Genomic DNA, 113,076 nt, shown 5'->3' with positions numbered 1-113,076 from the left:
GTGACCCAGACCGTGTGCCCGATCACCGGGGCGCGGTCGAACTGCGGTGCCCCGGCCTCCAGGAACGCCGGGATCGACGCGCTCGGGACGAGCTTGTAGGCGGGGTGGTCGCCGTGCGCGTTGGTGGCGTTCGGGTTGGTCACCTTCCACCCGCGTTGCCTCTCCCAGCTGAAGTCGCGACCCGCCTCGGACTCCGAGCGCACCGGTGTCGCGACCGTGCGCACCGCCAGGCCGTGGGGGTTGTCCGGGCCGATCGGCACCACCTCGGAGTCGACCTCCACCACCGTCTGGGTGGGCCCGTCGACGTCGAGGTCGAGGCGGGCCACGATGAAGTGCTGGTGGATCGGGGCGTACGTCGCGTTGTCGACGCGCGTCCCCGTCTGTGGTGCGCCGGCCTCGAGGTCGTACGGCGTCGTCACCATGATCCCCGTGGCGCGCACCTCGCACTCGATGTTGCCGTCCTGGTAGAAGCGCCAGTAGACGATGTACTCGTAGTTGGCGACGGTCGCGTGGAACGACACCACGAAGCGGCGCATCCGCCGGACCTCCGCGCCCGCGTGCTCGTCGACGTGCTTCCACAGGATCGCGTTGTCCTCCTCGTGGATGCAGATCGCGTTGCCGATGGTGAAGGGCTCACCCTGCGAGTCGTGCAGGGTCGCGTCGAGGTAGGTGATCTCGCCGAGGCAGTCGCAGCCGAGCTCGAGCGAGGTCGTCATGAAGCCGAGGCCCCACTCGCCGATGTCGTAGGCCGTGCGGCGTACGTGCTCGAAGGACGGGTCGCGGTAGGGCACGATCATCTCGGCGAACGACATCCGGTGCGCGACGTCGCGGCCGTCGTAGGACACCGCGTGCAGGGTCAGCCCCTCGCGGTAGTTGAAGCCGACGCGCATCGACCACTTCTGCCACCGCAACTCCTCGCCCTCGAGCGTGAACGAGACGCCCTCGGGCTGGACGATCTGCAGCGGCGCGACGTCGGTGCGCTGCTCGCCGCCCCACTCCTCGGGGACGTACTCGCCCTTGACCTCCGGCATCCCCGGGTCGGGGCCGCGGTCGATCTCGAGGAGCTCGCAGGTGTTCATGTCGACGATCAGCTTCATGCCGGGGACGGGGTGGGCGTAGGGGTTGCCGTGGGGCGTACGCCGGACCCAGATGTCGCACCAGCCCAGACGTCGGTCGGCGTACTGCTCGGGCATCAGCGCCCTGGCGTAGGTCCAGGCGTCGAAGAGCACCAGGTCCATGTCGGTGATGCCGCGCTCGGCCAGCGCGGCCACGACGTCGGGATGCGACTTCATCGCGACGTCGACCTCGTGCCACTCGTCGACGGTGAAGTTGGGGGTCACGCCGGGCACGTCGGTCCACGAGGTCACCCGGTCACCGGTCAGGTCGACCACGGCCTCGGCGGCCTCGTTGCTCGCGCGGTTCCACAGCACGGCGAACGCCGACCGCTCGACCGGGTCGCCGGCGCGCCACCCCTTCACCAGCACCTTGGCGGGCTCAGCGAGCTCGATGCCGGCGAACCGCCAGGAGCCGTCGAGTCCTCGGTCCCGGCGCAGGATCGCGGCGGTGGCGCGGAACTCGTCCGCGCTCAGCGGGGTCAGCGGATGGATCGGAGCCTGCGTGCCCATGTGTTCCCTCTTCCAGTGGTTCGGCCTCGCCTCAGCACACCATCATCGGCGGGCGGGCCAAGGCGTCGGTGTCCGGCACCACGACTGACATCGTCGACCCGTCGACCGAGTGTCCCCGTTCGGGGCGTCGCGTGCCACCGTCGTCCCTACGATTGCGTGATGACATCCCGTGCGGTCGCCGCGTCTGCCGCTCATGCCTCCCTCGCCGAGGCCGAGCCGGCCGTCTTCTGGCTGGCCGACCCCGCGCGCCCGGCCCCTGCGCCCGCCCTGGTCGGGCAGACCACCGCCGACCTGCTGGTCGTGGGCGGCGGCTACTCCGGTCTGTGGGCTGCCCTGCAGGCCAAGGAGGACGACCCGTCGCGCGACGTGCTCGTCGTCGAGGGCCACGAGGTCGGCTGGGGTGCGTCGGGTCGCAACGGCGGCTTCTGCTCGGCCAGCCTGACCCACGGCGAGGCCAACGGCCTCGAGCGGTTTCCCCAGGAGTTCGACACCCTGCAGCGGATGGGCGCGCAGAACCTCGACGGCATCGAGGACACGCTGCGCCGCCACGGCATCGATGCCGAGTGGGAGCGGACGGGCGAGCTCGACCTCGCCACGGCCGCCTGGCAGGTCGACGACCTCCGTCAGCTCGCCGACACGGTCAACGAGAACGGCGGCTCGATGCGGTTCCTCGACGCCGACCAGGCCCGGGCACGCGTCGACTCGCCGACCTACCTCGCGGCCCTCCACGATCCCGACGGCGTGGCCATGGTGCATCCGGCCAAGCTGGCCTGGGGGCTCAAGCGGGCCTGCCTCGACCTCGGCGTCCGGCTGCACGAGCACACGCGCGTCACCGATCTGTCCGGCGACGGGGCGGGCCTGCGGGCGACCACCGACCTCGGTGCGGTGAGGGCCGGCAAGGTCGTGCTGGCGACCAACGCGGAGACCGGGCTGCTCCGGCGGCTGCAGCACTTCATCGTCCCGGTCTACGACTACGTCCTCGTCACCGAGCCGCTCGACGCCGACCAGCTCGCCTCGATCGGCTGGGAGGGGCGCGAGGGCCTCGCCGACGCGGCGAACCAGTTCCACTACTACCGCCTCACCGCCGACAACCGCATCCTGTGGGGCGGCTACGACGCGATCTACCACTACGGCGGCAAGGTGCGCGCGGAGTACGACCACCGCCCCTCGACGTACCGGCTCCTGGCCGAGCAGTTCTTCGAGACCTTCCCGCAGCTCGAGGGACTCGCCTTCACCCACCGCTGGGGCGGCGCGATCGACACGTGCAGCCGTTTCACGGCCTTCTGGGGCACGGCGTACGCCGGTCGGCTGGCCTACGTCGCCGGCTACACCGGTCTCGGCGTCGGAGCCAGCCGCTTCGGGGCGCGCGTGCTCCTCGACCTGGTCGACGGCCTCGACACCGAGCGCACCCGGCTGCACATGGTGCGCAGCAAGCCGCTGCCCTTCCCGCCGGAGCCGATCCGCTTCGGTGCGATCACCGCCACCCGGATGGCGATCGCGGCGGCCGACCGCAACGGCGGGCAGCGCAACCTGTGGCTGCGCACCCTCGACAAGATGGGACTGGGGTTCGAGTCATGAACGCACGTGAGGCGGACGTCATCGTCGTGGGGGCCGGGCTGTCCGGGCTGATCGCGGCGCGCGAGGTGCTGAGGGCCGGTCGCGAGCCGCTCGTGCTGGAGGCCAACGATCGCGTCGGGGGGCGGATCCTCACCGAGGAGCCGGTGCCCGACGTCTTCTTGGAGCTCGGCGCCCAGTGGATCGGCGACACCCACCACCGAATGGAGGCACTCGCCTCCGAGCTCGGGATCGGGCTCTACCAGCAGCTCGAGGACGGTGACACGTCGTACGAGTTCGGCGGGCGGATCCTTCGCGGTGAGGCCTTCCACTCGGCGTACGCCGACGAGGTCGCGCAGGTCGAGCGGGTGCTGCGCACGCTCGACGCGATGGCCGAGAGCGTCGACGTGGCGGCCCCGTGGGCGGCGCCGAGGGCCGACGAGTGGGACCGGATCTCGGTGGGGCAGTGGTACGACCAGCAGGGTCTCTCGGCGGTCGGTCGTGAGCTGCTGGAGATCTGCACGGTCGGCATCCTGGCGGTGCCGACGGTCGAGGTGTCGCTGCTCGGGCTGCTCGTCAACGTCGTCACGTGCGGCGTCACCGCCGACCTCCTCAGCGAGTCGGAGGGCGGCGCGCAGACGAAGCGGTTCGTCGGCGGGACCGGCCAGATCCCGCAGCGCCTGGCCGACGAGCTGGGGGAGCGGGTGGTCCTGGAGTCGCCGGTGCTGACCATCGACGTCGGCGACGGCGTCGTGACGGTCGGCTGTCGCGGCGGCCTCGTGGCGAAGGGCAAGCAGGTCATCGTCGCGCTCGCGCCGACCCTGGCCGGGCGGATCATGTACGACCCGCCGCTGCCGGGCGTGCGCGACCAGCTGACCCAGCGACTGCCGCAGGCGTCTGCCCACAAGTCGTTCGTGCTCTACGACGAGCCCTTCTGGCGCGACGAGGGGCTCAACGCCCAGCTGATCTCCGACGCCGGCCCCGCCCGGATGTCGAACGACTCCTGCATGCCGGAGGGCGACGGCGGTCCCGGCATCATCCTGGCCTTCCTCGAGGGGGAGAACGCGCGGGTCCAGGGACGCTGGCCCGACGAGCAGCGACAGGCCGCCCTCCGCGACGAGCTGGTCCGCCACTTCGGACCGCGGGCGGCGAAGCCCGAGCTGATCGTCGAGGGGGCCTGGGTCGAGCGGCAGTGGACGCGCGGCTGCTACAACGCCAACCCCGGGCCCTGCGGGTGGATCCACTTCGGGGCATCGCTCGCTGAGCCGATCGGGCCGATCAAGTGGGCCGCGACCGAGACCGCGCTCGCCTGGAGCGGCTACATGGAGGGCGCCGTTGACGCCGGCCAGCGGGCCGCGCGGGAGGTGCTGGCCGACCTCGGGTGACGGCACCCGCCCGGTGACGGGGCTAGTTTCGACACGACACGACGGCGCACGACCAGGAGAGGGACATCATGAGCGACGCGAGGACATCCGGACCGGCCTACCAGGTGGTCAACCCGGCGACGGGCAAGGTCGTGGAGACCTTCGACCACGCGACCGACCAGGAGATCGAGTCGGCGCTCGCCGGTGCGCACGCGGCGTACGGCGTCTGGCGCGACGTGCCCATCGCCGAGCGGGCGAGGACGGTCACCAGGATCGGGGAGCTGTTCGCCGAGCGGCGGGACGAGCTGGCCGCGATCGCGACCGAGGAGATGGGCAAGCCGCTGGGCGAGGCTCGCGAGGAGGCGGAGTTCTGCGGTCAGATCTTCGACTACTTCGCGACGGAGGGGCCGGGGCTGGCGGCCGACCAGCCGATCACGACGTTCTCCGGCGGCCAGGCGATGGTCCAGCGGCTCCCCATCGGCCCGCTGCTGGGGATCATGCCGTGGAACTACCCCTTCTACCAGATCGCCCGGTTCGCGGCGCCCAACCTGATGCTGGGCAACACCATCGTGCTCAAGCACGCCGAGTCGGTGCCGCGGTCCGCGCTGGCGGTCCAGCAGATCATGGTCGATGCCGGCCTGCCGGAGGGCGCCTACGTCAACGTGTTCGCCACCTTCGAGCAGATCGAGCAGGTCATCGGCGACCCGCGCATCGCGGGCGTCTCCCTCACCGGCTCGGAGCGTGCGGGATCGGTGGTCGCGGCCATCGCCGGCAAGAACCTGAAGAAGTGCGTGCTCGAGCTCGGCGGCTCCGACCCCTACATCGTCCTCGACACCGACGACGCGGCCGGCGCCGCCGACCTCGCCTGGGACACCCGGATCAGCAACACCGGCCAGGCCTGCAACTCCAACAAGCGCATGATCGTGATGCAGGACGTCTACGACGACTTCGTCGCACGGCTCACCGAGCGGGCCCAGGGCCTGCGGCCCGGTGATCCGGCCGAGGAGGCCGAGGGCACGTTCGCCCCGCTCTCCTCGCGCGCTGCGGCCGAGCTGGTGGCGGCTCAGGTCGACGACGCGGTGAGCAAGGGCGCGACCCTGCACGCCGGGGGAGTGCTCGGGGAGGCACCGGCCGCCTACTACTCACCCGCCGTGCTGACCGGGGTCACCGAGGACATGCGCGCCTATCGCGAGGAGCTCTTCGGGCCGGTGGCCGTGGTCTACGCGGTCTCCGACGACGACGAGGCCCTCACCCTGGCCAACGACAGCGCCTACGGCCTCGGCGGGGCGGTGTTCAGCACCGACACCGAGCGGGCCCGTGGCGTCGCGCAGCGGCTCGAGGTGGGCATGTCCAACGTCAACACCCCGGCCGGGGAAGGCGCCGAGGTGCCGTTCGGTGGCGTCAAGCGCAGTGGCTTCGGTCGCGAGCTCGGGCCGCTGGGCATGGACGAGTTCGTCAACAAGCGGATGTTCTACGTGGCCGACTAGGTGTAGGGCCTGGAACCCACCCCGATGGCCCCTTGACCTGGAGTGCGGTCCAGCTCCTAGCGTCGCAGGCATGAGCACTCCGAAGATCTGGTTCATCACCGGCGCCTCGCGCGGCTTCGGCCGCGAGTGGAGCATCGCGGCCCTCGAGCGTGGCGACCGCGTCGCCGCCACCGCACGCGACACCTCCACCCTCGACGACCTGGTCGAGAAGTACGGCGACGCCGTGCTCCCGATCGAGCTCGACGTCACCGACCACGACGCCGACGTCGCCGCGGTCGGCCGCGCCCACGAGCACTTCGGCCGCCTCGACGTGGTGGTCAACAACGCCGGCTACGGCCACTTCGGCTTCGTCGAGGAGCTCACCGAGGCCGAGTTCCGCGCCCAGATGGAGACCAACGTCTTCGGGGCGATGTGGGTGACCCAGGCCGCGCTGCCGTTCCTGCGCGAGCAGGGCTCGGGCCACATCCTGCAGGTGTCCTCGATCGGCGGCATCTCGGCGTTCCCCCTCGTCGGCGCCTACCACGCGTCGAAGTGGGCCCTGGAGGGCTTCTCGCAGGCCCTGGCCCAGGAGGTCGCCGGCTTCGGCATCCACGTCACCCTCATCGAGCCGGGCGGGTTCGCCACCGACTGGGGCGGGTCCTCGGCCTCCCGCTCGGCCGGGCTCCCGGCGTACGACGCCCTGCGCGAGCAGGTCGCCGAGCAGCGCAAGCAGCGCGGCGGGACCCCGGGCGACCCGACCGCCTCGGCCGCCGCCGTCCTGCGCATCGTCGACGCCGAGGAGCCGCCGCTGCGCGCGTTCCTCGGCTCGGCGCCGCTGGGCATCGCCAAGGCCGACTACGAGTCGCGCCTCGCCACCTGGGAGCAGTGGCAGGACAACGCGGAGCTCGCCCAGGGCTGAGCCCGGCTCAGGTGCCGTCGGCCAGGATGGGCCCGTCCCCACCCCCCGACGGAAGGTCACCGATGCCCATCTCCCTCGACAAGGTCGAGTCCACCGCCCCCGGTCTGGTCTCCCTGGCCAAGACGGCCAAGGTCAGCCTCGAGAAGCGCAACCTGTTCGGCACCAAGGCCAAGGTCGCGGTCGTCATGGACTTCAGCGGCTCGATGTCGCGCGAGTACAGCTCCGGGCGCGTGCAGAACCTCACCGAGCGGATCCTCGCCCTGGCCACCCAGCTCGACGACGACGGCGCGATCGACTTCTTCGTCTTCGACTCCTCAGCGGCCTACCTCGGCGAGGTGCCGCTCGACAACTACGCGGGTGCGGTCACCCGGCTGACCGAGGGCCGGCGGATGGGCACCACCGACTACGCCGGGGCGTTCCGGGTCGTCCGCGACCACTTCGGCTTCGCGCCGCCCAAGCTCGTCCAGCAGGCCGGGGGCGAGAAGAAGGGGCTCTTCGGTCGCAAGAAGAAGGTCGAGGGCGCCGTCGACGTGGCGCTGCCCGACGGCCTGCGCCCGGCCAACGAGCCGGTGTTCGCCATCTTCCTCACCGACGGTGCGCCCAACTCCAAGCCCCAGGCCGTGCAGGCGCTGATCGAGGTGTCGACCGCACCGATCTTCTGGAAGTTCCTGTCCATCGGCGCCGAGTCGTTCGACTTCCTGCAGAAGCTCGACGACCTGCAGGAGCGGGTCATCGACAACGCCGACTACAAGCCGATCGGCTCCATCGACTCCCTGTCCGACGAGGCCCTGATCGACGCCCTGCTCGACGAGTATGGCGAGTACGTCGCCGAGGCCCGCAAGCTCGGCCTCATCGTCTGAGAGTCCCGCTCGATCGACCCGTCGCCCATGGGCGACGGGTCGATGCGACTTCCACGCTGACCCGTCGCCCATGGGCGACGGGTCAGCGTCGGGAGGCGTAGACCCGGCGTACGACGTCCTCGACGTCGGGCTCCTCGATCGCCAGGTCGACGACCTCGGCGTGCTCGGCCACCTGGGCGAGCACGCGTGAGGCGGTGGTGGTGCCGGGGTCGAAGCCCAGCCGTTGGCGCAGGCCGCCGCCCTCGCTGCCGCGGTGGACCGTGCCCTCGACCTCGAGGAGGTCCGGAGTGGGGGCGGCGAGGTCGACGACCATCACCCGCTCGGCGCCCACGGTGGCCGAGAGCCCGGCCAGGGTGCCGTCGAAGACCAACGAGCCGCGGTCGACCAGCAGGATCCGGTCGCAGAGCCGCTCGACGTCGCCCATGTCGTGGGTGGTCAGCAGCAGCGTCGTGCCGTGCTCGCGCCGCTCGGAGACGAGGAACTCGCGCAGCCGCTGCTTCGACAGCACGTCGAGCCCGATGGTGGGCTCGTCGAGGATGACCAGGCGGGGCGAGTGCAGCAGCGCGGCGGCGACCTCGGCCCGCATCCGCTGGCCCAGCGACAGCTGCCGCACGGGCGTGGCGAGGAACTCCTCGAGCTCGAGCCGCTCGACCAGCTCGTCGGTCCGGTCGCGCTCGGCGGCGGGGGACAGGGAGTGGATCGCGGCCAGGATGCGCAGCGACTCGCTCACCGGCAGGTCCCACCAAAGCTGCGTGCGCTGGCCGAAGACCACGCCGACCTCGCGGGCCAGGCGTCGCCGGTCGGGGACCGGCCGGAGCCCGCAGGTGGTCACGCTGCCGCGCGTCGGCACCAGGATGCCGGTGAGCATCTTGATCGTCGTGGACTTGCCGGCCCCGTTGGCGCCGATGTAGCCGACGGCCTCGCCCGCGGTGATCTCGACGGAGAGGTCGTCGACGGCCACGACCGTACGACGCCCCAGGCCGTCGCGGACCCTGAAGTCGCGCCCGAGCGCCTCGGTCCTGATGATCGGGTCGGTGCTGTCGCTCATCCGCCGCCTCCTTGGTAGTGCCTGACGCCGAGCCGCCAGCTCAGCGCCGCGAGGGCCCAGGCCCACACGACGGCGAGCGGGGCGGTCCAGCCGATCCAGTCGGGGAGTCCGAGCCGGCTGGCCCCGTCGAGGTCGAGCAGCGTGACCACCGGCAGGAACGCGGTGAACGCCATCGGGAAGACGAAGCCGAAGACGACCAGCAACGGCCGGCTCCAGACGGTCGCGGGCTGGGTGGCGGCGTAGCGGCCGCCGTACACGAACGCGTTGGTGGTCTCGGCCCCGTCGACGAGGAAGAACTGCGCGCCGGCCGCCCAGACGAACAGGGCGGCGAACGTGAGCGGTGCGCAGACGAGCGACAGCGCCAGCAGGCCGATCGTCGCGGCGTCCCAGGTCAGGTCGTTGACCACCAGGGCGACCACGAGCACGGCGACACCCACCGAGGCGCGCGCGAGGCGGCGCAGCTGCAGGTCGCTGGTCATCAGCTGGAGCAGCAGCGGCTGGGGCCGCAGGTAGAAGACGTCTAGCGTGCCGGCGCGGATGTAGGTCGGGATGGTGTCGCAGTGCCCGGCGACCATGTCGGCCAGCGAGAAGCCGGTGTCGGAGATCGCGAAGACCAGCAGCACGGCGGCGAGGTCGAGACCGCCGATCCGGTCGACCTGGAGGTAGAGCACCGTCACCTCGGCGAGCTCGACGACGCCGACGAGCACGGAGCTGAGCAGGTCGACGCGGAAGCTCGCCCGGTGGCTGCGCTGCGAGCGCATCCGCGAGGCGAGCACGGCGCGGTACGGCGCCGTGCGCGACGAGAGCCGGGTGGAGAGGTCGCTCATCCGCCCTGCACCTCCAGCCGTCGGCGCCCGCTGCGGGTGAGCCACTGGCCGGCCGCGACGGTCGCGACGAGCCAACCGGCCTGGACGAGCACGTGCAGCAAGGCCCCGCCGCCGTCGACGCGGCCGGAGAGGATGTCGGCGGGATACATCAGCATCGACGGGAACGGCGTCGCGCTCACGACGGCGTACAACCAGGTGGGGAGGAACCAGATCGGCAGGAACAGCCCGGCGAAGAACCCCGACACGATCATGTAGAGCACCTGCAGCCCGCGGGTCTCGACCAGCCAGAACCCCGCGGTCGCCAGCAGGTAGACGGTCGTGGCGGAGACGGTGATCGCCAGCAGGACGCTGACCGCGCCGAGGGGGTAGGCCGCCACGTCGTCGGGAGCCGGTACGCCGACCACGAGGACGCCGATGGTCAGCGTCGGCAGCCCGCGGGGGAGGAAGGCGAACAGCGAGCGGCCGACCTCGGTGGCCACGAAGGCCCCCTGCACGTCGACCGGGCGCAGGAAGTCCACCGCGACGTCGCCGGTGCGGATGCGCTCGGCGAGATCGGTGCGTCCGTTGAGGTTGACCGAGCCGAGCATCGCCTGACTGATCCAGACGTAGGCGCTCACGGCGCCGATGTCGTAGCCCTCGAGCTCGCCACCAGCGGCCCGGACCGCGGCGAAGAGGATCGCCACCTTGAGGAACCCGAACGTGGTGTTGGCGACCAGCCCGCCGAGCGCGGCGAGCCGATAGGTCGACTGGCGCCGGAAGCCCGCGACGAGGAGCCGCCAGTGGACCCGCCCGGTGTCGCGCACAAGCGCGAGAACCTACTCGGGCCGGGCGGCGCCGCCAAGTCGTGCGGGATTCTTCTCGACCTCGTGTATCTTGATGTCAAGAGATAACGACCAGACGCAGCGTGGCTGGTTAGGCCTGCCTTACTACCGCCCGGCTTCGCGGCGGCGGCAGGATGAGAGCCACACGAGCACCTAGAGGAGACGGCTGATGCCCAGCAAGGACAGCTTCGGCGCCAAGAGCACCCTCGACGTCGACGGGACGTCGTACGAGATCTTCCGACTCGATGCGGTGAGCGGTGACGGACTCGACGTCGCCAGCCTGCCGTTCAGCCTCAAGGTGCTGCTGGAGAACCTCCTGCGCACCGAGGACGGCGCCGACATCACGGCCGACGACATCAAGGCGATTGCCGGGTGGGACGCCGACGCCGACCCGAGCAAGGAGATCCAGTTCACGCCAGCGCGCGTGATCATGCAGGACTTCACCGGCGTCCCCTGCGTCGTCGACCTCGCCACCATGCGTGAGGCGATGGCCGACCTCGGCGGCGACCCGACCAAGATCAACCCGCTCGCGCCGGCCGAGATGGTCATCGACCACTCCGTCATCGCCGATGTCTTCGGCACCCCCGAGGCGTTCGAGCGCAACGTCGAGATCGAGTACGAGCGCAACCGCGAGCGCTACCAGTTCCTGCGCTGGGGCCAGGGTGCCTTCGACGACTTCAAGGTCGTCCCGCCCGGCACCGGCATCGTCCACCAGGTCAACATCGAGCACCTGGCGCGCACGATCTTCACCCGCACCGTCGACGGCGAGCTGCAGGCCTACCCCGACACCTGCGTCGGCACCGACTCCCACACCACCATGGTCAACGGCATCGGCGTGGTCGGCTGGGGCGTCGGCGGCATCGAGGCCGAGGCCGCGATGCTCGGCCAGCCGGTCTCCATGCTCATCCCGCGCGTCGTCGGCTTCAAGCTCAACGGCGACCTGCCCGAGGGCGCGACCGCGACCGACCTGGTGCTCACGATCACCGAGATGCTGCGCAAGCACGGCGTCGTCGGCAAGTTCGTCGAGTTCTACGGCCCCGGTGTCTCGGCCCTGCCGCTGGCCAACCGGGCCACCATAGGCAACATGAGCCCCGAGTTCGGCTCGACCATCGCGGTCTTCCCGATCGACGAGCAGACCATCGACTACCTGAAGCTCACCGGCCGTGCGCCGGAGCAGCTGGCGCTCGTCGAGGCCTACGCCAAGGAGCAGGGCCTCTGGCACGACCCGTCCGCCGAGCCGCGCTACTCCGAGAAGCTCGAGCTCGACGTCTCCACCGTCGTGCCGTCGCTCGCCGGCCCCAAGCGTCCGCAGGACCGCGTCTCGCTCTCCGACGCCAAGCAGTCGTTCCGCGGCGCGCTGGCCGACTACGTCGACGAGTCCGGCGAGGAGAACGGCTACGACGAGTCCGTCGCCGAGACCTTCCCGGCCTCCGACCCCGTCTCCGGCAACGGTCACGGCGAGGCCGCCCCGCCGACCGACTACCTGTCGGCCGCGCCCAAGGACGGCGGGCGCCCGAGCAACCCGATCGAGGTCACGCTCGAGGACGGCACCCAGTTCACGCTCGACCACGGCGCGGTCACCATCGCCGCCATCACGTCGTGCACCAACACCTCCAACCCGTCGGTGATGATCGGTGCGGCCCTGCTGGCCAAGAAGGCCGTCGAGAAGGGCCTGACCCGCAAGCCGTGGGTCAAGACCACGCTCGCGCCCGGCTCCAAGGTCGTCAGCGACTACTACGACAAGTCGGGCCTGACGCCCTACCTCGACAAGCTCGGGTTCAACCTCGTCGGCTACGGGTGCACCACCTGCATCGGCAACTCCGGCCCGCTCATCCCCGAGGTCTCGGCCGCGGTCAACGAGGCCGACCTCGCGGTCGTCTCGGTGCTCTCGGGCAACCGCAACTTCGAGGGTCGGATCAACCCCGACATCAAGATGAACTACCTGGCGTCGCCGCCGCTGGTCGTGGCCTACGCCCTGGCCGGCTCGATGGACGTCGACCTGTTCAAGGACCCGCTGGGCCAGGACACCGACGGCAACGACGTCTACATGAAGGACATCTGGCCGACGCCGACCGAGGTCGAGGAGACCATCGCGCAGGCGATCAACTCGAAGATGTTCGACGACTCCTACGCCGACGTGTTCGCCGGCGACGAGGCGTGGCAGTCGCTCCCCACGCCCGAGGGCAAGACGTTCGCCTGGGACCCCGAGTCGACCTACGTCCGCAAGCCTCCCTACTTCGACGGGATGCCGGCCGAGCCGACGCCGGTCACCGACATCGAGGGCGCCCGGGTGCTCCTCAAGCTCGGCGACTCGGTCACCACCGACCACATCAGCCCGGCCGGTGCGATCAAGAAGGACAGCCCGGCGGGCACCTACCTCGCCGAGCACGGTGTGCAGCAGCGTGACTTCAACTCCTACGGCTCGCGCCGCGGCAACCACGAGGTCATGATCCGCGGCACCTTCGCCAACATCCGGCTGCGCAACCAGATCGCCCCCGGCACCGAGGGCGGCTTCACGCGCGACTTCACCCAGGACGACGCTCCCGTCACCTCGATCTACGAGGCCTCCGAGGCGTACGCCGCCGCGGGCATCCCCCTCGTGGTCCTGTGCGGCAAGGAGTACGGCTCGGGCTCCTCGCGCGACTGGGCCGCCAAGGGCACCTCGCTGCTCGGCGTCCGCGCCGTCATCGCCGAGTCCTACGAGCGCATCCACCGCTCCAACCTGATCGGCATGGGCGTCATCCCGCTGCAGTTCCCGGAGGGCCAGAACGCCGAGTCGCTCGGCCTGACCGGCGAGGAGACCTTCGCGATCTCGGGCATCACCGAGCTCAACGAGGGTCGCACGCCCACGACGGTCAAGGTCACCGCCACCGGTGGGGCCCAGCCCGTCGAGTTCGACGCGGTCGTCCGCATCGACACCCCCGGTGAGGCCAACTACTACCGCAACGGCGGCATCATGCAGTACGTCCTGCGCAACCTGCGGGCCCAGTCGGCCTGACCCGGCCCCGCTTCGTCACGCGACGCGCCGTCGTCCTCCTCGGAGGGCGGCGGCGCTTGTCGTACGCGGGCCTACCGGCGCTCGGCTCGCCTGCCGAGCAGGTCGGCCAGGGCCGACACGTCGTCGACGACGACGTCGAACCGGTCGTCCTGCGACGGTCGCTCGGCACCGGGGCGGGCGACGTACGCCGTACGGAAGCCGTGCTCGGCCGCGGCGCGCAGGTCCCACGGGTGCGCAGCGGCGAACAACGTCCGCGCCGGGTCGAGGCGCAGCGCGTCGATCGCGTACCGGTACGCCGCGGGATCGGGCTTGAAGGTGGCCACGGCCCCGGTGGACAGGGCGAGGTCCCAGCTGATGGCGTTGCGGTGGGCGAGCCGGGCCAGGGCGTCGAGGTCGCCGTTGCTCACTCCGACGACGAGCCGGCTGCGACGCAGGGCGGCGGTGCCGGGCGCCACGTCGGGCCATGCCGGGTAGTCGGAGTCGAGGTCGGCCACCAGGTCCAGGGCGGCGGACGTCGGGTCTCCTCCGGTGCTCGCGACCGCCTCGCGCGCGGAGTCGCCGACCAGCTGGCGGTGCGGTCGCCAGGGAGCGTCACCGGCCACGACGGCGCTCATGTGTCGCTCCAAGGTGTCCACCCAGCTCGTGAGCAGGTCCGCGGTCGGGTCGACGCCGGCCCCGACCGCCAGGCGATCGGCGACGCTCGCCCAGGTCGCGTCCTCGTCGACGAGGGTGCCGATGACGTCGAAGACGACGGCGTCGACCTGGTCGGGGTCCAGCGGAATCAGCTCCACGGACGGCACACAACCAGATCGCGTTTGCCCGACCCGTGGGCGGGGGCAGGGGGCCGGCATGCGCAACCCCTTCCGTCGCCCCTCCTCCGAGCCTGAGCAGCCCGAGCAGCCCGAGCAGCCCGAGCAGCCCGAGCAGCCCGAGCAGACGAGGCGGGCCCTGACCGCCGAGGACGAGGCCGACCTGCACGAGGTCGCGCGCGAGCTCGTCCAGCCGGGGTTCACCGACCGCGACGAGGTCGTGCTGGCGCTGGAGGACTACCTGGCGGACGTCGATCCGGTGGCCGTCGCCGAGGCGGCCGCGCGGATCGCCTCCCAGGAGTGGGCCCGCCGCGAGGCCGAGCTCGCCGCCGCACCGGGCACGGGCGACTACGCGCGGCTCGCGGCGGCCTTCGAGGCGTTGGAGTCCGAGGGCGTCCTGGCCCGGATGGCGTTCACCTGCTGCAACACCTGCGGCACCACCGAGATCGACGACGAGCGCACGCCGGTCGAACCGGCCGCGGGCTCGACGTACGGCTTCGCGCAGTGGGCCTACACGTTCTTCCACCAGCAGGACGCCGAGCGGCTGGGCGACCCGGAGTCCCCGCTGTACCTCACCTACAGCGCCTTCCGGCCCGCACCCGGCGTCGACCCCGCCGACCTGGCCGCGTCACGGGACGGGGACGCGGACGCCCGCCGCCGGGTCGTCGAGCAGACCGACCGGATCGTGGGCGAGCTGGTGCGCGACGCCCTGGTGGCGCAGGGCCTCGAGGTCACCTGGGACGGCTCGCCGACCCAGCGGATCCAGGTCGCGGTGCCCGACTGGCGCAAGCCGCTGCCGGTCGACTGACGTTCTCCACCGACGCACCCCTCCCTCGGGGGTGCTCGTGACGTGGTCAAGGGTGAGAGACCCGAGGAGGGCCCCATGACCACGCTGCACGACCGCCTGCACGAGCTCGCCGACGACGCGCCGGACGGTGCCGGAGCGCCCGACGCCTGGGCGCGAGGCGTCCGGGAGCACCGCGTACGCCGAGCCGGCGTCGCGGCCATCGTGGCGCTGGCCGTCATCGGCCTCGGGGTCACGCTCGTCTCGTGGCGGCAGCAGGCGGCACCCACGCCGGCACCGGCCGCACCCGGGGCGACCGCGGTCCTGCCTGACGAGATCTTCCGCCCGAGCCCGTGGCTGCCCGGCACCGACGACGAGGGGCCGCTTGGGCAGCTCGTCGCGGTTGTTGCCGGTGAGCGCAAGAGCTGGACCGGGAGTGAGTCAGGCATCGTCGGTATCTCGGCGGCCACGCAGCGGTACCGGTTCCTCGACCTTCCGTCGTACGGCGGCGGCGCGGCACTGTCGCCCGACGGCCGGCACGTCGCGTGGTGGACGACGGGCTCCCCGTCGGGCACGCCCAACACCGGGTTCGGGACGTCGCTCACCGGCTACGCCGTCTACGACACCGTCTCCGAGGAGGTGGTGCGGCACGAGGTGTCGACGAAGCACGGGATCGATCCCTCCGCCCTCGCCTGGGCCGACAACCGCCGGGTCGTCGCCGCCTACGGCCAGATCCTGGCCGGTGACGACGGCTCCGAGATGGACCAGGGCACCTCGGTCGAGCACCACGTCGAGACCTGGCTGCCGGGGGACGACGTTCTGGTCCTGCCCGGGCCGGTGACTGGCCTGGAGTCGGCGGCGGGCGACGGGGTACTGCTCGTCGACCACGGTGACCGGTATGCCGTCGTCGACGCCAGGACGGGGCGGACGCTCCGGCTCCTCCGTGCTGAAGGTGGGCCCTCAGGCGGCCCGGTGCTCGCGCCGGGGGCAGAGACCTACGCGGTCCAGAGGGGATCCTCGACCCCGACCGGCGTCACCGTGGGGTCGGTCGAGTCCCCGAGGGACGCCGCGGTCATCCCGGGTGCCGAGGAGACCTACGGCATCGTCGGCTGGGCCGGCCCGGACGCCGTGCTGGTGCTGCAGGGGGAGGCCGACGGGGGCAACCTCTCCACCGGCACCCGTCTCGTCCGCCTCGCCCTCGACGGCACCTCGACCGGATCGATCGTGGTCTCGGACGTCGAGTGGCCGGCGGTCAGCCTCGCCGCCGACCTGCTGGACGCGCCGATCGTCGCGGCCGAGGCGCCTCCCACCCCCATGGACCCGCGGCTCGTCGCGGGACTGAGCGCCGGCGTGGTGCTGGCCGCCGGCATCGTGCTCCTCGTCTGGAGGCGACGACGTGTCCGCGTCCGCTGACCGCGCCGGCTTCGAGGAGTACGTCGCCGCTCGACGCCGCGCGCTGCTGCGCACGGCGTACCTGCTGACCGGTGACCACGCCGACGCCGAGGACCTCGTCCAGACGGCGCTGATCAAGGTCGTGCCGCACTGGCGCAAGATCGCCGACGACCCGGAGCCGTACGTGCGGCGGGTCCTGGCCCGCGAGAGCGTGTCCCGTTGGCGCCGGCGGCGCTGGCGTGAGGTGGCGACCGAGGCGATGCCCGAGGGCGCGTCGTCCTCCGGCCTCGCCGAGCACGTCGTCGAGCGGGACGCGGTGCGCCAGGGGCTGCTGGCGCTGGCGCCCCGGCAGCGAGCGGTGGTCGTGCTGCGCTACTTCGACGACCTCACCGAGCGTGAGACGGCCGACGTCCTGGGCATCGCCGTCGGGACGGTCAAGTCGCAGGCGAGGGACGCGCTCGCCGTGCTGCGGCGGCGGCTGCCGTCCCTCGACGCCCTCGAGGAGGTCGGCTGACGCCGCGATGCCGGTCGCAGGCGCGGGCAGCCACCACGCCCCCCGCACCGACGTACGCCGCCCCGCGGCGCGCCGGGACGACGGGGTTGCCGACGGCTCGCGGTCGGGCCCGAGACGATGGGTCCGTGACCACGCGCCCCCACCTCGTGACCCGTGCCGCGCTGCCCCTGCTGCTGGCGGCCCTGGCCCTCGGCGCCGCCGCCTGCAGCGACGACGAGCCCGGAGCCGACCCGACCGAGACCGTGACCGTCACCGTCCCGGCGCCCACCGGGTCGACCTCGCAGCCGCCGAGCGAGGCACCCACCGACGACCCCACCGCCTCGGAGTCGGGGTCGGCCGATCCCGGTGCCGGCCCTGCGACGTACGACGACGCGCTGGCCCTGTTCGACGCGGCGGTCCGCGAGCCCCGGGACCTGACCCGGTTCGAGACCGAGGCCGGCACCTACTGCCTGCTCGACTCCGACGCCGAGATCGGCTGCGAGCTGCCCTCCGGCGGCATCCCCGACCCCGACTACTGCGGCTCCGACGGGGCCAGCCAGAACGTCGGCCGGATCACCTTCGACCCGACCGGCCAGGCCGACCCGCTCCCGGTGTGCAACAGCGACACGATCCGCGAGCCCGACGCGCCCGTGGTCGAGGTCGGCGCGGTCGCGGCCTCCTCGGCGACCGGCATCGAGTGCCTCGTCGAGGACGCGGGCGTCACCTGCCTGGACCGCACCCGCAGCCAGGGCTTCTTCCTGGGACCCGACTCCTACCGGGTCCTGACCGGGTCCTGACCGGGTCCTGACCGGGTCCTGACCGCCGGCCGACCGCAGGCTGGCCCCGGCTCGGTAGCGTGACCGCATGATCGTCGCCTTCAGCATCAGCCCCACCAGCGGGGACGCCGACGGGGGAGTGGCCGAGGCCGTCGCCGCCGCGGTGCGCGTGGTCCGCGAGTCGGGCCTGCCCCACGAGACCAACGCGATGTTCACCAACATCGAGGGCGAGTGGGACGAGGTGATGGACGTCGTCAAGCGCGCCGTCGACGTCGTCGCCGCGGTCTCGCCGCGGGTCGGGCTCGTGCTCAAGGCCGACATCCGTCCGGGCCGCACCGGCGAGATGACCGCCAAGCTCGACCGGCTCGAGGCGGCCCTGGCCGACGACCAGAACGGCGACGGGTGAACCGCGCGCTGGTCGGTCTGATCGGCGTGCTCGCGGTGGCCATCGTGGCCGTCGCGGTGGTGCTGCTGGTGCGCGACGACGAGGAGAGGCCCGAGGCCGACATCGTGGGCCTGCAGCGGTTCTCCGACCTCGGCAACGCCCACGTCGAGACCGCCGTCGACTACGAGCAGTCGCCCCCGGTGGGCGGTGACCACGTCGGCGCCTGGCTCGACTGCGGCGTCTACACCGACCCGGTCGCCGACGAGCTCGCCGTGCACAACCTCGAGCACGGCGGCATCTGGCTCGCCTACGACGCGACCGCCCTCGACGAGTCCCAGGTCGCCGCGCTGGCCGAGCAGGTGCCCGACAACGGCATCATGACGCCGTACGACGGTCTCGAGAGCCCCGTGGTCGTGTCGTCGTGGGAGCGGCAGGTCGCACTCGACGGGCCTGACGACCCGCGCCTGGTGACGTTCGTCGACACCTACGAGAACAACCCGATCGCCCCCGAGTCCGGCCTGGTCACCTGCACGGGCGGGGTCGGCGCGGCCGACGCCGCCTCGGTCGCCGAGCAGCTCGGCCTGTGAGCATGCGCAGCGAGACCCGCAGCTATCGCACCGGGGGCCGTGAGGTCGTCCTCGACCTGACGTCCGACGCGGCCGACGTCGTGGCCGGCGGCGGCGACGGGATCCTGCAGGTCTTCGTGCCGCACGCCACCTGCGGGATCGCGATCATCGAGACCGGTGCCGGCTCCGACGACGACCTGCTCGCCGCACTCGGCGACCTGCTGCCGGCCGACGACCGCTGGCGGCACCGCCACGGCAGCCCGGGCCACGGCCGTTCGCACGTGATGCCCGCGATCGTGCCGCCGCACGCGACGGTGCCGGTGCTCGGCGGGCGGCTCGCCCTCGGTACCTGGCAGAGCATCTGCCTGGTCGACCTCAACGTCGACAATGCTGTGCGCGAGGTCCGCTTCAGCCTCCTCGGCTGACGCCGCACGCTCACCGGGGCACGTCGCGGAACCACGCGGCCCGGTCGAGCGGGTCGGGCCCGTGCCGCCGACGGCGCGGGGCGACCCCGGCGACCGGTGCGTGGTGGTCCAGGCCGGTCACCAGGACGCCCTCCCCGCCGGTCAGGTCGGGCAGCCGGGCGGCGACGTCCGGCACCGCCGTCGACGGCAGGTGGCCCACCAGGCGCGCGTAGCCACCGCTCGTCGCGGTCTCGAGCAGCACCGCGCCGAGGCGCCCCAGCAGCCCGGCCACGGCGGCGTACGCCGTCTCGGGCAGGTCGAGCTCGAACCGGTCGACCGGGCGACACACCCGGGTGCGAGCCCCGGCCAGCGCGGCCGCGACCACGACCGGCGCGAGGTGGCGGAAGTCTGCGGCCACCGTCGAGATCGACTTGTCGAACCTCTGGTGCGGGCGGCTCTGCCGCGGCCAGTACGCCGACGACGTCATCGTCACCACGCAGTCGGTCACCTCCCAGCCGTGGGGTCCCTGGCGCAGCGCTGCCCGGACGCCCTCCTCGGTGGCCGCCACGAAGGCCGGCGGGAGGTTGCCGCGCTCGACGCCGGGGGAGAAGCCCACGCCGTGCCCCACTGTCGCCGCCTCGATGCGCAGCCCCAGCCCGGCGAGGTAGGGGTTGTCGGCCACCAGGATCTGCTCCGTCGCCGTGCCGGTGCCCACCACGCGCTCGAGGCAGACGACCGAGGTCTGCAGGAACCGGACGCGGACGTCGTACCGCTCCTCGAGGAGCGCGGCGAGCACCTCCTTCTGCACCTCGCCGTGCAGGCTGACGGCCGCCTCGCCGTCGACCTCGTCGAGGCGCAGGTCGATGAGGGGGTCCTCGTCGGCGAGCTCGGTCAGCCCGGCGTAGAGCGCCGTGCGCCGGGTGGGGTCCTCGGGCTCGACGAGGGCCTGCAGCGTGGCCGGGGTGAACCGGTGCGTACGCCGTGCGGGCGGCCGCCCGGTCGTGTCCCCGATCCGCGCCGCCGGCCCGCGCACGACGGCGATCTGCCCGGCCCGAGCCACCCCCGCACGTAGGCCGTCGGGGCCGTCGGGGGAGCTGACGGCGACCTCGGTCAGCCGTGCGGGCTCGCCGGCGCCGAAGGCCACCCGGTCGCGCACCCGCAGCTCGCCGGCCCACAGTCGCACCCAGGCCCGCCGTCCACGCTCGTCGCGGTCGACGGCGAAGACGGTCCCGGCGAGCGCGCCCGTCGACGTCTCGGCCCGAGGGAGCAGGGAGGCGAGCGCGGCGCGCAGCCCCGGCAGGCCAGCGCCGGTGATCGCCGATCCACACAGCAGTGGCGTCAGGCTGCCGTCGCGGACCCCACGGCGCAGCGCGTCCGCGACCTGGGTCGGGTGCTGAGCCCGGTCAGTCGCCCACCGCTGGAGCACGCCGTCGTCGGCCTCGGCGACGGCGGTCACGACCGACTCGTCGTCGTAGGGCACCTCGGTCACCCGGGCGGCACGGGTGCCGGCCCCCTGCACGCGGCTCAGCGGGACGACGTACGGCGTGAGGCGGCGGCGCACCTGCTCGACGACCCGGTCGACGTCGGCGCCGGAGCGGTCGACCTTGTTGACGAACAGCACGGTCGGCACGCCGATGCGCTGCAGGGCGCGCCAGATCACCACGGTCTGCGGCTGCACGCCCTCGACCGAGGACAGCACGAGGACGGCCGCGTCGAGCACGCCCAGCGAGCGCTCGACCTCGGCGATGAAGTCGGGGTGGCCGGGGGTGTCGAGGAGGTTGACCACGAGCGGGTCGACGTCGGCGTCCCACCGGAACGACGTCACCGCGGCCCGGATCGTGATGCCACGGCGCCGCTCGAGGTCGAGCGAGTCGGTGCGGGTCGTGCCGGCATCGACGCTGCCGGGCGCGTCGATCGCGCCGGCCTCGTAGAGCAGGCGCTCGGTCAGGCTCGTCTTGCCGGCGTCAACGTGCGCGACGATCCCGAGGTTGAGGGTGGGCAGGGGCAGGGTCACGGGGCAGCTCCACGGAAGGACGGAAAAGGGTCCGGGGCGTGGTGGCTGCGCGCATGGGTGCTCCTGGGTCGGGACGGGGGTCGCGCTCGGGTGGCGACGCGGCGACGCTGGCACGTGGTGGGGCTCCCGGTCCAACGAATTCCGGGTCGCCTCGAACACGCGTTCGACTACAGTGGGGACCATGACGTCCCTCGTGGTGCCGCCCGGCTGGCCCGCCGCCGTCCGTCCGCCCGACGCGCCGCGCTGGGAGGTCACCGCCGAGTCCTGGCTGCTCGACCTGAGCCCGCCCGAGTACCGCTCCTACCCCACACTGCGTCGCCACGTGGTCCTGCTCGCCCGCTTCGCGGTGCTGCACGTCGAGGCGATGCAGGCCGCCTGCCAGCAGGGCCTCAGCCAGGCGCGCGGCGAGCTGCGCCACGTCGCGCCGCCCGACGTGGTCGACGAGGCGGTGCAGACCTGGCTGACCGAGGACGCGCGCCTGTCCGCCGTACGCCGCGAGGTCGGCCTGGTCGAGGACGCCTTGCGCGGCACCCGCTACCGCGCCCGGCTCTAGGTCGTCGGGTCGTCGGGTCCGTCAGACGAGCGGGTCGGCCGGGCCGAGGCGCCACAGGGCCAGCCCGTGCAGGCCGAGGTCGCGGGCCAGGGCGGCCCGGTGGCGCAGCGACCGTGCGTCGGCCCACCAGACGACCGTGCCGCTCGGCAGTCGCGCCGACCACTCGGCCACGCCGGCGTGCCAGACCGGCCGCACGCCGGCCCGCCTCGCGGTGGCGCGGGCCAGGGCCGGGCTCAGCGTCGATCCCCGTCCCTGGTGCCCGTCGCGCCAGGCGTAGCCGTAGGCCGCCGTACCGAGGTCGATCTTGTCGGCGGGCACGACACGGCGCATCGCGACGGCGGCCTCGCGCTGCCAGCGCAGGCCGCCGATCGCACCGGGCTCCGACCAGCCCGGGCCGTGCTCGTCGTAGGCCATCAGCTCGATCCGGTCCACGGCCGCGGCGATGCCGGTCAGGTCGTAGCCGTGCCGGCGGTAGGCGCGCGGCGAGGCGGCGGCAGAGATGTCGATGGTGACGGTCCTGTCGGCGGGCAGCGCGTCCTGCAGGGCCTCGCAGAGCGCGACCAGGCCCGGGGCGTCGTCCTCGGGGACCAGCTCGAGGTCGACGTTGACCCCGTCCCAGCCGCCGGCATCGACGAGCCCGGCCAGCTGGGCGCTGACGCGGGCGATCGCCTGCGGGTCGGCCAGCAGCCGGTGGGCCCGCCGGGGGTCGAAGTCGTCGAGGCGGCCGCTGAAGTTGTGCACGAGCAGCTCGGTGTGGAGGCCCTTGGCCCGCGCCGACCGGCCGAGTCCGACCATGGCCTCGTCGGGCTCGGCCACCGCGCGTCCGTCGGCCGCCAGGGCGACGCCGTCGACGGTCACGGTGCGGAGGGCCGGGGCGTCGCGGCGCAGGGTCGCCCGCGGCAGCCCCCCGTAGGCGAACCCGGTGAGGGGGAGCGCGGCCCGGGTCGTCGCGGCGGGGGCCGCCAGGGCGGGGTCGTGGACCGGGCCGCCGGCGACCAGGGCGGTCACCAGGGTGGTGGTGACCAGGGCGAGGGCGATCGGGGTCCGCAGCACGTCGGCCAGCGTGCCACCCGCGGCCCGGCCGGTATGACAGGGTGGCCGGATGCCATCGTTCGCCTGCGTGGTCCTGGTCGACCGTCGCGGCTGGCTGCTCCTGCAGGAGCGCGACGAGCACGCGCCGATCGACCCCGAGACGTGGAGCATGAGCGGGGGTCACGTCGAGGAGGGCGAGGAGCCCGAGGCCGCGGCCTACCGCGAGCTGCTCGAGGAGACCGGACTCGCCCTGGCCCCCGGCACGCTGCACCACCACACGACGCTGCACGTCTTCCACGAGCACTACGGCACGACCGACCCCGTCCACCTCTACGTCGCCGGCGCCGACCTCGCCGACGCCGACATCGAGTGCCACGAGGGCCGCCAGATCGTCTTCGTCGACCCGGCCACCCTCGGCGACCTGCCGTTGAGCCACTCGGCGTCCCTCGCGCTGCCCGCCCTGCTCTCCTCCGACCTCTACCGAAGGCTCACGACATGACGCGCACCCTCGTCGTCCACCCCGTCCCCGGACCCGGCGCCGAGGACGTCGTCGTGGGCCTGGCGGGCGCCGACGAGGGGGCGGTGTTCACCGGCACCGAGGACGGCTCGATCTTCCGCGTGAGCCACGACGGCGCCCGGGTCGACGTGGTCGCCCGCACCCAGGGCCGACCGCTGGGTCTCGAGCTCGACCTCGACGGGCGCCTGCTGGTCTGTGACGCCCACCGCGGCCTGCTGCGCGTCGACACCCGCAACGGCGCCGTCGAGGCGGTCACGGGCGAGATCGACGGCACGCCGATGAAGTTCTGCAACAACGCCGCCATCGCCTCCGACGGCACCGTGTGGTTCTCCGACTCCTCGACGAAGTTCGGCATCGAGCGCTGGAAGGACGACTTCGTCCAGCACACCCGCACCGGCCGGCTCTGCCGCCTCGACCCCGACGGCACCGTCACCGTGGTCATCGACGGACTGGCCTTCGCCAACGGCGTCGCGCTGTCGGCGCGCGAGGACTACGTCTGCGTCGCCGAGACCGGCGGGCGCACCGTCGTACGCCGCTGGCTCACCGGCAACCGCAAGGGCATGCGCGACCTGCTCTGCTCCGACCTGCCCGGCTATCCCGACAACATCGCGCGCGGCAGCGACGGCCTCATCTGGGTCACCATCGCCAGCCCGCGCGACCCCGTCGTCGAGCGGCTGCAGACCGGACCGCTCAAGCTGCGCAAGCTCGCCACGAAGCTGCCCACCAGGCTGCAGCCCCAGCCGAAGAAGACCGTGCGCGTCCAGGCCTACGACGACGAGGGCCGGCTGGTGCACGACATCGACATCGACCCGGGTGATCAGGCGACGGCCTACCACATGGTCACCGGGGTGCGTGAGCACGAGGGACGCGTCTGGATGGGCAGCCTCCACGAGGCAGCGATCGCCGTCGTGGACCTGTGACCCCGTAAACTCCCCCCCATGTCCCTGCTCGAGTCGATCACCGGTCCGCGCGACCTCCGCGGTCTCGACGAGGAGCAGCTCGCGACCCTGGCGACCGAGGTGCGCGACCTGCTGGTCCAGAGCTGCTCGCGCGTCGGCGGACACCTGGGCCCCAACCTCGGGGTCGTCGAGCTGACGATGGCGATCCACCGGGTCTTCGACTCCCCGACCGACCGGGTCGTCTTCGACACCGGCCACCAGGCCTACGTCCACAAGATGCTCACCGGCCGCGCCGCCGAGTTCGGCGGCCTGCGCACCGAGGGAGGGCTGTCGGGCTACCCCAGCCAGGCCGAGTCGCCCCACGACATCGTCGAGAACTCCCACGCCTCGACCTCGCTGAGCTACGCCGACGGCCTCGCCAAGGCCTACCGCATCCGCGGCGAGGACCGCCACGTCGTCGCGGTGATCGGCGACGGCGCGCTCACCGGCGGCATGGCCTGGGAGGCCCTCAACAACATCGCCGTCGCCCACGACAGCCGCCTGGTCATCGTCGTCAACGACAACGGCCGCTCCTACACGCCCACGGTGGGCGGGCTGACGACGGCGCTGACCGCCCTGCGCACCAACCCCCGCTACGAGCAGGTCCTCGACCTGGTCAAGAAGCGCCTGACCTCGGTCAAGGGCGTCGGGCCGGCGGCCTACGACGCGCTGCACGCGATGAAGAAGGGCCTCAAGGACGCGCTGGCTCCCCAGGGTCTCTTCGAGGACCTCGGACTCAAGTACGTCGGGCCCGTCGACGGTCACGACCTCGCCGCCATGGAGCAGGCCCTCGCCCAGGCCAAGCGGTTCGGCGGTCCGGTCATCGTCCACGCGATCACCCGCAAGGGCTTCGGCTACGACGCCGCCGAGCGCCACGTGCAGGACCAGTTCCACCAGATCGGCCCGTTCGACGTCGAGTCGGGCGAGAGCGTCCCCAAGGGCGGCATCTGGACCGACTTCTTCACCGACGAGATCGTCACGCTCGGTGCCGAGCGCCCCGACATCGTGGCGGTGACGGCGGCGATGCTGCACCCCGTCGGCCTCGGCAAGTTCCAGGCCCACTACCCCGACCGCACCTTCGACGTCGGCATCGCCGAGCAGCACGCCGCGACGTCCGCGGCCGGCCTCGCGATGGGCGGGCTGCACCCGGTCGTCGCGATCTACGCGACGTTCCTCAACCGGGCCTTCGACCAGGTGCTGATGGACGTCGCACTGCACCGGTGCGGCGTCACGTTCGTGATCGACCGCGCCGGCGTCACCGGCGACGACGGCGCCAGCCACAACGGCATGTGGGACATGTCGATCCTCCAGGTGGTGCCGGGCCTGCGGCTCGCCGCGCCCCGTGACGGGGCCCGCGTCCGCGAGCTGCTCCGCGAGGCCGTCACCGTCGACGACGCCCCCACCGTGCTGCGCCTTCCCAAGGGCGCGCCCCCCGACGACATCCCCGCCATCGGCAAGGCCGGCGGGGCCGACGTGCTGGTCCGCAACGGCGCCTTCGACGTGCTCGTGGTCGGGGTCGGCTCGATGGCCGCGGTCGCGGTCGACGTGGCCGCCCGACTGGTCGACCAGGGCATCGGCGTCACCGTCGTCGACCCCCGCTGGGTGATGCCCGTCGACGCCGCGATCGTCGAGCTCGCCCGGCAGCACTCGCTCGTCGTCAGCATCGAGGACAACGGGCGGGTCGGCGGCTGCGGCGCGACCCTGCTGCAGACGCTCAACGACGCCGGCGTCACCACCCCGTTCCGCCTCCACGGCATCCCGCAGCAGTTCCTGAGCCACGCCAAGCGTGACACGATCCTCGAGCGCATCGGGCTGACCCCCCAGGCCCTCGCCCGCGGCATCGTCGAGGACGTCACCGCCCTCGCCGACGGGGGAGTGCTGGTCGACCGTGTCGACGCGCCGTAGGGCAGCCGTCGCCACCACCCTGACCGCCGCGCTCGCGCTCGCTGCCGCCTGCAGCACCCGCGACCCGTCGGCCGACCCGCCCGACGCACCGAGCAGCACGCTCACCCTGCCCCCGGGCAGCGGTGCGCCGGTGCCCACCCAGGTCGGCACCGCGTCGTCGGGCCCCGCGCGCGAGGTCCGCGCCGACGTCGTCGGCGACCTGCAGCAGCTGCTCGACACTCGTGCCGCCGCGGTGCTCGCCCACGACCGGGCGTCGTTCGAGGCCGGCCTGGCGCCCCGCGCGTCCCTGCTGACCACCGAGGGCGTCTACTTCGACAACCTCGTCCAGCTGCCGCTCTCGAAGCTCTCCTACCGCCTCGAGCCGGCCAGCCTGCTGCGCACCGGTGACGCCTACTGGGGCGTCGTCGAGATCACCCTGCAGCTGACGCCGTACGACGCCCTGCCGACGCGCACCCTCGACCGGTTCCGGTTCGTGCCGGCCGGCTCCGGCTCCTACCGGGTGAGCTCGACGACCGACCGCGCCTGGGAGGCCGACCACGCCGGCCTGCAGCAGCCGTGGGACACCGAGCCGGTCACCGTGCGCGAGGGGGCCGGCGTGCTCGGCGTGTTCGACACCGCCGACGAGCGCGAGTCCCGGGGCGTGGTCCGCTCGGTCCAACGAGGCATCGCCGACGTGTCGGCGCGGGTGCCGTTCGACGAGTGGGGCTCGCAGGCCGTCGTCTACGCGCTCTCCGACCCCCGGTTCCTCGAGGGCTTCGACGACCTGCCCGGTGGTGACCCCGAGGCCCTCGACGGCCTGGCCTTCACCGTGCCGGCCGGCGACGACGAGATCGCCTCGACGCGGTTCGCGCTGAGCCCGACGCTGCTGAGCCGCGCCGGGGCCCGCCGCCCCGACGCCGACCTCGACCGCCTGGTGCGCCACGAGCTGGTCCACGTGGCCGTCGGCACCCACGACGACGGCGTGCCGCTGTGGCTCAGCGAGGGCCTCGCCGAGTGGGTGTCGTGGCAGGCCAGCTCGCCGCAGGAGCGCCGGGTGCCCGCCGCGGCGCTGGCGGCCGCCCGGCGCGGCATCCGCACGATGCCGGGCGACGGGTCCTTCAACGACGACGACGCGGCGACCCACTACGCCCTGTCGTGGTGGGTGTGCGAGTGGCTCGTGCGGACCTACGGGCCCGACGCCCCGTGGACCATGCTCGAGGCGTTCACCCGACGCCCCGGCGACGACCCACGCACGGTCGTGCGCGACCTGCTCGAGATCTCCGTCGACCAGCTCGCCCGGCGCGGGGCGGCGCTGATGCGCACGACATACGCCACGCCGACCACACCGACCACGCCGACCACGCCGACCCCGCCCCGCCCGTCCGCCACCGGATAGCCCTTCTCTCGTCGACCTCCCGGGCGAGGCGTAGGTCACCTCAGCCGAACCGCCCGGGCCGCGCCCTGCCGTCGTCACTAGGGTGGACAGGTGAGCGCAGAGCGGTTGGTCCACATCCTCGACGAGGTGCCCGGACTCGAGGGGCTCGACGAGCTGACCATGGTCGTCGCGCTCGACGGCTTCCTCGACGCCGGCAGCTCGGCGGCGCTCGCGGCACAGCACCTCTCGGCGATCAGCGACGGTGGCTCGGTGGTGGCGACGTTCGACGTCGACCAGTTCCACGACTACCGCGCCCGCCGACCCGCCGTGACGTTCCAGCGCGACCACTACGAGTCCTACGACGCCCCCCGGCTGGTCGTCCGGCTGCTGCGCGACGCGGGCGACGACCCCTACCTCCTGCTCCACGGTCCCGAGCCCGACAACCGGTGGGAGGCCTTCTGTCGGGCGGTGCGCGAGGTCGTCGAGCGGCTCGGGGTCACGCGGGTGGTCAGCGTGGGCTCGGTGCCGATGGCCGTGCCCCACACCCGGCCCATCGCGGTGACCCACCACGCCAACGACGTGCGGCTGATCAGCGGCGTCAACCCGTGGCAGGGCGAGCTCCGAGTGCCCAGCAGCGCCCAGGCGCTGCTCGAGATCCGGCTCGGCGAGTGGGGTCGCGACGCCCTCGGGTTCGTCGCGCACATCCCGCACTACCTCGCCCAGCTCGACTACCCCCGCGCCTCGGTGATCCTGCTGGAGCACGTCGAGCGCTCCGGACGGCTGACCCTCGACCTGACCGACCTGCGCGCCGCCGCCGACGACCGCGAGAGCGAGATCGCCCGCTACCTGTCGGCCAACGAGGAGGTCGGCGACATCGTCGCCTCCTTGGAGCGTCAGTACGACTCCTTCGCGCAGGCCGAGGAGAGCGGGTCGAGCCTGCTCGCCGAGGACCAGCCGATCCCCACCGGTGAGGAGATCGGGCAGCAGTTCGAGCAGTTCCTGGCCGGCCTGGAGGACGACGGCAAGGACACCGGCGACGAGCCGGAGGAGGACCGATGAGCGACCCCGCCCAGGAGCTGATCGCGCTCCTCGACCTCGAGTACCTCGACGTCGACCTGTTCCGCGGCGCCCACCCCGAGTCGACCCGGCAGCGGGTCTACGGCGGGCAGGTCGCCGCGCAGGCCCTCGTGGCCGGCGCCCGGTCGGTGCCCGACGACTTCTCGGTGCACTCGCTGCACTCCTACTTCCTGCTGCCCGGCGACTACGGCGTGCCCGTGATCTACGAGGTCGAGCGGATCCGCGACGGCCGGTCCTTCGCGACCCGCCGGGTGATGGCGCGTCAGCACGGCCGCCCGATCTACTACCAGACCCTGAGCTTCCAGCGTGCCGAGGAGGGCTTCGACCACCAGGACGTGATGCCCGACGTCCCGGGCCCCGAGGACGGCATGGACCTGGTCGAGCTGATGCGCGGCGGGGGCAACGAGGACGCCGACGCGCTCGGCAAGGAGTGGGCCGCCCTCGACGTACGCTGGCTCGGCAACTCGCGCCACGGCCTCGAGCCCGACCCGGCCCACCCCTCGCAGGCCCGGATGTGGATCAGGGTGCGCGGCGAGATGGGCGACAACCCGCTCGACCACCTCGCGGCCTTCACCTACGCCAGCGACGTCTCCCTGCTCGGTGCCTCCCTCGCCGCCCACCCGGCCAACCCGGCGTCGGTCCAGATGGCCTCGCTCGACCACGCCGTCTGGTTCCACCGCCCGTTCCGCGTCGACGAGTGGTGGCTCTACGACCAGACCTCCCCGTCGGCCTCCGGCGCGCGCGGCTTCTCCATCGGCCGGGTCTTCACCCAGGACGGCACGCTCGTCGCGTCGGCCGCCCAGGAGGGCCTGATCCGGCCGAAGACCCGGTAGCCCGCGAGGAACGAGCGGGCTGCCGACCAGGTCTGAAGATCGAGCGAGCGCGCGAGCGAGGGACGAGCTCGCGACCGCGAGTCGAGATCACCGCAGGGACACGTCAACCTGCCTCGGACCTAGAGGGACGTCGTACGACCGGCGAGGTGGGCCTTGCCGCTCGGGCTGGTCAGGCCGAACGCGATGCCGTCGTCGAGCGGGGTGACGCCGAAGGCGACGGTGCCGGGCAGGAGCACGGGCTTCTTGAACGCGACGTCGACGCGTACGGCGTCGGGCAGCCGGTTCTCGAGCGCGGCCACGCAGCGCGCCATGGTCCACATGCCGTGGGCGATCTGGCGCGGGAACCCCAGGGCCTTGGCGGTCACGGGGTAGAGGTGGATCGGGTTGGCGTCGCCGGAGACCGCGGCGTAGCGGCGGCCGAGGTCGGCGGGCAGCTCCCACCGGATCGGCGTGGGCGCGGCCTCGGGGAGGGCCATCCCGTACGACGCACCCTCCTCGGTGGTCGAGCCCCCCTCGGTGGTCGAGCCCTCCTCGGTGGTCGAGCCTGTCGAGACCCCGCGGCGCAGGTAGGCCGACGTCTCCTCCCAGACGAGCTCCGCGCCCGCGCGGACCTCGGTGACGAACTCGTAGACCACGCCCTTGGGGTGCGGCACCGGCGCGCCGACCGACGCGACGACCGACAGCGACTCGCCGATCGCGATCGGACGGTGCTGGGTGATGGAGTTCTCGACGTGCACGGTGCCGATGGCGGGCGCGGGGAACGCCGGGTCGCTCATGATCGCCATCTGCAGGTCGAAGACCAGCAGGTGGGGATAGGGGAGCGGGACGACGTCCTTGGTCGGGAAGCCGCAGACGGCGGCGTACGCCTCGACCGCGGCGCGGTCGACGGTGACCGGCGGGCGGGTGCGGGTCAGACCGGTGAACCCGGCGACCGGCGCCTTCTTGACGCCGGGCAGCTGGTTGACGACCGGGATCGAGGGCAGGGCGGCCCTGAGTAGGGCGGGGATGGCGGACATCGGCGTACCCTCACGCCCCCAGCATCATCTGGCCGCAGACGCGCACCACGTTGCCGTTGACGAGGCTGGACCCGGGGTGGGCGTACCAGGCGATGGTCTCGGCCACGTCGACCGGCAGGCCGCCCTGGGCCATGGCGTTGAGCCGCTGGCCGACCTCGCGGGTCGCGAACGGCACGGCGGCGGTCATCGCGGTGATGATGAAGCCGGGGGCCACCGCGTTGATGGTGATGCCCGTGCCCCTCTCGGCGAGCTCGTCGGCGAGGGAGTCGACGAGGCCGATGACGCCGGCCTTGGAGGTCGCGTAGTTGGTCTGCCCGACGTTGCCGGCGATCCCGGCGATCGAGGCCACGCCGACGATCGAGCCGAAGTCGTGGACCAGGCCCTGGTCGAGCAGCTCCCGGGTGATGAGCTCGGGCGCGGTCAGGTTGACCGCGATCACGGAGTCCCAGCGGGCGTCGTCCATGTTGGCCAGCTTCTTGTCGCGGGTGATGCCGGCGTTGTGGACCACGACGTCGACGCCGCCGTGCTGCGTCTCGAGGTGGTGGGCGATGCGCTGCGGGGCGTCCTTGCCGGTGATGTCGAGGGTGAGCCAGTCGCCGTCGAGCTCCTTCATCAGCGCCTGCAGCTCGCTGGCCGCCTGGGGTACGTCGACCCCGACGACGGTCGCGCCGTCGCGGTGCAGCACCCGGGCGATCTGCTCGCCGATGCCACGGCTCGCGCCGGTGACCAGCGCGACCTTGCCGGCCAGCGGCCGGGTCTCGTCGGCGACGGTGCCGGACGTCGCGCCCTTCGCGGCGTGGGCGCCGATCCGGACGACCTGGCCGGACACGTAGGCGGACTTGGGCGAGAGGAGGAAGGCGAGCGTGCTGGTCGCGGCCGCCTCGGCGCCGTCGGCGACGTAGACCAGCTGGACGGTGCTGCCCTTGCCGATCTCCTTGCCGAGGCTGCGGGTGAAGCCCTCGAGCGCGCGCTGGGCGACGCGCTCGCTGCCCGTGACCTGCTCGGGCGGGGTGCCGAGGACGACGACCCGGGCGTTGGCGGCGAGGCTGCGCAGGACCGGGGTGGAGAAGTCGCGCAATGCGACCAGCTCGGCGGCCGAGGTCAGGCCGGTGGCGTCGAAGACGAGGCCCTTGAGCTTGCCCTCCTCGGGCTTGACCGCCGTGGAGGCGATGCCCAGGGTGTCGAGCAGGCCGGGGAGCGACTCGGCCAGGCGGCCGACCCCGCCGACGAGGACGGTGCCGTCGACCAGGGGCGCGCCCTCGGTCCAGCGCTCGAGCCTGGCCGGGGCGGGCAGGCCGAGGTTCTTGACGAGGATCTTGCCGACCGGCGTGGTGGTGAAGCCCTGGTACTTGTCGCTCATGGCGCGTGCTGCCTCATTCTCTGGAGTGCGGGGACCGGATCACCACATGTAACTGGCCGTGTAACTCACTGTCCACTTATCGTGACGTGACCCTCAAGGCCTTGGACCCGGTGTGGTTACCCGTCAGTATGGTCGCATGATCGAGAAGACCCGTCGCGTCGCCGTCATCGGTGGAAACCGCATCCCGTTCGCCCGTTCCAACGGCGCCTACTCCGACGCCTCCAACCAGGACATGCTCACCGCCGCGATCGACGGACTGGTGGCCCGCTTCGGTCTCGAGGGTCAGCGCCTCGGCGAGGTCGTCGCCGGCGCGGTGCTCAAGCACTCCCGCGACTTCAACCTGACCCGCGAGGCCGTGCTCGGCTCCAGGCTCTCGCCCGAGACGCCGGCCACCGACATCCAGCAGGCCTGCGGCACCGGCCTGCAGGCCGCGATCCAGGTCGCCAACAAGATCGCCCTCGGCCAGATCGAGGTGGGTATCGCCGGCGGCACCGACACCACCTCCGACGCGCCCGTCGCGATCAGCGAGAGGCTGCGCAAGAAGCTGGTCAAGGTCAACGCCGCACGCGACACCGCCGGTCGGCTCAAGGCCCTGGGCCAGATCCGGCCGGGCGACATCGGCCTCGAGATCCCGCAGAACGGCGAGCCCCGCACCCGGCTCTCGATGGGCGAGCACGCCGCGTTGACCGCCCTGGAGTGGCAGATCGGTCGCGAGGAGCAGGACGAGCTCGCCGCCGCCTCCCACCAGCACCTCGCCGCGGCGTACGACGCCGGCTTCCTCGACGACCAGGTCACGCCGTTCCGCGGTGTCGAGCGCGACACCAACCTGCGCGCCGACTCCACCGCCGAGAAGCTCGCCAAGCTCAAGCCGGTCTTCGGCAAGGGCGAGGCCGCCACGATGACCGCCGGCAACTCGACGCCGCTGACCGACGGTGCGTCGGTCGTGCTGCTGGCCTCCGAGGAGTGGGCCGAGGAGCACGGCCTGCCCGTGCTCGCCTACCTCACGGCGTACGAGACCGCGGCCGTCGACTACGTCCACGGCGGCGAGGGCCTGCTGATGGCGCCCGCCTACGCGATGTCGCGGATGCTCCAGCGCGAGGGGCTGTCGCTGCAGGACTTCGATTTCTACGAGATCCACGAGGCCTTCGCCTCGCAGGTGCTGTCGACGCTCAAGGCCTGGGAGGACCCAGTCTTCTGCCAGCAGCGCCTCGGCCTCGACGAGCCGCTCGGCGCGATCGACCGCACCAAGCTCAACGTCAAGGGCTCCTCGCTCGCCGCGGGCCACCCGTTCGCCGCCACCGGCGGCCGGATCATCCCCGTGCTCGCCAAGCTCCTCGCCGAGTCCGAGGGCGGCACGGGGCGCGGTGTGATCTCGATCTGCGCCGCCGGCGGCCAGGGCGTCGTCGCGATCCTCGAGCGGGCCTGACCCCTCTCCGCCGTACGCCGGCCCGTCGCCCTCCGGGGTGGCGGGCCGGCGTCGCGTTGGAGACGACGCGCGGGCGACCAACTCGTGCAATCGAACGAGTTGGGGGGCGGATCAGACGGTTCTGGTCCACCGAGTCGTTCGATCGAACGAGTTGGGGGGCGGATCAGGCGGTTTTGGCCCACCGACTCGTTCGATCGAACGACTCGGGCGGCGGATCAGAACAGCCGCTCAGCGACCGGCGAGGGCCAACGCCGAGGCCACCAGGTGCTCGCGCACCTGGGCGGCGGTGATCGACCCGATGACGGGTACGCCGGGCGCGGACTCGGTCACGGTGAGGCCGACGCGCGCCAGCTGGAGGGCGCCGAGGCCGCTGGCGTAGAGGGTGTTGGCCATCAGGGTGGGATCGCCGGCCACGGTGAAGTCACCCGACGCGACGCCGTCCTCCAGCGCGGTGGTCAGGATCGCCAGGCACGACGAGATGGCCCGGCCGAGGCGGAACAGTGCGCTCTCGGTGATCTCCTCGAGCAGGTCGGAGCCACGACGCCGCATCAGGGCCTGGGCGCAGTCGACGAACGCGGGGTGGGCGACGCCGTAGTCGACGAACGCCCCGACGATCGCGGCGAGGCGGTCGGCCGGCACCGCGGTCGAGGCGGCGGCCTCGGCGAGCGCGTCGCGCAGCTCGTCGAGGTAGCTGACCAGGGTCAGCGCGAACAGCTCTTCCTTGCCGGTGAAGACGCGGTAGACGATCGCGCGGTTGATCCCGACGGCGGCCGCGATGTCCTCGATGCGCATCTCGCCGACCCCCTGGCGGTCGAACTCCGCGCGTGTCGCGGCGATGATCTCGGCCTCGCGCAGCCGGCGCCGGGAGGCCGCCGCACGCCTGCGACCGTCGGTCTCGGGGACACCGGTCGACGTGGTCATCCGAGCATCCTACGAGAAGTTGCAACTCCGAGTTGCACGCCGGTGACGCAGGGCGAGGCTGAGTCCGACCGTGGCCAGGACGCCACCGGGGACCAGCCACCGGGGGAGCGGGCCGTGGGTGCGTGCGGCGAACCACGCGGAGTCGGCTCGGTGGGACCCGACCGACCCCGTCGCCCGCGACGACAGCAGGGAGCCCCTCGAGCGCCACGACCACGCCGAGCCGACGGACGCAGCCGACCCCAGCGAACCGAGCGAGGCGAACGAGCCCGCCGACGCGACGGACAGGACCGACCCCACGCTGCCGACCGACAGGATCGAGCCCTCGGAGGCGATCGACAGGATCGACCCGCGAGAACGCCACGACCACAGCGACCCGCCCGACCTGTCGGGCCCGTCGGGCCCGCGCACCACCGCCGTCATCGGCTCAGCTCCTTGACCGTCTCGAGGGTGTCGGCCTCGCCCGCAGCCTTGTCGTCGCGGTAGCGGACCACGCGGGCGAAGCGCAGCGCCACCCCGCCGGGGTAGCGCGTCGAGGCCTGCAGGCCGTCGATGGCGATCTCGACGACCTGCTCGGGCCGCACGCGTACGACGTAGCCGTCGGTCGGTCCCTCGGCGAGGCCCAGGAATCGTTTGGTCTGCCAGGCCAGCATCTCGTCGGTCATGCCCTTGAACGTCTTGCCGAGCATCACGAACCCGCCGGGCTGCGCGTCGTCGCGGGCGCCGAGATGGATGTTGGACAGCAGCCCCTGACGTCGGCCCGACCCCCACTCGACCGCCAGCACCACCAGGTCGAGGGTGTGGACGGGCTTGACCTTGACCCACGCCGCGCCCCGCCGTCCGGCGGCGTAGGGCGCCGCGAGGTCCTTGACCACGACGCCCTCGTGGCCTGCGGCGAGCACGTGGCGGGTGAACGCCTCGGCCGCCTCGACGTCGGAGGTGACCAGTCGCGGCACCCGGAACTCCGCGGGCACGAGGGCCTCGAGCGCGGCGGCCCGCGCGGTGCCGGGGGAGTCGAGCAGGTCGCGCCCGTCGACGTGGAGCAGGTCGAAGAAGAACGGCGTCACGCGGACGCCGGCGACGCCGTCCTGCAACGCCGTGCGGGACGCCGTCTCCTGGAACGGTCGCGGCCGGCCCGCCGCGTCGAGCGCGAGCACCTCGCCGTCGAGGACGAACGACCTCGCCGGCAGCGACCGGGCCACCTCGACCACCTCGGGAAGTCGAGCGGTGATGTCGTCGAGCGAGCGCGTCACCACCAGCACGGTGTCGTCGGCGGGCGAGCCGCCGTCGCCGAGCCGGTGCACCTGGACGCGGATGCCGTCGAGCTTGGTGTCGACGGCTCCTTCGCCGCCGACCTTGACGAGGGCCTCGGCGACCGTGGGCGCCGAGGACGCCAGCATCGGCAGCACCGGCCGACCGACCTCGAGGCCGATCGCGGCCAGGGCCGTCTCTCCGCCCTCGACGGCCGCCCGGGCGATCGCGACCGTCGACCCGGCGAGCATCGCGGCGCGGCGTACGGCCGCCACCGGCAGACCGACCGCGACGGCGAGACCCTCCTGCACCAGCGCGTCGAGGGCTCCCTGTCGCAGCTCACCGGTGACCAGCCCGCGCAGCCAGGACTGCTCGTCGGCCGTCGCCGCGGCGAACAGCTGGGTCACCGCCGCCGCCCGCGCCGCCTGCGAACCGGGGCCGGAGATGCGCGCCAGGCGCTCGAACGTCGCGTCGACCCCGACCACCGTCAGCGACGCCTCGGCCGCCGGGTCGGGCAGCGACGCGAGCCCGCGCCACCCCACGCCGGTACGCCGCTGGAGCAGCGCCCCTCCGACGTACGACGTCACCACCTCGAGCTCGGGGCCCGCAGCCGCTCGGCTCAGCAGGTCGGCGATCACCGCGACCTTCTGCTTGCGCGAGCGCGTGGCCGCGACCGCAGACGAGGTCGTCACGACGTCGATGAGCAGCATGTCTGCATCCAACACGGCTCCACCCCCAGTGGGCGCCACCCCGCGATGGAGGGAATCAGTGCTGTCCCTGCCCGTCGGTCGAGGTGCGAGGCGCCCCGGCGCCGAGCCTCGAGACCACCGCAGCGCTCTGCGGACCGGGGCGACGTGCGCCGGCACGATCAGACGACACCTCGATCGGGTCGGGTGGGCCGGCTGCGGGGGTCTCGAGGCTCAGGCCTGGCGGCCTTCGCACCTCGACCGGCGTGGGGGTGGTGTGGTCTGGTCGGGTGGGTCGGCTGCGGGGGTCTCGAGGCTCAGGCCTGGCGGCCTTCGCACCTCGACCGGCGTGGGGGGGGTGTGGTCTGGTCGGGTGGGTCGGCTGCGGGGGTCTCGAGGCTCAGGCCTGGCGGCCTTCGCACCTCGACCGGCGTGGGGGGGGTGCTCACCCTCGCGGGGTCGTGACCTCCAGGACGGCGGCGGTGACGGCTCCGCGCACGACCTGCTCGAAGACGTCCTCGAGCTCGGGGACGCCGTCGAAGTAGCCGCTGGCCTCGAGGGCGACGAAGCCGTGCAGGGCGGAGAAGATGGCCATGCCGGTGGGGATGGTCTGTCGTTCGGGCAGGCCGGTGGAGCGCACCATCACGCCCATCGCCTCGATGACGTCGCCGGCGGCGGCGAAGAACCCGTCGCGGTCGATCGGGGCCCGGGTGAGGGCCGCGTAGCGCTGGGGGAAGGCGCGCGCGAAGGCGCGCAGCTCGTGGCTGAGCACGCGCAGGCCGTCGGCGCCGGCGTGGCCCATCGCGGCACGCTGGACCTGGCGTCCGAGCAGGCTCATCGCGCGCACCTGGATCTCGCTGCGCAGGTCCTCGAGGTTGGTGACGTGGTTGTAGAGCGACGAGACGCGGGTGTCGAGCTCGGCGGCCAGCAGGGTCATCGACAGTGCGTCGAAGCCGTCGCGGTCGACGATCGACTCGGCGCTGGCCAGCACGGTCTCGCGGTCGAGGCGACCGCGCCGCTCGGCGGGTCTCGCGGTCAACGGGGACCCCCAGGATCGGTGACAGGTTTTCGTATGAACACGAAGGACTATAGCCGGGCTACATGCCGGTGAAGTCCGCCTCGCGACCCTCGGCGAACGCGGTCAGCGCCTCGAGGTTGGCCGGGCCGCCCATCAGCTCGGCGAACGCCGCGTTCTCGAGCTCGCGGGCGGCGGCGATGCCGTCGCGCAGCGGGGCGAGCATCGTCCGCTTCACCGCGACCAGCGACGAGATCGGCCGCGACGCCAGCACCGCCGCGTGCCGGTGCGCCTCGGCGAGCAGGTCGTCGGGCTCGCAGACGCGCCAGACCAGGCCCATCCGCAGTGCCTCCTGGGCCGAGACCCACTCGGCCGAGAGCAGCATCCACGCGGCGTCCTGGCGTCCGACGAGCCGGGGGAGGAGGTAGGAGGACGCCGCCTCGGGGGCGACGCCGAGCGAGGTGAAGGGGCACTTGAGCCGCGCGGTCGACGACATGAACGCCAGGTCGGCGAACCCCAGCACCGTCGTACCGATGCCGAGGCCGAGCCCGTTGACCGCGCAGACGAGGGGCTTGTCGAAGGCCTCGAGGGCGTCGATCAGCCCGGGGAACCCGTGCCGTCCGCGCTGGAAGGTCGGGTCGGTCGCGATCCGGTGCATCTCGAGCAGGTCGGTGCCGGCCGAGAACGCACGGCCGGTGCCGGTCAGCAGCACCACGGCGACGGCCGGGTCGGCGGCCGCGTCGATCAGGGCGTCGGCGAGGGCGTCGTACAGCTCCTCGTTGAAGGCGTTGAGCGCGTCCGGCCGGTCGAGGGTCAGCGTCCGGACCCGGGCCTCGTCGGTGATGAGCAGCGTCATGCGCCGCACCCTAGGTGAGATGTCGGGGGTCCCGCCTACGCTGTCCGCGTGGGTACGACGGGGCAGCAGCGGGTCTGGCGGCCCGACTGGCCGTGCGGTCTGGGCGTGCTCCGACTCCATCGACGCGGGGCTGGCGACCCGACGTTCAAGACCGACGACGCGCGCGACGGCGGCCGCACCTGGCGCGGCATCCGAACCCCGCAGGGCCCGGCCACCCTGGCCCTCGCGGTCCGGCCGGCCGACGGCGAGGTCCACGCCGAGGCGTGGGGTCCCGGCGCCGCCTGGGCGCTCGAGTCGCTCCCGGCGATGCTCGGTGCCGAGGACAGCTGGGACGGCTTCGAGCCCCGCCACCCGGTGCTCGCCGAGGCCCGCAAGCGCTTCCCCCATGCCCGCCTCGGCCGCACCGGGCTGCTGATGGAGGCGCTGGTGCCGGCGATCATCGAGCAGAAGGTCACCGGTCAGGAGGCCTTCGCCGGGTTCCGGATGCTGGTCCTGCGCTTCGGCGAGCCGGCCCCCGGCCCGGGTGCCGACCGGCGGCTCCGGGTGCAGCCCGACGCCGCCACCCTCCGCACGATCCCGTCGTGGGAGTGGCTCAGGATGCACGTCGACCCCGCCCGGTCGCGCACGCTGGTGACGGCGGCGCGCGTCGCCGACGCCCTCGAGCGCGCGGTCGTGCTCGGGCCGCAGGAAGCCGACCGGCGGCTGCGCAGCCTGCCCGGCATCGGCGCCTGGACCAGTGCCGAGGTCCGTCAGCGGACCTTCGGCGACCCCGACGCCGTCTCGTTCGGCGACTACCACGTCGCCAAGGACGTCGGCTGGGCGCTGACCGGCACCCCTTTCGACGACGCCGAGATGCAGGAGTTCCTCGAGCCGTGGCGCCCCCAGCGCGGCCGGGTGCCGGCGCTCGTCGCGATGGCCGGCCTGCGCCGGCCCCGCCACGGCGCCCGGATGGCGCCGCGGACCCACCTGCCGGCCTCGGTGACCCGGCCTCGGTGACCCGGCTCGCCGACGCCGCCTGCGCTCAGCTGAGGACGCGCTCCTCGCGGACCGGCACCAGCGCCACGGCGACGGCGGGCAGCACGGCCGCGACCGCGAACGTGGCGGCGTACCCGGCGTGGGTGACGAGCAGCCCGCCCAGCGGCGGCACGAGCGCGCTGGTGAGGAACTGCGCGGTGTTCTGGACGCCGAGCGCGCGGCCCGACCAGTGCGGACCGGCGCGCTCGGCGACGGCGGTGAACGCCAGCCCGTTGTCGGCGACGGTGAGGACGGTGGCGACCACGAGCAGGGGTACGGCGACGCCGACGTCGAGCCCGGCGGCCAGGGCGAGCAGCGCCATGGTGGCCGAGGCCGAGACCGCCACCCAGCGCAGCGGGAGCATCCGCGAGCCCACCAGGTCCGAGAGCTGACCCGCCGCGATCCGCCCGAACGCGGCGACCACCTGCGCCACGGCGACCAGGGTCCCGGCCGCAGCCGGGGACCAGCCGCGCTCCTCGACGAGCCACACCAGGCTGAAGGTCCACACGACGAACTGCGGGACGACGAGCAGGACCGAGACACCGTGGATGCGGGCGAGGTAGGAGTCGGCCCGGTAGGGGCTCGGGGCGCCGCCCTCCGCCGCAGCGGGGCGGGGCGGGTCGACCACGACGACGGCGACGACCTCGGCGGCCACGGCCGCTGCGACGGTCGGCACGAGCAGGGCGGCCCCGATGCCGTGGGCATCGGCGATCACGGCCATGCTCACCGCGGCCATGGCGACCCCGGCGGGCTGGGCCATCTGCCGGATGCCCATCGCGAGACCCCGGCGATGCGGCGGGAACCAGCCCACGACCACGCGACCCGAGGCGGCGTTGGCGCTCGCGGCCGCGGCCCCGGCCAGGAACAGGGCCACCGTCAGGAGCACCAGCCCGTGCACCAGGACGGCGACCAGGCTGAACCCCGCGGTCAGTGCCAGTCCCGCGATCAGGACCCGCCGCTCGCCCCGGCGGTCGGTGAGCACCCCCCACGCCACCAGCGTGAGCATCACGCCGAGCGTGGGGGCGGCCGCGACCACGCCGGCCTGCGCGAGGGTCAGTCCCTCGTGCTCGCGCAGGGCGGGGATGAGGAACGCCGGCCCGTGGGCGGCGATCGCGCTGGCCGCCTGGCCCAGGGTGCTCGCGCCGAGCATCGACCAGCGACGTGCGGTGCCGATCGTGGTCGGGTCGAGGGTCGCGCTCACTGCTCGAGTAGACCCCGGCGCCGCGGTGTGCGACGTACGGATCTCAGCGCTCAGGGTGTGAAGAATCCCACCGTGCCCGGGCCCCGATAGGTTGGGCGGGTGCGCAGGGGTCCAGACGTCGACAGGGTGCTGGCCGTGCTGCGCCGCACGCTGATGACGATCCTCGGGCTCCAGCTCGTGATCGCCGTGACGATGTCGGTGGTCGACTCCTACCGACGCCGCGGCAAGAAGCCCAAGCCGTTCCCCACGACGGCGCCGCGAGCGGTCGAGATCGGCGAGAGCACGGTCACGACGTACACGTTCGGACGCGACCTCTACGACGACATGCTCGCCGCGATCGCGGGCGCCGAGAGGCAGATCCTCTTCGAGACCTACATCTGGAAGGGCGACGCGACGGGCGAGCGGTTCAAGGCCGCGCTGGCCGCGGCCGCCGATCGCGGGGTCGAGGTGCTCTGCATCTACGACGGCTTCGCCAACCTCGTCGTCTCGCCGGTGTTCAAGCGGTTCCCGCCGTCGATGAAGGTGCTCAAGTTCCCGGTCTACGCCGCGGGCTGGCGGTTCTTCGACCTGCGGCGCTACGGCCGCGACCACCGCAAGATCCTCGTCGTCGACGACACCGTCGGCTTCGTCGGCGGCTACAACATCGGCGACGCCTACGCGACCGAGTGGCGCGACACGCACGTGCGGATCACCGGGCCCGGGGTCTGGGACCTCAAGCGCGCGTTCGCCGACTTCTGGAACCTGCACCGGCGGCGTCGCATCCGCCACAGCGAGCGCCCCCTGCTCCTCGAGACTGCGTCGCAGTGGGAGCCCCGGATCCGGGTGCAGCGCAACGTGCCGCGGCTGTGGATGTTCCCGATCCGCGCGATGTACCTCGAGGCGATCAACCGCGCGAGCAAGAACGTCTGGCTCACGACGGCCTACTTCATCCCCGACCAGGACTTCGTCGATGCGATGAAGGACGCCGCCCGGCGCGGGGTCGACGTGCGCCTGCTGGTGCCGCTGAAGTCCAACCACATCGTCGCCGACTGGATCTCGCGCGGCTACTTCTCCCAGCTCCTCGACGCCGGCGTGCAGGTGCTGCGGTTCAAGGGCGCGATGGTGCACGCCAAGACCGCGACCGTCGACGGCACGTGGTCGACGGTCGGCACCGCCAACATCGACCGGCTCAGCCTGCAGGGCAACTACGAGATCAACGTCGAGATCATCGATGCCGGCCTCGCGTCGCGCCTCGAGGAGATCTTCCTCACCGACCAGTCCAACTGCGCGCCGCTGACCAGCGCCGAGTGGGAGACCCGCGACCTGCACCGCAAGTTCACCGAGTCGTTCCTGGCCCCCCTCCGCCCGCTGCTCTGAGGGCGGTCGTCCAGGCGGTCGTCCAGGCGGTCGTTCAGGCGGTCGTTCAGAACTGTCGGTGGGCCGCCGTACGCTCGGAGCATGCGTCCTGTCACCGACCTCCAGCGCCGCCTGGCCCCCTTCAAGGTCGTCTCCGACTACTCACCCTCCGGCGACCAGCCGGCGGCGATCGAGGAGATCACCCACCGGGTCGAGGGCGGCGTCCAGGACGTCGTGCTGCTGGGCGCCACCGGCACCGGCAAGACCGCGACGGTGGCGTGGGTGGCCGAGCAGGTGCAGCGCCCGATGCTGGTGCTCCAGCCCAACAAGACGCTGGCCATGCAGTTCGCCAACGAGCTGCGTCAGCTCTTCCCCGACAACGCCGTCGAGTACTTCGTCTCCTACTACGACTACTTCCAGCCCGAGGCCTACATCCCGCAGACCGACACCTACATCGAGAAGGACTCCTCGATCAACGAGGAGGTCGAGCGGCTGCGTCACTCGGCGACCAACTCGCTGCTGACCCGGCGCGACGTGATCGTGGTCTCGACGGTGTCGTGCATCTACGGCCTCGGCACCCCCCAGGAGTACGTCGACCGGATGCTGCGGCTGCGGGTCGGCGAGGAGCGCGACCGCGACTCGATCCTGCGCCAGCTCGTCGAGATCCAATACACGCGCAACGACATGGCCTTCACGCGCGGCACCTTCCGGGTGCGCGGCGACACCCTCGAGATCTTCCCGGTCTACGAGGAGCACGCGGTCCGCATCGAGTTCTTCGGCGACGAGATCGAGCGGCTCATGTCGCTGCACGCCGTGACGGGCGAGGTCCTCACCGAGGACAAGGAGCTCTACGTCTTCCCGGCCACCCACTACGTCGCCGGTCCCGAGCGCATGGAGCGGGCGATCCGCGGGATCGAGCTCGAGCTCGAGGACCAGCTCGCGACGTTCGAGAAGCAGGGCAAGATGCTCGAGGCCCAGCGGCTGCGGATGCGCACGACCTACGACATCGAGATGATGCGCCAGGTCGGCTCCTGCGCCGGCATCGAGAACTACTCGATGCACATGGACGGGCGCACGCCCGGGTCGGCTCCCAACTGCCTGCTCGACTACTTCCCCGAGGACTACATGGTCGTCATCGACGAGTCCCACGTGGCGGTTCCCCAGATCGGCGGCATGTACGAGGGCGACCGCTCCCGCAAGCGCAACCTGGTCGACCACGGGTTCCGCCTGCCGAGCGCGATGGACAACCGGCCGCTGCGCTGGGAGGAGTTCCTCGAGCGGATCGGCCAGACGATCTACCTGTCCGCGACTCCGGGCGACTACGAGCTCGACAAGGTCGAAGGAGACGTCGTCGAGCAGATCATCCGGCCCACCGGCCTGATCGACCCCGAGGTCGTCATCAAGCAGACCAAGGGCCAGATCGACGACCTGATCCACGAGATCCGCACCCGGGCCGACAAGGACGAGCGCGTCCTGGTCACCACGCTGACCAAGAAGATGTCCGAGGACCTCACCGACTACCTCCTCGACGCCGGCATCCGCACCCGCTACCTCCACTCCGAGGTCGACACGCTGCGTCGCATGGAGCTGCTCAGCGAGCTGCGCCGGGGCGAGTACGACGTGCTCGTCGGCATCAACCTGCTCCGCGAGGGCCTCGACCTGCCCGAGGTGTCGCTGGTCTCGATCCTCGATGCCGACAAGGAGGGCTTCCTGCGCTCCGACAAGTCGCTGATCCAGACGATCGGCCGCGCCGCACGCAACGTGTCGGGCCAGGTCCACATGTACGCCGACAAGATCACCCCCTCCATGGAGAAGGCGATCGACGAGACCAACCGGCGGCGCGCCCTCCAGGTCGACTACAACAAGCGGCACGGCGTCGACCCGCAGCCGCTGCGCAAGCGGATCGCCGACATGTCCGAGGTCCTGGCCCGCGACAGCGAGGACACCGAGGCCCTGCTCCAGACCTGGGCGGGCACGGCGGCCAAGGGTCGCGCCGGCGGCGCCAAGGCCCGCCAGCCCGTCCCGGTGCTGGGCGAGAAGGCGGCGGGCCACCACGCCAAGGACCTCGCCGGTCTGCCGAGCTCCGAGCTGGCCCAGCTGATCCAGGACCTCACCGACCAGATGAAGCAGTCGGCCGCCGGGCTCAACTTCGAGCTCGCGGCGCGCCTGCGCGACGAGATCAACGACCTCAAGAAGGAGCTGCGCCAGATGATGGAGGCGCAGCGTTGATCGGGTCGCTGCGGGCCGGCTCGCACCGCGTCCCCGCGCTGCCCTCGTAGGGCTGCCGCGATCCGGTCCGGCGGGGACGACCGGTGCGGCGGCCGGGCCTGCGCTCCGTGCGCCGTGTGGCCCGGACCGGCGGTGGCCCGGGCGCCGGGCGCCGGGCGCTGCGACCGTCGGGTCGAGCCGGGTCGGCGCGGCCCGGGTCCTAGGGTGGTGGGAGTGACGGGACGCGAGACGGAGCAGGGCGGCCGTCTCGCCTGCGCCGTGTGGGGCGTCGGGCTGGGTGCCTACTTCGTCGCGGTCTTCCACCGCAGCTCGCTCGCCGTCGCCGGTCTGCTCGCCACCGACCGGTTCGACATCGGCGCCGCCCAGCTCGCCACCTTCACGATGATGCAGCTGCTCGTCTACGCGCTCATGCAGGTGCCGGTCGGCCTGCTCATCGACCGGTTCGGTCCGCGGGCGGTGATGCTGACCGGGACGCTGCTCCTGACCGCCGCGCAGGCCGGGTTCGCGCTCGCCGAGACCTACCCGGCGGCGCTGGTCGCCCGGCTGTTCGTCGGGATGGGCGACGCCATGACGTTCATCTGTCTGCTCCGGCTGGTGAGCCGCTGGTTCCCGGCCCGCCGGGTCCCGCTCATCACCCAGCTCACCGGCACCCTGGGCCAGCTCGGCGCCGTCGTGGCGGCGGTGCCGATGACCTTCGCGCTGCGCGAGCTCGGCTGGACCGGCGCCTACCTGACGACCGCGTCGCTCGGGCTGCTGCTCGCTGTCGGCCTCGTGGTGGTCGTGCGCGACTCGCCGGAGGAGCGCCGCCTGACCGGACCGCAGCTGTCGCTGACCGCCGTACGCCGCAGCCTCTCGGCGTCCTGGGCCCACCCCGGCAACCGACTGGGCTTCTGGATGCACTTCACCAGCCAGTTCAGCGCCACGACCCTGTCGCTGCTGTGGGGCTACCCGTTCCTCGTGCAGGGCGAGGGTCTCTCCTCCGGCACGGCCGGGGTGCTCCTCAGCCTGATCGTCGTCGCGGCGTGGTACTCCGGCCCGCTGCTGGGCTACCTGGTCGGTCGCCACCCGTGGCACCGCTCGACGATCGTCATCACCATCGTCTGCGCCATCGTCGTGGTCTGGACCGCCGTCCTCGCCTGGCCCGGTACCGCACCGCTGTGGCTGCTGGTGGTGCTGACCCAGGTCGTCGGCATCGGGGGACCGGCCGCGGTCATCGGCTTCGACCTGGCCCGCACCTCCAACCCCGCCGAGCGGATGGCCAGCGCCACCGGGATCATCAACCAGGCCGGCTTCGCGGCCAGCCTCGTGCTGGTGGTGGCCGTCGGGCTGATCCTCGACTGGCGCACGCCGGGCGGATCCTCGGACTACACGCCCGAGGCGTTCCGCTGGGCGATGAGCGCCCAGTACGTGCTGTGGGCCCTCGGGCTCGCGCAGATCGTCCGATACCGCAGGCGCGCGCGCCGCGTGATCGACCGAGCCGGCCTCGAGGCGGGGACGACGGTCGGATGAGCGACGTCGAGCACACCCCCGATGGCCGCTACATCGTGGTCAAGGGCCGCCGGTGGCGGGCCACCGACCCCGACATCCCCGACCCGCGGCGCGACGAGCTGCAGCACGTGCTGATGGCGTGGCGTCGCGAGGTCAAGCGCACGAAGGGGACCGACGAGGAACGCCGCTCGCGCGACGGCGTCCAGGCGGTCAAGGTCGCGCTCGGCGAGCGCGGCACCCCGTGGTGGGGGCAGACGGACGCCGAGCGACGCGAGCGGTGGGAGGCCGTCGTACCGGAGCCGTGAGTCCCGACCGGTGCCGGTCAGGACGCGGCGGCGACCAGCCGAGCGGCCTCGCTGCGTGCGCGGCTGCGGGCGGGCCGCGTCGCGAGCTCGTGGATCTCGGGCGGTAGCCGGTGGTCGGGCACCTCGACCACGACGTCGGCGAGGAGCGACAGCAGGTCGGCGAGGCCCGCCGGGACGCGCGGCGCGGTGGCCGCCGAGGCGGCCAGCGCGATCGCGACCGGCCACCAGGTCGGCAGCCCGCCGTGGTGGAAGAGCGTGCGCAGCACCGGCGTCGCGCGGGCCGGGGTCAGCAGCCCCCGCGCGGCGTGGTCGAGCACGGCGGTGCGGAGCAGGTCGGGATCGAGGCGTTCGGGGGTGCCTCGGCGGGCCACCTCGGCGACCACCTCCTCGCGGCTCAGGTCGGAGCCGACCAGGGCGCCGACGAGCCGGTCGGCGACAGCCGGGCCGTGTCCGTGGAGCGTGAGGAGCGCGGCGACCTCGGCGGGTGCGATGAAGTCCCGGTGGTGCGCCCAGGGGATCGCGAGGTCGGGTCGGCGAGGCACGATCCGCAGCAGCGCCGCGGCAGTCCCGCGGCCACGCTCGGAGAGCACGCCCGAGGGGGCGACGTGCGTCTCGGCCCAGCTGACCGGTCCGTCGTCGAGGGCGTGGCGCCACGCCGCCGGGCCCGGGGCCTCGTCCACCTCGCTGCGCAGGGCGGGGAGTCCGCCGCCCTCGACCCACCGGCGCACGACGTCGGCCACCGGCATCGGGTCGGGACCCGACACGGCCGGGTCGGTCAGCAGCTGCGCGTCGAGCTCGTCGAGCCGGTCGACGGCGTCGTCGCCCCACGGACGCAGCCGGTGCAGAGCCAGCACGAGGTCGAGGGGCCCGATCGGGCCCTCGGGGATCCGGTGCACGAGCTCGTCGAGCGCCAGGGTGCCGTCGTACCGGCTGGGGGTGCTCAGGGGCGAGGCGCGGCGCGGGGCCAGGAGCAGTGCCTCGCACGCGTGCAGCAGCAGGACCCGTGTGGGCGGACTGCTGAGCGCGTGGGGAAGCAGGGGATCCGCTGAGCGGATCGACCGGTCGAGCCGCAGGACGGGCGGGCGTCGGCCCGGGAAGTCCCAGAGCACGGGGTTCTCGAGTCCTGGTCCGAGCTCGGTCTCGGACCGGGCCGACCACAGCCGCGGGTAGGTCTCCAGGGTCAGGGCTCCGCTCGCCCAGAGCCCGACCGCCGCTCCGACCGGACCGGGGTAGGGGCTCGGCCAGGGGTCGTACGCCCCGGGGGCGACGTCGAGCGACGCGAGGGGCGCGTCGCGGACCGCGTCGCGCAGGTCCGCGTCGGCGAACCGACGGGTCGCCCGGGTCAGATCGGCAAGCAGCACGTCCGGGCGCACCCAGCCGTCGGGGAGGTCGTTGGTCAGGAGCAGGTGGTAGCGCTGCAGCCCGTCGTCGCCGACGCGAGCCGCCAGGGTGACCAGGTCGTCCTCGCGACCCACGGAGACCCGCTGGTCGCCGGGAGACGGGTCGAGGGCGAGGGACCACAGGCTGAGCGACATCGCCGAGGTGGCAGGCATCGACGCCGCCACGGTGGCACCCAGGCGGTCGACCAGCACTCGTGCCTCCCGGGCCGCCTTCGTCGCCGTCCGGGTCTCGGCGTCAGCGGCCAGTGCCCGGATGTGAGGTCCGGGCGCGCCCGCCCGGAGGCGGGCATACCGGGCCAGCAGGCGCAGCAGGTCGTGGAGACCGGCCGTCCGTTGCTCGGCGGCAACGTCGGCGACGACGAGGGCGGCGGCGTACGCCGCGGACAACCCGCCACGTTCGAACAGGATCTCCAGCTGCCGACAGAGGCGACCGACCAGCAGCGTGCCCTGCACGAGGAGTGCCCGGTGCTCGGTCACGAACACGTCGGAGTCGAAGCGATCGGCAGCCATGGCGCGCAGCACCTCGTCGACGACCCAATCCTCCTCGAGCACGCGCACGTTGCGGCCGCGGCGCAGCAGGGAGGTCCACCGCGGCAGCGCGGCCGGGACCACGGGTGGCTTGCGTCCACCCGCCGGCGTCGGGGGGTGGCTCCACGCCTCGCTGACGTCGCGCTCGCCGGTGGTCGGCGGTGGGTCGGCGTGGCCCAGGACGACCAGGGCCTCGGCGGCCCGTACCTGGAACGATGCGTGGTCGTCGTGCTCCACACAGGTGCGGATCGCGTCGCGGCAGGCCGGCGCCCCGAGGCGGGTGACCACCTCCGCCTCGGTGAGCCGGGTCAGCAGCGACTCCCGCAATCGACGCTCCGGACGCGTCGCGACCACACCGGCGAGTCGAGCGAGCCCGGCGGCGTCGGCCAGGTCGACGGCCAGCGGGAGGACCAGGTCGGCGACCGAGACGTGCCGTTCGAGGACCAGGGCGTGAGCCTGCGCGAGACCACCGGTCAGGTCGGCGGGCGTGACTCCGAGCGACCGCAACAACGACGCCAGGACCCGTTGGTTCGACGGTCGGCTGTCGTCGTCGAGAGCGGCCAGGGTCTGGGAGACCAGCAGGTCACGGTCCACCAGGTCACGATCGACCAGGTCCGCGACGTCCTCCGTCGTGAGCTCCAGCCGCCACTGGCCGAGCTGTCCGGACCCCACCAGGTGCAGCAGGGTGTCACCGGGGTCGACCTCCGCGAGGAGCAGGTCGAGCGGGCTTTGCTTCCGCAGGACGAGGAACCGTGCGTCCATCGCCTCCCGGAAGGTCCCGTCGGGCGGGCCGAGCCGCAGCAGCAACCGCCAGCCGTCGGTCGGTATCGCGTTGAGGGCCGCGGCCGTGGTGGCGAGGAACCGGCTGCGCCAGCCCGGGTCGGCCTCCTCGACGCGACGTACGAAGCCATCGGCCAGCACCGAGGTCGCGTCGTCGAGGAGCGTCCACCGGATCCGGTCGGCCGCGGCCTCGGGCGGCAGCAGCGCCACCGCGCACCGCGCCTCGATCCACCGCAGGCGAAGCACGTCGGCTCGCTCGGGCAGGAGGCCGTGGCCCAGGTCGCGGAACCAGGGACCCGACGTGTCGAACCAGGTCCCCGCCTCGACCTTGGCGGCGCCGTCGAGCTTCTCGACGAGGCTCACGGCACCGTCGTGGTCGACGGCCCGGACCAGCGCGATCAGGTCGGCAACGCCAGGCACGGGGGTCACGCTATCCGCGCGCGACGCCGAGCGAGCGCTCCAGAAGGCGCGCCGCCTCCGGGTACGCCGCGGGGTGGGGCCCGGAGAAGCTCAGCCGGAGGTAGGGGGCGGGGGCCTCGGCGGGGAACCACTCGGTGCCGGCGGCGACGGCCACGCCGGCGCGGCCGCACTCGACGACCAGCGCCTCGACGTCGGTGTCGTCGGGCAGGCGGACCCAGAGGTTGAGGCCGCCGGGTGGCAGGTGCTCGAGGTGGGCGCTGGGCACGTGCTCGCGCAGCGCGTCGGCGAGGAGGTCGCGGCGGGTGCGCAGCTGGTCGCGCAGGCCGCGGAGGTGGGTGCGCCAGCCGGGGTGGGTCACCACGTCCACGGCGGCGGCCTGCAGCAGCCCGCTGACGTACATCGACTCCGCCGCCTGGTCGGCCAGCAGCCGGGCCCGGGCCGGGCCGCGGGCGACGACGGCTGCGACCCGCAGGGCGGGGGACACGCTCTTGGTGAGCGAGCGGAGGTAGATGACGTGGCCGCCGTCGTCCTGCGCGGCCAGCGGGGAGGGCGTCGAGGTGATGCCGAACTCGTGGGCCCAGTCGTCCTCGACGAGGAACGCGTCGTGCGCCCGCACCACCTCGAGGACCTGCGCGCCGAGCGCCGCGGACCACTGGGCACCGGTCGGGTTGGCGTAGTGGGGCTGGGCGTAGAACGCCCGGGCTCCGGTCTCGGCGAACGCGCGGTCGAGCTGGGCGGGGTCGGGTCCGTCCGGTCCAGCGGCGACCGGCACCAGTCGCACGCCGGCGTGGGAGGCGGCCCGGATGGCGCCCCAGTAGGTGGGAGACTCGGTCAGGAGCACCTGCCCGGCCGTCACGACCGAGCGGAAGACGGAGCTGAGCCCGCTCTGGCTGCCGGGCACGACGATCACCTCGGCCGGGGCCGGGGGCGTGAGGTGGCCCGGGGTGTGCGTCGCCAGCTGGCCGGCGAACCAGGCCTGCAGCTCCGGGAGCCCGGCCGTGGGTGACCGGCCCAGCCCGGCGTCCGACCGCGCGGCCCGGGTGAGCGCGGAACGCACGAGACGCTCGGGGAGGAGGTCGCGGTCGGGGTAGCCGGCGTGCAGGGCGATGGCGTCCGGCGGTGTGCCGCGCAGCGCCGTCGGGAGCCCGGCGAGGTCACTGCGCGCCGGGCCGAGCGCGGAGGTCTGCCAGGCGTGGTCGGCGGGGCGCGTCGCCCGGACGGCGCGGACGAACGTGCCCACGCCGGGACGCGTCTCGACCAGACCCTGCGCGACGAGGGTGCGCAGCGCCTGCTGCACGGTGACCGGGCTGGCGCGGTGCTCGGCGGCCAGGGTGCGGGTGGACGGCAGCCGGGCGCCCGGCGGCGCGCCGCGGATCCAGGCGGACAGCGCCGCCACGATCCGTCCGCTGCTATCGTCGTCCATGACGAGTGACGATAGCGCTACTCCCCGAAACGACCTGGCGCTACTGCCCGCGAGGTCGGGCCTCGGCTGGGGCTTCCTCGGCGTCCTGGCCTTCTCGTTCACGGTCCCGTTCACCCGCGTGGCCGTCGAGGGCCTGTCGCCGCTGTTCATCGGGGCGGGCCGCGCCGTGGTGGCCGCCGTCCTGGCCGCGGTCTGCCTGGCGGCCACCCGCCAGCGGCGCCCGTCGCGCCACCAGTGGGCCCGCCTGCTCGTCGTCGGGGGCGGGGTCGTGGTCGGCTTCCCGCTGCTGACGTCGTTCGCCCTCACGTCGGTCCCGGCCAGCCACGGCGCCGTCGTCATCGCGATGCTCCCGGCCGCGACCGCCGTGACGACGGTGGTGCGCACGGGCGAGCGACCGCCGCGGGCGTTCTGGCTCGCCGTGCTCGCCGGCGCGGTGGCCGCCCTCGTCTTCGCCTCGGTCCAGGACGGCGCCCTGGAGCCGCCCGGCTGGGCCGACCTGCTGCTGGTGGGCGCGGTGCTGTCCGCCGCCGTCGGGTACGCCGAGGGCGGGCTGCTCTCGCGCGAGCTCGGCGCGTGGCAGACCGTCTCCTGGGCGCTGGTCGGCGGCGCCCCGCTCATGCTCGCGCTCACCCTGGTCGCCGTACGACGGGACCCACCGCAGGCCACCCCCACCGAGTGGGCGGCCTTCGCCTACCTCGGGGGCGTCAGCATGTTCCTGGGGTTCTTCGCCTGGTACCGCGGCCTCGCCGTCGGTCCGATGTCGTCGGTCAGCCAGGTCCAGCTCGTCCAGTCGGTCCTCACGCTCACCTGGGCCGGCCTGCTCCTCGGGGAGCGGCTGACGGTCGCGACGCTGGTCGGCGGGCTCGTGGTGATCGGGTGCGCGGCCGGGGCGGTGCGGGTGAGGCTCGCGGTGGCGGACGGCGACCCGGCGGACGGCGACCCGGCGGAGGGCGACCAGATCAGGAGTCGTCGGCCCGACCGGTGCCCCGGCCCCGGGCGGTGAGCCCGACCAGGCGGGCGACGACCAGCGCGACGTAGAAGACGCCGGCCAGCTGCTCGAGCATCACCAGCGACCGCGCGTGGTCCATCACGGGGTAGACGTCGGACAGCCCGACAGAGGTGAGCGTGGTGAAGGAGAGGTAGAGCAGCTCGAACCACGGTCGCTCTGCATCGCCGCTGTAGCCGACGAAGGAGCCCGGCCACACCACCTGGGCGGCCGCGTAGACGTAGGCGAAGGCCCAGGCCACCACGGTGAACGCCGCACCGGTCGCGAACAGCTCGTCGCGGGTGACCCGGTCGTCGTGGAAGAGGTAGCGGATCATCGCGTAGGAGACGAACAGGTAGAACGGCACGTGGAACAGGGCCGAGGAGAGCACCACCCAGCCGGCGTCGTCGGTCACCGCCTCCAGGACGCTGAGGACCATCGCCGGGCCGGCCAGCAGCAGGGCGACCCACGACAGTGTCGGCGTACGACGCACGGCCCAGGCCGCGACCAGCACGACGCCCACCTGGACGGCGCCGAGCGCCGCGCGACCGGCCACGTTGCCGTCGAGGAACGGGTAGGCCAGCACGGCGAGCACCTGGAGCCCGAGGAGCAGTGCCGAGGGATGGTCGCGGACCGCGACCACGACCGGGTGCGTCCTCACGAGAGGCTCTTGGGCCAGCGCTGCTGCCGCGCCTGCTTCTTCTCCAGCGCCTGCACCCGCTCACGCACGATCTGCTCGTGGTTGCCGACCACCCGCACGACGTTGAGGAGGGTCACGGCGTTGACGATCAGCGGCCACGGGAAGTCACCGCCGTCGGTGCCGACGTGGACGGCGATCCACACCGACCAGCACACGAGGGCGGAGCCCAGGAACGAGAGGGCCGCGGCCCGTCGCCGCTCGCGCCACTCGTCCTCGGCGCGACGCTGCAGCTCGGCGGGGGAGACGCCGACCAGCGACTTGGGCGAGCGCGCCGGGGTCGGCTTGAGCGGCACCAGGTCGGCCACGAGGGGCGGCAGCTCGCCGAGCGTGCGGGCCCCGGCCACCGCGGACATCCGCTCCTCGAGCTCGTCGTGCCCCAGGCGGCCGTCGGCGAACGCCGACGACAGCACCTCGGTGATCCGGTCGCGGTCCTGGTCGGAGGCGCGCAGCCCGGCGTGCGCCCGTTCGCGGGGGTCGATCGGGAACGTCGACCACAGGTCGTCGTTCATGGTCCTCCACCCCTCGGTCGCCCCGATGTCGATCTGACACTGCGCATCCTAGGGAGCGGTGCGTGACCGGCGACGGGGTGTGCGGGTGGGTGCGCAGGAGGGTGTGCGAGTGACGGGCGTCACCAAGGGGTGAGACGCCACACCCCAAGGGAGTCGACCGGTTGTCGAAAAAGAGAACACGTTCTATCGTCGGGGCCCAGCCGACTGATCACGAATCTATGGGGAGAGGTGACCACGGATGGCGTTGAGTGCTGCCGGGGTCATTCGGGGCCCGGGCGAGATCGCGGTGATGACCGTCGATGTCGTCAAGCGACTGTTCACGACCCGGTTCCAGTTCCGCGAGTTCGTCGAGCAGGCGTGGTTCATCACCAGCGTCACGCTGATGCCGACGATCCTGGTCTCGATCCCGTTCGGTGCGGTCATCTCGCTCCAGGTCGGCAACCTGACCGGCCAGCTGGGCGCCCAGTCCTTCGCCGGCGCCACCGCCGTGCTCGCCGTCGTCCGTGAGGCCGCGCCCATCGCGGCCGCCCTGATCATCGCCGGCGCGGCCGGCTCGGCCATCTGCTCCGACATGGGGGCTCGCAAGATCCGCGAGGAGATCGACGCCATGGAGGTGCTCGGCGTCGACCCGCTCGAGCGCCTGGTGGCCCCCCGGGTGGCCGCGACGATGTTCGTGGCGCTGATGATCATCGGCATCGTGATCGGGGCCGGCATCGGTGGCGGCTACTTCTTCACCGTGATCGTCCAGGGCGGCTCGGCGGGGGCGTTCCTGTCCAACTTCACCGCGCTGGCCTCGATCAGCGACCTCTACATCGCCATCGTCAAGGCGGTGGTGTTCGGGGCCATGGCCGCGATCGTCGGCGCCTACAAGGGGCTCAACGCCGGTGGCGGTCCCAGCGGTGTGGGTCGTGCGGTCAACGAGTCGGTGATCATCGCGTTCATGCTGCTGTTCTTCATGAACGCGGTCATCACGGCCATCTACTTCCAGATCGTCCCCCCGGTGGGCATATGACCACCCTCGGGTCCTTCGCCAGCACGGTCGTCCGGGCCCCGCGCCGCTCGATCGAGGGCTACGGCGACCAGCTGCTGTTCTACGTGCGCGCCCTGATCTGGGTGCCGCGGGCCATCCGCCGCTACCCGCGCGAGATCACCGCGACCCTGGCCGAGGTGACGTTCGGGTCGGGGGCCCTGGCCCTCATCGCCGGCAGCGTCGGCGTCATCGCGTTCCTCGCCTTCTTCGCCGGCACCGAGGTCGGCATCCAGGGCTACGCCTCGCTGAGCCAGATCGGCGTGGCCAAGTTCAGCGCGTTCATCTCCGCCTACTTCAACACCCGCGAGGTCGCGCCGCTGATCTCGTCCATCGCCCTGGCCGCGACGGTCGGCTGCGGCTACACCGCGCGGCTCGGGGCGATGCGCATCTCCGAGGAGATCGACGCGCTCGAGGTGATGGGCATCCCGTCCCTGCCGTTCCTGGTCACGACCCGGATGATCGCCGCCTTCGTCGCGGTCATCCCGCTCTACATCGTGGCGCTGAGCGCGTCGTACCTCTCGCCGCGGCTCATCGTCGTCTACATCTACGGCCAGTCGAGCGGCACCTACGACCACTACTTCCTGCAGTTCCTGCCCCCCATCGACATCCTGTGGTCCTTCGGCAAGCTGCTCTTCCTGGCCGCGGCGATCATCCTCATCCACTGCTACTACGGCTACACGGCCTCCGGCGGCCCCGCCGGCGTCGGCCAGGCCGTCGGTCGCGCCATCCGCACCAGCATCGTCTTCACCGTCGTCGCCGACTTCTTCCTCAGCTTCGCCATCTGGGGCTCGACGACGACCGTGCGGATCACCGGGTAGCGGGGGAGTCGACAGATGCCGCTGCTCGTCAACGTCCACCACGACACCAGGCGTGAGCACCTGCGCCTGCTCGTCGCGGGCGTCGTCTTCCTCACCGCGATGGCCCTGCTGGTCGCCCTGTCGATCGCGATCTACGACAAGAAGTTCGCCACCGTCACCACCATCACCATCCGGGCCGACCGGGCCGGCCTGCAGCTCGCCAAGTTCGGCGACGTACGCCGCCACGGCGTGCTGATCGGCCAGGTCCGGCAGGTGTCCGAGAAGGACGGCGAGGCCGAGATCGAGGTCGCCCTCGACCCGGCGGCAGCCCGCGAGATCCCCGCCAACGTCACCGTCCAGATCCTGCCCACGACGTTGTTCGGCCAGAAGTTCGTCTCCTTCGTCGAGCCCGCGAAGCCGTCGCGCACCCCGCTGGCGCCCGACGCCGTGATCCCGTCGTCGCGGGTCGAGACCAACGTCGAGCTCAGCCGCATCCTGGCCAACCTGTTCCCGCTGCTGAGGGCCGTGCGACCCGCCGACCTCAACCTGACGCTCAACGCCCTCGAGACCGCGCTCGAGGGTCGCGGCGACCAGCTGGGCGAGACCCTCGACGACCTCAACCGCTACATCGACGGCATCGAGGGCTCCCTGCCGACGTTGCGCGAGGACCTCGGGCTGATCGCCGACGTGGCCGACACCTACGACGACGCCGCGCCCGACCTGCTCCGGGTGCTCGGCAACCTCACCGTCACCGGCCGCACCGTGGTCGAGAAGCGCCAGTCGCTCGACGTCTTCTTCACCGACCTCACCGGGCTGGCCGACACCAGCCGCACGCTGCTGCGCGACAACGAGGCCAACCTGATCGAGGTCGGCAAGGTCGGTGCGCCCGTGCTCAAGCTGCTGGCGACGTACTCGCCCGAGCTGCCGTGCCTGCTCAAGGGGGCCGCGCGCTACGCACCCATCCTGGCCAAGACCTTCGAGGGCAACCAGGTCAAGCAGTACCTCGAGCTCGGCTCGGCCCAGTACGGCGCCTACACGCAGAAGGACCTGCCCGAGTACGGCGAGATCGGCCACGGGCCCTGGTGCTCGGGGCTGCCCTACCCACCGGTGCCGATCGGGCCGAACGCATTCAAGGACGGCACCGACATCGACGACGATCCGCCGACCAGCGACCTGCCGGGACTGCCAGGGCTGCCGCGTCCCCGCACCGCACCCGGCTGGACCCGCCAGGGCGGCTTCGGCATCGGGATGTCGAGCGGGTACGCCGGCACTGCCGGCGACCAGCAGGTCCTCAACGCGCTGCTCGCCGACCGCACCGGCCGCCCGGCCGACTCCTACGGCTCGCTCGGCGCGCTGCTCTACGGTCCCGTCGTCCGCGGCGGCACGGGGGGTGCGTCCTAGTGGCCGGCGCCTCCAACCGCAACCGCACGACCCTGTCGGCCGGCCTCAAGCTGGCGGTGTTCACGGTGGTCTCGATCCTGGTCACCGGGCTGCTGGCCGTGATCATGGGCAACATCGGGTTCGGTGACGGCCGGACCTACCGGGCCGAGTTCGCCAACGCCAGCTCCCTGGAGAAGGGCGACGACGTCCGGGTCGCCGGTGTCAGCGTCGGGGAGGTCACCTCCGTCGAGCACGCCGGCAAGGAGAACGCCAACGCCCTGGTGACCTTCCGGGTCCAGGCCGACCTGCCGTTGACCACGGCCTCGCGCGCCGAGATCCGCTTCCTCAACCTGGTGGGCGACCGCTACCTCGCGCTCGAGGAGGGCATCGACAAGGGCGCCGCCGACCTCGGCGAGGACGACGTCATCCCGATGAGGCAGACCGAGCCCGCGCTCGACCTGACCGCCCTCTTCAACGGCTTCAAGCCGCTGTTCTCGGCCCTGGCGCCCCAGGACGTCAACGAGCTCACCATGAACATCGTCCAGGTGTTGCAGGGCGAGGGCGGCACCGTCGCCTCCCTGCTCGACAACACCGCGTCGCTCACCAACACCCTGGCCGACCGCGACCAGCTCATCGGCGAGGTCGTCGACAACCTGGGCACCACCCTCGAGACGGTCGACTCCCGCCACGTCCAGCTCGAGCGCCTTGTGGTCGAGCTGCGCGACTGGATGGGCGACCTCGCCGCCGACCGCGAGACGATCGGCAGCTCGCTGAGCAGCATCTCCGACCTCACCGCCGTCGTCGCCGACCTGCTCGAGCAGGGCCGCCCGCTGCTCAAGGACGACATCGCCGAGCTGCGCACCCTGGCCAAGTTGCTCAACAAGCCCGAGAACAAGAAGCTCGTCGTCGAGATCTTCGACCGGCTGCCCGAGTCGATGACCGACCAGACCCGGACCGGCACCTACGGATCTTGGTACAACTACTACATCTGCGGCTTCGCCGGGAAGATCACCCTCCCGGTCGTCAGCGGGCTCCCGATCATCAAGGACCTCAACAAGCAGCTCAACAGCATCGACTTCCGCTCCACGGCTCCCCGGTGCAATCGATGAGCCGCAAGGACGAGCGCCGCGTGATGCGCTACGGCTCGATCACGCTCGTGCTGATGCTGCTGGTCATGGCCGCCGCCTTCAACCTCTCGAAGTTCCCGGGCTTTCGCGGCGAGACCTACCAGGCGTGGTTCACCGAGGCCGGCGGCATCCGCAAGGGGAGCAGCGTCCAGGTCGGCGGCATCCGCTCGGGCCGCGTCTCCGGCGTCGAGCTGAAGGACTCCCAGGTGCTGGTGACCTTCACCATCGACCAGGGCATCGAGCTGGGCGAGGACACCACCGCGTCGGTCGAGGTGCTCAACCTGCTGGGCGAGAAGTACCTCCGGCTCACCCCGGCCGGCGGCGGCGACCTCGCGCAGGACGAGCCGATCCCGACGACGTTCCCCGACGGCCGCCCCCGCACCACCACGGCCTACGACATCATCGACGTCTTCGGCGACCTGACGCAGACGACCGAGGGCATCGACAAAGACGCTCTGAAGGATGCCTTCGACGTGCTCAGCGACACCGTCGACTCGGCCGCCCCCGAGATCGCCGAGAGCTTCCGGGGCATCTCCCGGCTGTCGCAGACGGTCGCCTCGCGCGACGAGCAGCTGCAGGCCCTGTTCGCCAGCTCCAAGAACGTCTCGAAGGTGCTGGCCGACCGTAGCGACGAGCTGGTCGAGCTCATGGGCAGCGCCGACAAGGTCTTCGACGAGCTGAAGAAGCGCAAGGACGCCATCCACCGGCTGCTGGTCAACGCCCGTGCGCTGGCGCGCGAGCTGCGCGGCGTCGTCACCGACAACCAGGCGCAGATCGCCCCGGCCCTGCGCGAGGTCGACGACCTCCTCGACACCTTGATCAGCCGCGAGAAGGAGCTGAAGGCGACCCTGGCCGCCCTCGGCCCCTACGTCTCGATCCTCGGCAACATCATCGGCACGGGCCCCTGGTTCGACGCCTACGCCGTCAACCTCCTCGCGATCCCGACCGGCGAGTTCGTCCCCGGCGTCCCCGAGGTGCTGCGATGAGGGGTCTGCTCACCACCCGTACGGCGATCCTGCTGATCGTCGTGCTCGTCGCCGTCGGATTCCTGCTCGTCGACCGCAGCAACGCCGTAGAGGACAAGACGGTGACGGCCCACTTCGACCGCGCCGTCAGCATCTACGAGGGCAGCGACGTCAAGGTCCTCGGCGTCACCGTCGGCAAGGTCACCGAGGTCACCCCCGAGGGGCGCTCCATCCGGGTCGAGATGTCCTACGACGGCACCGTCGACCTGCCCGCGGACGCCAAGGCGGTCATCGTCACCCCGACCCTGGTGGCCGACCGCTTCGTGCAGCTGACCCCGGTCTGGAAGAAGGGCGACAAGGTGATGGCCGACGGCCACGACCTGCCGCTGGCCCAGACCGCCGTGCCCGTCGAGCTCGACCGCATCTACGCCGCCCTGCGCGACCTCACCACCACGCTGGGACCCAACGGGGTCAACGCCGACGGCACCCTCAACCACCTGCTGAAGGCCGGCGCCGGCGCCCTCGACGGCCAGGGCAAGGCCGGCAACGAGATGCTGCGCAACCTCGCGTCGGCCGCGACGGCCTTCAGCCACAGCAGCGGGGACCTGTTCGCCACGGTGAGCGAGCTGGCGGAGTTCACCACGACGCTGGCCGACAACGACAAGCTCGTGCGGGCGTTCATGTCCGACCTGGCCGACGTGAGCAAGCAGCTGTCCGACGAGCGCGGTGAGCTGCGGGCCACGCTGGCCGCCGTCGCCGACACCGTCGGGAGCGTGCGCTCGTTCGTCAAGGACAACCGCAAGGCGCTGGCCACCGACGTGCGCAAGCTGAGCCGCGTCGTACGCGCCATCGCCTCGGAGAAGGGGAGCCTCGACACCGCGCTCGACGTCGCGCCCGTCGCCATCGGCAACCTCGTGCTCGCCTACAACTCCCAGTCAGGCTCGGTCGGCTCCCGCATCGGCGTCACCGGCAACGTCGCCGATGCCGACGGCTTCCTGTGCCTGGTGGTGCAGCAGTCCGACCTCCCCAAGATCAGCAAGGACCTCGCCTGCGACCTCTTCGAGGCCCTGCTCGAGCCGGTGACCGGCCAGGTCGGCACCATCCCGCCGGCACTGCCCTCCGTGCCGGGCAGCTCGCCGCGGTCCGGCACGGCCCCGGTCGGCACCACCGCGACCCGGTCGACGACCCAGCCGACGACGCAGTCCGGGTCGGGCGGCGCGTTCACCAGCGACGAGCCCCCGACGTTCGCCGAGCTCCTCGCCGGAGGTGCCTCGTGAGGCGCCGGGTGCTCGCCGGCGCGCTCACCGGGGTCCTGCTGGCCACCGGGTTGACCGCGTGCGACTTCGACGGTGCCTACGACCTGCCGCTGCCCGGCTCGCCGGTCGATGCCGACGAGTCCTACGAGGTGACCGCGGAGTTCGAGGACATCCTCAACGTGGTGCCCCGCTCACCCGTCATGGTCGACGACGTCACCGTCGGCGAGGTGACCGAGGTCGAGCGGGTGGGCTGGCACGCCCAGGTGACGCTGCGGGTGCGCGACGACATCGTGCTGCCGGACAACGCGATCGCGGAGATCCGCCAGGTCAGCCTCCTCGGCGAGAAGTACGTCGCCCTGGAGCCGCCCACCGACACCGCCCCCGTGGGGCGGCTCGGCGACAACCCGAAGGACAAGCTCGGCCTGGACCAGACCGGGCGCAACCCGGAGGTCGAGGAGGTCCTCGGTGCGCTGGCCAGCCTGCTCAGCGGGGGCGGGGTGGCCCAGCTCGGCACGATCACCCGCGAGCTCAACGCTGCCATGAGCGGGCGCGAGAAGGAGCTGCGCAGCCTGCTCGGCAACCTCGACCGCTTCGTCGGCACCCTCGACGACCAGAAGGCCGACATCATCCGCGCGCTGGAGTCGCTCAACAACCTGACCTCGACGCTCAACCGCGAGAAGAAGACGATCACGGACGCCCTCGACGTGACCGGTCCGGCGATCGACGTGCTCGGGCAGCAGACCGACGAGCTCGTCGGCATGCTGGCCTCGCTCGACCGCCTCGGCGTCGTCGGCACCCGCGTGATCCGTGCGAGCAAGGACGACCTGCTCGCCCAGCTGCGCGACCTCGAGCCCGTCGTGTCCAACCTCAGCGCCGCCGGCGACTCCCTGGCCCCCGGCCTCAACCTGCTGGTGAGCTTCCCGTTCCCGAAGGAGGCCTCCGAGATCGTGCTCGGCGACTACGCCAACACCTCGATCCGCGCCGACATCAACCTCGAGAACTTCCTGCCCCCCGGCGGCGTGCTCGACGACCTCGGCCTCGACCTGCCGCTGTCGGCCGCCGACCTCGACCGGGTGACGGCGTGCCTGCGCAGCGGGTCGATCGGCTCCGCGTCGTGCCGCGCCGTGCTCAGCTCGCTCAACCTCCTGCCCCGCCTGATCAAGCGGTGCCAGACCGCGCAGTGGCGCACCAAGCCGGTCTGCCGGGCGCTTGGCCCGGTCGGCGACCTCGTCGACGGCCTGGGCGGGCTCGGGGGGCTCGGGGGGCGCAGCAGCGGCTCCGCGTCGTCGGGCTCGTCGGGCTCGTCCGGCTCGTCGGGTCTGCCCGACCTGCCCGACCTCGGCCTGGGCCGGCTGAGCTCGGCCCTCTCCAGCGGCGACCCGGCGCCCCGGGCCGACAACGACACCCTCTTCGAGGGGGCGACTTCATGACGCGCGCCGTCCGCATCCGGCTGCTCGCCTTCGTCGTGCTCTCCGCCGTCGGCGTCGTCTACGTCGCTGCGGCCTACCTCGGCCTGGTCGACCGCGTCCTCGGTCGCGGCTACACCGTCCACGTCGACCTGCCGACCTCCGGCGGGCTCTTCGAGGGCAGCGAGGTGACCTACCGCGGCACCAAGATCGGCAAGGTCAGCGCCATGGACACGACCCGCACCGGGGTCGCGCTCGAGCTCAGCATCGAGGAGGGCGTGCAGATCCCGCTCGACTCGCCGATGTACGTCCACAACCTCTCGGCCGTCGGCGAGCAGTACCTCGACTTCGAGCCGCCCGACGCCAAGCCGCCGTACGCCGAGGACGGCAGCCGGATGAAGGGCTCGGCCGCCTCGCTGCCCGTCGACGAGGCCGACCTGCTCGTCTCGCTCGACCGCTTCGTCAACTCCGTCGACCAGCGCAGCCTGAAGGTACTGATCCGTGAGCTGGGCGACATGTTCGTCGACACCGGCCGGCCGCTGCAGCAGCTGATCGACGACGGCGGCGCGTTCATCGACGACGCCGCCGCCCACACCGACGAGACCGTGCAGCTCCTCGAGTCCGCGCGCACCGTGCTGCGCACCCAGCGCCACAGCGGCGACAACATCACGTCGTTCTCCCGCGATCTCGCCGACCTGACCGACGCACTGCGGCGCTCCGACGGCGACATCCGCACGGTCCTCGACGACACCCCGCCGGCGGCCCGTGAGGTCCGTGCCCTGCTTCGCGACCTCGGGCCCACGCTGCCGGTCCTGCTGAGCGACCTGGTCACCGTCAACCAGGTCGTGGTCTCGCACCTCGACGGCGTCGAGCAGCTCCTCGTGACGTTCCCGCGGGTCATCGCCGGCGGGTTCACCGGCTCGCCGCCCGACGGCTACGGTCACGTCAACCTGCAGTTCGACTACAGCGTCCCGCCGTGCGTCGAGGGCTACAAGCCCAGTGCCGACTGGCGTCGTGGCGACGAGCTCGGCGACGCCCCGATCTATCCGGCCCAGTGCAAGAGCGGAGCGCCCTTCGTGCAGCGCGGTACCCCCCACGTCCCCGGCACCCCCGGCAACCCGGGCAACAACTCGTCGGCCAAGCAGTACGCCGACGGGGCCGTGTCCGGCACCTACGACCCGTCGACCGGCCTCGTGGACGGGGTCGTCGACGAGCACGGCGACCCGGTGCGGTTCGGCGCCGCCGGTGACCTGTCGATCCTCGGCGACGACTCCTGGAAGTGGTTGCTGGTCGGCCCGCTCGCGAGCCCGACCGGCACGGGGACCAGCACGGGGACCAGCACGGAGGTCGGCCGATGAGGCGGATGACAGGCGGTCGACCGAGCGCGGCGCGGGTGCTGCTGGTCCTCGCGGTCGTCCTGGCGTGCGCCTGCGTCGTGGGCGCGGTGCTGGTGGTCGAGCAGGCCCGCGGCGACGACGACCCGGACCGGCGCGCACCGTCCCTGGCCGAGCAGGACCGCTACGGCGAGGCCAAGAAGGCAGCCGAGGCGACGGCCACCGCCCTGGTCAACATCGACTACCGGTCACCGAAGAAGAGCTTCGACGCGGTCGCGGCGACCGCCACCGGGACCTTCCTGGACCAGTACAAGGCCTCCTCCGACAGCCTCGTCGAGCTCGTGACGACCTTCAAGTCGGTCCTCACCGGCAAGGTCGCGGTGTCCGCCGTCGACGACATCGACGCCGACAGCGCCAGCGTCCTGGTCGCGACCGAGGGCAAGGTCGCCAACGCCCAGACCGGTGAGACGACGCAGGTCCGCAACTTCCGCCTCCTGGTCAAGCTGGTGCGTCGCGACGGCGCCTGGCTGGCCAACGACCTGCAGTTCGTGGGGTGACGACGCGATGAGCCAGTCACCGCGCAAGCCCTCGCGCCCGGCCCGTGCCCCCACCTCGCGCCCGCGTCGCGTCGCCGGGAGCCGGCCCGGCGCCCCGGAGGTCGAGGGGATCGATGGGGTCGACGAGGTGGCCGAGGTCGAGGTCACCGCGCTCGACGAGGTCCCTGCGGCCCCCGAGGTCGACCTGCGCAAGCGCTCCGCGGAGCCGGTCGTCGCCGACGACCCGCCCGCGGTCGCGGCGTCGTACGACGAGCCCGACGAGCCCGACAGTCGGCGCCGTCCGCTGGGGGTGCTGATCGCGGTCGTGGTGCTGCTGCTGGCCCTGGGGGCGGGGGAGGTCGTCTACCTCGCCTCCGACCACGAGCCCGACCCGACACCGCTGACGGCCGAGCGGCCCGTGCAGGCACCCGACCTCGAGGTGCGCCGCGTCGTCGACCAGGCAGCGACCGCGGCCACGCTGATCCTCGCCGGTTCCTCGAAGGACTACGACGCCCAGGTCGCCAAGGCGACCGCGACGATGACCGAGCCGTTCGCCGAGAAGTACCGCCAGACCAAGGCCGACATCAAGAAGCAGTTCGTCGCCCAGCAGACCGAGGTCGTCATCGACATCTCGGCGCAGGGCGTCGTGACCGCGACCGACGACGAGGTCGTGGCGCTGCTGTTCCTCACCCAGACGACCCGCAAGGGCAGCCGCGGCGGCGTGCAGCCGGTGCAGTACCGGGTCACGGTGACGATGACCAACACGTCGGACGGGTGGCTGGTCTCCCGGTTGGAGGCGTTGTAGGGTTCGGCCGGAACTAGAACACGTTCCACTTGGTCAGCAAGCCCGACTCCCGAAGGATGGCCGTGTGACCGCGAGCACCGAGGACGTCGACCTGCTGATCATCGGGGCCGGCCCGACCGGGCTCTACGCCGCCTACTACGCGGGGTTCCGCGGTCACCGGATCGCGGTCGTCGACTCGCTGCCCGAGCTGGGCGGCCAGATCACGGCGATGTACCCCGAGAAGCAGATCCTCGACGTCGCGGGGTTCCCGTCGATCAAGGGCCGCGACCTGGTCGCCGGTCTGGTCGAGCAGGCCAACACCGCCAAGCCCGTCTACCTCCTCGACCGCACGGCCACGACGCTGGCGACCGACGACGACGGCGTGACCGTCGGCCTCGACGACGACACCGTGGTGCGGGCCGGAGCGGTCATCATCACCGCCGGCATCGGCAAGTTTTCCCCGCGGTCGCTGCCCGTCGGCGGCGACTGGGTGGGTCGGGGGCTCGAGTTCTTCGTGCCCAGCTTCGCGCCGTACGCCGGCAAGGACGTCGTCATCGTCGGCGGCGGCGACAGCGCCTTCGACTGGGCGCTCCACCTGGAGCCGATCGCCCGGTCGGTCGCGCTCGTGCACCGTCGCGACGCGTTCCGGGCCCACGAGCGCACGGTCCAGGAGGTCCGGGCCTCCTCGGTCGAGATCATCACCCAGGCCGAGCTCAGCGCGATCCGCGGCGCCACGACGGTCGAGTCGGTCGACATCACCGTCGGCGACCAGACCGTCACCCGGCCCTGCCAGGCGATCGTCGCGGCCCTCGGCTTCATCGCCGACCTGGGTCCCCTGCAGCAGTGGGGCATCGAGGTCAGGAAGCGCCACATCTGCGTCGACCCGGCGATGCAGACCAGCCTGCCGCGGGTCTTCGCGGCCGGCGACATCACCGAGTACCCCGGCAAGGTCCGCCTCATCGCCGTCGGCTTCGGCGAGGCCGCCACGGCCGTCAACAACGCCACCGTGGCGATCGACCCGAGCGCCAAGGTGTTCCCGGGCCACTCGTCCGAGGCGTCCTAGACCCGTTCACCCCAGGAGGGCATGCCCATGAAGATCAAGGTCGACTTCGACCTCTGCGAGTCCAACGCGCTGTGCGAGGCGATGGCGCCGGAGGTCTTCGAGCTCGACGACGACGACTACCTCGTCGTCAAGGCGGACGAGACGACGCCCGAGACGCTCGACGACGTCAAGCGTGCGGTGGCAGCCTGCCCGCGCGCTGCGATCTCGCTGCAGGACGACTGAGGTGGGCGGCACCACCGACCTCGACGGGCGCGTCGCGATCGTCACCGGGGCCGGCGCCGGGCTGGGCCGCGCCGAGGCCGTGGCGCTGGCCCGGGCCGGTGCCCGCGTCGTGCTCAACGACCTGCCGGGCGCCGCCGACGAGGCCGCCGACGAGATCCGGGGCCTGGGCGCCGAGGTCGCCGTCGTCGAGGGCGACGTGTCCGACGCCGGGGTCTCCGAGGCGATGCTCGAGGCCGCCACCGAGGGCTTCGGCTCGCTCGAGATCGTCGTCAACAACGCCGGCATGACCCGCGACCGGATGCTGTTCAACATGAGCGACGACGAGTGGGACGCCGTGATCCGCGTGCACCTGCGCGGACACTTCCTGCTGTCGCGCAACGCCGCTGCCTACTGGCGATCCGCGTCCAAGACCGCCGACGCGCCGGTCTACGCGCGCATCGTCAACACCGCCTCCGAGGCGTTCCTCGGTGGCTCGCCCGGCCAGGCCAACTACGCCGCGGCCAAGGCCGGCATCACCGCCCTGACGCTCTCGACCGCGCGCGGTCTCGGCAGGGTCGGCGTACGCGCCAACGCCATCTGCCCCCGCGCCCGGACCGCGATGACCGCGCAGGTCTTCGGCGAGGACACCTCTGGCGAGGACGTCGACCCCTACTCCGCCGAGCACGTCGCCCCCCTGGTCGCCTACCTCGCCTCGCCGGCGGCCGAGTCGATCACCGGTCAGGTGTTCGTCGTCTACGGCGGCATGGTCGCGCTCGTCGCGGCGCCCGTGGTCGAGCAGCGCTTCGACAAGACCGGCTCGGTGTGGACCCCCGAGGACCTCGCGGACCAGCTGGGCGGCTACTTCGCCGACCGGGACCCCTCCGTCGGCTTCGCCGCCGACTCGATCATGAGGTTGCAGGCATGAGCAGCACGGGCCGTCTCCAGGGCAAGGTCGCCATCGTCACCGGCGGCGCGATGGGCCAGGGCGCGGGCATCGTCCGGGCCTACGTCGCCGAGGGCGCGAAGGTCGTCGTCGCCGACGTCGCGAAGGACGAGGGCACGGACCTGGCCACCGAGCTGGGGGACTCGGCTCACTTCGCCCACCACGACGTGTCCGACCAGGCGTCGTGGACCGCGCTGGTCGCCGACACCGACGAGCGCTTCGGTCCCGTCTCGATCCTGGCCAACAACGCCGGCATCCTGCGCTTCGGCTCGATCCAGGACATGCCGATCGACGAGGTCGAGCTGCTGTTCCGCGTCAACCAGCTCGGCTGCTGGCTCGGCATGCAGTCGGTCGTGCCCACGATGCGGGCCCATGGCGGGGGAGCGATCATCAACTCCTCGTCGACCGAGGGGCTGGCCGGCATGGCCAACACCGCGGCGTACGGCGCCACCAAGTTCGCGATCCGCGGCATGACCAAGGCGGCCGCGCACGAGCTCGGGAAGTACAACATCCGCACCAACAGCGTCCACCCCGGCATGATCGACACCCCGATGACCCGGGTCCACGGCGGTGACCTCGCCATGGAGTACGGCGCCTCGAAGGTGCCGCTGCGCCGCGTCGGCACCCCCGACGACATCGCCCCGCTCTACGTCTTCCTCGGCAGCGACGAGGCGACCTACATCAACGGCGCCGAGATCGCCATCGACGGTGGCGTCACCGCGACCCACGGCTTCGGCGGATAGGTTCGCGACGTGGCCAACCAGCGCTCCCAGATCGTCATGTCCGACACCGAGGTCTCCGACTTCCTCACCCAGCAGCGGTCCTCGACCGTGGCCACCGTGGGCAAGGACGGCCAGGTCAACCTCGTCGCCATGTGGTACGCCTGGCGCGACGGCCACATCTGGATCGAGACCAAGAGCAAGTCGCAGAAGGTCGTCAACCTGCGCCGCGACGCCCGGATGAGCTTCCTGGTCGAGGCCGGCGAGACCTACGACCAGCTGCGTGGCGTCGCGATCGAGGGCACCGGCACGATCATCGAGGACCCCGACGTCGTCTGGGACGTGTGCGTCGACATCTTCGAGCGCTACAACGCGCCGTACACCGAGGAGCTCAAGCCGTTCGTCGAGCTGATGGCCAAGAACCGCGTCGTCGTCCGCCTCGACCCCGACCGCGTCCGCAGCTGGGACCACCGCAAGCTCGGCCTGCCCCCCATCGAGCTCGGCGGGTCCACGGCCGCCTTCCTCTGAGCGTCGTACGTCGGTCGAGGTGCGAGGCGCGCCAGCGCCGAGCCTCGAGACCCCCTTCACGTCGGTCGAGGTGTGAGGCGCGCTAGCGCCGAGCCTCGAGACCACCGCGGCGTTCTGCGGTCTTCAGCGACGTCTTCTCGTGCCGGTTCTCACAGCGTTCGGGTCGGGCGGTGGGTGAGCCACCGGTCTGGGCCGTTGAGCGGGCGGGTTCGGTGGCTGGCGCACCGCCCGCTGTCCGGGTGGTCGACCGGCGAGATTCGCGCGAGCCCCGAGGGGGACGAATCTCGCCGGTCGCTGGGCCCGCCCCTCCCGTGATCCCACTGGTCTCACAGGTCCCGCTGGTGTTCTGGGGTCGACGAACCTCCCGGTTCTACGACGAAGCTTCGTCGTAGAAGCACCAGGTTCGGCGGCCAGGGGTATCCGCGCTGGACGAGGGCGCGGCGCAGCCCGCCCTTGTCTGCGCCCTGGCCATTCCGGGAGAGGCTCGCGGTCAAGGATCGCGAAGCGACCGCGTAGCGGCGGAGCGAAGCGACGTCCTTGACGGCGAGACCCGGAATGGTAGGCGCGCGGACACCCCGACCCCGCGAGTCGCGCGCCGGAGAGAGTCCCGATCAGACGAAGCCTTGGTGGAGTTGGAGCGTCGACTGCGGGGGTCTCGAGGCTCAGGCCTGGCGGCCTTCGCACCTCGACCGGCCGGGGTCTCGAGGCTCAGGCCTGGCGGCCTTCGCACCTCGACCGACTGGGGCCGACGTACGTCAGTCGCGCAGCAGCAGGCCGACGGCGGTCTCGAGGTGGGCGCCGGTCTCGGCGGCGGTGGAGCGGCCGGTGACCCAGGCGACCAGGGCCGAGAGCCACACGTCGCCGATGACGCGGGCGATGGCCACGTCGCGGTCGGTGGGCTCGTGGGTGTCGTCGGGGTGCATCGCGCGGGTGAGCATCGAGGTCAGCAGCATGCCGACGGTGTGGATCTCGGCGGCCACGGAGGCGTCGGCGAACATGAAGGCGCGGGTGAGGGCCTCGGTGAGCTTGGGGTCGCCCTGCAGGCCCCGGGTGGTCCGCTTCATCACGTAGATGACCCGCTCGGCGGCGGTGTCGCCGGGGATGGTGACCTCGCGGAACGTCGCCTCGCTGCGCTCGAACTCGCGCGCCAGCGCCGAGACCAGGAGGTGGATCTTGGACGGGAAGTAGCGGTAGAGCGTGCCGAGCGCGACCTCGGCGGAGTCGGCCACCGCACGCATCTGGACGGCGTCGAAGCCGCCGTCGCGGGCGAGGTCGTAGGTCGCGTCGAGGATGCGCTTGCGGCGCTCGCGCTGGGCTGCGGAACCGAGGTCGTCCACGGTCAGGGAGTTGGTCGTGCTCATCGGGGACCCCCACGGTCATCAGGGTTGTTCATGGCACTCACGCATCATCGTTGATCGGGGAATGCACCGGGGACGGCTGCTCGTTGTCTGATCTGCCCCACTAGGCTATCGGTCGTCAGGCCATAATAGGAACACGTTCTACGTCGTGCGGCCTCGTGTCGTACCCAGTACCGGAGGGTCGAGCCGCATATGCGCATCGCCATGCTGTCCTATCGCAGCAAGCCGCACTGCGGCGGGCAGGGGGTCTACCTGCGCCACCTGAGCCGCGAGCTGGTCGCCCTGGGGCACGAGGTCGAGATCTTCTCCGGTCAGCCCTACCCCGAGCTCGACCCGGGCGTCGAGCTGACCAAGGTCCCCAGCCTCGACCTCTACCGCGAGCCGGACCCCTTCCGCGTGCCCAAGCTGCGGGAGTTCCGCGACCTCATCGACGTGGAGGAGTTCGCGACGATGTGCGTCGCCGGCTTCCCCGAGCCCAAGACGTTCTCGCGTCGGATCAGCCGCATCCTCGAGGAGCGGGCCGGCGAGTTCGACATCGCCCACGACAACCAGGTCCTCGGCACCGGGCTGCTCGACATCGAGGGCTACGGGCTGCCGCTGATCACCACGCTCCACCACCCGATCAGCTACGACCGGCGCATCGACCTGAGCCAGACCCGCAACCCGTGGCGCAAGCTCACCCTGCGCCGCTGGTACGGCTTCCTGCGGATGCAGGGCAAGGTGGCCCGCCGGGCCCGCAAGATCATGACGCCGTCCGAGACGTCCAAGCGCGACATCGCCCGCGACTTCGGCGTCGACCTCGAGCGGATGCAGGTCATCCTGCTCGGCGTCGACGACATGTTCGTGCCGCCCGACGAGGCCGTGCGCCCCCGAGTCGAGGGCCGGATCATGGCGATGGCCAGCGCCGACGCGCCGATGAAGGGCATCGCCACGTTGCTCGAGGCGTTCGCCAAGCTGCGCACCGAGCGCGACATCGAGCTGATCCTGGTCACCAAGCCCTCCCCGGGCGGGCGCACCGAGAAGCTCATCGAGCGCCTCGGCATCGGCCCGCACGTGCGTTTCGTCCACGGCATCAGCGACCCCGAGCTCGTCGAGCTGATGGGCTCGGCCCAGCTGGCCTGCGTGCCGTCCCTCTACGAGGGCTTCTCCCTGCCCACCGCCGAGCTGATGGCCTGCGCCACCCCGCTCGTGGTGTCGCGGGCCGGGGCGATCCCCGAGGTGGTCGGCCCCGACGGCGAGTGCGCCGACCTGGTGACCCCCGGTGACGTCGAGGAGCTCAAGCAGGCCATCGCGGTGCTGCTCGACGATCCCGAGCGTCGCGCCCGGATGGGCGAGGCCGGACGGCGCCGTGTGCAGAAGCTGTTCAGCTGGCGGGCGGTCGCGACGAAGGTCGCGGCGGCCTACGAGGAAGTGATCGCGGACTTCGCGAGCGAGGGTCTCGACAAGCTCGACCACCGAGCATCCACCCTCGACCACCGAGCATCCACCGAGGGGAAGTAACCAGATGCTGACTGTCGACTTCGACCGGCTGGGCTTCCAGCCCGGTGACCGCGTCCTCGACATGGGGTGCGGGGGCGGACGCCACGCGTTCGAGCTCTATCGCCGCGGCGGTGACGTCGTGGCCTTCGACATGGACGCCGACGAGCTGGCCGGCGTGCTCGAGCTGTTCGGCGCGATGAAGGAGGCCGGTGAGGTGCCCGAGGGCGCCGAGGCCGACATCAAGCAGGGCGACGCCCTCTCGCTGCCCTTCGCCGACGGCGAGTTCGACCGGGTGGTCGCTGCCGAGGTGCTCGAGCACATCCACGCCGACGTCGACGCGATCAAGGAGCTCGTCCGGGTGCTGCGGCCCGGCGGGACCCTGGCCATCTCGGTGCCGCGGTGGCTGCCCGAGGTCATCAACTGGAAGCTCTCCGACGACTACCACAACGCCGAGGGCGGCCACATCCGCATCTACACCGACCACGAGCTGGTCGACAAGGTCACCAAGGCCGGCCGGTTCAACGACGGCACGCCCGGCGACGCGATGGTCTTCGAGGGCAAGGACTACGCCCACGGCCTGCACGCGCCGTACTGGTGGATCAAGTGCGCCGTCGGCGTCGACAACGACCAGCACCCGGCCGCCAAGGCCTACCACAAGCTGCTGGTCTGGGAGATCATGAAGCAGCCCAAGGTCCTGCAGTACGCCGGCAAGGTGCTCGACCCGCTGATCGGCAAGTCGATGGTGCTCTACTTCCGCAAGCCCGCCGGCTCCTCGGTCACGGCCACTGCGTGACCCAGCAGCTGCCCTACGTCCGCGGGGTCCTCACCGCCCGCGACATCGCCGACACCGCCTCCTCCATCGTCGCGATGCAGGAGCCCTCGGGTGCCATCCCGTGGACTCCCGGCGAGCACGTCGACATCTGGAACCACGTCGAGGCCGCGATGGCCCTGCTCGTCGGGGGCGAGGTCGACGCCGCCGAGCGGGCCTACCGCTGGGTCCCGACCATGCAGCGCGCAGACGGCTCGTGGCCGATGAAGATCGTCCGCGGCGAGGTCGACGACCCGCGCGGCGAGGTCAACATGAGCGCCTACCTCGCGGTCGGCCTCTGGCACCACTGGCTGGTGCGCCACGACATCGGGTTCGTCACCGAGCTGTGGCCCTCGGTACGGGCCGGGCTCGACTGGGTCGTGTCCCAGCAGGTGCCGTTCGGCGGCATCCGCTGGACCCCCGTCGACGACTTCTGCCTGCTCACCGGCAACTCGTCGGTCTACCACTCGCTGCGCGCCGGCGTCGCGCTCGCCGAGCTGCTCGGCGAGGCGCAGCCCGACTGGGAGCTCGCCGGCGGCCGCCTCGGCCACGCCGTGCGCGCACACCGCGACCTGTTCGAGGACAAGTCGACCTACTCCATGGACTGGTACTACCCCGTCCTCGGCGGTGCCGTGCGCGGCGAGGCCGCGCTCGAGCTGCTGGCCCCGCGCTGGGACGACTTCGTCGTGCCCGGCCTCGGCATCCGCTGCGTCGACACCAACCCCTGGGTCACCGGCGCCGAGACCTGCGAGCTCGCGATGGCCCTCGACGCGGTCGGCGACCACCGGCGCGCGCGCCAGCTGCTCGCCGACATGCAGCACCTGCGCGGCGAGGGCGGCGCCTACTGGACCGGCTGGGTCTACCAGGGCCAGCCCGGCGAGCCGGCCGACGTCTACTGGCCCGTCGAGCACACGACCTACACCGCGGCCGCGGTCATCCTCGCGGTCGACGCGCTGGGGGAGACCTACGGCCACAGCTCGCCGGGCTCGGGCATCATGCGCGGCACCTCGCTGGGCCCCCACTTCGCCGAGATCGCGCTCGAGTGCGGCTGCGACTCGGACCGCGTCGGGGGCTGACCGCCCGACTCGCGCGCGTCCGGCGGCTCAGCCCACCGGGTGACCGGTGTCGCCCGTCGCACGCCGCAGCACGCGCATCGAGCCGACCGCCTCGACGTCGCTGAACGCGCGGCCCGCCAGCGCACGCAGGTAGACGTGGTAGGGCGGCTGGCCGCCGTCGGCCGGGTCGGGGAAGACGTCGTGGATCACGAGCAGGCCGCCCGGCATCACCCACGGCGCCCAGCCGGCGTAGTCGTTCTGGGCGTGCTCCTCGGCGTGCCCGCCGTCGATGAACAGCAGGCTCAGCGGCGTGCGCCAGGAGCGGCTGACCGTGGTGCTGCGCCCGACGACCGCGACCACGGTGTCCTCCAGGCCGGCGGCGTGGATCGTACGGCGGAACACCGGCAGCGTGTCCATCAGGCCGATCTCGTCGTCGACGAGCGTGGGGTCGTGGTGCTCCCAGCCGGCCTGGTTCTCCTCCGAGCCGCGGTGGTGGTCGACGGTGAAGACCGTGCCGCCGACCGGCTGGGCGGCCGCGCCGAGGTAGATCGCGGACTTGCCGCAGTAGGTGCCGACCTCGAGCAGCGGCCCGGCCGCCGCCCGCTCCGCGGCGACGCGATGCAGCAGCGCGCCCTCGTCCTGCGGCATGAAGCCCTTGGCGGCGACGGCGTGGGCGAGCAGGTCGGGAGGCATGACGGACACGGCGCCAGACTAGTAGGATTGGAACACGTTCTAGTTTTCGCCCGTCCTGGCTCCGCCCAGGGGGTCACGCGAGGAGTCACATGAGCATCGGGATCTCCGAGGAGCACGTCGAGCTGGCCTCGAGCCTGCGCGCGTGGGCGGCGTCGCTCGGGGGGATCGAGGCGGCCCGGCTGGCCGAGGCTGACGCCGAGGCGACGTTCGAGGACGCCTGGAAGGCCGCAGTCGAGATGGGCGTGACCACGATCGGACTGCCCGAGTCCGCCGGTGGCGGCGGCGGCGGCACCCCCCTCGACGTGGCCGTCGCGCTCGAGGCCTGCGCGCACGAGCTGGTGCCGGGCCCGCTGCTGACCTCCGCGGTGACGGCGGCCGTGCTCGGTCGCGGCGGGCGGGTCGCCCTGGCCCTCGACGCCGGCCTGCGCACGGTGCTCGACCTGCCGGGCGCCACCCACGTGCTGCTGCCCGACGCCGACGGTGCGTGGTGGGTCGTCGAGGCCGACGCCGTCACCGGGACGACGTCGGTGGGCCTCGACCTGACGCGACGCTTCTCCTCGGCCACCCTCGACGGCACCGACCTTGCCGGGGCCTTGCGCGTCGAGGGCCTCACCACCGACGTCGTACGCCGGAACCTCACGACGTACGCCGCCGCGGAGGCCAGCGGCGTCGCCCGCTGGTGCCTGGCGACCGCGGTCGACCACGCCAAGGTCCGCGAGCAGTTCGGCAAGCCGATCGGCGGGTTCCAGGCGATCAAGCACCTGTGCGTCGAGATGCTCGAGACCGCCGAGGCGGTCACCGCCGCGGCGTGGGACGTCGCCGGTGCCGCGGGCGGCCCGGACGCCGACCAGTGGGCCTTCGCCGCCGAGGTGGCCGGGGTGACGGCGTTCGACGGGGCCGTCGAGGTGGCCAAGTCGTGCATCCAGGTGCTCGGCGGGATCGGGTTCACCTACGAGCACGACGCCCACCTCTACCTGCGCCGGGCGCTGGCGCTGCGCGCCCTGGTCGGCGAGGCCGACGCGGCCGCCGAGCGGCTCACCGCCCGCGCGGTGGCCGGCACCCGTCGCCAGGTCGCCGTCGACCTCGCGGGCCGCGACGAGGCCCTGCGCGCCGACGTGCGCGACACCGTCGCGACGATCGCCGCGGCCGGCGATGCCGACGACCAGCGCCGCGCGCTCGTCGAGACCGGCTACCTGACACCTCACTGGCCGGCCCCGGCCGGCCTCGCCGCCGACCCGGTCACCCAGATCGTCATCGACCAGGAGCTCGCCCGCGCCGGGGTCGTCCGCCCCGACATCGTCATCGCCGGCTGGGCCCTGCCGACGATCCTCGAGCACGGCACCGACGAGCAGCGCGAGCGCTTCGTCAGGCGGTCGCTGCTCGGCGAGATCGTGTGGTGCCAGCTGTTCTCCGAGCCCGGCTCGGGCTCCGACCTGGCGTCGTTGCGCACCCGCGCCACCAAGGTCGACGGGGGCTGGCGCCTCGACGGGCAGAAGGTCTGGACCTCGGTCGCCGAGCGGGCCGACTGGGCCATCTGCCTCGCGCGGACCGATCCCGAGACGCAGCACACCAAGCCCCACCGGGGCATCGGCTACTTCCTGGTCGACATGAGGCACAGCGACGGCATCGACGTCCGGCCGCTGCGCGAGATCACCGGCGAGGCGCTGTTCAACGAGGTCTTCCTCGACGACGTCTTCGTGCCCGACGACTGCCTGGTCGCCGGTCCGACCGACGGGTGGCGGCTGGCCCGTACGACGCTGGCCAACGAGCGGGTCGCGATGGCGACGTCCCGCCTCGACAGGTCCACCGAGCGCGCGGTCGCGCTGGTCACCGGTGGGGAGAACGGCGAGGGCGGCGGGACGTCCGCCGTCCACCGGGTCGCCGTCGGCCGCTCGGTCGCGCTGTCGACCGTCTGCTCGCTGCTCGGCGTCCGCACCGTCCTGCGCTCGTTGGCCGGTCAGGGGCCCGGTGCTGAGTCGTCGGTCGCCAAGCTGCTCGGCGTCCGCAACCGCCAGGACGGCTCCGACCTCGTCCTACGCCTCCTGGGCGAGCGGGTCCTGGTGCCCGACGACGAGGGCGCGGCCGCGACGTGGGAGATGCTCAACACCCGCTGCCTGTCGATCGCCGGCGGCACCACGCAGATCCTGCGCAACGTCGCCGGCGAGCGCATCCTCGGCCTGCCGCGCGGCTGACCGTCAGGTCGTGACCGGGTCGCTGACCTGGTCGTCGTGGTCGAGCCCGGCCCGCCAGGTGTTCCAGTGCCAGTGGAGGTAGCGGTCGATGGCGTGGACGACGTGCGACGAGCGGATCGACGGGAAGACGTCGAAGGCGTGCTGGGCACCCGGCAGCTCGGCGTAGACGACCGAGGAGTCGGAGACGTCACGCAGCCGGCCGACGAAGAGCCGGGCCTGCTCGACGTCGACCAGGCTGTCGTGGGCGCCGTGCAGGACGAAGAAGTCGGGCGCGTCGGGGGTGATCCGCAGGATGGGACTGGCCGCCTCGAACTCCTCGGGTGCGTCGCGCCACGTCTTGAGCAGCACCTTGGGCGCCAGGAACCTGTCGCGCATCAGCTCGGCGGAGCGGAGCCCGGTCGACCCGGCGAAGTCGTAGACGCCGTAGTGGGGGACCGCGCACTGCACTGACGTGTCGGCGTCCTCGAAGCCCGGCTGCCACGCGGTGTCGGCGGCGGTCAGCGCGGCCAGCGCGGTGAGGTGCCCGCCTGCGGACCCGCCGGTGATGGCGACGTACGACGGGTCGCCGCCGTAGTCGGCGATGTGCTCCTTGATCCACGCGATGGCCTGCTTGACGTCGATCACGTGCGCGGGGAAGGGGTCGCGCGGCGCGAGGCGGTAGTTGATCGCCACGCACACCCAGCCCTTGGCGGCGAGGTGGTTCATCAGCGGCAGCCCCTGCTGGTCCTTCTTGCCGATCCGCCAGGCCCCGCCGTGGACCTGCAGCAGCACGGGCGCACCGCCCTCGGGGACGCCGCCCGCCGGCGCGTAGACGTCGAGCCGACCGCGTGTGCCGTGGTCGTTGTAGGCGATGTCGCGCTCGACGTGGACGGCCTTGTCGCGCACCCGGAACGGGTAGGCGAGCCGGCGCCACGGGACCGCGAGGTCGGCCGGGGTGGGCAGGGCGTCGAGCTGCTGCTGGTAGTCGGGGCCCAGGGCGTCGGTCAGGGCGCTCTCGGCCACCTCCCGCACCTGGTTGCTCTGCCGGACGAGGTAGGCCAGGCCGGCCGCACTGGCGCCGGCGAGCAGGAGCCCCCGCCAGTCGCGGCGCGAGCCGCGCGCGTGGGCCGTCGCGTCGGCCGCGGTCAGCGCGAGCACGTGCGGGGCCAGCTCGGTGGTGAGCCACCCGGCGAAGAACGACGGGACGGCGACCTCGTAGCCCGGCAACGGTCGCAGCGCGTTGGCGGTGAGGGCGGCGGTGACGACCTGGCGGCGGAGGAACCCCATGCCTCGGAGCCTACGACGCCCCGCGCCCGCTAAGCGACGGTCTTACACCACAGGACGGGCGGCCGGATGGGAGGTTCGTCACCGTGACCCCGGCACCGGACGCACGTTGGAACGAGAACACGTTCTAGCCTGAGGGCTGCCCGACGAACTGCGAAGGACTCACCGTGGACCGCCTGTCCGGACTCGACGCCAGCTTCCTCTACCTCGAGACCCCCGCCCAGCTCATGCACGTGTGCGGCGTCATCGTGATCGACCCGAGCACGATGCCCACGCCGTACTCCTTCGCGGGCTTCCAGGCCGGCATCGAGACCCGCGTGCGCGACGTCCCGGAGTTCACCCGCAAGCTGCGCCGGGTCCCGCTCGGCCTCGACCACCCGATCTGGGTCCGTGACCGGCAGTTCGACGTCGAGCGCCACGTGCACCGCCTCGCGCTGCCCGGTCCCGGCGGCTACGCCGAGCTGACCGCCCTCCTGGGGCACCTGGCCGCGCTGCCGCTCGACCGGTCCCGGCCGCTGTGGGAGATGTGGGTGATCGAGGGGTACGACGACGACAAGGTCGTGGTGTTCATGAAGATCCACCACGCGACCGTCGACGGGGTCTCGGGCAACAACCTGCTGGCCCACCTGTGCTCGGTGGAGCCCGATGCCGCGCCGGCGGCGAGCGCGGATCCCCCCTCGTTCGGTCGGGACGTCAGCAAGCGCGAGCTGCTGGGACGCGCCGTCCTCAGCCGGGCCGCCCTGCCCGTGCACGTCGCCAGGATCCTCGCGCCGACGGTCGGCGGGGTCGTCAGCACGGTCGCCCGCGCCCGCGCGGGTACGGCGATGGCCGCCCCGCTGACCGCACCGCGCACGTCGTTCAACGGCACCATCACCGGGCATCGCAGCATCGCGCTGACCGACCTGGGCCTCGACGACGTCCGCGCGATCAAGACCGCGACCGGCACCACCGTCAACGACGTCGTCCTCGCGGTCGCCGGAGGCGCGCTGCGCGCCTACCTCGAGGAGCGCGACGAGCTGCCCGACACCTCGCTGCTCGCCTCGGTCCCCGTCAGCGTGCGTGAGGTGTCCAAGCGCGCGACCGGCGCCAACAAGGTCTCCTCGCTGTTCACCCGCCTCGGCACCGACGTCGAGGACCCGCTCGAGCGCCTGGAGGCGATGGCGGTGTCCAACCGCCAGGCCAAGGAGCACCACCAGGCGATCAGCGCCGACTCGCTGCAGGACTGGGCCGAGTTCGCGGCCCCGCGCACCTTCGGCCTCGCCGTCCGGGCCTACGCCGGCCTGCGGCTGGCCGAGAAGCACCCGCCGGCCATCAACCTGGTCATCTCCAACGTGCCCGGACCGCCCGTGCCGATCTACTTCCTCGGCGGCCGGGTGACCGCCCTCTACCCGCTCGGCCCGGTCTTCCACGGGGCCGGCCTCAACGTCACCGTGGTCAGCAACAACGGCCAGGTCCACGTCGGGGTCATCGCGTGCCGGGAGTCGATGCCCGACGCCGACGCGCTGGTCCGGCACTTCCCGACCGAGCTGGCCCGGCTGCGCGAGGCCGTCGCGGCCGCCGAGGCGGGCGCGACCCCCATCGCCGAGGCCCGGGGCGCGCGCCGACGCTAGGGGGCGTCCTACGTTGGCGGAGTGACACGCACAGCGACGACCCTCGACGTCGACTACCTCGTGGTGGGCGCCGGCGCCGCCGGCATGGCCTTCACCGACGCGCTGATCGACCACGCCGAGCCGGGCGTCCGGGTGGCGCTCGTCGATCGTCGCGACGGCGTGGGCGGGCACTGGCGGGCGGCGTACCCGTTCGTGCGGCTGCACCAGGCCTCGATGTTCTACGGGGTCGCCTCCACGGTGCTCGGCGGCGAGATCCAGCAGGACGGGCCCGAGGCGGGCCTGCACGAGCGCGCGAGCGGCCCGGAGATCACGGCCTACTACGAGCGGGTCCTCGCCGAGCGGATGGTCGGCCCGGGGCGCGTCGAGCTGCACGCCGGGTGCGACTACCTCGGTGATCGCACCGTCGTCGCGCGCGCGACGGGGGAGCGGTTCGTGGTGCCCGACCACTGCCGGGTGGTCGACGCGCGCTACCTCGCACCGCGGGTGCCGGCCGAGACGCCGCCGCCGTTCACGGTCGGCGACGGGGCCCGGGTCGTCGCCGTCAACGACCTGCCGAGCCTCGACGACGAGCCCAGCCAGTACGTCGTCGCGGGCTCCGGCAAGACCGCCACCGACGCGATCGTCTGGCTGCTCACCCGGGGCGTCGACCCCGACCGGGTGTGCTGGGTACGACCGCGCGACCCGTGGATGCTCAACCGGGCGGTCGTGCAGCCCGACCCCGAGGTCTACCTCGCCATGGTCGCCGAGATGATGCGGTCCGCGGCCGTGTCGGCCTCGCTCGACGAGGTCTTCGGTCGTCTCGAGGACGCCGGCATCATGCTGCGCATCGACCCGTCGGTGACCCCGACGATGGCCAAGGCACCGACCCTCGGCACCTGGGAGCTCGACCTGCTGCGCACGGTGGGTCACGTCGTACGACGGCGGGTGCGGTCGGTGGTCCGCGGTCGCCTCGAGCTGGACGGCGGATCGGTGCGGGTCGCCGACGACGCGGTGGTCGTCCACTGTGCCGCCGACGGGCTCCGGAGCCGGCCCCGGGTACCGATCTGGCGCCCCGAGGCGATCACGCTGCAACCGATCCGCGCCGGCTTCCCGTGCTTCGGCGCAGCGCTGGCCGGCTACGTCGAGGCCACCCGTCACGACGACGGGACCAAGAACGCGCTGTGCCCACCGTCGTCGTTCGGCGACACGCTGCCCGACTGGGCGGTCATGAACGTGCTCGGGATGCGGGCCGCGGCGTCGTTCGGCGCCGAGCCCGACATCGCCGCGTGGGCCAGCCGGGTGGCCCTCAACCCGGCTCGCGTCGACCCCGCCCACCCCGGGTCCGCGGCGCTGGACGCCGCTCGCGAGCGGCTGGCCGAGTGGACCGCGCCGGGTGTCGCCCGGCTCGCCGCGCTGGCCGGGATGCCCACCGGGCAGCCGTAGGGCCGGCTCGCGGTCCGCAGGTGTGCCGAACGACGACCGGGGGTAGGGACCGGACGTCGCCGTGCTTGGCGGCCCTACACCTTCGGGGAGGATCCACGGCATCATGAGCTAGTTCGAGTACAGCCAGATGGCCACGTTGCTGGGCGAGATCGTCGACGAGGCGATCGCCTCGACGATGGACATGGTCGGCTTCCACGGATCGACCTCGGAGGGCTTCGAGGGCAGCTTCGGCGGTGGGAGCTACATCAAGATCAGCCCGCTGGGCGGCAAGTACGAGGGCAGCTCGTTCGTGCCCGGCGGCCAGGTCACCTCGATCCCGGACGGCTACCCGTCCCTGTTCCTCATCCCGGGGTCCTACGGGCTGCCCTTCGAGGACCTGCAGGGGATGGTCGACTACTGGTGGAACGAGGTCCGCGGGCTCTTCGACACCTGGTGGCAGATGCCCCAGCCGCAGAACTTCGCCGACCAGGTGGCCCTGGCCCAGCGGCAGGCCGAGCGCTTCGCCTACGGCGAGGACGGCAACACCGGTCCGGGCGTCGACCACTTCGGACGCAACGAGAACCTCGACGACATCCAGACCATCCAGAACCGCGTCTCCAACATGGACGGGGCGGCCATGCTCGCCTTCGAGTCGGCGTTCAGCAACAAGATCGACGACGTCGTCAACGCGCAGGGCGCGGCGGCCTGCGTCTCGTGGGGGTGCGTCGCCGGAGAGCAGGAGATCTGGGTGCGGGCCCAGGCAGCGATCGCCGACATCGCCGGGAAGGGCCGCAACGCCATGGCGGCCTGTCGCGGGGGCGGCGCCAACGTGCAGGCCCTGATCCGCGTCGTCGGCGCGATCTTCTCGGTCTCCGGGACGGTGCTCACCGGAGCCATCAAGCTGGCACTGAGCGTGGCCAGCACCGTCACCGGCCTCGCGGCGTCCTTCGTGCCGCCGCCGGAGGACGAGACCCCGGTGCCGCTGGGCGCGGACACCCCGTTCGGGGTGATCGACAACATCCGCGGGGCGCTGGAAAAGCTCAGCAGCGACATCCGCAAGGAGGAGCAGTGGATCGCCGACGCCGCCGACGTTGCGGCGCAGGCCGTCGCCCAGGACCAGAACCGGCTCGCGACGCCCGGCCTGGTCGACGTGACCGATCGCAGCAGCCTCTACCCGGCGGGAGAGATCCTGGCCGAGTACACCACGATCAAGTCGGTCGCCAACGACTACATGCGCAACATCTCCGCCGAGATCAAGTCGGCCGGCGACACGATGACCGGCGTCGACTCCGGTCCGTGGGACCGCCCGGGTGAGATCGGTCTCGGTCGCACCGGTGGGTTCTCGGAGTGGAACGCCCTCAACGCCGCGATCAGCGCGGCGGCCAGCGAGACCGCGTTGAGCGTCAACCAGGCCGCGGACGCGCTGGTGATCATCGCCGACGACTTCGCCGCCTCCGACGAGGAGGTACGCGCCGACATGGCCGCGCTCGCCGACCTGACCCGCGATCAGAACGAGACGGCCGGCTTCTGACCTCGACGACCCGGGACCCGGTGGGGTCCCGGGTCGGACCGGGTCGGCCGGGTCAGGGCCGCTCGGCCCAGGACGCCCGGCCGTCGCCGGTGATCGGGATGACGGGTCCGCCGGTGACGTCCGGGTGGAGCGTCGCCTCGCCGAAGCCGCGGACCCGGGCGAGCACCTCGCGGACCCCCGACCCGGCGTCGCCGGCGACGAAGCCCTGGACGTCGAGTCCCGCGGCGCGGCCGAGGTCGACGGCCCGCGCGACGTGGAAGTCCTGGGTCACCACGACGGCGCTGCTCACCTCGAACACGTCGTGCGCGCGGCGCATCGTGTGCCAGGTGTTGAAGCCGGCGTAGTCGGTGAAGACGTCCTGGGGCGGCACCCCGGCGGCCAGGACCGCGTCCCGCATCGTGTCGGGCTCGTCGTACTGCTCGGTGCCGTTGTCACCCGAGAGCAGCAGCTTGTCGACGATGCCGGCGTCGTAGAGCGCGACGGCCGCGTCGACGCGCTCGGACACCACGGCGCCCAGCGTCCCGTCGGGGCGCACCAGCGACCCGGGCACGATCGCCACCTGCGCGTGGGCGAGGTCGGCGGGGTCGGTCTTGACGCGGTCGTCGGTGCGGGTGAGCACGACGGCGTTGGCCGTGGCGACGGTGCCGGCACCGAGGGCGACGACGACGACCGCAGCGGTGCGTGCCCGGCGGGCCCATCGGTTCATGCCCCGGAGCCTAGGGCGCGCCCGGGTGACGCCGGCGCCGCCACGCGAGCGGGTCGGGTTCGAGGTGGGTGGGATGACCGTGAGTCGTCCACAGGTCAGTCGTTGCTGATGTTGTCCACAACCCCTGTGGTTGAGCGGGAAAGTCCGTTCGAACTGTCGGTGGCGAGTGCTTGGGTAGACCCATGACCAAGCACCAGGACCCCACTCGATCGGGCCACCCGATCGAGTCGTTCCTGTGCTCGGCGCTCGACGACCTCGAGGGTCTGGCCGACGTGCCTGCGTGGTCGATGGACGAGGCCACCACCGACCGGGTCGTGCTCCTGGCCGCGCGCGTCGCCGCCGGGGTGGCCGAGGTCGAGGCCCGGGCGATCGGCCAGGCCGTGTCGCTGGACAGACCGGGCATTGCAGGGTGTCGCGGGGTCACTCAATGGCTGCGTCAGCTCACCAACGTCACTGGCCGGCTGGCCGCACGCAAGGCTGCGCTTGCCTCGTCTCTGGCTGCATGGGAGCCCACCCGTGCCGCCACCGCGCGCGGTGCGATCCACGCCGAGCAGGCCCAGGCAATCGCCGACAAGATCGCGTTGCTCGACGACGACGTCACCGACCACGACAAGCAGCGCGCCGAGGCGTTCCTGCTGGGCGAGGCGGCAGACCACGACGCCGACGCCCTGGGCCGCATGGGTCACGAGATCTACGCCCGCCTCGACCCCGACTGTGCCGACGCCCGCGAGGCCGAAGCCCTCGCGAGGGCCGAGGCCCGGGCGAGGAAGAGGACCCGACTACGGATGTACGACGACGGCGAGGGCCTGACCCACGGCACCTTCGTCATCCCGACCCTCTACGGCGAGATGCTTCGCAAGGCCCTCGCGGCACTGGCCGCTCCGAAGCACGTGCGAGCCGAGCAGGGGGCCGGGTCCTACGACTGGGAGACCCCCACGCCGGAGAAGCTCGGCAAGGCCCTCTGCGACTACGTCGCCCGCTTCCCGGCGTCGAAGCTCCCGAAGCTCGGCGGCCTCAACGCCACCGTCATCGCCATCGGCGACGCCGACCTCCTCGAGGGCAAGGTCAAGGTCGCCCGCCTCGACACCGGCCACAAGATCAGCCACCTCGACTACCTCCGCCTCGCCTGCGAAGCAGGCATCATCCCGATCTGGATGAACGCCACCGGCGACGTCGTCTCGATGGGCCGCCGGCACCGCTTCCACACCGCCCGTCAACGCCTCGCACTGATTGCCCGACACCAGCACTGCCAACGCAACGGCTGCACCGTCCCCGGCTACCTCTGCCACGTCCACCACCCCCACCCCTGGTCCGAGGGAGGCGAGACCAGCCTCCGGAACGCGGAGCTGCTCTGCCCCTTCCACCACGGCGTCGCACACGCGGGGCACGCGGTGGAGGCCTACCCGATGCGGACGTAGGTGGGTGGTGGGTGGGTCATACCGCCGCGTTGAGGACAGGGGGCAGGTCGCGAAGGTCGGGCAACGCGCATCGGGCATCTCGTCGTCCAACGGCTCCTCTACTGTCGAGCCGTGGATGGAGAGTTGTCGATCCGATTCGGGATGTTCAGCGACGAGGGCGACGCCCTCGTCCGAAAAGCGGTGTTCGCAACGATCACCGACCTTCGGGATGGGATGGACCGTGAGACGGCCCTAGGAAGGCTACGAACCCGCACCGCAGCCATCATCGTCACCCACGACGAGATCGGCGATACCGACGTCCGCGAACAGATCGCCGAAGCGCTCGACAGTCCGTTGACCACCCGGGGATTCATGCCGATCGAGTCAGGCGACGAGATCACAGCTTGAGCAACTGCGCAGCGTCCCTCGCGCTGTTGCGACGCGTCGTTGCACCGCCTCTATGAGAGACGATGCGCCCGGACATTCCGACAATCGGCCGGTTGGGGTGGTTGACTTGCGCCGTGGACGAGAGCGGATCGAGCCCGTCACCAGACGCGTTCGAGGTCGTGGTCGATGGCATCGAATTCAGCGTCGTCTACGACATGAGTCAACCCGGGGCCTACCACTACACGCGCCGCACTCACCCGGCCTACGGCTACGGGTTCACCAGCCGGCGCTCGGACCACCAGCGGAGCACGACTGCTCACCACGTCGACGCCATCCGTGACTTCCTCGGAATCTGCGACCCCGTCACCGGCTACATCGAAGACGACCCAGACGACGACGGCTCGGATGACGTCGACGACTAGCGCTCGGGCATGCTGCGCTGAGTGCGCTGTCGTCCGAGACCTGCGGTTGACGAATTCGTCAGACGCCCGGCCACAGTTGACACTCCCAGCGTGGCGCGAAAGCAGCAGGCGCTCAGCGAGCCGAGCTCATAGGATCAATCCGTGCCGGCTCGGGTGATGTTCGTTCAGCTGAAGACCGGCCATCCCCTGGATCAAGGGCCTGCGTGGGTCGGATGGGTGCACTTCACCAAGTCTTGGCGAACTGCACACTTTCACGACCGCACACTGCAACGGGTGACAGGAACCGCTGGCGCGAACAACGACGCCAACTTCGTTGACGCCGAGACCCGTGAGGAGTACTGGATCTCAGGCCCCAAGCGTGACCGCAGCGACGCGCGGTACTCCTCACAAAGACCGATCGTGGAGGACGACGCGCGCGATGTGTACGAAGCCTTCCTATCGGGTGCTCGGCTGCCAGGACGCGAGAACGGTTGACCCCCGTGTCGCAGCCTGGCCCGAACCTCGGCGACCGGACTCAGTCGAGGAAGGCGAGGGCGGTCGCGAGCTCGCCGCCGTCCTCGGGGTCGGCTCGCGCTGGGTCTCGGTCATGCTGACACGCTAGGACTCGTGCCGCCCCGATCCCCGTTGCCGCCGCGGCACGGCCTCAGTGCGGCGTGGGTGTGCACGCCCCACCGGGATCCGGCGCGACCGGCGCCGTGGTCGACCATGGGGGAGTGGCTGCGCGACCACGTGGACGCGCGGGTCGACGTCGAGGGCCTGCTGGCCGGACGGCGCTTCGTGTACGCCGACGCGCGGCCGGTCGAGGACCACGACGCCTACGCCGCGCACGTCTTCGTCTGGTTCCACCGCGACCTGCGCGAGGAGCCCGTGGTGCCGGGCGAGCTCACCGTGGTGCACCGCGACGAGCGCGTGGTCGTGGTCGACAAGCCGGCGTTCCTGTCCACGGTGCCGCGCGGGCGGCACGTCACGCAGAGCCTGGTGGTGCGGCTGCGCGACGAGCTGGGACTGCCCGAGCTGACACCGATGCACCGCCTCGACCGCGTCACCTCCGGGTTGGTGCTCTGCGCGACGGAGCGGCCGTGGCGGGCGGCGTACCAGTCGATGTTCGCGCGGGGCACGGTCGGCAAGACGTACCGCGCGCTGGCGCCGTGGCGCGCGGAGCTCGACGAGCCGACGACGGTGCGCAACCACATCGCGCCGATCCCGCGCACCGGACGCGCCGAGGTCCTGCCGGGGGCGCCGGTCAACGCCGAGACCCTCGTCGAGGTGGAGGAACGCCGTGACGACCTCGCGGTCTACCGGCTGACCCCGACGACCGGTCGCACCCACCAGCTGCGTCTGCACCTGCTGGGGCTGGGGGCGCCGATCGTCGACGACCCGCTCTACCCCGTCGACCTCGAGGTCGACGTCGACGACTTCAGTCGGCCGCTGCAGCTGCTGGCCAGCGAGCTCGAGTACGCGGACCCCGTCGACGGTGGCGTGCGACGGTTCGTGAGTCCGCGGCGGCTGCCGCTGGTCGCTGCGGCGCAGTGGTCTCGAGACGGTTGCTAGCGCAACCTCCTCGACCGACGTGGTGGGCGTGCCGCTGCTCGCGCAACCTCCTCGGCCGACGCGGTGGGCGGCTACCTGCGGGCGAAGTCGCGCCGCCGCGCGTTGACGGTGGCGACCGCCTCGAGGAGGGCCGGCACGAACTTCTCCGACTCCAGCACGCACGCGGCGTGGCCGGAGTCGACCTCGTGCATGGTGGCGCCGCGGATGGCGCGGGCGAGCCCGGCCTGGCGGGCGGCCGGGATCACCTTGTCCCGGGTGGTCACCACGACCGCGGTCGGCACGTCGATGCGGTCCAGCCAGGGGCGGGAGTGGTGGCGACCGAGCGCGGCCAGCGCCTGCCCGACCGCCCAGGGACTGGTCGAGCGGAACTCGGCCATCGCCCAGTCCTGGATGTCGGTCGGCGCGAGGTCGACGGCGTCCGCCGCGGCCCGGGCGGCGCGCGTGACCGTGCGGGAGCGGGACACCTCGCGCAGCCCCAGCATGGTGGCACCCATGCCGGTGAAGAACAGGCGCTCGGCCGGGTTGAGCTGGAACCGGTCGGTGGTCGAGCAGAGCACCAGGCCCCGGACCAGGTCGGGGTGCTGGCGCCATACGCGCTGGGCCACCACGCCCCCCATCGAGTAGCCGGCGACGATGACGTCGCGCAGGCCGAGCTCCTCGACCAGGGCGGCCACGTCGTCGGCACAGTCGTAGAGCGAGAAGGCGTCGCTCTGGATGCCCTGGCCGTGCCAGCGCTGGTCGAGCGTGACGACGCGGTACTTCCGGGACAGCCGGCCGATGGCCGGGAACCAGGTCAGCAGACCCGTGCAGCCCAACGCGTGCAGGAGGACCACCGTGGGGGAGTCGGGCGAGGGCCCGGCGGTGTCGGTGACGTACGTCGTCCCGCGGCCCGACAGCTCCACCAGACGGCCCTCCGGGATCGGCACCCACGGCACGTAGACGCGGTTGCGGAGCACGCGCAGCGGCGAGGGTCGGGGCATGGCGGGCTCCTGGGCGCAGGGCGTGGCAGCGAGAACTAGAACAGGTTACAGTTTCGTCCGTGAGCCCTGTCGATGGATACGCCCCCGCGGACCAGGAGTCGGTCGAGGCCGTCCGGTCGGTCATCACCTCGGTGCTCGACCAGGCGGCCGCCAGGACCAGCGAGGGGACGCCGGCGGGGCCGACCTGGGCGGCCCTGGCCGAGGCAGGGCTGCTGTCGGTGCCGGTCCCCGAGGCCCACGGCGGCGAGGGGCTCGGCCTCGACGAGGTCGCCGTGCTGCTGCGCGAGACCGGCGCCCGCGCGGCCCACCTGCCCGTCTGGGAGACGCTGTGCTGCGGTGTCCTGACCGTCGCCGCCGTCGGTACCGACGAGCAGCAGGCCGCCCTGCTGCCCGGGGTCGCCACCGGCGACGTCGTGCTGGCCCCCGCCCTGCGCGAGGTAGGACGCACGATCACCGAGCGCCCCGAGACCTGGTACGCCGGCGGCACCGTCACCGGCCGCAAGATCGGCGTCTCCTACGCGAGCACCGCCCACCGGCTCCTGCTCACCGTCCGCGAGGGTGGCGTCGACGGGCGCGACGTCGTCGTCCTCGTCGACCCGGCCGGACCCGGCGTCACCCTGGTCGAGTCGGGCTCCTCGGCCCGGATCACCCAGCACACCGTCGTCCTCGACGGCGCGCCCGCCGAGCTCCTCGGTGCGGCGGACGGACCCGGCAGCGGTACGGCGGCACGGGTGCTCGTCGAGCACGCCGTGGCCGGTCTGGCCCTGCTGGCGGCCGGCGTCGTCAGGGGCGCGGTCGACCTGACGGCCGACTACGTCAAGGGTCGCGAGCAGTTCGGTCGGGCGCTGGCGCAGTTCCAGGCCGTCGCCATGCAGGCCGCCGACCTCTACATCGCCTCCCGGACCCTCGACCTCGCCGCCGACAACGCTGCGTGGCGCGTGCGCGAGGGGCTCGACGCCACCGACGACCTCGCCGTGTCGGCGTACTGGGCGTGCACCGAGGCGCCGAAGGCGCTGCGGACCTGTCACCACCTGCACGGCGGCATGGGCGTCGACACGACCTATCCGCTGCACCACTACTACTCCTGGGTCGTCGACATCGCCCACGCCCTCGGCACCCTGCCGGGCGACGTGCTGGTCGAGGACCCCACCGCCAAGAACCTCGAGCTCACCGCCGACCAGCGTGCGCTCAAGGCCGAGATCCGCAGCTACTTCCACGGGCTCGCCTCCCACGACGAGCACGACGAGATGAGCCAGGACCGGCACGGCGAGGTCTACCAGCGGACGATCCGTCAGATGGGCGCCGACGGCTGGATGGGGATCGGCTGGCCCCAGGAGTACGGCGGCCACGGGCTCGGCGAGATCGAGCAGACGATCTTCGCCAACGAGGCCCAGCACGCCGACGTGCACCTGCCGGCGGTCACCCTGCAGACGGTGGGCCCGACGCTGATCCGGCACGGCACGCCGAAGCAGAAGGACCTGTTCCTGCGGCGGGTCCTGGCCGGCGACGTCCACTTCGCGATCGGCTACAGCGAGCCCGACGCCGGCACCGACCTGGCCGCGCTGCGCACGACGGCCCGGCGCGACGGCGACCACTACGTCGTCAACGGCCAGAAGATGTGGACCACCGGCGGGCACCAGGCCGACTTCGTCTGGCTCGCTGTGCGCACCGATCCCGACGCCCCGAAGCACAAGGGCATCTCGATCCTGATCGTCGACACCACCGACCCGGGCTACTCGTTCACGCCGATCATCACCGCCGACGGGGCGCACCACACCAACGCGACCTACTACAACGACGTCCGCGTCCCCGTCGACATGCTGGTCGGCGAGGAGAACCACGGGTGGAAGCTGATCACCACCCAGCTCAACCACGAGCGCGTCATGCTCGGCCCGGCCGGCCGGATCGAGGGCCTGCGCGACCGGATCGTCGACTGGGCCACCAAGGCGGGCGCCGTCGACCGCCCCGACGTCCGCGACGTGCTCGGCCGGGTCACCGCGGTCTTCCGCGTCAACGAGCTGCTCAACTGGGAGGTCGCCCGCGCGGCGGCCGTCGGCGAGATCTCCGTGGGCGACGCGTCGTCGTCCAAGGTCTTCGCGGCCGACCAGGTGCAGCACCTCTCCGCCGACCTCGTCGCCGTCGTGCAGCGCTACGGAGACCCGGCCGACGAGGAGACGAGAGCACTGCTCCGATACCTCGACGACCAGGCCAAGCGCAACCTGGTGCTGACCTTCGGCGGCGGCGTACAGGAGGTGCAGCGCGAGCTCATCGCGATGTTCGGGCTGGGCCTCCCGCGAGTGCCGCGGTGAGCTCCCACGAGCGGATCATGGCCGAGGCCGAGCGCATCCAGGCGCTCGGCGAGGCCTCGGAGTCGCGCGCGCCGTACGCCGTCAACCAGGCCACCATCGGCACCTGGCTCGACGCCATGGGCTACGACAACGACAGGTTCCGGCAGGGCGAGGCACCGCCGTCGATGGCCCAGGTCTGGACGATGCCGGGCCTGGGGCGCAGGCGCCCACCCGAGGACCCGCTGAGCCGGATGACGGAGTTCCTCACCGCCGAGGGGTTCACCGCCGTGCTCGGCACCAACTGCGAGCAGACCTACGACCGCTACCTGCGCGTCGGCGAAGACGTGCGGGTCACCAGCGCGCTCGACTCCGTGGTCGGGCCCAAGAGCACCGCGATGGGCACCGGCTACTTCGTGACGTCGCGCAACACCTGGTACGTCGGTGAGGAGCGAGTGGCGACGATGCTCTTCCGCGTCCTCAAGTTCGTGCCGAAGGAGCGTGGCTGATGGCTGTGCGCCCGATGGTCAACCGCGACTCTCAGTTCTTCTGGGACGGCACCCGAGCCGGCGAGCTCCGCATCCAGGTCTGCAACGCCTGCGGGGCCAAGCGGTTCCCGCCCGGCCCCGCCTGCCAGTCGTGCGACGCCTACGACCGTGGCTTCGAGGTCGCCTCGGGCGAGGGCACCGTCTTCTCCTACGTCGTTCACCGGCACCCGCCGGTCCCCGGCAAGGAGCTGCCGATCGTGATCGCGCTGGTCGACCTCGACGAGGGCGTGCGGATGATCGGCGAGGTCGCCGGGGTCGACGACCTGGCGATCGGCGACCGCGTCCGCGTGGAGTTCGACCGCGTCGACGACGAGCTCACTCTCCCGATCTGGAGGAAGGCCTGATGCGCACGCTGGAGCCCGGTCAGGCGATCCCCGAGTGGAGCCTGCCGATGACGCCGACCACGATCGTGAGCACCGCTCTCGCCACCCGTGACTGGCAGGACGTCCACCACGACCGCGACGTCGCCCAGGCCGCCGGTTCGAAGGACATCTTCATGAACATCCTGACCAGCAACGCCCTGGTCGAGAAGTACGTCGTCGACTGGGTCGGCCACGACGCCCGGCTCACGGGCATCGCCATCCGCCTCGGGGCGCCTGCCTACCCCTACGACACGCTCAGCTTCACCGGCGAGGTCACGGGTGTCGAGGACGGGGTCGCGACGATCGCCGTCGTCGGCCGGGTGTCGCTGGGCGACCACGTCACCGGCACCGTCACGGTGGCGGTATGAGGACGTCAGGTGGTCTCGAGACAGGCGCTAGCGCGCCTTCCTCGACCAACGGTGGTCGAGGAGGTTGCGCTAGCAACCGTCTCGAGACCACTCGGTCCGGGGTGCGCGCGTGAGCGGGCTGTCCGGCAAGGCCGCGATCGCCGGCATCGGCGCGACGGAGTTCTCCAAGGCCTCGGGCCGCTCGGAGCTGCAGCTGTCGGTCGAGGCCGTGCGCGCAGCACTCGCCGACTGTGGGCTGACCGCCGCCGACGTCGACGGCCTGACCACCTTCACGATGGACACGTCCTCGGAGATCGCGGTGGCCCGCGAGCTCGGCGTACCGGAGCTGCGGTTCTTCAGCCGGATCAACTTCGGCGGCGGTGGGGCGTGCGCGACGGTGCAGCAGGCGGCGATGGCGGTGGCGACCGGGGTGGCCGACGTGGTCGTGGCCTACCGGGGCTTCAACGAGCGCTCCGAGAGCCGCTTCGGCCAGTTCTCGGTGGCGGCCGCGACGCAGGTCAACACCAACGGGCTCGACAACGCTTGGTCCTACCCGTTCGGTCTCGGCACGCCCGCGGCGACGGTGGCCATGCAGGCGCGTCGCTACATGCACGAGTACGGCGCCACCTCGGCCGACTTCGGTGCCGTCGCCGTGGCCGACCGTCGGCACGCGGCCACCAACCCGCACGCGTTCTTCCACGGCCGGCCGATCACGATCGAGGACCACCAGGCGTCCCGCATGATCGTCGACCCGCTCCACCTCCTCGACTGCTGCCAGGAGAGCGACGGCGCCGTCGCCCTGGTGATCGTCTCGGCCGAGCGCGCCCGCGACCTGCGGCAGAAGCCGGCGTACGTCGCCGCCGCGGCCCAGGGGAGCGGGCGCGACCAGTTCGTGATGACGTCCTACTACCGCGACGACATCGGGATCCCCGAGATGGGCGTCGTGGGCCGCGAGCTGTGGCGCCAGTCGGGGCTGACGCCGGCCGACATGCCGATGGCGATCCTCTACGACCACTTCACGCCTTACGTGCTCATGCAGCTCGAGGAGCTGGGCTTCTGCGGTCGCGGGGAGGCGCCCGGCTTCGTCGCCGGCGGGGCGATCGAGGTCGGGGGCCGGCTGCCGCTCAACACCCACGGCGGCCAGCTCGGGGAGGCCTACATCCACGGCATGAACGGCATCGCCGAGGGCGTGCGGCAGGTCCGCGGCACCTCGGTCAACCCGGTCGCGGCCGCCGCCGACTCCCACGTCCTGGTCACCGCCGGGACCGGGGTGCCGACCAGCGGGCTGATCCTCAGCGCCTAGGTGAAGAAGATCGCTTCATTCGGCCAGAATGAAGGTATGGTCTTCTTATGGTGGTCCGGATCATCGGCGACGTCGTCGGCTCTCGCGGGGTCGAGGACCGCCTCGGCCTGCACCAGCGTCTCAGCCGGGTGCTGGCCGAGGCCAACGACCGGTGGGACGCCGACCTGCGGATCACGGTCGGCGACGAGTACCAGGGCACCGTGGCCTCCCTCGGTGCGGCCGTCGCGGTGACCCTGGCGGTGCGTGTCGCGCTGCTGCCCGACCACGACGTGCGCCACGGTCTCGGCCGCGGCCCCGCCACGGTCCTCGACCACGACCGCGCCATCGAGGACGGACCGGGCTGGTGGGCGGCCCGCGCGGCCATCGAGGCCGTCGCGGATCTGGAGGCGAGCGCGGTCACCCGGACCGCCCGGACGGCGTACCGCTCGGTCGGGAGCGACGACCCGGCGGGCGACCCGGCGGGCGACCCGGCCGCGCCCGCGGTCGAGGCGGCTCTGCTGGCCCGCGACGAGCTGGTCGGGCGGCTCGACGCGCGCTCGTTGTCGGTGCTGCGTGGTCTGCTGGGCGGGCGGTCGCAGCGGGAGCTGGCCGAGGAGGCGGGTGTGTCGGCCTCCGCGGTCTCCCAGCGCGTCCGCCGCGACGGCATCGGTGTCGTCGTGACCATGAGCCGATGGATGGAGCTGTTGCCGTGAGCTGGGTGGGGCTGCTGCTGATCGGGCTCGGAGTGAGCGACCTGGTGTTCTCGATGCTGCCCTCCTCGCCCCGGCGCGGACGGATCGCCGAGGGCGTCGGATCGCTGGTCGTCGTCGCCCTGGGCCTGCTGGCCGGCCTGACCGGCGCCGACGTCGTCGGGGTCCTGGTGCTCGCGGTCGTGGTGGCCGTCTGCGGCGAGAGCGTGACCCTGGGCTTCGCGCGGCGCCGCTACCGGCTGACGCTGGCGGTGCTCGGGGTGGCCGTCGCCGGCACCCTGCTCGCCTCCGGCGCCGCCCCTGAGGCGGGAGGCCCGCTCGGCGACTGGCTGGAGGCCACCGCGCTGCCGCTGCTCGCCGGCGTCGCCCCCGACCGTGCCCTGGTCGTGCTCGGGGTGCTGCTGGTGCAGCTGTCCACCGGCAACGTGGTGGTGCGGCTCGTGCTCGGGGCCACCGGCACCGGCCACCCGCTGCGCAGCACGTCCGGTCAGGCCCCGGCCGGCGCGCTCAAGGGCGGACGCATCCTCGGGCCGCTCGAGCGGCTGTTCATCGTCGGGCTCGGGCTGGCCGGCGAGGTCACCGCGGCCAGCATCGTGATCGCCGCCAAGGGGTTGCTGCGCTTCCCCGAGCTGCAGTCCGCGCGAGCCGACGGGACCCCGGGCCCGGGCATCCACGAGGTGACCGAGTACTTCCTCGTCGGCAGCTTCGTCTCCTGGTCGGTCTCGCTGGCTTGCCTGGCCCTGGTGGGATGAGGGGGTGCCGACCGTCGTCGCGATCCACGTCGCCAAGGCGACCCGGCTGCCGATGCGGGCGGTCGAGCGGGTCGACGTCGAGGCCGGCAAGGGCATCGTCGGTGACCGCTACCACGGCACCCGCCACCGCCACGTCACGCTGCAGAGCCTCGACGCGCTGGCCGAGGCCGCCGTCCTGCACGGCTCCAACGTGGCTCCCGGACTCACCCGCCGCAACCTCACGATCGACCACGGCGTCGTACCCCGCGAGCCGGGCGCGCTGGTCCGGGTCGGGCCCGTGCTGCTCCAGGTCGTGCGCGTCGCGGCCCCGTGCAAGCTGCTCGACGACACGATCGGACCCGGCGCCCAGGACGCCCTACGGCACCGCGGCGGCTCGGTCCTCCGGGTGCTCGAGGGCGGCGTCGTGGCGCTGGGTGACGTGGTCGACCTGGGTGTCCCCGGCACCCACGACATCGTGCCCGAGATCGGTCGGGGGCTGCGCGGCCGGCTGCCCTGACGGCCGCTTGTTACCGACCGTTCGGACTTCTGCCATGCGCTTCAACGCGCAGGTCAGAAGTCCGAACGGTCAGTAACATCCGGCCGTGCCCGGCGGCTCAGGACCCCGGACGCCGCAGCTGGCGCCCCCAGTCGTGGTCGGGGCGCTCGACGTCGATCGCGTTGCCGCGCACCACGGAGCGGGTGACGCGGCCGCCGTAGGTGAGGCCGTCGTACGCCGAGATCGGGTTGCGGTGGGCCAGGCGGGTCGCCTCGATGCGGAAGGTGACGCCGGTGTCGTAGACGGCCAGGTCGGCGTCGGCACCGACCTCGATGCGTCCCTTGTGACCCAGGCCGACCAGGTCGGCGGTGTGGCGTGACATCCAGCGGCTGACCTGGGCGAGCGGGATGCCGCGGCGCCGCGCCTCCTGGGCGACCGCGGAGAAGCCGACCTGGAGACCCGAGACGCCGCCCCAGGCCTGCTGGAGGTCGCCGTCGCCGCGGTTCTTCTCCTCCGCGGTCGCGGGGGAGTGGTCGCTGACGATGGTGTCGATGACGCCGGCCCGCAGCGCCGACCAGAGCTCCTCGCGGTTGCCGCGGTCACGGATCGGCGGGCAGCACTTGAACTGCGGTGCGGCGTCGGGGATGGTCTCGGCCGCGAAGCACAGGTAGTGCGGGCAGGTCTCGACCGTGACCCGCAGCCCCTCGGCGCGCGCGTCGGCGATCAGGTCGAGAGCCCGCGCGCTCGACAGGTGCAGCACGTGCACCCGGGCGCCGGTCTCGCGAGCGCCGTCGAGCACCTGGCGGATCGCGGCCCGCTCGGACTCGTCAGGGCGCGACAGCAGGAAGTCGGCGTACGCCCGGCTGGAGGGCGCGGGCGCCGCCTCGAGCACCGCGGCGTCCTCGGCGTGCACGATCATCAGCCCGTCGAAGCGGGCGACCTCGGTGAGGGCCTCGAGGAACTGGGCCGGGTCGAGGGGCGGGAACTCCTCGACGCCCGACGGCGACAGGAAGCACTTGAAGCCGAACACCCCGGCGTCCCACAGCGGCTCGAGGTCGGCCACGTTGCCGGGCACGGCGCCACCCCAGAAGCCGACGTCGACCATGAGCTCGCCGGCCGCGGCCTCCTGCTTGGCCTTCAGTCCGGCCAGGGTGGTCGTCGGCGGCACCGAGTTGAGCGGCATGTCGACCAGGGTGGTCGCGCCGCCGAGGGCCGCCGCCTCGGTCGCGGAGACGAACCCCTCCCACTCGGTGCGCCCGGGCTCGTTGATGTGGACGTGGGTGTCGACCACGCCCGGCACGACGTACGCCGTTTCGGGCACCTGCAGGACCACGCCGTCGACGTCGTGGTCGAAGGACTCGATCGACGCGATCCGCTCGCCGCGCAGCGCGAGGGTCGCCGGGACGAAGGAGTCGCCGACCAGGACCCGCTGGGCGCGGACGGCATCGACCCTCATCGCTGACCCACGAGCTTGTCGGTGAAGAACGCCAGGACCCGGTCGACGCCCTCCTGCTGGCGGTGGGCGGTGACGGTCGAGTGCTTGCGCCCGGGGAACTCGACCCGGATGAACGCCTCGCCGATCTCGCTGCTCAGCCGGTCGAAGCGGGTGCCGGTCGCCGCGTCCTTGTCGTACTGCAGGCCCAGGACCTGGCAGCCTCCGGCCGCGCGCTCCTTGACCGTGGCGAGGTCGGCGTCGGAGAGGTTGAGGTCGCGCCCGCGGGCCCTGCCGATCGCGAAGGGCGCCGACGGCTGGCACAGCACCGGCGCGGCCACGGCGTCGTCGACCATCATGGCCAGCGCGAAGCCGCCGGTGAAGCACATGCCGAGAGCCCCGACACCCGGTCCGCCGAGCTCGGCGTGCAGCTCGCGGGCCAGGCTGCGCAGCCAGCCGGCGACCGGGCTGGTCTCGCGGGTGGCGAGCTTGGTGAACTCCTTGCTCACGCAGACCTGCCGCAGGGCGCCGGCGATGGCCAGGGGGCCCATCCCCGTCTCAGGCCTGCCGAACAGGTGGGGGAGCACCACGGTGAAGCCGGCGGCGACCACCTCCTCGGCGAAGCCGATCACCTGCGGGGTCAGTCCCGGGATCTCGTGGATGACGACGACGCCCGGCCCGGTGCCCTTGCGGTAGGTCGGGTGGGTGGTGCCGTCGGCGTCGGTGTGCGCGCCGTGGGTCCAGGACGACAGGAGACTCATGGGGTGAATCTAGAGGTCTGCCGTGCTGTCTAGGTTGGGTTCATGGCGGCGACCACACAGCGACACGTCCGCCTGGTCCTGCCGCACCAGCTGTTCGAGGAGCACCTCGATGCCGAGCCCGGGACGACGTTCGTGCTGGTCGAGCACGACCTGCTGTTCCGCCAGTACCGCTTCCACGTGCAGAAGCTGGTCCTGCACCGCGCGAGCATGCGGCGGTTCGCAGCCCGCCTGCGCGAGGCCGGGTTCGACGTCGAGGTGGTCGAGACCGACGGCCGTACGACGTCGCGCGCGGCCCTGGCGCGGGTCGTGCGGCGGCTCGCGCCGAGCCAGGTCACCGTCCACGACGTCGTCGACGACTGGCTCTCGCAGGACCTGACCGCAGCCCTGGCCGACGGCGGCTACGACCTGCGGTCCGACGACGTGCTGGAGACCCCGAACTTCCTCACCACCCGCGCCCAGGTCGCGGACTTCTTCACCGGACGGCGCTCGCGGATGAGCGCGTTCTACGAGTACCAGCGGCGCCGGCTCGACGTCCTCATGGACGGCGACCGGCCGGTGGGCGGGCGCTGGTCGTACGACGAGGACAACCGCAAGAAGCTGCCGAAGGCCCACCCCGTGCCGGCCCCTGCCGTCCTCGCCGTCCCGGATCGCGACGACGCGGTCGCCGAGGCCGTCGAGTGGGTCGGGCGCGCCTTCCCCGACAATCCCGGTCGTGCGGCGTCGTTCGCGTGGCCGACGACCCACGGGGAGGCCGAGGCGGGGCTCGAGCGGTTCCTGGCCGAGCGCTTCCACGAGTTCGGTCCCTACGAGGACGCGCTCTCCGTCGAGCACCCGTTCGTCTTCCACTCCCTGCTGACCCCCGGCCTCAACGTCGGGCTGCTCTCGCCGCAGCACGTGCTCGACCGCGCGCTCGAGGTCGGCGACCAGGACGGCGTACCGCTGGCGAGCGTGGAGGGGTTCGTGCGCCAGGTCATCGGGTGGCGCGAGTACATGCGGGCGACGTACGTCACCCAGGGCCGGGGGATGCGCAGCCGCAACCACCTGACCCACACCCGTCCGCTCGCGGAGGGCTGGTGGACGGCCGAGACCGGGCTCGCGCCGGTCGACCACGTCGTCGACCGCGTCCTCGAGCACGGCTACGCCCACCACATCGAGCGGCTGATGGTGCTCGGCAACGCCATGTGCCTGTTGCGCACCGACCCGGACGCGGTCTACGAGTGGTTCATGGAGATGTTCGTCGACGCCTACGACTGGGTGATGGTGCCCAACACCTATGCGATGAGCCAGTTCGCGACCGGCGCCTCGATCACCACCAAGCCCTACGTCTCGGGCAGCAACTACCTGCGCAAGATGAGCGACTACGGATCGGCCGGGTGGGGGACCGACTGGCAGGACGACTGGGACGCCCTCTACTGGACCTTCGTCGGTGACCACCGCGACGTGTTCGACGCCAACGGCCGCTCGCAGTTCGTCACCAGCGCCCACGACCGGATGACGGCCGCCAAGAGGGCGGCGCACTCCGAGCGGGCGGCGGTGTGGTTGACGTGAGCGCGCGCACGAGGGGGACCGGCTGATGCCGCGCCTGCACAGCCTCGAGCTGCTGCTCGACGCCGCCGGCGAGGCCGCCGTACGACGGCAGTGGCAGGCCCTGCGCGACGCCGGCCTGCCGTCGATGCTCGACCACGCGGGTGCCACCAACACGCCCCACGTCACGGTGATCGCGGTGCCGTCGATCGACGCGACCGCCGAGGCACGGGCGGTCGAGCTGATCGGTCCGCTGCTGCCGATCGAGGTGCGGGCGTCGGGCCTCGCGGTCTTCGGCGGCGAGCGGCTGACCCTCGCTCGGGTCGTCGACGTGGACGACGCGGTGCTGCGGGCCGTGCTCGACCTGCGGGCCGCGACGACGGGTCACCAGCACCCCGGGTGGCTGCCGCACCTGACCCTCGCCCGTCGCCTCCCGCGCGCCGACCTGCCGCGGGCGGTCGAGGTCGTGGGCACCGGTGACGCGGTGATGGTGCTGACGGCCCTGCGCCGGTGGGACCCCGACGCCGGCACGGTGACGCCGCTGGTCACTCCTCGGGAGCCACCAGCTCCAGGTTGATGTCGTCGGGGTCCTGGAAGGACAGGATCGACATGCCGCTGCCCTCGAGCGACAGCACGCCGCCGTTGACGACCCCGGCGGCGTCGAGCCGCTGCGCGGCGGCGGCCAGGTCGGCCTTGGTCGGGACGCCGAAGGACACGTGGTCGAGCCCGACCCTGGTGGAGTCGAACCGGTCGCCCGTCCGGGCCACCGGTCGGAGCCCGAACAGCTGGCCCTCGACCTGGAAGATGCAGCCGCCGAAGAACCGCTTCGGGTCCTCGGTGGCGCCCTCCTCGTCGATCTTGTCCGTCGCGTCGATCGCGGGGTCGGCGCCGAAGACGGTGGAGTAGAAGTCCTTGGAGCGCTGGATGTCGGTCACGGTGACGCGGACGTGGTGGATCCCCTGCAACGGGGCGAGCGGCGTGGTGTCGGCCATCGGGCAAGGGTTGCTCGCCTGAGCGCCGAGCCTTCCACCCGCAGGGGTGCCATCCGTTCCTGCTCTAGTCTCGGCGCGTGCACGAGGGCGAGGTGGTCGCGACCGCCGACCAGGTGCGCCGTCTCCTCGCCGCCCAGCACCCGCAGTGGGCCCACCTGACGGTGACGCCGGTCGACGACTTCGGCACCGACCACGTGCTGTTCCGGCTGGGCGACGGGAGCGGCGACGACCTCGTCGCGCGGATGCCCCGCGCCCCCTGGGCCGTCGAGCAGGCCGCGAGCGACGCCCGGTGGCTGCCGGTGCTGGCGCCGTATCTGCCGGTCGCCACACCCGTCCCGCTCGCGCAGGGCGAGCCCGGCGAGGGCTACCCGTGGCCCTGGTCGGTGGTGCCGTGGCTGCCGGGCGCGCCTCCCGTCGCGGGGGACCCCGCGTTGGTCGGCCTCGGCGCCGACCTGGCGGCGTACGTCGTGGCGCTGCGGTCGGTCGACACCAGCGGCGCCCCGCGCAAGACCGACGGCGCCCGCGGCGCACCCGTCCGCGAGTGGGACGAGGCCGTGCGCGAGGCGATCGAGGCGTGCGGCGACCGGATCGACCGGGCCGCGGTCAGCGAGGCCTGGGACGACTGCGTCGCCGCACCGGACTGGCCCCACGACCCGGTCTGGCTGCACGGCGACCTGCTGCCCGGCAACCTGCTGGTCTCCGGCGACGGGGAGGGAGAGCAGGCGCGGCGCCTCAGCGCGGTCATCGACTACGGCGCTCTCGGCGTCGGCGACCCGGCGCCGGACCTGCAGCCCTACTGGACCGTGCTGCCGCCGGGGGAGCGCGACGCGTTCCGTGAGGGAGTCGACCTCGACCAGGACACCTGGCGCCGTGGCCGGGGCTGGGCGCTCGGTCCGGCGCTGACCGGGATCCCGTACTACTGGGAGAGCGTGCCGGCGTTCGCGCAGCGCGGGCTGCGGACGATCGCCGAGGTGCTCGCCGACCTCGGCTAGGCATGACTGGTTGGATGAACCGGTGCGTCGTGCCGTGGCCCCCCTCCTCGCCGTGACCGTGGCGCTGGTGCTCGCGGACTCGGCGGTGGTCACGCTCGCGCTGCCCGACATCGTGCTCCACCTCGACGCCTCGGTGACCGAGGTCGCCTGGGTGCTGATCTCCTTCAACCTCGTGCTCGGGCTCGCCGCGGTGCCCACGGCGATGAGCTTCGCGCGGGCCCAGCCCCGGGTGCTGACGGCGCTGGGCATCGCGCTGTTCGCCGGCGCCTCCGCGTGGTGCGCGGCGGCCGGCTCCATCGAGGTGCTGATCACGGCCCGGTGCCTGCAGGCGCTCGGTGGCGCGTGGGCGGTGGTCGGGTGCCTGGAGCTCCTGGTCGCCGAGCGCGGCGAGCGTCGCGGCGTCGCGACCTGGGTGACCGCGGGCGTCGTCGGCACGGCCGCCGGCCCCTTCGCCGGAGGCCTGCTCACCGAGGCGTTCTCGTGGCAGGCGATCTTCGTGGTGCAGGTGCCGTTCGCGGTGCTCGCGGTCCCGGCGGCCCTGCGCGCCCGCGCCGTACCCCCCGCCGAGCCGGACCGCCACCGCCCGGCCCTGCTGCCCAACATCACCCTGGCGCTGATGTCGGCGGCCCTCACGGCGGCGCTGTTCCTGCTGGTGCTGCTGCTCGTCGAGGGCTGGCGGCACTCCCCGGGCCAGGCGGCGCTGACCGTCTCGGTCGTCCCGGTCGCGGCGCTGGCGGCCCGCCCGCTCGTGCGCCTGCTGCGTACGCCGCCCGACGTCGAGATCGCGGTCGGCTGCTTCCTGGTCGCCGGCGGGCTCGCGGGACTCGCGCTCCCGCCGTCGGCCGACCTCGCCTGGACGATCGCGCCCCAGGCGTTGGTGGGGCTCGGGCTCGGGCTCACCGTCGACCAGCTCACCTCGCAGGCCATGCACCTGCGGCTGCCCCGGGTCCGGCACGCCGCGTGGACCATCGGCGCGCGGCACCTCGGGGTGGTGGTCGGGCTGGTCGTCCTGACGCCTGTCTTCACCGCCGACCTGATGGACGCCCAGGAGCCCGCAGAGGTCGCGATCACCTCGCTGGTGCTCGACGCGCCGCTGCCGCCGCAGGACAAGATCGCCATCGCCAAGGCGCTCGGCGATGCGCTGGTGGGGGAGCGGGGACGGGTCCCGGACCTGGGTCCCGCCTTCGACTCGCTCGACCTGGCGCCCGCGCAGCAGCCGGCCGCAGACCGGCTCGAGGTACAGCTCGACGAGCAGCTCGAGCGCGCCGCCACCCACGCCTTCCGGGACTCGTTCCTCATCGGTGGCGGGCTGGCGCTGCTCGCCCTGCTCGTCGTGGTCCTCACCTCGGTGGCGGGTGCGGCGACGGGTGCGGTGTCCGGGGCGGCCTCCACCCGTCGGCGGGTGGCGTCGTGACCGGCGTGCCGCTCGGTCCGCCGCCGTCGGGTCCGCCGCCGACGGTGAGACCGGCCGGTGGCCGGCCGGCCGGGGTGATGCGCGTCCTTGGTCTGCCGGTGCTCGCGCTGGTCCTGGTGGCCGGCGTGCTCGGCGTACAGCTGGACAAGGGGGGTGGCGAGTTCGAGCCGCTGCGCCCGGCCGACGCGTGCGTCGAGCGCGGCGTCACCTCGCAGGCCGAGGGCATCGAGGGGCTCACCGAGCGTCTGGTCCTGCTCGGCGTCGACGGCGCCGCGTGTCGGCTCGGGGTGAGCCGCGAGGCGCTGACCCTCGAGCTCGCCCAGCCCGGCGAGCGCAGCGACGCGCAGGTCGACGCGCTGCGGGAGGGCCTCGAGGACGCCGTACGACGGATGAAGCGGGACGGGACGCTCCCGCCCGCCTCCGACCTGGCCGACGAGGCGCTCGAGGACGCCGACCTCAACCGGTTCCTGAAGGCCGCGATCCGCGCCCTGCCCGACAAGGTGGTCGACGGCGCGCTCAAGACCGACGACGTGCTGATCCGGGCCATCGACGACCTCGACCTGCGTGAGCTGCTGGGCAACCTCGACGACCAGGACGACCTCAACCGACAGGTCGAGAAGGCCGTCACCGACGCCGTCAAGGACTCGCTCCTCGACCGGTTGCGCAACCTCATCTAGGGTCGGGCCACGTGAGTGAGACCAGCGGACCGACCGGGCTCCCCGTGCTGACGGCCGAGGAGCAGCGGGTCCTCGGCAGCCTCCTGGAGAAGGAGGTGACGGTCCCCTCGACCTACCCGATGACGGTCAACGCGGTGCGCTCGGCCTGCAACCAGACGAGCAGCCGCGAGCCCGTCGTCGACTACGACGACACCGTCGTCCACCACACGTTGCGCGAGCTGAAGCAGCGCGACCTGGTGGCCGTGACGTGGGACGACCGGGGACGGCGGACGCTGAAGTACGTCCAGACCCTGGCGGTCCGCCTCGACCTCGCCGAGGACGAGCGGGCGCTGCTCACGGTCCTGCTGCTGCGCGGCGCCCAGGCACCCGGCGCGCTCAGGTCCCGGACCGAGCGGCTGCACGCCTTCGCCGACCGCGGCGCCGTCGAGGCCTGCCTGGCCCGGATGGCCGGGCGGGAGCACCCGCTGGTCGAGCAGCTGCCCCGTCAGCCGCGCGAGCAGGACGCCCGCTGGATCCATCTGCTCGGACCGGTCGAGACGCCGGCCACCGCCGTGGCACCCGGCGCCGCCCCGGCCGTCGACCGCGACGTCGTGATCGCCGGCGGCGCGGACGTCCGCGACGACAAGGTGCGGGCGTCGTACGGCGCCGTCGCGGCGTCGTACGCCGAGGCGCTGACCGACGAGCTCGCCGACCTGCCCTTCGAGCGCTGGCTGCTCGACCGCGTCGCCGCACGGGCCGGCACCGACCCCGTCGTCGAGGTGGGGTCGGGACCCGGCCACGTCACGGCCTACCTCGCCGAGGCGGGCGCCGACGCGACCGGCATCGACCTGACCCCGGAGATGGTCGCGCAGGCCCGCGAGCGCTACCCCGACGGCGTCTACGAGGTCGGCGACCTGCGCACGCTGATGCGCCCGATCAACGGGTCGGGCTGGGCCGCGGTGCTCGGGTGGTACTCCCTGATCCACCTCGCCGCGTCGGAGCTGCCGGCTGCGCTCGACGCCCTGGTGCGACCGCTGGCCGGCGACGGGTGGCTGGTGCTCGCGATGCACGCAGGCGCCGAGGTGCGCACCCACACCTCGTGGTTCGACCACGAGATCGACCTCGACTTCGTCTTCCACCGACCGGCCGAGGTGGTCGCCCTGGTCGAGGCCGCCGGTCTCGTCGACGTGGAGTGGTACCACCGCGGCCCGGTGACGGGCCGCGGTGAGTCGACCGAGCGGCTCTACGTCGTCGCTCGCAAGCCCTGAGCGGACCCGGGATCAGCTCTCGAGCGACGCCTCGAGCGTGATCTCCACGCCGGTGAGCGCCTTGCTGATCGGGCAGCCGGCCTTGGCGGCCTGAGCGGCCTCCTGGAAGCCGGCCTCGTCGAGGCCCTCGACCTCGCCGACGACGGTGAGCTTGATGCCGGTCAGCTTGAAGCCGCCGTTGGCGGAGTCCGGGCCGAGCGACACGTCGGCCTGCACGTCGAGCGACTGCGGGGTGCCGCCGGCCTCGGCGATGATCGCCGAGAGCTGCATGGCGTAGCACGACGAGTGGGCGGCGGCGACCAGCTCCTCGGGGCTCGTGGTGCCGCCGGCGTCGTCGGCCGCACGCTTGGGGAACGAGACCTCGTAGGTGCCGACCTTCGAGCTGGTGAGCTCGACCTGGCCGGAGCCCTCCTGCAGCGAGCCGTTCCAGGCGGTGCGAGCGGTACGAGTGGGCATGACGTGCTCCTTCGGTGGATGTGGACGGCAATTGTCTTGTGCACAAGATACTAGCGGGCGAGTAGAGTGTCGTCCATGGCCGCCACCCTCCCGCCGAGCGCAGCCGAGCTCGACGAGCTCCTCTGCTTCGACCTCTACGCCGCCCAGCGCGCCGTCACCGCGGCGTACCGCCCGGTGCTGGGTCGTCTGGGGCTGACCTATCCGCAGTACCTCGTGCTCGTGCTGCTCTGGGGACGCGAGGAGTGCACTGTCCGCGAGGTCGCCGAGGCCCTGCGCCTGGACCACGGCACCCTGACCCCGCTGCTGCGCCGGATGGAGACCGCCGGCCTGCTGACCCGCACCCGCGGCACCGACGACGAGCGCACCGTACGGCTCCGCCTGACCGACGTCGGTGCCGAGCTCGAGGAGCACCGCGACGACGTGCAGTGCCAGATCGCCGACGCGATGGGCCTGCACGACCGTGACGTCGCCGCGCTCCAGCGGCTGCTGCGCCGGGTCGGTGACGCGACCCGTGCCGCGGTCGAGGACACCGAGGTCTGAGCCCGCCCCAGGGCCTCCTGGACTGTGCTCACCACTCGTGGTCCTGCCGGCCTGCCGAGTTGCCGCGCAGACGACTAGGCGGCTGTCGGCAGCCGCTCCTTGTCCACGGTCAGGATCCATCACCACAGCAGATCCAGGACGTGCGTCGCTGCGAGCCTGCGCCCCGGGCTGACTCGGAGGTCGCACGCCGTGATGAGCATGCGACCTTGCGCGCCACCACGGACTGTCGGTGGTCCGGTGCAGGATGCCGATCGAGGGCCAAGGCGGTTCTCGGACAGTCGACAGCCGTAGGTAGGGGGTGAACATCATGGCGAAGAGCAGCAGCAAGCCGAGCAAGGCCGCGCTCTCGAAGGCAGGTACGAAGTTGGCTTCGGGTTCCACCTCGAAGGCGGGCAAGTCGAAGGCAGGTAGCACCCTCGGCAAGGGCTGAGACCAGCAGCTGTCGGCGTCTGTGCGTGCCCGGGAGCGGGGGCAGGCGCCGACAGATGTCGCGACTCACGGTTTGACCCTCGGGTCGAGCTATGTCGCCCGCGGGCCTGGATCTCGACGTCGTCCTCGTCGGTCGGGAGCCTGCGCAGTCGCGAGAGGGCCCGGAGGCGATCCCGTTCGCGGGCGCCTGGCGGCTCGTTGACACAGGTGGAACCTCCCACTGCTTTGTGCTGAGAGCCCGCGTCTCCGCCGCTGCCGCCACCCGGCCCCGGGGGCAGCCGTGGTGGCACGCGCAGCGTCTTCCCGTGGTTGTCGGTGCTGTCGGGCAAGGTGTCATCCATTGGCGGCCATGGCGCCGCGCCGACCACCGTAGGAGCGTTCCGTGACCCTCAGACTCCTCCCCGGCAGCCAGCCGCGCTACGCAGCCGAAGAACTCGGACGTCAAGAGACGGCCGTAGGTAACGTCCGCACCGGGGGTTACTTGGGCCAGGACCTGCTCAAGGAGTACCTGAAGTGGGCTCTCGGGGCAGAGCGGATGCTGCTGAACCACTTCACTCGCGACTCGGTCTCAGCGGTGGTCTTTACGCAGCGCTACTGGGCGCTCCAGACATCAAGCTCGGACAACTGGGAGATGTCCCGGTTGCTCGTGGAGGCCGAGATCATCGAGCAGAGCGCGCGCCTCCTGGCCGAGAAGGCGCTGCTGGACGATGCCCACACACGCTGGACGCGGGGTCGACTCCTCGTCCCTGACACCTCAGCCCTGATCCACGGCCCGAAGTTGTGGGAGTGGGATCCGGCCGCCGACCTCGGGTGGCGCGACGTTCCAGTCCACATCGTCCTTCCGATGCTCGTTCTCGACGAGCTCGACGAGTTGAAGGAGCACACCAAGGAGCACACGCGCTATCGAGCGCGCCAGACGTTGAAGTGGGTCGCGGAGCAGATCGGTTCGTCGCAGTCCTTCCTGGTCGGAGGAGGTTCCGTGGCGGAGGGCCCAGACGGTCTTGTCGTCAGAGGCGACATCCACCTCGACGTCCTGCTCGACGCGCCCGGCCACGTCCGTCTGCCGATTGCGGACGACGAGATCGTCGACCGTGCCGCTGCCATCGCAACGCTATCGGGCCGCGACGTCGTGCTCGTGACCAACGACGTCAGCCAGGCCTATCGCGGCCGTCTCGCTGGGCTCGACGTCTCGACGGTCGCGGAGCCGATCTACGACGTCGACATCCAGGAGCAGGCGAAGGCGGGAGCGAAGGCGGAGAGGGCTCAGAAGGCTGCGGACCGCCGGGTTGCCCAGGAGGCGCAGCGAGGCAAGCGAAAGGGAGGCCAGCACGACCAGTCCGAATCGCAGACACCCTCGGTGCCGGTCAATCAGGATGAGTGACCTGCCGACGCCGTTCGCGATCCGCGAGGCGGTCGCCAACTCGGTTGCGCTCAACCTGCAGTTGTGTGACGTACAAGGCCGGTTCAGTCCCGCGCGTCGAGCGCAGCCTGACCCGCCAGTCGTACGACGTCCCAGACGAGCGCACGGGTGGGCGCGACCAGGGCCGGGTCGGCCTGCCGGTGGACCCGGTCCCAGGGGTGCGCGCGGTCGGCGAGCGCCGCCTCGATCACCGGTCGGTGGACGGGGTCGAGGTGCTCGAGGGCCCAGTGTGCGGCAGCGGTCTTGCCGGTGACCTCGGCGTGCGTCGCGGTGTGGACGATGCGGCAGGACGTCAGCACGCAGGCGGGCTGGAACCACGCGTCGTCGTACCAGGAGGGGTCGCCCTCGAGCTGCTCGGCGCGAGCCCGAGCGATGCCGAGCGCCTCGGCCCGCAGGGCGGGTGCGCCCATCTCGGCGACGAGGTCGCGGGGCGGGGGACCGGTGAGCACGACGCCGCGCTCGCGCAGCAGCCAGCGGGTGTGCGCGGTGTTGTCGTGCGCCGACTGCTCCAGCTCGCGGGAGCCGTTGTCGACGTACCACCAGCGCCGGCCGAGGGTCATCGGGCTGCGCAGGTCGGCGAGGTCGGCGTAGGAGCCCTCGAGGTGGGACGCCCACCCGCCGCCATCGGGCAGCCGCCGGTGCAGCGCGCGCAGGGCGTCGAGCCCGTCACCCTCGACCCGGCCGTCGGTGACCACGACGAAGTCGACGTCGCTCCATTCGTCGGCACTCCCGAGCGCGAACGAGCCGACGAGGTAGGCGCCGACGAGCCGGTCGCCGAGCGCCTCTCGGGCACCGTCGACGAGGTCGTCGAGCACCCGTCGTACGTCGGGCTGGGTCATGCGGCCCCACGTTAGTGGGCGGGTCCCGCTCGACCGGGTGGTCAGAACCCGGATCAGGTTCGCGACCATGGGTACCCAGGAGTCGACGAAAGGCACCCCATGAGCCGCAAGGCACCCCGCAGTGACATCGACGAGTCCACCCTGACCGTGACCCACCCCGAGGACCACGCCGCGGGACCGACCGCGGTGGCGGTCAGCATGAAGCGTGCCGTCGACGGCATGGGGGTGCGGCGCACGGCGCGGACGCTGCCCAAGCTCAACCAGGCCGACGGGTTCGACTGCCAGGGCTGCGCCTGGCCCGACCCGTCGCCCGAGCACCGCCACAGCGCCGAGTTCTGCGAGAACGGCGTCAAGGCCGTCACCGACGAGGCGACCCTGCGCGAGGCGGGCCCCGCGTTCTTCGCCGCCCACCCGATCGCCGAGCTGCACGACCGCACCGACTACTGGCTCGGCCAGCAGGGCCGGATCACCGAGCCGATGGTGCTGCGCGCCGGGGGCACCCACTACGAGCCGATCTCGTGGGACGACGCGTTCGCGCTGATCGGGACCCACCTCGCCGTCCTCGACTCGCCGGACGAGGCGGTGTTCTACACCTCGGGCAAGGTCTCCAACGAGGCGGCGTTCGCCTACCAGCTCTTCGTGCGCGCCTACGGCACCAACAACCTGCCCGACTGCTCCAACATGTGTCACGAGTCGACCTCCGTCGGGCTGGCGGAGGTGATCGGCATCGGGAAGGCCTCGGTCACCCTGGAGGACGTCCACCAGGCCGAGCTGATCGTCATCGCCGGGCAGAACCCGGGCACCAACCACCCGCGGATGCTGAGCGCGCTCGAGATCGCCAAGAAGAACGGCGCTCGGATCATCGACATCAACCCGCTCAAGGAGGCGGGCCTGACCCGCTTCAAGAACCCGCAGACCGTCAAGGGCACGGTCGGCCACGGGACCGCCATGGCCGACCTCCACCTGCCGGTGCGCATCAACGGCGACCTGGCGCTGTTCCAGGCCATCGCCGCGCTGCTGCTCGAGTGGGGCAGGCTCGACCACGACTTCATCGCCCAGCACACCCACGGCTTCGAGGAGTACGCCGCGCACCTGCGCGCCCTCGACTGGGACCTCGTGCTCGCCTCGACCGGCCTGTCGCGTGAGCAGATCACCGAGGCCGCCGAGATGATCGCGGCCTCGCGCAAGACCGTCTACTGCTGGGCGATGGGGATCACCCAGCACCACAACGGCGTGGCCAACGTCAAGGAGATCTCCAACCTCGCGTTCCTGCAGGGCAACATCGGCAAGCCCGGCGCCGGGCTCTTCCCCGTACGCGGTCACTCCAACGTGCAGGGTGACCGCACCATGGGCATCTGGGAACGACCGCCCGCCCACTTCCTCGACGCGCTGCGCGACGAGTTCGGGTTTGAGCCGCCGCGCGAGCACGGGTACGACGCCGTGGCCGCCGTCAAGGCGTTCCGCGACGACGAGGCCAAGGTCTTCTTCGGGCTGGGCGGCAACTTCATCGCCGCGATGTCCGACACCACCGTGACCGAGGACGCGCTGCGCAAGGCCGACCTGACCGTGCAGGTCTCGACCAAGCTCAACCGGTCCCACGTGGTGCACGGCCGCGAGGCGCTGATCCTGCCGCCGTTGGGCCGCAGCGAGAAGGACCTGACCGGCGGCATCCCCCAGCGGGTCACCGTCGAGGACTCCGTCTGCTCGGTGCACGCCTCCCGTGGCCCGCTCGAGCCCGCCTCGGACCACCTGCGCTCCGAGGTCGACATCATCTGCTCGGTGGCCCAGGCGACCCTCGGCGACCGTCACGCCCTCCCGTGGGACGACTTCCGCGGCGACTACAGCCAGATCCGGCGCCGGATCGGCCGTATGGTGCCGGGCTGTGCCGGCTACGAGGAGAAGGTCGACCAGCCGGGCGGGTTCGTCCTACCGCACCCGCCGCGCGACACCCGCACCTTCGAGACCGACACCGGGCGCGCCAACTTCACGGTCAGCCCCACCGAGGTGCTCCACGTGCCGCAGGGCCGGCTGCTGCTGCAGACGATGCGCTCCCACGACCAGTTCAACACCGTCATCTACGGCCTCGACGACCGCTACCGCGGCATCAAGGACGGACGCCAGGTGGTCTTCGTCAACCAGCTCGACATCGAGGCCCAGGGCCTGCGCGACGGCCAGTACGTCGACATCGTCAGCGAGTGGGAGGACGGCTCGACCCGCCGGGTCAGCCGGTTCCGGGTCGTCTCCTACGACACCCCGCGCGGCTGCGCGGCGGCGTACTACCCCGAGACCAACCCGCTGATCTCGCTGGACGCCAAGGCCGTCGGCAGCAACCAGCCGGCGTACAAGTCGGTCGTGGTCCGGCTCGTGGCCTCCGTCCCCGACGCGCCTGCCACGGGACGGCCCGAGGGCATCGCGACCGAGGAGTCGCCCGACGGCGGCGACGAGCCCAAGCGCTACGTCGACCCGACCCACCTGAGCTGACCGGGAGGTCCGAGCTCCGGAGGTCGCGTTGGTCTCGGGTCAGGGATGGCGGACGACTCGACGAGCACGAGGGACCGGGGTCACCAGACGCCACGGAACGTCGACCTTCGGCCCGTCGCCGAGCGCACGCCATACTTCGTCCATGATGATGGTGCTCGTGCACGGCGTCCCCTGCGCGGTGGCGCTGGTCCTGGCCGCGCTGACTGCCACCGGTGCGCACAAGCGGGGCATGCGGTGGCCCGCTGCCCTGATCGTCGCCGTCCCGTTCCCCGCGACGTGGGTCGTCTGGTACCTGCGGGACGACGCGCACCGAGACCGCCGCCCGGTCTGAGGGCTCGCGCGGCCCGGTCCGCTGCCCTGCCCGCACGAGGTCACGGCCGGTGGGTGCGCTCGCCGGCCAGGAAGCGGGTGAGGGTGGTGTCGAGGTCCTCGTGGGACCCGCTGACCAGGGTGGAGAGGTCGGCCGCCGCCACCGCGGTGGCGCCGCCCCGACCGCCCTGCACGACGGCGATCCCGGTGCCGTCCCCGACGACGTAGGTCTGCAGCCGCCAGGCCGGGGTGCCGACCGGCAGCGAGGCCACCGCGGCACGGTGCATCGCGACCAGCGGGTGCTCCGGCACCTCGCGGACGTGGCCCGTGCCCCACAGGTCGTCACCGTCGGGGCCCACGACGGCCGTGACCTCGTCGTCCTGCAGCAGCGCGAAGGTGCCGGCCGGCTGCCCGAGGAGCTGCAGCACCGAGGGTCGTACGACGAGGAGGGACTCGACGGCCACGGACCGCACGGGTCGGCGCGGCGCCTCGGCGTCGGCGACCCACACCAGCCATCCGCTGTCGCCGCGGACCGGCTCGACGAAGCGCTGCGCGCCGACCGATCGGGCCTCGGCGACCCCGTCCTCCACGAGGACGACCTCGTCGTAGCGGCTCATCGGCCCGTTGCGTCGGATCCGGTCCTCGAGGGCCCGCTGCCAGCCGAACACCCGTACGTCGGTCGTCAGGTCGTCCTGCCAGTGCGGCTCCTCGACGCCGTGGCTGGGGGCCGCGACCACCAGGCCGTCCGGCCGCTCCTGCAGCTGCAGCGGTCCCCACCCGATCCGCACCGTGTAGCCGTCGACGAGCAGTCCGGGCGGGACGCCGTCCCACAGGGACATGAGCACCTGGACCCACGGCTCCAGCTCGTGCTCGGCGCTCATGTGCACGGTGGTGCCGTGGACGTCGCGGGTCCAGGTCTGCAGCGCCATCAGTCCTGACCGACCGCTGCGGGGTAAGTCCTCGAGGTCAGGCTAAGACCCTAGGCGACGCACCCGCTCACCCACCGCGAGGCAGGATCGATCCGTGAGTCCCGACGAGATCGGCCCGGAGGCCTTCGACGACCTGGTGCGCGACGCCCTCGACCAGCTGCCCGACGAGGCCGCGGCGCTGGTGGCCGACATGGCGGTCGTCGTGCGCGAGCAGCCCGACCGCGACGAGGTCGAGCCCGGCACCCTGCTGCTCGGCACGTTCCGTGGCGTGCCGCACACGGCGACCGGGAGCCGGATCCCGGGGAGCCTGCCCGACCTGATCACGCTCTTCCGGGTCCCGATCCTCGCGGTCTGCGCGTCCCCGGAGGAGGTCGGCCCGCGGGTGCTCAAGGTGCTGGGTCACGAGGTCGGACACGCGCTGGGGCTCAGCGAGGGCGAGCTGCGGGCCCGGGGCTGGGCCTGACGGCGTCGACCTCCGGGCCTGCGTCGGGCTCAGCCCGCGCACACGATCCGGAAGACGTCGACCGGATGGGGCACCTGGCGAGCGGTGCCTGGCTCGAGACCCGCGACGGGTGCCGAGGAACGCTCGTGAGAGGGCGCCGCGATGGCGTCGAGGTAGGCGCGGACCAGCGGGCGCAGCTCGGGGGTCAGACGGGCCTGGACGGCGAAGTCGAGCACGTCGTCGCTGGCCGCGGCGGCGTCGAACCCCGCGTCCAGGGTCGCGGTGGCGTCCCTCGGGAGCCCGGTCTGCTCCAGCGCCCGCTCGACGTCGTCGCTGAACCACTGGTCGTGCCCGCCGACGGGAGGGGCCAGCACCTCGACCAGTGCGTTCAGCTCTGCCCTGGGAGCGGCGAGCACGAGGAGCTCGCCACCGGGCCGGAGAAGGGCGAATGCAGCGGTGAGGGTCTCGTCGAGGTCGCGCACGTAGTAGGTCGAGTGGACGAAGGTGATCACGTCGAAGGCCTTGACGACGGGGAGTGCCTCGAACGGCACGGTGTGGACCTCGACGGAGAGCGAGTCCTGGCCCAGGTCGCGCAGCGCGGCCTCGAAGGCGCTGGTGCTCCCCGCATAGGGGTCGACCCCCACGTAGCGCACCGGGCGCGAGGGGCGGACGTCGCTCAGCCCGGCGGCCAGGGGCGCGTCGAGGGTCCCGTCGCCGCAGCCGACCGAGAGCACCGACACCGGCCCCAGCCGGTCGGAGAGCCGGTCGCGCAGGTAGGAGCTGATCAGCTGACGCTGGTCGGAGAGCAGCTCGAACGCTGCGTGCGAGCGCGCGTAGTCGGACGGCGACAGCCCGGGCAGAGCCGGTTCGCTCCGCAACACGGCACGCAGGTCGGCCAGGAGGTCGTCGGGCGAGACGGGCTGCTCGCGTGGGTGGACGGTGGTCGCCCGAGAGGGTGCGGGGGGCCGGGCTAGGTTGGACATCGCCTCGGAGTCAACCAGGGCCCGAACGGGACGGCTGCCCCCAAGGGGTGGCCCACGAAGGAGTGGCGTGAGCACCGGAGACACCGCGGAGCGCAGCCTGGCGCACTGGAGCGAGGCCGGCCGCACCGGCATGGAGGCGTTCTACGCCCTCGCGGCCGAGGACTACCGCCAGCTGGCCCTGGCCGCCGACTGGGCCGCCGTGCTCGGTGACCGCGCCCACGAGGGATGGTCGCTGCTCGACGTCGCCTGCGGCAGTGGCAAGTTCCCCGCCGCGCTGCTGCGCCACGCCGGGCTCGACGGGCTCCCCGACGTCGCCTACGACCTGCTGGACCCCTCGGCGTTCTCGGTGGCCGAGGCTCGGGGTGTCCTCGCTCCTCCGTTCGTCGCCCGGCACGACCTGGTCACGACGCTGCAGGACCTGCCCGCCGACCGCGCGGACTACGACGTCGTCTGGGCGACCCACGCCCTGTACGCCGTCCCGCCGGCGGAGCTCGACGCCGCAGCAGCACGGTTCGTCGCCGCCCTGGCGCCGGGCGGGCTGGGCCTGGTGGCCCAGGCGACGTCGACCTCGCACTACCTGGTCTTCTACGACGCCTTCCGGGCCGGCGTGCGCGACGCCACGCCGTACACGACGGCCGAGCAGGTGCGTGACGCCCTCGTGCGGGCCGGGGCCGAGGTCCGCGAGCAGCGGGTGACCTACCAGACCGGGACGGCCGACCGCGCGGTCGTCGAGGGGTTCCTGCAGCGTTGTGCCTTCGACGACTCGGTGTCGCTCGACGCCATGGAGGCCGCTCCTGTCCTGGGTGACTACCTCGCCTCCTGCCGCGACGCGTCCGGTTCCTACACCTTCTCCCACGAGGCGGCCCTGCTGTGGCTCTGACGACCGACGACCTTCCCGGCTCCGACAGCGGTGACGTCAACCACCGCCTGCCCGAGGCCAACCGCAGCGGAGGGCTCCACCAGGACTGGGCGGGAGACGACCAGGACTGGTGGGACTGGTACGTCACCCTGGCCGCCAACGACGCCGCTCCCGTCGACCTCGTGGCCGGCCCCGGCCTGCCGGACGTCGCCGCCGCCTCCGACGAGCAGGTCGCCAGCGAGCTCGCCGAGCCCTACGCGCTCGACCCCGCCGACGTCGAGGCCTTCGCCCGCGACGCGTTCGTCAAGCTGCCCGGCGTCCTCTCGCCGGCCGTCGTACGCCGACTCGCCGAGCGGCTGCAGGACCTCCTGCGGGCCGAGCACGGCGCCGACGTGGCCGGTCGATTCACCGCGATGGAGCAGATGTGGCTCCACGACGACCTGATGCGTCAGGTGGCCCTGTCGCCCCGGCTCGGCGGGCTGGCCGCGACGCTGCTCGGCGAGCCCGGCGTCCGTCTCTACCACGACAACGCGCTCTCCAAGGAGCCTGGCTGCGGCCGGACGCCCTGGCACCACGACGCCGAGCACTTCCCGTTGCAGACCACGCAGGCGGTCACCGCGTGGATGCCGATGTCCGCCATCCCCGGACGGATGGGCCCGCTGTCGTTCGCGCGCGGCAGCGCGGTGCGTGACGACCTCGCCGACCTCGAGTTCGACAAGGTGGGCACGTCCTACGACGTCGCCGTGGCCGAGCGCCTGCGTGAGCGCGACGTGCCGGTCGAGTCCAGCCCGTTCGCGGTCGGCGAGGTGTCGTTCCACTCCGCGCTCTGCTTCCACACCGCCGGCCCCAACCTGACGACCCAGCCGCGGCGGGCGCTGGCCACCACCTACTTCGCCGACGGGGCGCGGGTCGTGGAGACCCCGACGCTCATCAGCGGCACCTGGCGGGAGTTCCTGCCCGGTGTCGAGCCCGGTGGGCTGGCGGCGTCCGACCTCAACCCGGTGGTCGGTCGCCCCTCGGCCTGAGGCGCGACGGTCGTCTGCCTGCGAGGATGGGGCGATGCACGAGTCGCACGTCGCCGTGGGCGCCGGTTCCCTGCGCAGCCGGGCCGAGTCGGCCGTCGGGTTCCCACACCGGTGGACGCCGGAGGGCGTGACCGTCGAGGCGGACTTCACCGGGGCCCACCTGCTCCACCTCGCCGCCGCCGGCTGCGTGCTCAACGACGTCCACCGCGAGGGGGAGCGGCTCGGCGTCGTCCTTCGGGGCGTCCGGGTCACGGCGTCCGGCGGGTTCGAGACCGACACCTGGAGCTCGACCGGCATCACCTACGCGGTCGAGGTCGACACCGACTCCACGGCGGACGAGGTGGCGGCGCTGCTCGAGGTCGTGGACGCCGTCGCCGAGATCCCGAAGGCGATCCGGGCCGGCGCGACCGTCGTACGGGCGCCGACCTGACCGATCTGCCCGTTGCTCGCTCCGACGTTCGAGCCGACTGTTCCCTCATGGGCACCCCGGACCTGTGCCCGCGGGCTCACGAGGCGGGGGCGGCACGAGAGGATCCTCCGGTGACGTCCTGGGCGAGCCGCGTGTCCCGCGAGCAGATGCACCTGTCCCTGATGCTGGTCCTGACCTTCGGGACCGGGATCATCGACGCCGTCGGCTACCTCGGACTCGACCGGGTCTTCACCGGCAACATGACCGGCAACGTGGTCATCATCGGGATGGCCGCGGTGGGCGCCGACGACCTCCCGCTGCTCGGTCCGCTGCTCGCGCTGGCCGGGTTCCTGGTCGGCGCGACGATCGGCGGGCGGGTGCTCAGGACCGCGACCTCGTTGTGGTCGCGTCGTACGACGCTGCTCTTCGCCTCGGTCGGCGTCACCGAGCTCGGCCTCGCCGGGGCCCTGCTGGCGACGGGCGAGGACCCGGGCAAGGCCTTCGAGATCACGATCACCACGCTGCTCGGGGCAGCGATGGGCGTGCAGGCCGCGACCGCACGGTTCGTCGCGGTCAAGGACGTCACGACCGTGGTCGTCACCTCGACCCTGACCGGGCTGGCCGCCGATTCCGTGCTCGGCAGCGGCAAGGGCGGCGGCAGCGGCCGTCGGGCGCTCGCCGTCGTGCTGATCATCACCGGCGCCGCGGTCGGCGCACTCCTGCTGCGGTGGCACCTCGCCGCCGGGCTGGTGCTCGCAGGTGGCGTCGTGCTGGCGTGCACGCTGGTCGGGGCGTGGCACGACCGCCTGGTGCCGGATCCCTCAGGCCAGGGCTAGCACCACGTCGCCCAGGACGGGAGCCCCGGCGCGCTCGCCCACGGCCACCACGGCTGTGCCGACGATGCGACCGTCCTCGCGCCAGCCACGCACCCGGATGGTCTCACCGGGGTAGACGACGCCGGCGAACTTGGCGGCGAACCCGCTGACCCGGGTGGCGTCGCCGTCCAGCAGGGCGTCGGTCAGCTCGCGCAGCACGATGCCGTAGGAGCACAGGCCGTGCAGGATCGGCGCGGGGAACCCCGCGGCCCTGGCGAA

108 protein-coding genes (2 of these 108 running past the window's edge) are annotated in these 113,076 nt (G+C 72.4%); 77 read left to right on the top strand and 31 right to left on the bottom strand.

Features of this window, described 5'->3' with window-relative positions; genetic code table 11:
- Positions 1–1,625, bottom strand: the 5' portion of a protein-coding gene (locus tag FJQ56_RS17560) for a primary-amine oxidase (RefSeq protein WP_140010883.1). Its footprint begins 307 nt before the window's first position; only the first 1,625 of its 1,932 coding nucleotides appear in the window; the start codon lies at positions 1,623–1,625; the stop codon falls past the left edge of the window.
- Positions 1,626–1,784: 159 nt separating this feature from the next.
- Here FJQ56_RS17560 and FJQ56_RS17555 point away from each other — a divergent pair, with 159 nt between their 5' ends.
- From FJQ56_RS17555 to FJQ56_RS17535, 5 genes are all read left to right on the top strand, one after another.
- The gene (locus FJQ56_RS17555) at positions 1,785–3,203 is read left to right on the top strand and encodes an NAD(P)/FAD-dependent oxidoreductase (protein ID WP_140010882.1); all 1,419 of its coding nucleotides are present in this window, start codon (positions 1,785–1,787) and stop codon (positions 3,201–3,203) included.
- The gene (locus FJQ56_RS17550) at positions 3,200–4,564 is read left to right on the top strand and encodes a flavin monoamine oxidase family protein (protein ID WP_140010881.1); all 1,365 of its coding nucleotides are present in this window, start codon (positions 3,200–3,202) and stop codon (positions 4,562–4,564) included. The genes FJQ56_RS17555 and FJQ56_RS17550 overlap by 4 nt, the downstream gene beginning before the upstream one ends.
- Before the next feature lie 68 nt (positions 4,565–4,632).
- Positions 4,633–6,030, top strand: a complete 1,398-nt coding sequence (locus FJQ56_RS17545) for an NAD-dependent succinate-semialdehyde dehydrogenase (protein WP_140010880.1) — start codon at positions 4,633–4,635, stop codon at positions 6,028–6,030.
- 70 nt (positions 6,031–6,100) lie between these two features.
- Entirely contained in the window at positions 6,101–6,928 is an 828-nt protein-coding gene (locus tag FJQ56_RS17540) for an SDR family oxidoreductase (RefSeq protein WP_140010879.1), read from the top strand.
- A gap of 62 nt (positions 6,929–6,990) precedes the next feature.
- Positions 6,991–7,788: a VWA domain-containing protein gene (locus FJQ56_RS17535; protein ID WP_170215451.1), complete on the top strand. Its 798-nt coding sequence runs from the start codon at positions 6,991–6,993 to the stop codon at positions 7,786–7,788.
- 82 nt (positions 7,789–7,870) lie between these two features.
- Here FJQ56_RS17535 and FJQ56_RS17530 read toward each other — a convergent pair whose 3' ends face one another.
- From FJQ56_RS17530 to FJQ56_RS17520, 3 genes are read right to left on the bottom strand one after another with little or no spacing between them, the layout of a single operon-like run.
- A complete protein-coding gene (locus FJQ56_RS17530; protein WP_140010877.1) occupies positions 7,871–8,836 on the bottom strand; it encodes an ABC transporter ATP-binding protein in 966 nt (321 codons plus the stop codon).
- Complete coding sequence (locus FJQ56_RS17525) at positions 8,833–9,663, bottom strand: ABC transporter permease (RefSeq protein WP_140010876.1); 831 nt, start codon at positions 9,661–9,663, stop codon at positions 8,833–8,835. Before FJQ56_RS17525 ends, FJQ56_RS17530 begins: the two co-directional genes overlap by 4 nt.
- Positions 9,660–10,466, bottom strand: coding sequence for an ABC transporter permease (locus tag FJQ56_RS17520; RefSeq protein WP_140010875.1), 807 nt, complete (start codon positions 10,464–10,466; stop codon positions 9,660–9,662). Before FJQ56_RS17520 ends, FJQ56_RS17525 begins: the two co-directional genes overlap by 4 nt.
- Positions 10,467–10,653: 187 nt before the next feature.
- On the opposite strand from FJQ56_RS17520, the gene FJQ56_RS17515 reads away from it, so the two are divergent.
- Positions 10,654–13,482, top strand: a complete 2,829-nt coding sequence (locus FJQ56_RS17515; RefSeq protein ID WP_140010874.1) for an aconitate hydratase — start codon at positions 10,654–10,656, stop codon at positions 13,480–13,482.
- A 71-nt stretch (positions 13,483–13,553) separates the two neighbouring features.
- On the opposite strand, the gene FJQ56_RS17510 is transcribed toward FJQ56_RS17515, so the two are convergent.
- On the bottom strand, positions 13,554–14,273 hold the full coding sequence (locus FJQ56_RS17510) for a haloacid dehalogenase type II (RefSeq protein WP_170215450.1): 720 nt from the start codon (positions 14,271–14,273) through the stop codon (positions 13,554–13,556).
- A gap of 58 nt (positions 14,274–14,331) precedes the next feature.
- Between FJQ56_RS17510 and FJQ56_RS17505 the strand changes: the two genes are divergently transcribed.
- The 7 genes from FJQ56_RS17505 (at position 14,332) to FJQ56_RS17475 (ending at position 19,112) form a co-directional block, all read left to right on the top strand.
- Positions 14,332–15,099 (top strand): DUF6891 domain-containing protein, encoded by a 768-nt coding sequence (locus FJQ56_RS17505; RefSeq protein WP_211351144.1) that lies wholly within the window; start codon positions 14,332–14,334, stop codon positions 15,097–15,099.
- Positions 15,100–15,174: 75 nt separating this feature from the next.
- Positions 15,175–16,488: a hypothetical protein gene (locus tag FJQ56_RS17500; protein ID WP_140010872.1), complete on the top strand. Its 1,314-nt coding sequence runs from the start codon at positions 15,175–15,177 to the stop codon at positions 16,486–16,488.
- Positions 16,472–16,981, top strand: coding sequence for a SigE family RNA polymerase sigma factor (locus FJQ56_RS17495; RefSeq protein WP_140010871.1), 510 nt, complete (start codon positions 16,472–16,474; stop codon positions 16,979–16,981). The genes FJQ56_RS17500 and FJQ56_RS17495 overlap by 17 nt, the downstream gene beginning before the upstream one ends.
- A gap of 125 nt (positions 16,982–17,106) precedes the next feature.
- On the top strand, positions 17,107–17,757 hold the full coding sequence (locus FJQ56_RS17490) for a hypothetical protein (RefSeq protein WP_140010870.1): 651 nt from the start codon (positions 17,107–17,109) through the stop codon (positions 17,755–17,757).
- Between the two features lie 67 nt (positions 17,758–17,824).
- Positions 17,825–18,142 carry a thiamine-binding protein gene (locus FJQ56_RS17485; RefSeq protein ID WP_140010869.1) on the top strand — a complete coding sequence of 106 codons (318 nt, stop codon included), beginning with the start codon at positions 17,825–17,827 and terminating at the stop codon, positions 18,140–18,142.
- A complete protein-coding gene (locus FJQ56_RS17480; RefSeq protein WP_140010868.1) occupies positions 18,139–18,708 on the top strand; it encodes a thioredoxin-like domain-containing protein in 570 nt (189 codons plus the stop codon). Before FJQ56_RS17485 ends, FJQ56_RS17480 begins: the two co-directional genes overlap by 4 nt.
- A 2-nt stretch (positions 18,709–18,710) precedes the next feature.
- Entirely contained in the window at positions 18,711–19,112 is a 402-nt protein-coding gene (locus tag FJQ56_RS17475) for a YjbQ family protein (protein ID WP_140010867.1), read from the top strand.
- Between the two features lie 10 nt (positions 19,113–19,122).
- Here FJQ56_RS17475 and FJQ56_RS17470 read toward each other — a convergent pair whose 3' ends face one another.
- A complete protein-coding gene (locus FJQ56_RS17470) occupies positions 19,123–21,105 on the bottom strand; it encodes an elongation factor G (RefSeq protein ID WP_211351143.1) in 1,983 nt (660 codons plus the stop codon).
- A gap of 181 nt (positions 21,106–21,286) precedes the next feature.
- On the opposite strand from FJQ56_RS17470, the gene FJQ56_RS17465 reads away from it, so the two are divergent.
- Positions 21,287–21,658 carry a hypothetical protein gene (locus tag FJQ56_RS17465; RefSeq protein ID WP_140010866.1) on the top strand — a complete coding sequence of 124 codons (372 nt, stop codon included), beginning with the start codon at positions 21,287–21,289 and terminating at the stop codon, positions 21,656–21,658.
- Positions 21,659–21,679: 21 nt separating this feature from the next.
- On the opposite strand, the gene FJQ56_RS17460 is transcribed toward FJQ56_RS17465, so the two are convergent.
- On the bottom strand, positions 21,680–22,711 hold the full coding sequence (locus FJQ56_RS17460) for a glycosyl hydrolase family 18 protein (RefSeq protein WP_170215449.1): 1,032 nt from the start codon (positions 22,709–22,711) through the stop codon (positions 21,680–21,682).
- Positions 22,712–22,760: 49 nt separating this feature from the next.
- On the opposite strand from FJQ56_RS17460, the gene FJQ56_RS17455 reads away from it, so the two are divergent.
- The 6 genes from FJQ56_RS17455 to FJQ56_RS17430 all read left to right on the top strand — a co-directional run bounded on the left by FJQ56_RS17455 (position 22,761) and on the right by FJQ56_RS17430 (position 29,314).
- Positions 22,761–23,189: an NUDIX domain-containing protein gene (locus FJQ56_RS17455; protein ID WP_140010864.1), complete on the top strand. Its 429-nt coding sequence runs from the start codon at positions 22,761–22,763 to the stop codon at positions 23,187–23,189.
- Positions 23,186–24,127, top strand: a complete 942-nt coding sequence (locus FJQ56_RS17450) for an SMP-30/gluconolactonase/LRE family protein (RefSeq protein ID WP_140010863.1) — start codon at positions 23,186–23,188, stop codon at positions 24,125–24,127. The genes FJQ56_RS17455 and FJQ56_RS17450 overlap by 4 nt, the downstream gene beginning before the upstream one ends.
- An 18-nt stretch (positions 24,128–24,145) precedes the next feature.
- A complete protein-coding gene (gene dxs, locus FJQ56_RS17445; protein ID WP_140010862.1) occupies positions 24,146–26,050 on the top strand; it encodes a 1-deoxy-D-xylulose-5-phosphate synthase in 1,905 nt (634 codons plus the stop codon).
- On the top strand, positions 26,034–27,425 hold the full coding sequence (locus FJQ56_RS17440; RefSeq protein WP_140010861.1) for a gluzincin family metallopeptidase: 1,392 nt from the start codon (positions 26,034–26,036) through the stop codon (positions 27,423–27,425). The genes dxs and FJQ56_RS17440 overlap by 17 nt, the downstream gene beginning before the upstream one ends.
- 90 nt (positions 27,426–27,515) lie before the next feature.
- The gene (locus tag FJQ56_RS17435; RefSeq protein WP_170215448.1) at positions 27,516–28,463 is read left to right on the top strand and encodes a PAC2 family protein; all 948 of its coding nucleotides are present in this window, start codon (positions 27,516–27,518) and stop codon (positions 28,461–28,463) included.
- Positions 28,460–29,314 carry an acyl-CoA thioesterase gene (locus FJQ56_RS17430; protein ID WP_140010860.1) on the top strand — a complete coding sequence of 285 codons (855 nt, stop codon included), beginning with the start codon at positions 28,460–28,462 and terminating at the stop codon, positions 29,312–29,314. Before FJQ56_RS17435 ends, FJQ56_RS17430 begins: the two co-directional genes overlap by 4 nt.
- Before the next feature lie 119 nt (positions 29,315–29,433).
- On the opposite strand, the gene FJQ56_RS17425 is transcribed toward FJQ56_RS17430, so the two are convergent.
- Positions 29,434–30,330 (bottom strand): MaoC family dehydratase, encoded by an 897-nt coding sequence (locus tag FJQ56_RS17425; RefSeq protein WP_140010859.1) that lies wholly within the window; start codon positions 30,328–30,330, stop codon positions 29,434–29,436.
- Between the two features lie 10 nt (positions 30,331–30,340).
- A complete protein-coding gene (locus FJQ56_RS17420; protein ID WP_140010858.1) occupies positions 30,341–31,690 on the bottom strand; it encodes a 3-oxoacyl-ACP reductase in 1,350 nt (449 codons plus the stop codon).
- A 136-nt stretch (positions 31,691–31,826) separates the two neighbouring features.
- On the opposite strand from FJQ56_RS17420, the gene FJQ56_RS17415 reads away from it, so the two are divergent.
- The gene (locus FJQ56_RS17415; protein WP_140010857.1) at positions 31,827–33,116 is read left to right on the top strand and encodes an acetyl-CoA C-acetyltransferase; all 1,290 of its coding nucleotides are present in this window, start codon (positions 31,827–31,829) and stop codon (positions 33,114–33,116) included.
- Between the two features lie 228 nt (positions 33,117–33,344).
- Here the strand turns inward: FJQ56_RS17415 and FJQ56_RS17410 are convergent, their stop codons facing one another.
- The 4 genes from FJQ56_RS17410 to FJQ56_RS17395 all read right to left on the bottom strand — a co-directional run bounded on the left by FJQ56_RS17410 (position 33,345) and on the right by FJQ56_RS17395 (position 37,842).
- On the bottom strand, positions 33,345–34,037 hold the full coding sequence (locus tag FJQ56_RS17410; RefSeq protein ID WP_140010856.1) for a TetR/AcrR family transcriptional regulator: 693 nt from the start codon (positions 34,035–34,037) through the stop codon (positions 33,345–33,347).
- Positions 34,038–34,453: 416 nt separating this feature from the next.
- Positions 34,454–35,995, bottom strand: a complete 1,542-nt coding sequence (locus FJQ56_RS17405) for an ATP-dependent DNA ligase (protein WP_140010855.1) — start codon at positions 35,993–35,995, stop codon at positions 34,454–34,456.
- 421 nt (positions 35,996–36,416) lie between these two features.
- A complete protein-coding gene (locus FJQ56_RS17400; protein ID WP_140010854.1) occupies positions 36,417–37,010 on the bottom strand; it encodes a TetR/AcrR family transcriptional regulator in 594 nt (197 codons plus the stop codon).
- Positions 37,011–37,068: 58 nt separating this feature from the next.
- A complete protein-coding gene (locus FJQ56_RS17395) occupies positions 37,069–37,842 on the bottom strand; it encodes an enoyl-CoA hydratase/isomerase family protein (protein ID WP_140010853.1) in 774 nt (257 codons plus the stop codon).
- 48 nt (positions 37,843–37,890) lie between these two features.
- Between FJQ56_RS17395 and FJQ56_RS17390 the strand changes: the two genes are divergently transcribed.
- Positions 37,891–38,838 (top strand): DNA-3-methyladenine glycosylase family protein, encoded by a 948-nt coding sequence (locus tag FJQ56_RS17390; RefSeq protein ID WP_140010852.1) that lies wholly within the window; start codon positions 37,891–37,893, stop codon positions 38,836–38,838.
- Positions 38,839–38,863: 25 nt separating this feature from the next.
- Here the strand turns inward: FJQ56_RS17390 and FJQ56_RS17385 are convergent, their stop codons facing one another.
- Positions 38,864–40,057 carry an MFS transporter gene (locus tag FJQ56_RS17385; protein WP_246084227.1) on the bottom strand — a complete coding sequence of 398 codons (1,194 nt, stop codon included), beginning with the start codon at positions 40,055–40,057 and terminating at the stop codon, positions 38,864–38,866.
- Between the two features lie 99 nt (positions 40,058–40,156).
- On the opposite strand from FJQ56_RS17385, the gene FJQ56_RS17380 reads away from it, so the two are divergent.
- From FJQ56_RS17380 to FJQ56_RS17365, 4 genes are all read left to right on the top strand, one after another.
- On the top strand, positions 40,157–41,413 hold the full coding sequence (locus FJQ56_RS17380; protein WP_342776478.1) for a phospholipase D-like domain-containing protein: 1,257 nt from the start codon (positions 40,157–40,159) through the stop codon (positions 41,411–41,413).
- Between the two features lie 81 nt (positions 41,414–41,494).
- Positions 41,495–43,621 (top strand): excinuclease ABC subunit UvrB, encoded by a 2,127-nt coding sequence (gene uvrB, locus FJQ56_RS17375; protein WP_140010851.1) that lies wholly within the window; start codon positions 41,495–41,497, stop codon positions 43,619–43,621.
- A 213-nt stretch (positions 43,622–43,834) separates the two neighbouring features.
- A complete protein-coding gene (locus tag FJQ56_RS17370) occupies positions 43,835–45,130 on the top strand; it encodes an MFS transporter (RefSeq protein WP_246084226.1) in 1,296 nt (431 codons plus the stop codon).
- Positions 45,127–45,414: a hypothetical protein gene (locus FJQ56_RS17365; protein ID WP_140010850.1), complete on the top strand. Its 288-nt coding sequence runs from the start codon at positions 45,127–45,129 to the stop codon at positions 45,412–45,414. The genes FJQ56_RS17370 and FJQ56_RS17365 overlap by 4 nt, the downstream gene beginning before the upstream one ends.
- A 17-nt stretch (positions 45,415–45,431) precedes the next feature.
- Here the strand turns inward: FJQ56_RS17365 and FJQ56_RS17360 are convergent, their stop codons facing one another.
- Together FJQ56_RS17360 and FJQ56_RS17355 are read right to left on the bottom strand one after the other, a co-directional pair.
- Complete coding sequence (locus FJQ56_RS17360) at positions 45,432–48,542, bottom strand: hypothetical protein (protein ID WP_140010849.1); 3,111 nt, start codon at positions 48,540–48,542, stop codon at positions 45,432–45,434.
- Positions 48,543–48,552: 10 nt separating this feature from the next.
- Positions 48,553–49,965, bottom strand: a complete 1,413-nt coding sequence (locus tag FJQ56_RS17355; protein ID WP_140010848.1) for an aminotransferase-like domain-containing protein — start codon at positions 49,963–49,965, stop codon at positions 48,553–48,555.
- Between FJQ56_RS17355 and FJQ56_RS17350 the strand changes: the two genes are divergently transcribed.
- Positions 49,964–50,968 (top strand): DMT family transporter, encoded by a 1,005-nt coding sequence (locus tag FJQ56_RS17350; RefSeq protein WP_140010847.1) that lies wholly within the window; start codon positions 49,964–49,966, stop codon positions 50,966–50,968. The genes FJQ56_RS17355 and FJQ56_RS17350 overlap by 2 nt on opposite strands.
- Here FJQ56_RS17350 and FJQ56_RS17345 read toward each other — a convergent pair.
- Positions 50,925–51,611, bottom strand: a complete 687-nt coding sequence (locus FJQ56_RS17345) for an ion channel (protein ID WP_140010846.1) — start codon at positions 51,609–51,611, stop codon at positions 50,925–50,927. The genes FJQ56_RS17350 and FJQ56_RS17345 overlap by 44 nt on opposite strands.
- Entirely contained in the window at positions 51,608–52,159 is a 552-nt protein-coding gene (locus FJQ56_RS17340; RefSeq protein WP_140010845.1) for a DUF1707 SHOCT-like domain-containing protein, read from the bottom strand. Before FJQ56_RS17340 ends, FJQ56_RS17345 begins: the two co-directional genes overlap by 4 nt.
- A 238-nt stretch (positions 52,160–52,397) precedes the next feature.
- Here FJQ56_RS17340 and FJQ56_RS17335 point away from each other — a divergent pair, with 238 nt between their 5' ends.
- The 15 genes from FJQ56_RS17335 to FJQ56_RS17265 all read left to right on the top strand — a co-directional run bounded on the left by FJQ56_RS17335 (position 52,398) and on the right by FJQ56_RS17265 (position 66,228).
- Positions 52,398–53,171 carry an MlaE family ABC transporter permease gene (locus FJQ56_RS17335; protein WP_140010844.1) on the top strand — a complete coding sequence of 258 codons (774 nt, stop codon included), beginning with the start codon at positions 52,398–52,400 and terminating at the stop codon, positions 53,169–53,171.
- Entirely contained in the window at positions 53,168–54,007 is an 840-nt protein-coding gene (locus FJQ56_RS17330; protein WP_140010843.1) for an MlaE family ABC transporter permease, read from the top strand. Before FJQ56_RS17335 ends, FJQ56_RS17330 begins: the two co-directional genes overlap by 4 nt.
- 15 nt (positions 54,008–54,022) lie before the next feature.
- Entirely contained in the window at positions 54,023–55,387 is a 1,365-nt protein-coding gene (locus tag FJQ56_RS17325) for an MCE family protein (protein WP_246084225.1), read from the top strand.
- Positions 55,387–56,475, top strand: a complete 1,089-nt coding sequence (locus FJQ56_RS17320) for an MCE family protein (protein WP_140010842.1) — start codon at positions 55,387–55,389, stop codon at positions 56,473–56,475. The genes FJQ56_RS17325 and FJQ56_RS17320 overlap by 1 nt, the downstream gene beginning before the upstream one ends.
- Entirely contained in the window at positions 56,472–57,479 is a 1,008-nt protein-coding gene (locus FJQ56_RS17315) for an MCE family protein (RefSeq protein ID WP_140010841.1), read from the top strand. Before FJQ56_RS17320 ends, FJQ56_RS17315 begins: the two co-directional genes overlap by 4 nt.
- Positions 57,476–58,735 carry an MCE family protein gene (locus FJQ56_RS17310; RefSeq protein WP_140010840.1) on the top strand — a complete coding sequence of 420 codons (1,260 nt, stop codon included), beginning with the start codon at positions 57,476–57,478 and terminating at the stop codon, positions 58,733–58,735. The genes FJQ56_RS17315 and FJQ56_RS17310 overlap by 4 nt, the downstream gene beginning before the upstream one ends.
- Positions 58,732–60,144 carry an MCE family protein gene (locus FJQ56_RS17305; RefSeq protein ID WP_246084224.1) on the top strand — a complete coding sequence of 471 codons (1,413 nt, stop codon included), beginning with the start codon at positions 58,732–58,734 and terminating at the stop codon, positions 60,142–60,144. The genes FJQ56_RS17310 and FJQ56_RS17305 overlap by 4 nt, the downstream gene beginning before the upstream one ends.
- On the top strand, positions 60,141–61,478 hold the full coding sequence (locus tag FJQ56_RS17300) for an MCE family protein (protein WP_140010839.1): 1,338 nt from the start codon (positions 60,141–60,143) through the stop codon (positions 61,476–61,478). Before FJQ56_RS17305 ends, FJQ56_RS17300 begins: the two co-directional genes overlap by 4 nt.
- Positions 61,475–62,011, top strand: coding sequence for a hypothetical protein (locus FJQ56_RS17295; protein WP_140010838.1), 537 nt, complete (start codon positions 61,475–61,477; stop codon positions 62,009–62,011). The genes FJQ56_RS17300 and FJQ56_RS17295 overlap by 4 nt, the downstream gene beginning before the upstream one ends.
- Before the next feature lie 7 nt (positions 62,012–62,018).
- Entirely contained in the window at positions 62,019–62,795 is a 777-nt protein-coding gene (locus tag FJQ56_RS17290) for a hypothetical protein (protein WP_140010837.1), read from the top strand.
- 64 nt (positions 62,796–62,859) lie between these two features.
- Positions 62,860–63,837, top strand: coding sequence for an NAD(P)/FAD-dependent oxidoreductase (locus FJQ56_RS17285; RefSeq protein ID WP_140010836.1), 978 nt, complete (start codon positions 62,860–62,862; stop codon positions 63,835–63,837).
- Positions 63,838–63,864: 27 nt separating this feature from the next.
- On the top strand, positions 63,865–64,059 hold the full coding sequence (locus FJQ56_RS17280; RefSeq protein ID WP_140010835.1) for a ferredoxin: 195 nt from the start codon (positions 63,865–63,867) through the stop codon (positions 64,057–64,059).
- Between the two features lies 1 nt (position 64,060).
- On the top strand, positions 64,061–64,963 hold the full coding sequence (locus FJQ56_RS17275; RefSeq protein ID WP_140010834.1) for a 3-oxoacyl-ACP reductase: 903 nt from the start codon (positions 64,061–64,063) through the stop codon (positions 64,961–64,963).
- Positions 64,960–65,724 (top strand): glucose 1-dehydrogenase, encoded by a 765-nt coding sequence (locus FJQ56_RS17270; protein ID WP_140010833.1) that lies wholly within the window; start codon positions 64,960–64,962, stop codon positions 65,722–65,724. Before FJQ56_RS17275 ends, FJQ56_RS17270 begins: the two co-directional genes overlap by 4 nt.
- A 9-nt stretch (positions 65,725–65,733) precedes the next feature.
- Complete coding sequence (locus FJQ56_RS17265; protein WP_211351141.1) at positions 65,734–66,228, top strand: PPOX class F420-dependent oxidoreductase; 495 nt, start codon at positions 65,734–65,736, stop codon at positions 66,226–66,228.
- Positions 66,229–66,983: 755 nt separating this feature from the next.
- On the opposite strand, the gene FJQ56_RS17260 is transcribed toward FJQ56_RS17265, so the two are convergent.
- Positions 66,984–67,589, bottom strand: coding sequence for a TetR family transcriptional regulator (locus tag FJQ56_RS17260; protein WP_140010832.1), 606 nt, complete (start codon positions 67,587–67,589; stop codon positions 66,984–66,986).
- Between the two features lie 189 nt (positions 67,590–67,778).
- On the opposite strand from FJQ56_RS17260, the gene FJQ56_RS17255 reads away from it, so the two are divergent.
- Genes FJQ56_RS17255 through FJQ56_RS17245 form a run of 3 tightly spaced genes read left to right on the top strand, consistent with a single transcriptional unit; the run spans position 67,779 to position 70,949 of the window.
- Positions 67,779–69,086 (top strand): glycosyltransferase family 4 protein, encoded by a 1,308-nt coding sequence (locus tag FJQ56_RS17255; RefSeq protein ID WP_140010831.1) that lies wholly within the window; start codon positions 67,779–67,781, stop codon positions 69,084–69,086.
- Positions 69,087–69,090: 4 nt separating this feature from the next.
- Positions 69,091–69,858, top strand: a complete 768-nt coding sequence (locus tag FJQ56_RS17250; RefSeq protein ID WP_140010830.1) for a class I SAM-dependent methyltransferase — start codon at positions 69,091–69,093, stop codon at positions 69,856–69,858.
- The gene (locus FJQ56_RS17245; protein ID WP_140010829.1) at positions 69,855–70,949 is read left to right on the top strand and encodes a prenyltransferase/squalene oxidase repeat-containing protein; all 1,095 of its coding nucleotides are present in this window, start codon (positions 69,855–69,857) and stop codon (positions 70,947–70,949) included. The genes FJQ56_RS17250 and FJQ56_RS17245 overlap by 4 nt, the downstream gene beginning before the upstream one ends.
- Positions 70,950–70,976: 27 nt before the next feature.
- On the opposite strand, the gene FJQ56_RS17240 is transcribed toward FJQ56_RS17245, so the two are convergent.
- Entirely contained in the window at positions 70,977–71,621 is a 645-nt protein-coding gene (locus FJQ56_RS17240) for a class I SAM-dependent methyltransferase (protein ID WP_140011079.1), read from the bottom strand.
- A gap of 89 nt (positions 71,622–71,710) precedes the next feature.
- Between FJQ56_RS17240 and FJQ56_RS17235 the strand changes: the two genes are divergently transcribed.
- Entirely contained in the window at positions 71,711–73,813 is a 2,103-nt protein-coding gene (locus FJQ56_RS17235; protein ID WP_140010828.1) for an acyl-CoA dehydrogenase family protein, read from the top strand.
- Between the two features lie 3 nt (positions 73,814–73,816).
- Here the strand turns inward: FJQ56_RS17235 and FJQ56_RS17230 are convergent, their stop codons facing one another.
- Positions 73,817–75,079, bottom strand: coding sequence for an alpha/beta hydrolase (locus FJQ56_RS17230; RefSeq protein WP_140010827.1), 1,263 nt, complete (start codon positions 75,077–75,079; stop codon positions 73,817–73,819).
- A gap of 164 nt (positions 75,080–75,243) precedes the next feature.
- On the opposite strand from FJQ56_RS17230, the gene FJQ56_RS17225 reads away from it, so the two are divergent.
- From FJQ56_RS17225 to FJQ56_RS17215, 3 genes are all read left to right on the top strand, one after another.
- Positions 75,244–76,686: a WS/DGAT/MGAT family O-acyltransferase gene (locus FJQ56_RS17225; RefSeq protein WP_140010826.1), complete on the top strand. Its 1,443-nt coding sequence runs from the start codon at positions 75,244–75,246 to the stop codon at positions 76,684–76,686.
- A gap of 21 nt (positions 76,687–76,707) precedes the next feature.
- Positions 76,708–78,108, top strand: a complete 1,401-nt coding sequence (locus tag FJQ56_RS17220; protein ID WP_246084223.1) for an NAD(P)-binding protein — start codon at positions 76,708–76,710, stop codon at positions 78,106–78,108.
- 127 nt (positions 78,109–78,235) lie between these two features.
- Entirely contained in the window at positions 78,236–79,618 is a 1,383-nt protein-coding gene (locus FJQ56_RS17215; protein WP_140010825.1) for a hypothetical protein, read from the top strand.
- A gap of 52 nt (positions 79,619–79,670) precedes the next feature.
- Here FJQ56_RS17215 and FJQ56_RS17210 read toward each other — a convergent pair whose 3' ends face one another.
- Positions 79,671–80,324, bottom strand: coding sequence for a SanA/YdcF family protein (locus tag FJQ56_RS17210; protein ID WP_140010824.1), 654 nt, complete (start codon positions 80,322–80,324; stop codon positions 79,671–79,673).
- 182 nt (positions 80,325–80,506) lie between these two features.
- Here FJQ56_RS17210 and FJQ56_RS17205 point away from each other — a divergent pair, with 182 nt between their 5' ends.
- The 5 genes from FJQ56_RS17205 (at position 80,507) to FJQ56_RS17185 (ending at position 84,081) form a co-directional block, all read left to right on the top strand.
- A complete protein-coding gene (locus FJQ56_RS17205; RefSeq protein ID WP_140010823.1) occupies positions 80,507–81,742 on the top strand; it encodes an HNH endonuclease signature motif containing protein in 1,236 nt (411 codons plus the stop codon).
- A 111-nt stretch (positions 81,743–81,853) separates the two neighbouring features.
- Positions 81,854–82,129, top strand: coding sequence for a hypothetical protein (locus tag FJQ56_RS17200; protein ID WP_140010822.1), 276 nt, complete (start codon positions 81,854–81,856; stop codon positions 82,127–82,129).
- 62 nt (positions 82,130–82,191) lie between these two features.
- Positions 82,192–82,530: a hypothetical protein gene (locus FJQ56_RS17195; protein WP_140010821.1), complete on the top strand. Its 339-nt coding sequence runs from the start codon at positions 82,192–82,194 to the stop codon at positions 82,528–82,530.
- 141 nt (positions 82,531–82,671) lie between these two features.
- On the top strand, positions 82,672–83,004 hold the full coding sequence (locus tag FJQ56_RS17190) for a hypothetical protein (RefSeq protein ID WP_140010820.1): 333 nt from the start codon (positions 82,672–82,674) through the stop codon (positions 83,002–83,004).
- Between the two features lie 132 nt (positions 83,005–83,136).
- A complete protein-coding gene (locus tag FJQ56_RS17185) occupies positions 83,137–84,081 on the top strand; it encodes a pseudouridine synthase (RefSeq protein ID WP_140010819.1) in 945 nt (314 codons plus the stop codon).
- 71 nt (positions 84,082–84,152) lie between these two features.
- Here FJQ56_RS17185 and FJQ56_RS17180 read toward each other — a convergent pair whose 3' ends face one another.
- Positions 84,153–85,061 (bottom strand): alpha/beta fold hydrolase, encoded by a 909-nt coding sequence (locus FJQ56_RS17180; RefSeq protein WP_140010818.1) that lies wholly within the window; start codon positions 85,059–85,061, stop codon positions 84,153–84,155.
- A gap of 59 nt (positions 85,062–85,120) precedes the next feature.
- Here FJQ56_RS17180 and FJQ56_RS17175 point away from each other — a divergent pair, with 59 nt between their 5' ends.
- From FJQ56_RS17175 to FJQ56_RS17145, 8 genes are all read left to right on the top strand, one after another.
- Positions 85,121–87,370 (top strand): acyl-CoA dehydrogenase family protein, encoded by a 2,250-nt coding sequence (locus FJQ56_RS17175; RefSeq protein ID WP_140010817.1) that lies wholly within the window; start codon positions 85,121–85,123, stop codon positions 87,368–87,370.
- On the top strand, positions 87,367–87,855 hold the full coding sequence (locus tag FJQ56_RS22245) for an FAS1-like dehydratase domain-containing protein (protein WP_246084222.1): 489 nt from the start codon (positions 87,367–87,369) through the stop codon (positions 87,853–87,855). The genes FJQ56_RS17175 and FJQ56_RS22245 overlap by 4 nt, the downstream gene beginning before the upstream one ends.
- Positions 87,855–88,238 (top strand): Zn-ribbon domain-containing OB-fold protein, encoded by a 384-nt coding sequence (locus tag FJQ56_RS22240; RefSeq protein ID WP_170215447.1) that lies wholly within the window; start codon positions 87,855–87,857, stop codon positions 88,236–88,238. Before FJQ56_RS22245 ends, FJQ56_RS22240 begins: the two co-directional genes overlap by 1 nt.
- A complete protein-coding gene (locus FJQ56_RS17165) occupies positions 88,238–88,624 on the top strand; it encodes a MaoC family dehydratase (RefSeq protein ID WP_140010816.1) in 387 nt (128 codons plus the stop codon). Before FJQ56_RS22240 ends, FJQ56_RS17165 begins: the two co-directional genes overlap by 1 nt.
- Before the next feature lie 109 nt (positions 88,625–88,733).
- Positions 88,734–89,906: a lipid-transfer protein gene (locus tag FJQ56_RS17160; protein WP_140010815.1), complete on the top strand. Its 1,173-nt coding sequence runs from the start codon at positions 88,734–88,736 to the stop codon at positions 89,904–89,906.
- A 47-nt stretch (positions 89,907–89,953) separates the two neighbouring features.
- Complete coding sequence (locus FJQ56_RS17155; protein ID WP_140010814.1) at positions 89,954–90,598, top strand: SatD family protein; 645 nt, start codon at positions 89,954–89,956, stop codon at positions 90,596–90,598.
- Complete coding sequence (locus tag FJQ56_RS17150) at positions 90,577–91,347, top strand: hypothetical protein (RefSeq protein ID WP_211351139.1); 771 nt, start codon at positions 90,577–90,579, stop codon at positions 91,345–91,347. The genes FJQ56_RS17155 and FJQ56_RS17150 overlap by 22 nt, the downstream gene beginning before the upstream one ends.
- A 4-nt stretch (positions 91,348–91,351) precedes the next feature.
- Entirely contained in the window at positions 91,352–91,843 is a 492-nt protein-coding gene (locus FJQ56_RS17145; RefSeq protein ID WP_211351138.1) for an MOSC domain-containing protein, read from the top strand.
- A 97-nt stretch (positions 91,844–91,940) separates the two neighbouring features.
- Here FJQ56_RS17145 and allB read toward each other — a convergent pair whose 3' ends face one another.
- Positions 91,941–93,278: an allantoinase AllB gene (gene allB / locus FJQ56_RS17140; protein ID WP_140010813.1), complete on the bottom strand. Its 1,338-nt coding sequence runs from the start codon at positions 93,276–93,278 to the stop codon at positions 91,941–91,943.
- Positions 93,275–94,015, bottom strand: coding sequence for a dienelactone hydrolase family protein (locus FJQ56_RS17135; RefSeq protein WP_140010812.1), 741 nt, complete (start codon positions 94,013–94,015; stop codon positions 93,275–93,277). The genes allB and FJQ56_RS17135 overlap by 4 nt, the downstream gene beginning before the upstream one ends.
- Before the next feature lie 42 nt (positions 94,016–94,057).
- Between FJQ56_RS17135 and FJQ56_RS17130 the strand changes: the two genes are divergently transcribed.
- Complete coding sequence (locus FJQ56_RS17130; protein WP_140010811.1) at positions 94,058–95,563, top strand: cryptochrome/photolyase family protein; 1,506 nt, start codon at positions 94,058–94,060, stop codon at positions 95,561–95,563.
- A gap of 25 nt (positions 95,564–95,588) precedes the next feature.
- The gene (locus FJQ56_RS17125; protein ID WP_140010810.1) at positions 95,589–96,116 is read left to right on the top strand and encodes a 2'-5' RNA ligase family protein; all 528 of its coding nucleotides are present in this window, start codon (positions 95,589–95,591) and stop codon (positions 96,114–96,116) included.
- Here the strand turns inward: FJQ56_RS17125 and FJQ56_RS17120 are convergent.
- The gene (locus tag FJQ56_RS17120) at positions 96,085–96,531 is read right to left on the bottom strand and encodes a VOC family protein (protein ID WP_140010809.1); all 447 of its coding nucleotides are present in this window, start codon (positions 96,529–96,531) and stop codon (positions 96,085–96,087) included. The two genes, FJQ56_RS17125 and FJQ56_RS17120, sit on opposite strands and share 32 nt — an antisense overlap.
- Before the next feature lie 77 nt (positions 96,532–96,608).
- Here FJQ56_RS17120 and FJQ56_RS17115 point away from each other — a divergent pair, with 77 nt between their 5' ends.
- The 4 genes from FJQ56_RS17115 to FJQ56_RS17100 are packed head-to-tail and all read left to right on the top strand — an operon-like array spanning position 96,609 to position 100,861.
- Positions 96,609–97,523, top strand: a complete 915-nt coding sequence (locus FJQ56_RS17115; RefSeq protein ID WP_140010808.1) for an aminoglycoside phosphotransferase family protein — start codon at positions 96,609–96,611, stop codon at positions 97,521–97,523.
- Between the two features lie 34 nt (positions 97,524–97,557).
- Complete coding sequence (locus FJQ56_RS17110) at positions 97,558–98,937, top strand: MFS transporter (RefSeq protein ID WP_246084221.1); 1,380 nt, start codon at positions 97,558–97,560, stop codon at positions 98,935–98,937.
- The gene (locus tag FJQ56_RS17105; protein ID WP_246084220.1) at positions 98,934–99,614 is read left to right on the top strand and encodes a hypothetical protein; all 681 of its coding nucleotides are present in this window, start codon (positions 98,934–98,936) and stop codon (positions 99,612–99,614) included. The genes FJQ56_RS17110 and FJQ56_RS17105 overlap by 4 nt, the downstream gene beginning before the upstream one ends.
- Before the next feature lie 11 nt (positions 99,615–99,625).
- On the top strand, positions 99,626–100,861 hold the full coding sequence (locus tag FJQ56_RS17100) for a DUF480 domain-containing protein (RefSeq protein WP_246084219.1): 1,236 nt from the start codon (positions 99,626–99,628) through the stop codon (positions 100,859–100,861).
- 12 nt (positions 100,862–100,873) lie between these two features.
- Here the strand turns inward: FJQ56_RS17100 and FJQ56_RS17095 are convergent, their stop codons facing one another.
- Positions 100,874–101,317, bottom strand: coding sequence for an OsmC family protein (locus FJQ56_RS17095; protein ID WP_140010806.1), 444 nt, complete (start codon positions 101,315–101,317; stop codon positions 100,874–100,876).
- A gap of 75 nt (positions 101,318–101,392) precedes the next feature.
- Here FJQ56_RS17095 and FJQ56_RS17090 point away from each other — a divergent pair, with 75 nt between their 5' ends.
- Positions 101,393–101,857 (top strand): MarR family winged helix-turn-helix transcriptional regulator, encoded by a 465-nt coding sequence (locus tag FJQ56_RS17090; RefSeq protein ID WP_140010805.1) that lies wholly within the window; start codon positions 101,393–101,395, stop codon positions 101,855–101,857.
- Between the two features lie 811 nt (positions 101,858–102,668).
- The gene (locus FJQ56_RS17085) at positions 102,669–103,667 is read left to right on the top strand and encodes a PIN domain-containing protein (RefSeq protein WP_140010804.1); all 999 of its coding nucleotides are present in this window, start codon (positions 102,669–102,671) and stop codon (positions 103,665–103,667) included.
- An 83-nt stretch (positions 103,668–103,750) separates the two neighbouring features.
- On the opposite strand, the gene FJQ56_RS17080 is transcribed toward FJQ56_RS17085, so the two are convergent.
- Positions 103,751–104,545 (bottom strand): aminoglycoside adenylyltransferase domain-containing protein, encoded by a 795-nt coding sequence (locus FJQ56_RS17080; RefSeq protein ID WP_170215446.1) that lies wholly within the window; start codon positions 104,543–104,545, stop codon positions 103,751–103,753.
- A gap of 99 nt (positions 104,546–104,644) precedes the next feature.
- On the opposite strand from FJQ56_RS17080, the gene FJQ56_RS17075 reads away from it, so the two are divergent.
- Together FJQ56_RS17075 and FJQ56_RS17070 are read left to right on the top strand one after the other, a co-directional pair.
- Positions 104,645–107,026 carry an FdhF/YdeP family oxidoreductase gene (locus FJQ56_RS17075; RefSeq protein WP_140010802.1) on the top strand — a complete coding sequence of 794 codons (2,382 nt, stop codon included), beginning with the start codon at positions 104,645–104,647 and terminating at the stop codon, positions 107,024–107,026.
- A gap of 142 nt (positions 107,027–107,168) precedes the next feature.
- The gene (locus FJQ56_RS17070; protein WP_140010801.1) at positions 107,169–107,357 is read left to right on the top strand and encodes a hypothetical protein; all 189 of its coding nucleotides are present in this window, start codon (positions 107,169–107,171) and stop codon (positions 107,355–107,357) included.
- Between the two features lie 40 nt (positions 107,358–107,397).
- Here FJQ56_RS17070 and FJQ56_RS17065 read toward each other — a convergent pair whose 3' ends face one another.
- On the bottom strand, positions 107,398–108,264 hold the full coding sequence (locus FJQ56_RS17065) for an immunity protein Imm33 domain-containing protein (protein ID WP_140010800.1): 867 nt from the start codon (positions 108,262–108,264) through the stop codon (positions 107,398–107,400).
- A gap of 94 nt (positions 108,265–108,358) precedes the next feature.
- Between FJQ56_RS17065 and FJQ56_RS17060 the strand changes: the two genes are divergently transcribed.
- Positions 108,359–108,727 carry a metallopeptidase family protein gene (locus FJQ56_RS17060; RefSeq protein WP_140010799.1) on the top strand — a complete coding sequence of 123 codons (369 nt, stop codon included), beginning with the start codon at positions 108,359–108,361 and terminating at the stop codon, positions 108,725–108,727.
- A gap of 29 nt (positions 108,728–108,756) precedes the next feature.
- On the opposite strand, the gene FJQ56_RS17055 is transcribed toward FJQ56_RS17060, so the two are convergent.
- Positions 108,757–109,689, bottom strand: coding sequence for a class I SAM-dependent methyltransferase (locus FJQ56_RS17055; RefSeq protein ID WP_170215445.1), 933 nt, complete (start codon positions 109,687–109,689; stop codon positions 108,757–108,759).
- 67 nt (positions 109,690–109,756) lie between these two features.
- Between FJQ56_RS17055 and FJQ56_RS17050 the strand changes: the two genes are divergently transcribed.
- The 4 genes from FJQ56_RS17050 to FJQ56_RS17035 all read left to right on the top strand — a co-directional run bounded on the left by FJQ56_RS17050 (position 109,757) and on the right by FJQ56_RS17035 (position 112,818).
- Positions 109,757–110,569, top strand: coding sequence for a class I SAM-dependent methyltransferase (locus tag FJQ56_RS17050; protein ID WP_140010797.1), 813 nt, complete (start codon positions 109,757–109,759; stop codon positions 110,567–110,569).
- Positions 110,560–111,573 (top strand): phytanoyl-CoA dioxygenase family protein, encoded by a 1,014-nt coding sequence (locus FJQ56_RS17045; protein WP_140010796.1) that lies wholly within the window; start codon positions 110,560–110,562, stop codon positions 111,571–111,573. The genes FJQ56_RS17050 and FJQ56_RS17045 overlap by 10 nt, the downstream gene beginning before the upstream one ends.
- A gap of 34 nt (positions 111,574–111,607) precedes the next feature.
- Positions 111,608–112,003, top strand: coding sequence for an OsmC family protein (locus tag FJQ56_RS17040; protein ID WP_140010795.1), 396 nt, complete (start codon positions 111,608–111,610; stop codon positions 112,001–112,003).
- A 110-nt stretch (positions 112,004–112,113) separates the two neighbouring features.
- Entirely contained in the window at positions 112,114–112,818 is a 705-nt protein-coding gene (locus FJQ56_RS17035; protein ID WP_246084218.1) for a YoaK family protein, read from the top strand.
- Here FJQ56_RS17035 and FJQ56_RS17030 read toward each other — a convergent pair.
- Positions 112,804–113,076: the 3' end of a MaoC/PaaZ C-terminal domain-containing protein gene (locus FJQ56_RS17030; RefSeq protein ID WP_140010793.1), read on the bottom strand. The gene runs 618 nt beyond the window's last position; the window shows 273 of its 891 coding nt (coding positions 619–891); its start codon lies beyond the right edge, outside the window; its stop codon occupies positions 112,804–112,806. The two genes, FJQ56_RS17035 and FJQ56_RS17030, sit on opposite strands and share 15 nt — an antisense overlap.

Origin of the sequence: Nocardioides plantarum, assembly GCF_006346395.1 — a bacterium.
In the GTDB taxonomy this organism is placed as follows: Bacteria; Actinomycetota; Actinomycetes; order Propionibacteriales; family Nocardioidaceae; genus Nocardioides; species Nocardioides plantarum.
The sequence above is the reverse complement of the archived record's forward strand: the minus strand, read 5'-3'. Positions and strand labels throughout refer to the sequence as shown.

What these genes read in the sequence shown, in the direction of transcription:
- FJQ56_RS17355 (WP_140010848.1), bottom strand. Translation starts at nt 49,965, where the DNA reads ATGGACGACGATAGCAGCGGACGGATCGTGGCGGCGCTGTCCGCCTGG.
- FJQ56_RS17430 (WP_140010860.1), top strand. Translation starts at nt 28,460, where the DNA reads ATGAGCGACCCCGCCCAGGAGCTGATCGCGCTCCTCGACCTCGAGTAC.
- FJQ56_RS17230 (WP_140010827.1), bottom strand. Translation starts at nt 75,079, where the DNA reads ATGGGGTTCCTCCGCCGCCAGGTCGTCACCGCCGCCCTCACCGCCAAC.
- FJQ56_RS17350 (WP_140010847.1), top strand. Translation starts at nt 49,964, where the DNA reads ATGACGAGTGACGATAGCGCTACTCCCCGAAACGACCTGGCGCTACTG.
- FJQ56_RS17485 (WP_140010869.1), top strand. Translation starts at nt 17,825, where the DNA reads ATGATCGTCGCCTTCAGCATCAGCCCCACCAGCGGGGACGCCGACGGG.
- FJQ56_RS17135 (WP_140010812.1), bottom strand. Translation starts at nt 94,015, where the DNA reads ATGAGTCTCCTGTCGTCCTGGACCCACGGCGCGCACACCGACGCCGAC.
- FJQ56_RS17550 (WP_140010881.1), top strand. Translation starts at nt 3,200, where the DNA reads ATGAACGCACGTGAGGCGGACGTCATCGTCGTGGGGGCCGGGCTGTCC.
- FJQ56_RS17270 (WP_140010833.1), top strand. Translation starts at nt 64,960, where the DNA reads ATGAGCAGCACGGGCCGTCTCCAGGGCAAGGTCGCCATCGTCACCGGC.
- FJQ56_RS17125 (WP_140010810.1), top strand. Translation starts at nt 95,589, where the DNA reads ATGCCGCGCCTGCACAGCCTCGAGCTGCTGCTCGACGCCGCCGGCGAG.
- FJQ56_RS17545 (WP_140010880.1), top strand. Translation starts at nt 4,633, where the DNA reads ATGAGCGACGCGAGGACATCCGGACCGGCCTACCAGGTGGTCAACCCG.
- FJQ56_RS17070 (WP_140010801.1), top strand. Translation starts at nt 107,169, where the DNA reads ATGATGATGGTGCTCGTGCACGGCGTCCCCTGCGCGGTGGCGCTGGTC.
- FJQ56_RS17080 (WP_170215446.1), bottom strand. Translation starts at nt 104,545, where the DNA reads ATGACCCAGCCCGACGTACGACGGGTGCTCGACGACCTCGTCGACGGT.
- FJQ56_RS17090 (WP_140010805.1), top strand. Translation starts at nt 101,393, where the DNA reads ATGGCCGCCACCCTCCCGCCGAGCGCAGCCGAGCTCGACGAGCTCCTC.
- FJQ56_RS17250 (WP_140010830.1), top strand. Translation starts at nt 69,091, where the DNA reads ATGCTGACTGTCGACTTCGACCGGCTGGGCTTCCAGCCCGGTGACCGC.
- FJQ56_RS17465 (WP_140010866.1), top strand. Translation starts at nt 21,287, where the DNA reads ATGACGTCCCTCGTGGTGCCGCCCGGCTGGCCCGCCGCCGTCCGTCCG.
- FJQ56_RS17415 (WP_140010857.1), top strand. Translation starts at nt 31,827, where the DNA reads ATGATCGAGAAGACCCGTCGCGTCGCCGTCATCGGTGGAAACCGCATC.
- FJQ56_RS17330 (WP_140010843.1), top strand. Translation starts at nt 53,168, where the DNA reads ATGACCACCCTCGGGTCCTTCGCCAGCACGGTCGTCCGGGCCCCGCGC.
- allB (WP_140010813.1), bottom strand. Translation starts at nt 93,278, where the DNA reads ATGAGGGTCGATGCCGTCCGCGCCCAGCGGGTCCTGGTCGGCGACTCC.
- FJQ56_RS17365 (WP_140010850.1), top strand. Translation starts at nt 45,127, where the DNA reads ATGAGCGACGTCGAGCACACCCCCGATGGCCGCTACATCGTGGTCAAG.
- FJQ56_RS17425 (WP_140010859.1), bottom strand. Translation starts at nt 30,330, where the DNA reads ATGTCCGCCATCCCCGCCCTACTCAGGGCCGCCCTGCCCTCGATCCCG.
- FJQ56_RS17075 (WP_140010802.1), top strand. Translation starts at nt 104,645, where the DNA reads ATGAGCCGCAAGGCACCCCGCAGTGACATCGACGAGTCCACCCTGACC.
- FJQ56_RS17500 (WP_140010872.1), top strand. Translation starts at nt 15,175, where the DNA reads ATGACCACGCTGCACGACCGCCTGCACGAGCTCGCCGACGACGCGCCG.
- FJQ56_RS17420 (WP_140010858.1), bottom strand. Translation starts at nt 31,690, where the DNA reads ATGAGCGACAAGTACCAGGGCTTCACCACCACGCCGGTCGGCAAGATC.
- FJQ56_RS17260 (WP_140010832.1), bottom strand. Translation starts at nt 67,589, where the DNA reads ATGAGCACGACCAACTCCCTGACCGTGGACGACCTCGGTTCCGCAGCC.
- FJQ56_RS17055 (WP_170215445.1), bottom strand. Translation starts at nt 109,689, where the DNA reads ATGTCCAACCTAGCCCGGCCCCCCGCACCCTCTCGGGCGACCACCGTC.
- FJQ56_RS17130 (WP_140010811.1), top strand. Translation starts at nt 94,058, where the DNA reads ATGGCGGCGACCACACAGCGACACGTCCGCCTGGTCCTGCCGCACCAG.
- uvrB (WP_140010851.1), top strand. Translation starts at nt 41,495, where the DNA reads ATGCGTCCTGTCACCGACCTCCAGCGCCGCCTGGCCCCCTTCAAGGTC.
- FJQ56_RS17310 (WP_140010840.1), top strand. Translation starts at nt 57,476, where the DNA reads ATGAGGGGTCTGCTCACCACCCGTACGGCGATCCTGCTGATCGTCGTG.
- FJQ56_RS22240 (WP_170215447.1), top strand. Translation starts at nt 87,855, where the DNA reads ATGGCTGTGCGCCCGATGGTCAACCGCGACTCTCAGTTCTTCTGGGAC.
- FJQ56_RS17300 (WP_140010839.1), top strand. Translation starts at nt 60,141, where the DNA reads ATGACGCGCGCCGTCCGCATCCGGCTGCTCGCCTTCGTCGTGCTCTCC.
- FJQ56_RS17210 (WP_140010824.1), bottom strand. Translation starts at nt 80,324, where the DNA reads ATGAACCGATGGGCCCGCCGGGCACGCACCGCTGCGGTCGTCGTCGTC.
- FJQ56_RS17315 (WP_140010841.1), top strand. Translation starts at nt 56,472, where the DNA reads ATGAGCCGCAAGGACGAGCGCCGCGTGATGCGCTACGGCTCGATCACG.
- FJQ56_RS17150 (WP_211351139.1), top strand. Translation starts at nt 90,577, where the DNA reads ATGGATGGAGCTGTTGCCGTGAGCTGGGTGGGGCTGCTGCTGATCGGG.
- FJQ56_RS17215 (WP_140010825.1), top strand. Translation starts at nt 78,236, where the DNA reads ATGGCCACGTTGCTGGGCGAGATCGTCGACGAGGCGATCGCCTCGACG.
- FJQ56_RS17205 (WP_140010823.1), top strand. Translation starts at nt 80,507, where the DNA reads ATGACCAAGCACCAGGACCCCACTCGATCGGGCCACCCGATCGAGTCG.
- FJQ56_RS17395 (WP_140010853.1), bottom strand. Translation starts at nt 37,842, where the DNA reads ATGACGCTGCTCATCACCGACGAGGCCCGGGTCCGGACGCTGACCCTC.
- FJQ56_RS17530 (WP_140010877.1), bottom strand. Translation starts at nt 8,836, where the DNA reads ATGAGCGACAGCACCGACCCGATCATCAGGACCGAGGCGCTCGGGCGC.
- FJQ56_RS17290 (WP_140010837.1), top strand. Translation starts at nt 62,019, where the DNA reads ATGAGCCAGTCACCGCGCAAGCCCTCGCGCCCGGCCCGTGCCCCCACC.
- FJQ56_RS17295 (WP_140010838.1), top strand. Translation starts at nt 61,475, where the DNA reads ATGAGGCGGATGACAGGCGGTCGACCGAGCGCGGCGCGGGTGCTGCTG.
- FJQ56_RS17255 (WP_140010831.1), top strand. Translation starts at nt 67,779, where the DNA reads ATGCGCATCGCCATGCTGTCCTATCGCAGCAAGCCGCACTGCGGCGGG.
- FJQ56_RS17455 (WP_140010864.1), top strand. Translation starts at nt 22,761, where the DNA reads ATGCCATCGTTCGCCTGCGTGGTCCTGGTCGACCGTCGCGGCTGGCTG.
- FJQ56_RS17475 (WP_140010867.1), top strand. Translation starts at nt 18,711, where the DNA reads ATGCGCAGCGAGACCCGCAGCTATCGCACCGGGGGCCGTGAGGTCGTC.
- FJQ56_RS17120 (WP_140010809.1), bottom strand. Translation starts at nt 96,531, where the DNA reads ATGGCCGACACCACGCCGCTCGCCCCGTTGCAGGGGATCCACCACGTC.
- FJQ56_RS17555 (WP_140010882.1), top strand. Translation starts at nt 1,785, where the DNA reads ATGACATCCCGTGCGGTCGCCGCGTCTGCCGCTCATGCCTCCCTCGCC.
- FJQ56_RS17525 (WP_140010876.1), bottom strand. Translation starts at nt 9,663, where the DNA reads ATGAGCGACCTCTCCACCCGGCTCTCGTCGCGCACGGCGCCGTACCGC.
- FJQ56_RS17195 (WP_140010821.1), top strand. Translation starts at nt 82,192, where the DNA reads ATGCGCCCGGACATTCCGACAATCGGCCGGTTGGGGTGGTTGACTTGC.
- FJQ56_RS17410 (WP_140010856.1), bottom strand. Translation starts at nt 34,037, where the DNA reads ATGACCACGTCGACCGGTGTCCCCGAGACCGACGGTCGCAGGCGTGCG.
- FJQ56_RS17235 (WP_140010828.1), top strand. Translation starts at nt 71,711, where the DNA reads ATGAGCATCGGGATCTCCGAGGAGCACGTCGAGCTGGCCTCGAGCCTG.
- FJQ56_RS17405 (WP_140010855.1), bottom strand. Translation starts at nt 35,995, where the DNA reads ATGCTGCTCATCGACGTCGTGACGACCTCGTCTGCGGTCGCGGCCACG.
- FJQ56_RS17280 (WP_140010835.1), top strand. Translation starts at nt 63,865, where the DNA reads ATGAAGATCAAGGTCGACTTCGACCTCTGCGAGTCCAACGCGCTGTGC.
- FJQ56_RS17515 (WP_140010874.1), top strand. Translation starts at nt 10,654, where the DNA reads ATGCCCAGCAAGGACAGCTTCGGCGCCAAGAGCACCCTCGACGTCGAC.
- FJQ56_RS17340 (WP_140010845.1), bottom strand. Translation starts at nt 52,159, where the DNA reads ATGAACGACGACCTGTGGTCGACGTTCCCGATCGACCCCCGCGAACGG.
- dxs (WP_140010862.1), top strand. Translation starts at nt 24,146, where the DNA reads ATGTCCCTGCTCGAGTCGATCACCGGTCCGCGCGACCTCCGCGGTCTC.
- FJQ56_RS17040 (WP_140010795.1), top strand. Translation starts at nt 111,608, where the DNA reads ATGCACGAGTCGCACGTCGCCGTGGGCGCCGGTTCCCTGCGCAGCCGG.
- FJQ56_RS17065 (WP_140010800.1), bottom strand. Translation starts at nt 108,264, where the DNA reads ATGGCGCTGCAGACCTGGACCCGCGACGTCCACGGCACCACCGTGCAC.
- FJQ56_RS17335 (WP_140010844.1), top strand. Translation starts at nt 52,398, where the DNA reads ATGGCGTTGAGTGCTGCCGGGGTCATTCGGGGCCCGGGCGAGATCGCG.
- FJQ56_RS17155 (WP_140010814.1), top strand. Translation starts at nt 89,954, where the DNA reads ATGGTGGTCCGGATCATCGGCGACGTCGTCGGCTCTCGCGGGGTCGAG.
- FJQ56_RS17240 (WP_140011079.1), bottom strand. Translation starts at nt 71,621, where the DNA reads ATGCCTCCCGACCTGCTCGCCCACGCCGTCGCCGCCAAGGGCTTCATG.
- FJQ56_RS17505 (WP_211351144.1), top strand. Translation starts at nt 14,332, where the DNA reads ATGCGCAACCCCTTCCGTCGCCCCTCCTCCGAGCCTGAGCAGCCCGAG.
- FJQ56_RS17180 (WP_140010818.1), bottom strand. Translation starts at nt 85,061, where the DNA reads ATGCCCCGACCCTCGCCGCTGCGCGTGCTCCGCAACCGCGTCTACGTG.
- FJQ56_RS17325 (WP_246084225.1), top strand. Translation starts at nt 54,023, where the DNA reads ATGCCGCTGCTCGTCAACGTCCACCACGACACCAGGCGTGAGCACCTG.
- FJQ56_RS17535 (WP_170215451.1), top strand. Translation starts at nt 6,991, where the DNA reads ATGCCCATCTCCCTCGACAAGGTCGAGTCCACCGCCCCCGGTCTGGTC.
- FJQ56_RS17540 (WP_140010879.1), top strand. Translation starts at nt 6,101, where the DNA reads ATGAGCACTCCGAAGATCTGGTTCATCACCGGCGCCTCGCGCGGCTTC.
- FJQ56_RS17095 (WP_140010806.1), bottom strand. Translation starts at nt 101,317, where the DNA reads ATGCCCACTCGTACCGCTCGCACCGCCTGGAACGGCTCGCTGCAGGAG.
- FJQ56_RS17165 (WP_140010816.1), top strand. Translation starts at nt 88,238, where the DNA reads ATGCGCACGCTGGAGCCCGGTCAGGCGATCCCCGAGTGGAGCCTGCCG.
- FJQ56_RS17450 (WP_140010863.1), top strand. Translation starts at nt 23,186, where the DNA reads ATGACGCGCACCCTCGTCGTCCACCCCGTCCCCGGACCCGGCGCCGAG.